Below are 112,464 nucleotides of genomic sequence, written 5' to 3' on the forward strand. Positions count from 1 at the left end.
ATTCCTCAGATTCAGGTCTTGTACGCGCCTTGCAGACGGTCTATTTTTCGCCGCGTTCCAATACCGACTTGGCGATGAGGTGTTCTACGGCTGTGGCGACGGCGGCCCGGTAACCTTCGGGTTCGCCGTGCACCTTTCCTACGTGGTCCATCACGTCGTCCAGCTCTACCGGCCCAGCACAGGCATCCCAGACCGCGGGTCCGATACCAGTCAGGCGCACTATCTCGTTGTCCAGCATGACCAGCAGCTCGGCGCCGATTTTCACAGCGTCTTTTGGGGCCCTCCGCCGGATACTGCCGGCCGGGATGTATGTTTGGTGGGCAACTTCTTCTGCGGCGGGTTCCCACTCCGTTGCCGACGTTGCCTGCAGCCGGAACAAGGGCTCCAGGACGGCCGGCAGGTCGGCTGCCTCCGCATAGGTCACCTGCCACACTCCCCCGACACTCTCGATGAGGCGGCACAACGACTGCAGCGGATCCACGAATTCTGCCTGCGAGGACGATTCAGGGATGAGCGCGAGCAGGGCCTCGGCCAGTGGCACCCGTTCCAGCGCTGGAGCCACCGGAATCGCCCCCTGGACGCGGTTCAAGAGCACGATGGACTGGATGAAGGGCATGGCCGGGGCTGGCTGCAAACCAAACTCGTCCGGCCCTATCTGGCGCTTGGGTGCAGAGGCTTCCTGCTTGACCGATAAAGGCTTGGGGTAGGGGACCACGGAGCCGTCCCAGGCGACGGCTACTGTCTCGTCCGTGACGTAGCCGTAGGTCCTGGCGAGCACGGAAGCTGCGGTGGTCTTCCCTGTCCCGGATTTGGCCACCAGCGCCACCACGGCCCCCGTGCCCGGATCGGCAACCCCGCAGGCGTGGAGCATGGTCAGTTCACCGGCATTGGCCAGAATCGCAGATACCGTGAGCCGTGACGTGAGGTTCTCAGCAAGCTCCTCAAAGGACGCGGTTCCAATATGGAAGGTGCCGTCCCCGTACTTCATCGAGGCGCAGGTGACTGAGGCCGTGAACTGACTACCTCCGGTGGGTTCCATTGGCTCCGGCGGCAGCAGGGGCTCAGGGCTGCTGCTGATGCACCGCGCCCAGGCCAAGCTCATTGTTGCCCGCTGCTGCCACGTGACCGCAGGGCCCCAGCGGACCACAAACCGCTGCCCCAAGACCTTCAGGCACAGCAGGTCCCCGCCCCTTGCCAACTCCTCGAACAGGCGCTGCTGCCACGCCGACTGTGCGCTCCCCGAGAGCCCCGCGGACGTCATGCCGTTAGTGGGAAACGCCGCGGGCAGCCTCGATCAGGCGCTGCGCTTCGAGGCTCGCCAGGAAGCCTTCCACCTGCGCCTGCATCTGTCCTGACTGGTCCTCAAAGGTGGCCTCCAGCTCAGCGAAGATGTCCTGCTCGCTGCGCTGGCCATCGATGAGGTCCCAGATGACCGCGGCCGGACCCTCCAACACCACCGGCTGGGTTGCGTCGAGATGCAGAAGGGCGACGCGGGCCCGGGGTTCTGTACAAACCTCTGCGACCAGGCCGCCGCGTTTCCAGACCATGATCAGTAGTTGACGGCCAAAGCGCCGGTCAGGATGCGGCTGGTGCCATCCGGAAGCCGGAGCGTGATGGTCAACGTGTAGTTGTAGGTTGTCTTGCTGGGCGATGAACCGGTGAGGCGCTCATATTGGAACGACATGGGGAAATTCACAGTTGAGCCGCCGCCGATACCGCCGCTGTACGTAAAGGTGGCGTTGTATTCGTGGGTGCTTGAGTAGGAGGGGCTTCCCAGCGTCAAGGTAGTTGAGCCGGCTTGGATGGACTGGACGCCAGCGCCCGCCGCAACTGTTCCCGTCGGCTTGATATTCACGGTACCGCTGACAGCGCCAGTAAAGGCGGCGCCGCTGTTGGTGATCTGGAAAGCGGTGGGCCCGGTGCCCGTGTGGTTGGTGCCCGAACCCGTACCTGTTGAGCTAACAAACGAAATGCTTGAAACAGGGTTGACCAGGTTGGCGGTAGCCGAAATGCCGGACGCCGCAGCAGCCGGAGCCGCGATGGCCGTGGCGATAACCGGCAGCGACCAGGCAACGCCGGCAACTACCCTCCGACGGCTGAAACCGTTCTCTTCCTTACCATCGACATCAGCGTTCAAAACCTCAGACAATTGTGCCCCCAGAATAAGTTTCCAGATGGGGCTGCCTACTTGAGACCGGCAGCGCGCATCAACCGGATTTTGTCCGGCTGCGCCTACTCTTGCGAACGCGAATTAATATTTCTGCAATTGCCTTGCAAGGTTCAATCAAGAATTCTGCAAGGGCTCTTGATCGTCCCCCACGGACTCCCCCGACGGCGGTGCACAGCAGCTGCTGGGCACCGCATCGATCCGGGTAGGACAGCAGCGGGGCGATCCGCTGCTGCCCGGGAGAGCACGTGGCGGGAAGGTGCCGGTTCCCTATCGCGTGACCTCTTCCAGCAGTTCCAGCACGTGCCGGTAGTCCTGGCCCGTGGCGCGGGTCATGCCCAGCTCGCAGGTGCGATTGCACGAGGCGTGCGCCGTCGCGTCCAGTTGCTCCACTTCCAAAGCCTGCTTCCGGGTGGCGGATGCCGTGAGCTCGGGGTGGAGCATTCCGCGGTCCCCCGCGAAGGCGCAGCAGCCCCAGTTCACAGGCACATCCACCTTCTCCGCCACGGCCTGGGCCACCGATTCCAAGGCACCGTTGATCCCCATCCGTGAGGAAGAGCAGGTAGGGTGCAAGGCCAGGGACTCGAGCTTTGCGTGCTCCGGCAGCCTGGGCAGGATGCGCTCGGCGACGAAGTCCACGGCATCCACGATCCGCAACGGCCGCTGACCTACCAGCGGGTCGTCGGCTTCCACCACCTGCCGGAGGCCCTCGGTGCAGGACGACGCATCACAAATGATGGCCAGCTCGCCGTCCCGGGTTGCCTCCCGCAGCGCTGCCAGGGTCTTCTCCTTCATGGTCGCCTGGCCGGCCCCCATTCCCTTCGAAGACCACGGCGTCCCGCAGCAGAGGGAATCGATGCCCTCCGGGACCAGCAGCGTGATCCCGGCCCGTTCACACAGCTGCTCCAGGCTGTACTGGACGCCCCGTCCGCCAGCGGGACCATCGGGTTGGGAACCCGCACCGGCCGGCCCGAACATCGTCCCCACGCAGGCGGGGAAGTAGACGGCGTCCGGTGCCCGGTCCGGCGTCGGGCGCTTGCGTGCGGAACCGCCGCCGGGCAGTTCGGGCGAGTACAGGGGCACCGTGTCCGTGCCCAGCACCGCACGCGCCGCCTTGTTGGGCGCCACGACGGCCGGGGCCGGCAGCCTGTCCACCACGGTCAGGGCCAGCGAAGCCCCGCGCGTGATCCCGCCCCAGTGCTTGGCCGCAGCGTTCCAGGCCGCGTTGGCCACCGGACCGGCGTCCTCGCGGCGCAACCGCTTGACCAGCAAGCCGGTGTTGATGTCCACGGGGCAGGCCGTCTGGCACATGCCGTCCACGGCGCAGGTCTGCACGGACTCGTAGTCGTAGTCCCGCTCCAGCTCTTTAACCAACGCCGTGTCGCCGGCGAGCCGTGCGGCCTCGATGGCGCGCAGGGTGACGATGCGCTGGCGGGGCGTCAGGGTCAGGTCCTTGCTGGGGCACACCGGCTCGCAGTACCCGCAGGAGACGCAGCGATCCACTTCCTCAGCCACCGGCGGCGCCGTCTTGATGTGCCGCAGATGCGCCTTGGGATCATCGTCCATGAGCACGCCGGGATTGAGCATGCCGGCGGGATCGAACAGCTCCTTGATCCGGCGCATTACGCCGTACAGCTCGTCCCCGTACTGCCGCCGCACATACGGTGCCATCACCCGGCCGGTGCCGTGCTCCGCCTTGAGCGAGCCGCCCTCCCCCAGGACCAGGTCCACCATGTCCTCGGTGAACGCGCTGTACCTGTCCAGCTCCTCCGCCGTGGCGAAGCCGTCCGTAAGCATGAAGTGGACGTTGCCGTCCTTCGCATGCCCAAAGATCACACTGTTTTCGTACCGGTACTTGTCGAACAGCCTTATCAATTCACGGCACGTGCGGCCCAGGACCGGGACCGGCACCACAATATCCTCCAGCAGTGCCGTGGTCCCCTGCGGCCGGGCACCCGCCACGGAGGCGTACAGGCCCTTGCGCAGGTGCCACAGCTGGGCGCGGGCGGACGCATCAGCAGTGAACTGCGCCGGGGCCGCCAGCTTGAGGCCGGCGAGGGCGCGTTCGCCCACCTCACGCAGGGCCGCAACCTGATCCGGCTGCCCGGCGGAGTATTCCACCAGCAGCGCCGCGTGTTCGCGCACCGCAAGGTCGCGTACGACGGCGGGAGTTCCCTTCAGCGCCTGGCCCACCTTGAGCGAGAGCGCGTCCAGGAGTTCCACCGTGGCGGCGCCGGTGTCCACCAGCGCCGGCAAAGCGGCGTTGGCGGCCTGCAGGTCCGGGAAGACAAGCAAGCCGGTTGCGGAGTGCGAAAGCCGCGGGATGGTCCGGAACACCGCCTCTGCCACGAAGCCCAGGGTGCCTTCGCTGCCGACGATCAGGTGCGCCAGCATGTCCACCGGGCGCGTGTAGTCCAGCAGGGAGTTCAGGCCGTAGCCCATGGTGTTCTTCATGCTGAACTGCTGCCTGATGCGGTTCACGGAATCGCTGTTCCCCCGCACCCTTGCCGCGAGCTGCACCAGGCCGTCATACAGTTCCGGTTCCAGCGTCCGCAGCCGGGTGTCCGCGTCCATTGCCCCGGTGTCAATTACCGTCCCGGACGGCAGCACCACGGTGAGCGACTCCAGCGTGCGGTACGCATTGTCCACCGTTCCGCAGTTCATGCCCGAGGAGTTGTTCGCCACCACGCCGCCGATCGTGCACGCGGCCTCGCTGGCCGGGTCCGGCCCGAACTTGCGCCCGTAGGGCGCCAGCCGCGCATTCAGGGCCCGCACCGTGACTCCCGGCTGCACGCGGACCCGCGCACCGCCGTCGAGCACTTCAACATCCCGGAAGTTGCGGCGCACGTCCACCAGCACGCCGTCCGTGACGGCCTGTCCGCTGAGGCTGGTGCCGCCGGAGCGAAGGGTGAGCGGAACGCCCTGCGCCGCGCTGGCCCGGAGCAGCGCGCCCACCTCCGCGGCGTCCTTGGCCACGGCCACCGCCTGGGGGATGAGCAGGAAGTGCGAGGCGTCATGGGCGTTGGCGTGCAGGTCGATGGCACGGGTCTTCACCTGTGCAGGATCGGCCACGGCCTGCCGGAAAAATTCGAGATTCTGCATCAGGGAACCATCCAGCCGAGTAGGGGGGTGGACTGCAGGAAGATCAGTACCGTGATGAGGGCCAGCAGGCCCAGGCTCCAGCCGATCAGCTTGCGGAACAGGGTTCCCTCTGCGCCTTCCAGCCCCACCGCGGCGGCGGCGACGGCCAGGTTCTGCAGGGAGAGCATCTTGCCCATGACGCCGGCCGAGGAGTTGGCGGCGGCCATCAGTACCGGGGAGAGTCCGGTCTGCCCGGCGGCGGTGGCCTGCATCTGGCCAAAGAGGGAGTTGGATGATGTGTCCGAGCCGGTGAGGGCCACGCCGATCCAGCCGATCAGCGGCGAAAGGAGGGCGAAGAAGCCGCCGGCCGAGGCAAGGGCGAATCCCAGCGTGGTGGTCTGTCCGGACAGGTTCATGACGAAAGACAGGGCCAGGACGGTGGTGACCGTGACGATGGTCCAGCGCAACTGCTTCAGGGTTTCCCAATAGACGCGCAGGCTTTTGCCAACCGGGATTTTGTACAGCGCCATGGTGAGCAGGCCGGAGAGCAACAACAGCGTCCCGGTGGATTTGAGGTGGTCCAGCTTGAACTTGGTGGCCGCTACCGCTTTGCCCTCCGAGTCCTCAATGTGCAGGCCGGGCCAGGCGAACGTCACGGTGCCCACCTGCCCCAGCCAGGTTTTGATGAACGGGATCTGGGCGATGGAAAACACGGCGATGATGATCAGGTAGGGCGCGACGGCGAGCCACACCTCACGGGGCGCCGGGCGGGAATTGTCCGTGGGGACTCCGGAACGGTCCGGAACGCTCCCCTGCCGGGCACCCGCCGTCGTGCTTACCTGCGTGCCGTTGCCGACCGCACTCTTTCGACCGGCCATGGCTGGAATTGACACATCCTGTACCGACCCTTCCACGCGCACCGACTCTTTCGGCTGCCAGGCCTTCAGCATCAGCAGGACCGCCGCCACCGTGACCACCGCGGCCACCACGTCGGTCAGTTCCACGGCGAGGAAGTTGGAAGTGATGAACTGCGCGGCGGCGAACGCGGCGCCGGCCACCAGTGCAACGGGCCAGGTCTGCTTGAGGCCGCGCCTGCCGTCCACGATGAAGACCAGGAGCAGCGGCACGATGAGGGCGATGAAGGGGGTTTGGCGGCCGGCCATCGAAGAGAGGTCGTGCAGCGACAGGCCGGTGACGCCGTTCAGGGCGATGATGGGCGCGGCCATGGCGCCAAAGGCTACCGGGGCGGTGTTGGCCAACAGCGAGACGACGGCGGACTTGAGCGGTTTCATGCCGGCGGCCATCAGCATGGCTGCGGAGATCGCGACGGGCGCGCCGAAGCCTGCGAGTGATTCGAGGAGCGCACCGAAGCAGAACGCAATCAGGATCGAGAGGATCCGCAGGTCGTTGGAGATGGAGCGGATAGTCCGGCCCAGGGCGTCGAACCAGTGCGTGGCCACGGTGAGCTTGTAGATCCAGAGCGCATTGACGAGGATCCACAGGATGGGAAACAGCCCGTAGAAGATGCCCGCGGCGGTGGCGCTGAGGGCCTGGTCCAGGGGCATCTGCCAGCCTGCGACGGCCAGGACGAAGGACAGGACCAGGCTGGCGATGGCAGCTTTGGCGGCCTTGACCCGGAAGACGCCCAGCAGGACGAACAGCAGGACCAGGGGAAGGGCCGCGCACAGGGCGGAAAGCAGGAGGGACCCGGCGATGGGGTCAAGGATCTGCTGAAACATTGGACTCCAGATGGTGAGCGGCGCCACATCGGCGTGACGACTCATCGATTGTCTAACAAGTACACATGTCCGTCAAGAGCGATGAATACTTGTCTGGCAAAATGGGATGGAGACGCCCCTTGTTTGCTCGAAACTTGTTTGTTGGAACGGAGATCTGTGGCCGGCCGTATTGCAGCTGTCTCGATTGTGGAAGCGGTGGCTTCGGACCTGCGGCTCCGCATTTTCTCCGGTGAGCTACCCTCCGCCCACGCGCTGACGGAGACGGACGTGGCTACGTCCTACGACGTCGCTCGCCCCACCGCGAAGGCAGCCATCGAGAAGCTGGTGGCCGAGGGCCTGCTGGTTCGCGGCACGCACAAGACCGCCCGGGTGGCGGACCTGGGACCGGAATCGGTGCGCGACATCTACCTGGCCCGGGCGTACCTGGAGAGCGAAGTGCTTCGCCGGCTCGCCGCCGCACGCACAGTGCCCGCCGGGGCGGTACAGGCCAACCGGGATATCGCTGCGCTGGCCACCGGAGCGCCGCTGGACGTGGTGGAACCGGACATGCGGTTCCACACCAGCCTGATCGACGCCGTGGGGAACGAGCGGATCAGCAGGATGTACTCGTCCCTCGTGGCCGAAGTACGCCTGTGCATGTCCCGGGTACAGTCGCTGCACCTCCTGGACACCACTTTGATCCAGGCTGAACACGAAAAGCTCCTGAAGCTGATCGAGGCCGGACAAGGCGAAGAGGCCGCCCAGCTCCTGGACCAGCACCTGGGACGCGCGCGCGAGCGCCTGGTGGCCGCGATGGGCGGCGAGGCGGGCCCGGAAGCGGACCTGCCGTCCATGCCGGTGCGGCAGTAACTCAGCGCAACCTGTCAGCTGTCTGTTCGTACAGCCATGCGATATGGCTCCGCAGCAGCTCCGCGGCGCGCTCGGCGTCCTTTGCCTCCACAGCATCGAAGATCCCGTGGTGGTGGGCCCTCAGCTGCTCCAGCACCGTGGGCCACTGCCCAAGGGCATCCAGGGCGTCCTTGAGGTAGCCCCGGATTGAGCCGCTGAGCGACTCCATGATCGTTTCGATAACCGTGTTACCGCCCATGGCACTGAGGGCCAGGTGGAACTCCGCGTCGAGGGCGTGGAATGTTTCCGGATCGATGTCCGGGGCATCCATGGCCTCGAGCAGTTCCCTGGCCCGCTGGATCCCGGCCGGGTCGTCGTGCAGGGCCGCCGTCCTGGCTGCCCAGGTTTCCAGAAGAATCCGGGCTTCGACGATCTCCGCAACCGGAAGACGGCTGCTGGCAATGTGCAGGCGTAGGGTGGCGGACAAGCCGGCTGACGGCTCGGAAACGATGACCGAGCCAGACTTGGGGCCGGACCTGTTGGAACTTCGAAGGACCCCCATGGCGTCCAGCAGGCGCATGGCTTCGCGCACTGAAGCGCGCGAAATGCCGTAGGTTTCCGCCAGTATCCGTTCACCTGGCAGCTGATCCCCGATTTTGAACCGGCCTGAGCGCAGCCCCGCCTCAATATCCTCTACCAGGACGTCGTACGTCCGCCTGGATCCCGGTGCCACCGAAGGTTTGGTCATGGATCCATCCTGCCCTAACAACCAGCACCTGCGTCCTGTCCTGCTGCGCCACGGAGAACCGGCGCAGCAGGACAGAAGCGGATCAAGGAACCATGGGACGGGTTGTCCGGCTCAGATTGCCTTGCCGGGATTGAGGATTCCCTGGGGGTCGAAGACATTGCGGATGGCGCGCTGGAGTTCCAGCGAGGTGCTGCCGAGCTCGTCCTCGAGCCAATCGCGCTTGAGCAGGCCGACGCCGTGTTCCCCGGTCAGCGTGCCGCCCAGGCGCTGTGCCAGGTAGAACATGTCGCCAAGGGCCTTTTTGGCCGGTCCTTCCGTGATGGATTGGTCGGGGTTGACGACGATCATCGGGTGCAGGTTGCCGTCCGCTGCGTGGGCCACATTGAAGATCCGGACCCCCGTCTTCCGGGAGATGTCCTCCAGCCCCGCAAAGACATCTGCCAGCCGGTTCCGCGGCACGCCGATGTCGCAAATGGACACGCGGCCCAACGTCTCAAGCGAGGGAATCGCTTCCCGCCGGGTGGCCACGAGCGCATCCGCTGCCGACGTGTCCACTGCCTTCTCGACGTGACTGGCGAAGGGTTCAATGGCTTTGAGGAGGACGTCCTGCTCTAGGAACGCGCCGTACCCGTCAGTCTGCGCCAGCAGGAAGGCGCCGCCCTTGGACCGGTGGTTGGTGCCATGCACGGTATCGACGGCTTCCAGCGTGGGGCCGTCCATGAGTTCCAGCACCGAGGGCTGCAGCCGGGCGGCGATGATGGCGGATGCTGCCAGCGCGGCGGCGTCCACGTCCGGGAAATAGGCGGCGACGGTGGCGGTCTGGATGGGTTTGGGCCGCAGACGGAGCGTAGCTTCGACCACCACGCCCAGCGTTCCCTCGGAGCCGATCATCAGCGCGTTCAGGTCGTATCCCGTGACGCCCTTGATGGTGTTCCGCCCGGTCCGCAGCACCCGGCCGTCGGGCAGGACCACGCGGAGGGCGAGCACGGATTCCCGTGTAACCCCATATTTTGCGCACCACATTCCGCCGGCATTGGTGGCAATGTTGCCGCCGATGGAGCAGATTGCCGTGCTGGCCGGGTCCGGCGCATAAAAGAGTCCATGCTCCCCCGCGGCCGCATTCACCTCCGCGTTGAGGACGCCGGGTTCAACCACGGCCAACTGCTCCACGGGATCGATGTGCAGGATCCGGTTCATCCGGGCCAGGTCAAGGACTACTTCCCCGGCCTGCGCGGAAGCTCCGGCGGCAAGGCCCGTTCCGGCTCCCCGGGGAACCACCGGGACATTGTGGGCCGCGGCAAGCTTCATGGTTGCCACAACTTCTTCGGCACTGGTGGCATAAACGACGCCGTCGGGCAGGCTCGGCGGAACGTAGCCGGAACGGTCCGTGCTTACCCTGACCCGCTCATCCAGGTCTGTGGAGGTGTGAGCGCTTGCAGCCAAAAGCGCTGCTGATGCTGTGACAGCTGTAGTTGTACTCATGGGAAGGAAACCTCTTTGTCTTCTAGGGTGGGTTCTTTGGGCACCCGGCCGGGCGGAACCGCTCCGCCCGGCCGTATTCCCGGTGTGCAAGGGTGGCGCCGGCTAGGGGATCATCCAGCCGAGCACCGGGGTGGACTGCAGGACGATCAGCACCGTGATCAGGGCCAGCAGACCCAGGCTCCAGCCGATCAGTTTGCGGAACAGCGTGCCCTCGGCGCCCTCCAGGCCCACCGCCGCTGAGGCGACGGCCAGGTTTTGCAGCGAAAGCATCTTGCCCATCACGCCGGCCGAGGAGTTGGAGGCAGCCATCAGCACCGGCGGGAGGCCGGTCTGCGCGGCGGCGGTGGCCTGCATCTGCCCGAAGAGTGAGTTGGACGAGGTATCCGATCCGGTAAGGGCAACACCGATCCAGCCAATCAGCGGCGAGAGGAAGGCGAAGAAGCCGCCGGCGGACGCAAGGGCGAGGCCCAGGGAGGTGGTCTGTCCGGACAGGTTCATGACGAAGGACAGGGCCAGGACGGTGGTGACCGTGAGGATGGTCCAGCGCAGCTGCTTCAAGGTTTCCCAGTAAATGCGCAGGCCCTGGGCTGCCGACAGGCGGTACAGGATCATGGTGATGAGGCCGGAGACCAGAAGCAGGGTTCCGGTGGCTTTGAGGTGGTCGAACTTGAACTTCTGCGCGGCAACATGCTTCCCGCCGGCATCCACGACGTCCAGGCCCGGCCAGGCGAAGCTGACGCTTCCGTTGGCGCTCAGCCAGTCCTTGACTGCGGGGATCTGGGCGATGGAGAAGACGGCCATGATGATCAGGTAGGGCGCCACAGCCATCCAGATTTCCCGGCGGACGGGCCGCTCCGTGGCGCTGGGCCGCGCCGCGACCCGGGTGGTCGCAGCCGCGGAGACAGCCTCCGTAACCGATGCGGATGCCGGTATCCTTGCCGAACCGCGGCTTGAGGATGACGGGCCGGACGGACGTCCTTCCTCAAGATCGCCTGACCCTCCGGACTGCCCGGACATATCAATGATTTCCCGCGGCTGCCAGACACGGAGCATCAGCAGCACGGCGGCCACGGTAGCCACAGCAGCCACGACGTCGGTCAGTTCCACAGCGATGAAGTTGGACGTGATGAACTGGAAGATGCCAAAGACTGCGCCGGCCACCAGTGCAACGGGCCAGGTCTGCTTGAGGCCGCGCCTGCCGTCCACGATGAAGACCAGGAGCAGCGGCACGATGAGGGCGATGAAGGGGGTCTGGCGGCCGGCCATCGAGGACAGGTCGTGCAGCGACAGGCCGGTCACGCCGTTCAGGGCGATGATGGGCGCGGCCATGGCACCGAAGGCCACCGGCGCGGTGTTGGCCAACAGCGAGACGATGGCGGATTTCAGCGGCTTCATGCCGGCGGCCATCAGCATCGCCGACGTGATGGCAACCGGGGCGCCGAAACCGGCGAGTGATTCGAGGAGCGCGCCGAAGCAGAACGCAATCAGGATCGACAGGATCCGCAGATCGTTGGAGATGGAGCGGATGGTCCGGCCCAGGGCATCAAACCAAGGCGTGGCCACCGTGAGTTTGTAGAGCCAGAGCGCGTTAATGAGGATCCACAGGATGGGGAACAGGCCGTAGAAGGCTCCTTCTGCCGTGGCGCTGAAGACCTGGTCCACAGGCATACGCCAGACCATCAGGGCCAGGAGGATGGACAGCGCCAGGCTGGCGATCGCGGCTATAGCCGCTTTCACCCGGAAGACGCCCAGCAGGACAAACAGGAGAATCAACGGCAACGCCGCGCAGAGCGCGGACAGGCCGAGTGAACCCCAGAGGGGGTCCACGACTTGCTGGTAAGTGCTCACAAAAAACTCCTTTGTATTTGGAGCGGGGAGGGTAGGGCGCGATGAATGGGATAAGAAACGCCGAGCGGTAATTCCACAATGTGAGATTGAGATATTGTCTCGTGGACAAACTGTATGTATTGGTCTGACCGCTAGTCAATGGTCTGACCGATTATTCTGAAGCTCTTGTTTTTTCATCTGGCAGAACATAATGTCCGTATCGTGAAACTCCTCGAAAGGACCAAGCAATGCCCCTGACCCGAACCGCTGCCCTGCCCTTTGACCGCGCCGCCGAAATCCTGACACCGGAAGCCCTGGACTTCCTCGCCGCACTCCATGGACGCTTCGCCGCCGAACGCGATGCCCGCCTTGCTGCACGGCAGGAGCGCCGTTCAGAAGCCGCAAAGACCGGAGCCCTGGACTTCCTGCCGGAGACAGCAGCCGTCCGCGAAGGCGACTGGACCGTTGCCTCGGCGCCCCCCGCCCTCCGGGACCGCCGGGTGGAAATCACCGGCCCATGCTCCCCCGCCAAGATGGCGATCAACGCCCTGAATTCGGGGGCAAAAGTATGGCTGGCAGACCTGGAGGATGCCAGCTGCCCCACCTGGTTCAACGTCATCGACGGCCAACTCTCGCTGTACGACGCCGCACGCGGAACCTTGGCCTACACATCCCCCGAGGGCAAGACGTACGCCCTTCGAACCGATGCGCCCACCGCCGTCGTCATCATGCGCCCCCGCGGCTGGCACATGGAGGAGCGGAACCTGGAATTCGACGGCAAGCCCGCCATCGGCGCCCTGGTGGATTTTGGACTGCACTTCTTCCACAACGCCAGGCAGCTCCTTGAGAACGGCCACGGCCCCTACTACTACCTTCCGAAGATGGAAAGCCACCTTGAAGCCCGGCTGTGGAACGACATCTTCGTTTTCGCACAGGACGCCATCGGCATCCCGCAAGGAACCATCCGGGCCACCGTCCTGGTGGAAACCATTCCCGCGGCCTTCGAGATGGACGAGATCCTGTATGAACTGCGGGACCACGCCTCCGGCCTCAACGCGGGGCGCTGGGACTACTTGTTCAGCATCATCAAGTATTTCCGCGATTCCGGTTCAAAATTCACCCTGCCTGACCGTGCAGCGGTATCGATGACCGTTCCCTTTATGCGCGCCTACACCGAACTCCTGGTCAAGACATGCCACCAGCGCGGCGCGTTTGCTATGGGTGGCATGGCAGCAGTCATTCCGAACCGCCGCGAGCCCGAAGTCACGGAAGAGGCGTTCGCAAAAGTACGGGCAGACAAGACCCGCGAGGCCAACGACGGATTCGACGGCTCCTGGGTTGCACACCCAGACCTCGTTCCCATCTGCATGGAGGTATTCGACCAGGTCCTGGGAGATGCCCCCAACCAGGTGCAGCGGACCCGCCCAGAGGTCCACGTCACCGCCGAACAACTGCTCGACATCGAGTCGGCACCCGGCGACGCCACCGAAGCCGGTCTTCGCGGGAACCTGTACGTTTCCATCGCCTACACCGCAGTGTGGCTGTCCGGGAACGGGGCAGTTGCCATCCACAACCTGATGGAGGATGCCGCGACGGCGGAAATCTCCCGGTCGCAGGTCTGGCAGCAAATCCGCAACGGGGTAGTCTTCGCCGACACGGGGAACACGGCAACCCGCGAACTGGTTGAGCGCCTGCTGGCCGAGGAAACGGAAAAGCTCCGGAACGAGGTGGGCGACGATCTGTTCAACCGGTACTACGGACCGGCATCCGGCATCATTTCCCGGATCTGCCTGTCCGAGGACTACACCGATTTCCTCACCACACCGGCCTACGAGCTACTGGAATCGGAGATGGCGGCCCGGTAGGGGTACCTGCCTGGGCGGTTTCAACCGATAGACGGCTGGAGGCCCGGCGCCAATGCGGCGGCGGACCTCCAGCCTCATCGATTGCTCCGTAACTGCCGTTTTCGGCCCCGGAAAGGACAGTTGCGGACCAATCGAGGAGGTGTAATCAGTGGCCGCCGGTGAATTTCGGTTCGCGCTTCTCCTGGAAGGCCCGGAAACCCTCCGCGTAGTCGTCGGTTTTGCAGAGGCGTGCCTGCTCCTCGTTTTCCTCCTGCATGGCCTGCCACAGGCCCAGCCGCTGGTCACGGATGTGCGCCACCAGCTCCTTCGAGGCAACGAATGCCTCGGTGGCACCTGCAGCAACGCGCGAAACGATCGCCCGCGTGGAGTCCAGCAGCTCGGCGGCCGGCATGGCACGGCTGAACATCCCCTGCGCCACCGCCTCCGCACCGGAGATCAGGTCCGCCGTGTAGATCAGGTCCAGCGTCCGGTGCATGCCCATCCGCTCCGTGAAGTACCAGTGCCCGCCCGAGTCCAGCGTGGCCCCCAGCTTGGCGAACGGCGAGCCGAACTTGGCGTTCTCCGCCACGTACACCACGTCCGTGGCCAGCAGCAGGCCCAGCCCCACGCCCAGGCACGCGCCCTGCGCCGCGGCAAAGGTGGGTGCGGGAAATGAAGCCATCTTCTTCAGCAGCGGCTCCACCAGCCCGCCCAGGTAGGCGGCGGCGTCGTCGCTCTCCGGGGTGACGCCCGCGATGTCCCGGCCCGCGCAGAAGGCGCGGCCCTCCCCCCTCAGCAGCAGCGCCCGCACCTCACCGCGTGAGGCGGCGGCAGCAGCGTCGTCGTACGCCTGTGCTAAATCCCGCAGCGCCTGCTCATCCAGCGAGTTCAGCTTGTGGGGTGCGTCCAGGACGACTTCTGCAACACCGTTGCTGATGGAAAGGGAAATCATGGGGCTCCTTTAGTGAGTAACAACTTAAACGTCGAAGTCGACCGTGACTTCCTTGCTGGTGGGGTGGCTCTGGCAGGTCAGCACGTAGCCCCTGTCCAGCTCATCCTGCTCCAGCGCGTAGTTCTCGTCCATGGTCACGCTGCCGGTGACCACCTTGGCCCGGCAGGTGCCGCACACTCCGCCGGCGCACGCGAACGGCACATCCGGGCGGACCCGCAGCGCCGCGTTGAGGATGGACTCGCGGGCGTGCGTGGGGCTGGCCACCTCGCCCTGCAGGCCGTCCAGCTTGAACGTGATCTTGTACGTCTCCTTGGACTCGTCCACCACCACGGGACGGCCGGCCTGCCCCTCCGGACGGTCCGGCTTGCCGGACGTGAACAGCTCGAACCGGATGTTCTCCGGCTTCACCCCGCGCTCGGCCAGGGTGTCCCGGCACAGCTGCACCAGCTCGAACGGCCCGCACAAGAACCACTCGTCCACATCGTCCGCGTGCAGGGCGGTGCCCAGCAGCTGCTGCAGCTTCTCCGCATCGATCCGGCCGGACAGCAGCGGCGCGATCCGCTGCTCTCGCGAGAGCACGTGGTGGATGGCCAGCCGCTGCGGGTACTTGTCCTTCAGGTCCGCCAGCTCCTCCAGGAACATCACGTCCATGGCGGCCTTGTTGGCGTAGATTAGATCGAACCGGGTGTCCGGGTTGGCGGCCAGCAGCGTCCGGGCGATGGCGATCACCGGGGTGATTCCGGAACCGGCGGCGATGGCCACGAAGTTCCCCGGCTCCCCCGCCAGGTCCTCCGGGTGGTTCATGGAGTTCATGACGTTCTGCTCCACGGCCACGCCGTCACGGCCGTGCTTGGACACGAACGCGCCCATGGGGCTCATCACGTCCAGGGTGTCCCCCGCCTTCAGCTCGGCGTTGGCCCACGTGGAGAACAGCCCGCCCAGGTCCTTCTTGATGGCCACGCGGATTTCGCTGGTGCCGTCCGCGAAGCTGCGCGGCTCGGCGCAGATGGAGTAGCTGCGGCGGATCTCCTTGGGCTCGCCGTTCTCATCCGGCAGCGTGGTGCGCAGGGCCACGTACTGGCCGGGCAGGTAGTCGAACTTGCCGGCGAGCTCCGCCGGCACATGGAAGCTGACCTCGATGGCATCGTCGGTGAGCCGGCGCACCTCCTTCACGGCCAGGGTGTGGAAGGACGGACGACGGCGGCCGGTCAGCTCAGCCTCTTCGGCGGCGGTCTGGCGGACAACAGGCATGGGGCTTCCTTACAGGACTTTGAAGTAGTCGAACGGTTCCTTGCAGTCCTGGCACACATACAGCGCCTTGCAGGACGTGGAACCGAAGCGGGTGAGTTCCTTGGTGTTGAGGCTGTTGCACTGCGGGCACTTCACGGCCAGGCTCAGCCGGACCGGGCCGGAGTGGCCCCCGGCGTTGCTGTGCCCGGTGGGCGGGGCGATGCCGTACTGCTGCAGCTTCTGCTTTCCGGCCTCTGTCATCCAGTCCGTGGTCCACGCCGGGGCCAGGACCAGGTCCACGTGCACGTCCTCGTAGCCCTCCTTCTTGAAGGCGGCGTAGACGTCGTCGCGGATGGCATCCATGGCCGGGCAGCCCGAGTACGTGGGCGTGATGGTCACGGTGACGCTTTTGCCCTGCACGTCCACGTTGCGGAGGATGCCCAGGTCCGCGATGGTGAGCACCGGGATCTCCGGGTCCACCACGGTGGCGGCGATGTCCCAGGCCCGCTGCTGCGGGGTCCGGGTGCGGGTTTCGAAGTCCGAGACGTACATGGCTGTCACCAGCTGGCCCCGGGATGCTCGCGGGCCAGCACCTGCATCTCCGCAAGGATGTAGCCCAGGTACTCCGAGTGCTTGCCGTACCGGCCGCCGCCCGGGGCTGCGGGCACGTCCGGGACCTCCAGTTCGGCCTCGGTGAGGATTTCCGCGGTGAGGCGGTCAAAGTCCTCCCTCAGCGAGGAAGGGGCGACGGCGGCACCCGCCTGGGCGAGGCGCTGCGTCAGGTCATCGTCCTGGAACAGTTCGTTGACGTACGGCCACATGAGGCGCAGGCCGTGGATCATCCGCTTGCGGGATTCCTCGGTGCCGCCGGCCAGGCGCAGGACCCACTGGGCGCTGTGGTCCCGGTGGTAGTCCACTTCCTTGACGGCCTTGGCGGCGATGGCGGCCAGGGTTGCGTCGGTGGATCCGGTGAGGCGGCGGTAGAGCTCGTACTGGTAGTAGCTCACCACGAACTGGCGGGCGATGGTGGCCGCGAAGTCGCCGTTGGGCTGCTCGAACAGCTGGACGCTGCGGAACTCATGCTCGCGGCGGAAGTACGCCAGGTCATCCTCGGACTTGGCCGAGCCGTCCTCGTTGGTGAACGCGGCGCCGGCGTAGGTGAGGAAGCTGCGGGCGTGGCCCAGCTGGTCCAGGGCGATGTTGCCCAGGGCGATGTCCTCCTCCAGCTCCGGGGCGCGGGAGATCCAGTGGCCCAGGCGCTGTGCCAGGATGAGGGCGTCGTCGCCCAGGCGGAGGGCGTACTCGGCGATGTCCTCCGAGGGCTTCACCAGGCCGGTGCGGACCTCGAGCGCGATGTCCTCCGGGCGCAGGGCGTTGCCGGGGGTGATGCGGGTGGCGGAGGCGTTGGAGTCGCCGCCGGCCACGCCGGTGGAGATGTCGCCGTGGCCTGTGGTTTCGGGGCTGGTGTGGGCGCTGCTCACAGGTGCTTCACCCCTTCGCTCTTGGTGTAGTACGTGGCGTGCCGGTAGTCCTTGCCCTGCGGGGACTCGAAGAACGAGCCCTTGGAGTCGGGATCGCTGGCGGCGATGGCCTCGGCCGGGACCACCCAGATGGACACGCCCTCGTTGCGGCGGGTGTAGAGGTCCCGTGCGTTCCGCAGGGCCATGGCGGCATCCGGGGCATGCAGGGATCCGGCGTGGACGTGGCTCAGGCCGCGGCTGGACCGGACAAAGACCTCCCAGAGGCCCCACGCGCTCTTGTCATGGTGTTCCTGCGGGGCTGGCGACGCCTTGGGGGCTTCGCGGTTGATCTCGGTGGCGGAGCTGGCCGGTGTTTCCGGGTTGCCGTGCGGGCTCATGCTGCGTATTCCTTCTGCTGCTTTGCTGACTGTTTTGCTGCGTAAGCCGCCGCTGCCTCGCGGACCCAGGCGCCGTCGTCGTGCGCTGCCCTCCGCCGCTCGAGGCGCTGGGCGTTGCAGGGACCGCGGCCGGCCAGGACTTCCTGGAACTCGTGCCAGTCCAGCGGGCCGTGCTCCCACTTCCTGGTGTCCTCGTTGAAGCGGACCTGGTCATCGGGGAGGGTGAGGCCCAGGACCCTGACCTGCTCCACCATCATGCCCACGAAGCGGCTGCGGAGCTCATCATTGCTGAACCGCTTGATGTTCCAGGCCATGGACTGCTTGGAGTTGGGGGAATCGTCGTCCGGCGGGCCGAACATCATCAGGGCCGGGGCGTACCAGCGGTTCACGGCGTCCTGGGCCATCTGCTTCTGCTCGGGGGTGCCGTTGGAGAGTTCGAGGAGGATCTCGAAGCCCTGGCGCTGGTGGAACGATTCTTCCTTGCAGATGCGCACCATGGCGCGGCCGTAGGGTCCGTAGGAGGCGCGGCACAGCGGGACCTGGTTGCAGATGGCTGCGCCGTCCACCAGCCAGCCGATGGCGCCCATGTCCGCCCAGGTCAGGGCCGGGTAGTTGAAGATGCTGGAGTAGCGGGCCTTGCCGGCGATGAGGTCGTCCATCATCTTGTCCCTTGTTTGTCCAAGGGTTTCGGCGGCGGAGTAGAGGTAGAGCCCGTGGCCGGCCTCGTCCTGGACCTTGGCCATGAGGATGGCCTTGCGCTTCAGGCTGGGGGCGCGGGAGATCCAGTTGGCTTCCGGCTGCATGCCGATGATCTCGGAGTGTGCGTGCTGGGACACCTGGCGCAGCAGGGTCTTGCGGTAGGCCGCGGGCATCCAGTCGCGGGGCTCGATGCGCGAGTCCTCGGCGATGATCCGGTCGAAGTGGGCCTGGCCTGCGGCTTCTTCTTCCGGGGTTAGCTCAGCGGGCACTGACTGCAGGTTCTGCGCTGCCATGGTTGCTCCTATGCAAAGACCGTCTGGGACGTGCCGAATTATTTACCGACCGTTCGTTCAGGATATGCGGCAGCGCCGGACCTCGTCAAGCGTCCCCCTCCCCCTCGCGACGCCCCATCACTTCCCGCCCCCTTTCCCGCGATCCCCCATCACTTCCTGCACCCTTTCCCCAGACGCCCCATCAGGTCCTGCAAAAGGTGCGTGCCGCCGTCGTTATGGCCTGTCAACTCTGGTTTTGGCGATGAGTCCGGTCATATACTTTCCACGCCCTACCGGGCCAAAATAACGAAACATCCCATGGTTCGGCGTTCCGATGCCGGCGACAGCAATGCGCGCAGTTTCTCCGTGAAGGATGGATGCTCTTGAGACGGTTCCTTGCCCTGGTATCTGCTGTTGCGCTGGCCTTCATTGCCATAACCGGGTTGAGTCCCGGTACCGCCAGGGCTGCGGCCGGGCTGTGCATGGGTGCGCCGCCTGCCGACGGCACCGTGTACGCGGAGACCCGGCAGTTCGTGGATACGCAGTCGTGGTGGATGCCGGACGCTGACCAGGCCAACAACGCCGTCACCAATACCGGCCACCTCCACCTGGGGGCCTGCGTCCCGGAACGGGAAACCATCAGCTCGGGCAACCTCACCGTGAACGTCCGGGTGATCCTTCACGACAACCCGGGCACCGCCGACTACGTGGCCATGGTGTTCAAAACCTCGGACCGGGAAACCACCGTCCAGAAATGCTACCTGCGGGCCGCGGCACCGGACTTCAGCTGCCCGGGGCCGGCCGGCGCCGGCGGGGGCGACTTCACGTGCACCGGCACCTGCGAGCGCTGGCTCACCTTCTCCGCACCCATCTCCGGCTTCAACCACTCAGGCACGCAGGAGGTCCGCTTCCGCGGGTTCGTTTCCGAGCCGGACGGCAACGAAATGAGGGCCAACTTCAACTGGCAGGTCAACATCCAGAACGGCAAGTCCGCCTCCGATGTGACCAGGGACCCCTTCCTGCGGGGCAAGGGCTGGTACACCCACGCCGGATACTGCGAGTCCTCGGTCCGCAGCCTGCCCCTTCCCGACGGACCGGTGTCGGGAGTCTGGGCTCCCCTCGTGGGCCTGACCAGCCACACGGACGGCTCGCGGCCGGCTACCCACTCCTTCATCTCGGTAGACCCGGACTTCCACGCGGTTCCGGCCAACCCGGGGCTGGTCCTCTGGGACTCGGCGGGCGCCTTCGGACCCGAGCCCTTCGGGGCCGCTCCCCTCGCGATCGACACCCGTGGCCTGGCCAACGGCGTGCACAAGCTGCACCTGCGGACGTCCTGCCGGGACGACAAGCTGGGCTCCACCAACTCCGGGGTGATGGTTGTGCCCTTTACGGTGGCGAACTGACCCCCCATCCTGGAGGCCGGGGGCAACGAATAGGGCGCACAGGGTAGTTTCCTGAAGGCCCGCCATCCGGCGGGCAACGGACGCATCCCTCCTGAAAGGGATTGCCATGAAAGCTTCTTCTTGGATCCGGGCCGTCACCGTGGCCATCGCCTTGGGCGGGATCACCGGGTGCGCTGCCGGGAGTGGGAATACTCCTGCCACGCCTTCAGCTGGTTCCCCCAGATCGTCGGCGGAGGGATCGGCGCAAGCCGCCACTTCGGTGATCACGATACGGAATTTCAAGTTCGAGGTCCCCACCACGGTCAGACCGGGATCGATGGTGACGGTGACGAACGCCGACAGCGCCCCGCACACGGTGACGGCAAAGGACCATGGCGGGTTCGACGTTGCGGTCGATCCCGGTGAAACCGCAATTTTCAAAGCGCCCGACTCACCCGGGGAGTACGGGTTCGTTTGCAGCTTCCATTCCCGAATGACGGGAACGCTGATGGTGAAGTGACCGCCACAGCCTCCATCAAAAGAGCAATGACCACACGGAAAAAGTGAATCAGGCCACGTCCACACCCATCCGCTGATGGTGCCGCCGCGAAGTACCGGTGTCTCCTGTCTGGGGACGCCACCATCACACGGACGTGAATGAGGAGATTTTCCGAATGAATAAGTCACTTCGCTTTATGGCAGTCCCCACCCTTGCCCTCGCCGCACTCGCCCTGTCCGGTTCACCTGCAATGGCCGCCGACGGCTCGTACCAGTCAACGCTGAAGCAGATCAACGGCAGCGCCGGATCAGGCACCGTAACAGTTGATGTCATGGGCAACCAGGCCCACGTCGTCCTCAAGGTGTCGGGCCTGCCCGCCACCTTCATGGATGCGCCGTACCCCCACGTCCAGCACATCCACGGCGGGGCCAAGGGCGTCTGCCCCGACCCTTCTGCGGACAAGGACGGCGACAAAGTCATCTCCACCACCGAGGGCGCACCCTCATACGGTGGCATCGTCACCACCCTTTCCACCAGCGGCGATACCAGTAAGGCAGCAGGCCTTGACCTGAAGGTCGCCGGACAGGGCGCTTCCTATACGGTGGACCGCACGTTCGAACTGAACGCCGAAACCAAGGCGGCCCTGGAATCGGGCACGGCAGTGGTTGTGGTCCACGGCCTTGACCCCGCCACCCTCAGCGCCGCAGGCCAGGCCGCCAAGAGTGACCTGGTTCCATCACTGCCGCTGGCGGCTACGTCCCCCGCCCTGTGCGGAACGCTTACGGCCGGCCAAATGAAGATGCCTGCAGGCGGCGCCAACACCGGCATCCCCTCTGAACCCGGCTCTGGCACCGACACCGGGGCCCTCGCCATCGGCGGCGGCCTGGCCCTGGTTGCCCTCGCAGGCGGAGCTTACGCCGTCCGCCGCCGCAACGCGGCAGCATAACCAAGGCTGAACGGATCAATTCTGTGACATCAAGGAATTTCGGCCGCCGTGGAGGTCCCGGGGCCTCTGCGGTGGCCGGGGTTCTGCTCGCGCTTTCCCTGGCGGGCTGTGCCGCCGGGAGCGCCACTACTTCAGACACCAGGCCTTCCCCTTCCGCCTCCGCCCCGCAAGTGGCTTCCCCCGCGGTTACATCAACGGCACCGGCGCCCCCTGTTCCACCAGAAGCCCCTGCTCCACCAGAGGCCCCGGCTGCGCCGCAGCCCCCGGCCGTTCTGAATGCGTCGCTTCCCGCTGTCCTGAGCATTCCCTCCATCGGGGTGCGAACGGACCTTCTCCACTTGGGACTGGAGGAGAACGGTTCGCTGAAAGTGCCGGATGATGTGGGCAACGGCGCACCGGCCAGCTGGTACAACGGTTCCCCCACGCCGGGAGAACGGGGCCCCTCGGTGATCCTGGGCCACGTCAACGCCCTCGGAGGGCACAAGGGCGTGTTCGCTGACCTCCGGAAGCTCAGGCCCGGTGCCGAGATCAACGTTTCGCGGGCCGATGGCAGTACTGCCGTCTTCACAGTCGACCACGGGACCCTTTACTCCAAAAACGAATTCCCCACCCTCGAGGTTTACGGCAACACTGCCGGTGCAGAGCTTCGGCTCATCACCTGCGACGGCTACGACCCCGCAACGGGGCTCTTCGATGACAACTACGTGATCTACGCCAAGCTCAAAGCCTGACAACAGCCGCGCACCCCACTCCCAGGGGCCGGCAGAATTGGATGCGCCATGAAACAGCACAAGTCCCTGCTGGCCTCCGTGGCCCTATGCACCCTGCTGCTTTCCGGCTGTGCAACAGCGGCGGGATCCGTCACCGCAGCTCCAGACAGTTCGACGGCGGCCCCGCCGGCAACGTCACCGGCGGTGGGCCACGACGGCGGCGGCCACCACGCCCAGGAATCGGCATCCCCTGGTCCGCCGGCGGGCGGGCCGAGCGCTGCTGCCCTGATGGTTTGCGGCGACCAGCCGAAGGAGAGGCTGCGGTCCATCCTGGACCTGGCTTCGAACCCGCACACCGTGGACAGCTGGGCGGACAGCACCTTCACCTGCACCTACCATCTGGCCGAGGGATCGCTGGTCATTTCTGTCCAGGAAACGGCGGACAAGGCGGCGGCACTCAAGTACTTCACCGCAATGCAGGCCCTCGCAAAAGGCGCAACACCAATCGACGGCCTGGCAAATCTTGGTTTTCCGGCATACGAAACGGCCGACGGATCCGCCGTCTTCCAGAAGGACAGCTTCGTGCTGCACGTAGACGCGTCAGGTCTTCCCCCCGCCTTGGGGCCGGACAGCATCACCCGCAACGCCCTGGCCTACCAGCTTTCGACGACGATCCTGGCCTGCTGGGTGGAACACCACTAACCGACGGCTTTACGGCACAAAAATCTTTCCTAATCCATTTGAGTTAGGTTAGGTTACCCTTCTATGGTTCTCCGGTGACTACAGAGACAAAGCTCGCCGGGGTTCCGTTCGCCGCGGACCTGGCCCGCTTCGGCGACCGCCCAGCCGTCAGCGCCCACGGCCGGTCGCTGAGCTACCGGGAACTGGCCCGGCAGGTGGAGGACATGGTCCGCGCGTTCGGGCCGGCCCGGCGCCTCATTGCGCTGGAAGCCGGGAACACCCTGCCGGCCCTGGTGTCCTACCTGGCGGCCCTGTCCTCCGGCACTCCGTTACTGATCCTGCCCGCGGGGGACTCTGCCGCGGCCGCACTGGTGGCGGCCTACGACCCCGACGTTGTTGTCAGCGCGTCGAACGGCGAAGCGGTCCTGGATGTCCGGCGGCAGCAGACCCGGCACGACCTGCACCCGGAACTCGCGCTGCTGCTGAGCACGTCCGGGTCCACCGGCTCCCCCAAACTCGTCCGGCTTTCCGCCGACGGCATCCAGGCCAACGCCGCCGCGATCGCGGAGTACCTGCAGCTGCGCCCCAGCGACACAGCGGCCACCACCCTGCCCCTCTCCTACTGCTACGGCATGAGCGTGGTGAACAGCCACCTCCTGGCGGGTGCATCCCTGGCGCTGACCGACCTCTCGGTGGTGGACCCCTGCTTCTGGGACCTGGTCCGCACGGAACAGGTGACATCCTTCGCGGCAGTGCCGTACACCTTCGACCTGCTGGACCGGGTGGGCTTCAAGGACATGGATGTGCCAAGCCTGCGGTACATCACCCAGGCCGGCGGACGGCTGGCCCCCGACCGCGTGCGCGCCTATGCCGAACAGGGCCGGCGGCAAGGATGGGACCTGTTCGTCATGTACGGGCAGACCGAGGCCACCGCCCGCATGGCCTACCTGCCGCCGGACCAGGCCATGGAGCAACCACAGGCCATCGGCGTCCCGATCCCGGGCGGGTCCTTCCGGCTTGAGCCCGTCCCCGGCCTGGGCGCGTCCGAGCTGGTGTACTCCGGCCCCAACGTGATGCTGGGGTACGCCGAACAGCCGGCGGACCTCAGCCTGGGCCGGGTGGTCACCGACCTCCGCACCGGCGACCTGGCCCGCCGCGGCCCGGACGGGCTCTACGAGATTGTGGGCCGGCGCAGCCGGTTCGTGAAGATCGTGGGGCTCCGCGTGGATCTGGGCCAGGTGGAGCGGATGCTGGCGGACCTCGGGGTGACGGCTGCGGCCGCAGGCTCCGACGACGCCGTGGTGGCCGCCATCGAAGGCGACCACGACGTGGCGCTGCTCGCCAAAACCCTGGCGCAGGACCTGGGCCTGCCGCGCGCCGCCGTCGACCTTTACCCGGTGGAAGCCATTCCGCGCCTGGGCAACGGAAAGCCGGACTATCCTGCCGTCGCCGCGCTCGCCCGTGGAGGAGAAGCGGACGACGGCGGCCCGGCCGGGGTTGTGGACGCGGGCTCGGATGACGTGCGGCGCATCTTCGCCGAGGTGCTGGAGGTGGAGGACGTCGCCGGGACCGATTCGTTCGTGTCCCTGGGCGGCGATTCACTGTCCTATGTGGTGGCGTCCGTCCGGCTGGAGCGGGCCCTGGGCTACCTTCCCGGGGGCTGGCACCTGATGCCGGTCTGCGAACTGTCGCCATCGCCGCACGTGGTGCCCGCCGCCGTCGCGCCTCCCGGCAGTGCCGGGCCTTCCGGCAGTGCTGGGCCTTCCGGCACTGCTTCCGGCACCTGGGTGCGCAGTGCCCGGCGGAGGCTGCTCGCGCCGATGGAGACCGGGATAGTGCTGCGCGCCGTCGCCATCATCGCGATCGTCTCCACGCATATTGGGTTCTTCCACTGGCAAGGCACGGCCCACGTGCTCATGGCGGTGGCCGGCTACAACTTCGCCCGCTTCCAGCTGTCGGGGGAGCGTACGGAACGGTTCCGGCGGCACCTGCGCAGCGTCGCGCGGATCGTGGTGCCGAGCGTTGCCGTGATCGCGCTGGCCTTCGCCGTGACGGACAAGTACGCCCTGCACAACGTTTTCCTGTTGAACTCACTGGTGGGGCCGGCGGGGTGGAGCGACTACTCGCGGTTCTGGTTCGTAGAGGTCCTGGTCCACATCCTGGTGGGCCTGGCCCTGTTGCTGGCGGTGCCGGCCGTTGACCGGGCGGCGCGCCGCTGGCCGTGGGCGTTTGGGGTGGCCCTGGTCCTGGTGGATCTGCCCCTGCTTTTTGGCCTGGTGGAGAGCCGGTACCCGGGGCAGGGGCCGGTCCTGTGGCTGTTCGGGCTGGGTTGGGCGGCCGCCGCGTCCCGCACCCTGTGGCAGCGTTCAGCCGTTACGGTTCTGGCCGTCCTGGCGGCTCCGGCCTCCTTCGACAACCCGTACCGCAGCGCCACCATCCTGGCCGGCTGCCTCATCCTGCTCTGGCTGCCCACGCTGCGGGTGCCCCGGGGACTCCACCGGATCATGGCGCTGCTGGCGAGCGCTTCGCTCTACATCTACGTCACCCACTGGCTGGTGTATCCCCTGTTTGATTCCGTTGACCTCTTCGAGCGCGCGGACAAGGGTTTGGCCGTGCTGGCGTCCCTGGCCTGCGGCGTCCTCTACTGGGCAGGGGCCACCCGGGCCATGGGTGCGGCGGAACGGTGGATCAAGCGGCGGCGGTCCCTCTCCCGCGCCTCGGTTGAGCCGGCCGCTATGTAGCGGGTTGGGCGCAGACCGGTTTTCGACGCGCAGATTCCCTTGCGCAGACCGTATGTTGGGTGCGCCGGGGAGCATGCGAGTCGAAAATGGGCGGCCGCGTCACCGGGGCTTTTCCACATAGCGGCGCTCTCCACTCCTGCAGCGAAGGTGTGCCGGGCAATGTGGTTGCATGACCGATCTTCCACCGTTGCTGTTGTCGCGCGACCGCAACCTGCACGGGTTGAGTGCCAACGATCTCGCCAAACGCGTGCGGTCCGGCGCTTTGGTCCGGGTGCGGCACGGCATCTACATCGACGGCCCAGCGTGGCGGGCCATGAAGCCGTGGGAACAGTACCGGGTCCGCATCCAGGCGGCCGCGGAAGCATTCGAGAAGCCCACAGTTTTCGCCCGCCATTCCGCGGCAAGCGTGTGGGAAATCCCCACCATCGGCTTTCATCACCCGGTCCAGGCACTCACATTGAAGAACGACGGCGGCCGGTCCCGTGCCGGAGTCAGCCGGCATTTTGCGGCGCGGGCGGATTTGAAGGTGGTCCGGTTGGAGGGCCTCCTGGTCACCGACCGCATCCGGACCGTCCTGGACCTGGCGGCCTTCAGCCCCTTCGCCGAGGCCGTTGCGCCTCTGGACCATGTGCTCCGGCCGGATCCGCGCCGGCAGCTGCCTGCCATCACCAAGGCTGAGCTGGAGAGCGGGATGGGATCGATTTACTCCGCCGCTGCCACGCGGAGAATCCGGGCGGCCATCGAGTTTGCCGATCCCGCTTCAGGCTCGGCCGGGGAGTCCTGGAGCCGGGCGCTGATCCATGTGGCCGGCTTCGAATCCGCAGTCCTCCAACAGCGGTTTTCCGACGCGGACGGGCTGGTTGGTTACTCGGATTTCTACTGGAAGGAGTCCAGGGTTGTTGGCGAATTCGACGGCGAGGAAAAGTACCTCAAGTCCGAGTTCCTCAAGGGCCTGACCGCATCCCAGGCTGTTGTGGCTGAAAAGCAGCGCGAAAACCGGATCCGCGCCCTGGGCTGCAACGTGGTGCGCTGGGACTGGGCCGACCTCACGGTGCCCGGGACGCTGGAACGGAAGCTGGCGGCGGCAGGTGTGGGCCGCCGTCGTACTCGCTCTGCCGTTGTCGACGCGCAAAACCGCCTCTGACGCGCATATCCCTTCCCGCGCCCCGTATACGAGCGTCGCAAGGGAGCATGCGTGGCGACGGCAAATATGCGCGTCGAAAACGGCGGCCGTGCACCGAAGCGGGGCCAGGAGCGGACGGTGCATCAGCGGGTGATTTTTCCTTGTTGACGGCCACGCGACGGGGCTATGTTGGAGCTACGCCCGGGCCCGGCTGGGACGGCCATCGCTGACAGGCCTCGCAGAGGTATGTCATGAGTTATGTCCCCGTCAGCAGACGCACCATCAGGCTGCACCGTGAATCTGAGCGGTCCACGCGGCGCCTTGTTGCTGCCCTGTCCGGTGTTGCCATCGCGGCGTGGCTATTGTCCGTGTTGCTGTCAGCCGCGGTCAGCGTTGACGGCTTCGTCCACGACGTCGATCTGGTGGTGCATGACCTTTTCCTCGTTGTGGCTTTCGGCGCCATCATCCTGGTCGACTGGCATGGATTCCTGTGGCTGATCGGCCGGCGGACACTCGGTGAAATCATTCGACTCGATGGGGCAGCAACACCGTTAATCTGGGGTGGTCTGGCGGGCATGCTTGCCACCGGGGTGTTCCTGAGTCCGCACCTGGACAGCCCGATGACAGAGGTCAAGCTCGCGGCGGTCCTGGTGCTCAGCCTGAACGGAATCATGCTGATCCCCCTGATGCGGCGGCTCGCGCGGCTCCCTGCCAGGACTGCGTTCAAGGATCTATCCACTGGCCAGCGCGTCCACCTGATGTCATGCCTGGTGGTCTCGCAGCTCTGCTGGTGGACGGCGATCATCATTGGGTTCATCAACGCGCAGTCCTGACGCGCAAAGCCGCTGACGACGCGCACATTCCCTGGCGCGGCCAAAATATGGGGTGCGCTTACGAATATGCGCGTCGAGGACGGATATGGGGTTCACAACCGAATATGCGCGTCCAGAACGAGTTTGCGCAGCGCAGGCTGGCTCAGGTGGCCTTCTCCTGGGCCGGAACCCCGGCCGCCGCCTGCGTAGCCGCCCAGCTGGCGAGGACCTTCAGCGCGTCCTCGGACGGGCTGCCTGGCTCGGCGGTGTAGATGTTGATCCGCAGCCCGGGATCCGCGGGGAGCTCCATCGCCTCGTAGGCCAGGTCCAGATCCCCCACGATCGAGTGGTGGAGTCGTTTGCGGCCGGTGCGGTGGTACTTCACGTCGTGCCGGGCCCAGCGGACGCGGAACTCCCCGCTGCGCGTTGAGAGCTCCCCGATCAGGTCGGACAGGTCCTTGTCGTACGGGTTCTTCCCGGCCGTGGACCGCAGCACGGCCACGATGTCGTCAGCGGCGCGCTCCCAGTCGGCGAAGAACTCCCGCGCTTTCGGGCTCAGGAAGGTGAACCGTGCGCTGTTGGGTGGGGTGCCGCCGTCGGTCATCATCTCCAGGTACAGGGCCCGGCCCAGCTCATTGGACGCCAGCACATCGCCGCGGTCGTTGCGGACCCAGGCCGGCGCCGCCGTAATCGCATCGATCACCCGCTGCACGCTGGGCCGCACCGTCTGCGGGCTCCGCTTGCGCCGTGCCCGCGGAGCAGCCGTGGACGCGCGGGCCAGGTCGAAAAGGTGGGCGGTCTCGGCGTCGTCCAACTGCAGGGCGCGGGCCAGGGACTCCAGGACACTGTCCGACGCTCCGGACAGATTTCCCCGCTCCAGCCGGATGTAGTAATCGATGCTCATCCCGGCGAGCATGGCCACCTCCTCCCGGCGCAGGCCCTTAACCCGCCGGTTGCCGCCGTACGCGGGCAGCCCGGCGTCGTCCGGTGTGATCCTGGCGCGGCGGGAGGTCAGGAACTTCCGCACGTCATCGCTGTTCGTCATGGCACCCACGCTACGCCGGGCAAATATCCCAAGGGAGGGACTGCCAGCCCCTCCCACAAACCCGTCCACCCCAATACCGTGAAAGGCATGGTTATGGAACTCACGCTCAACAACAAAATCACAATGCCGGCGCTCGGCCTGGGCGTCTTCCAGAGTCCCCCGGAAGAGACGACGTCGGCGGTCCAGACCGCGCTCGAGGTGGGCTACCGGCACATCGACACCGCCGCCGCCTACGGCAACGAGCGGGAGGTTGGCGAGGGCATCCGCCGTTCAGCCCTGGACCGGGCCGAGGTGTTCATCGAGACCAAGGTCTGGGTGAGCGACTACGGCTACGACCGGGCCCTGCACGCCTGGGACAAGGCCGCCGGCAAGCTGGGCGTGGAGCAGCTGGACCTGTTCATCCTGCACCAGCCCGCCCCGGACCGGTTCGAGAAGACCATCGCCGCGTACAAGGCGCTGGAGACCCTGCTCAAGGACGGGCGGGTGCGGGCCATCGGCGTCAGCAACTTCATGCCTCACCACCTGGCGCAGCTGCTCGAGGAAACCGACGTGGTCCCGGCCGTCAACCAGATCGAACTGCACCCCTACTTCGCCCAGCGGAACGTCCAGGCGGCGGACGCCGAGCACGGCATCCTCACCCAGGCGTGGTCGCCCATCGGCGGCATCACGTTCTACCCGGGCTGGGGCGAGAACCGGAAAAACGTCATGCGGGACCCGGCGATCGCCGCCGTCGCGCAGGCCCACGGCAAGACCCCCGCACAGGTGATGCTCCGCTGGCACCTGCAGCAGGGCCGCTCCGCCATCCCCAAGTCCACCAACCCGGCCCGCATCGCCGAGAACTTCGACGTGTTCGGCTTCGAGCTTTCCGCGGCCGAGCTCGCCGCCATCGACGCCCTGGACACCGGCGTCCGCAGCGGCCCCGACCCGGACGTGGCCCGCCCCGAGCGGTTCGCCATGGTCATCCCCGAAGCCTAGAAGCCCAAGAAGAGAAGGAACCAGCATGGAATACCGCCCGCTTGGCCGCACCGGTGTGCAGGCCAGCCCCCTCTGCCTCGGTGCCATGATGTTCGGCCCGTGGGGCAACAACGACCGCGCCGACGCCACCCGCATCATCCACCACGCCCTGGACGCGGGCATCAACTTCGTCGACACCGCGGACGTCTATTCCGCCGGGGCCTCCGAGGAGATTGTCGGGGAGGCGCTCGCGGGAAAGCGCGATGACGTCTTCCTGGCCACCAAGTTCTTTATGCCCATGGATGAGGACCGCCCCAACCGCCGGGGCGGCTCCCGCCGCTGGATCATGCGCGCGGTAGAGGACTCGCTGCGCCGGCTGAACACCGACTACATCGACCTGTACCAGGTGCACCGGCCCAGCCCGGACACCGATGTGGAGGAAACCCTGGGCGCCCTCACCGACCTGGTCCGCCAGGGCAAGGTGCGCTACATCGGCTCCTCGTCCTACTCCGGCTCCCAGATCGTGGAGGCGCAGTGGGCGTCCCGCGAACGGAACCTGGAGCGGTTCGTCACCGAGCAGCCGCCGTACTCCATCCTGACGCGCGGCATCGAGGAGGATGTGCTGCCCACCGTGCAGCGGCACGGGATGGGCACCCTCACCTACAGCCCGCTGGCCGGCGGCTGGCTTTCCGGCCGGTGGCGGAAGGACTCGGCATCCAGGCCCACTTCCAGTGCCCGCCCCAGCGCCCGGTTCGACATGACCCAGCTCGCCAACCAGCGCAAGCTGGACATCGTGGAGGAGCTCGCCCAGGTGGCCGAATGGGCCGGCGTCACCATGATCGAGCTGGCCATCGCGTTCGTGATCAACCACCCCGGCGTTACCTCCGCCATCGTGGGTCCGCGCACCATGGAGCAGCTGGAGTCCTACCTCCCCGCGGCGGACACCAAGCTGGCGCCCGAAGTGCTGGACCGCATCGACCAGCTGGTGGCGCCCGGCGTCACGGTCAACCCGGACGACAACAGCTACGGCGCCCATGAACTGACGGCACAGGCACGACGGCGGCACCGGGCTTAACTGCCGGCGCCCGCCTCACTCTCCAACCCCCTAAGAAAGGAAAAACCATGGCAACGTGGCTCATCACAGGCTGCTCCACCGGACTTGGCCGGGCACTGGCGGAAGCCGTGCTCGCGTCCGGGCACAACGCCGTCGTCACCGCCCGCAAGGTGGAAACGCTGCAGGAGGTCACCGCCGGCTTCCCCGACACCGCGCTGGCACTCCCGCTGGACGTCACGGACAAGGCGCAGATCAGCGCGGCGGTCAAGGCGGCGGAGGAAAAGTTCGGCAGCATCGACGTGCTGGTCAACAACGCCGGCTACGGCTACCGGGCCGCCGTGGAGGAAGCGGACGACGGCGACATCCGCCGCCTGTTCGACACCAACTTCTTCGGGGCCGTGGACATGATCAAGGCAGTCCTCCCGGGCATGCGTGCCAACAAGGCCGGGTCCATCCTGAACATCTCATCCATCGGCGCCCGGATCACCCCCGCCGGCTCCGGCTACTACGCGGCCACCAAGGCCGCGCTGGAGGCCATGTCCGGGTCGCTGCGCAACGAGCTGAAACCGCTGGGCATCAACGTCACCGCCATCGAACCCGGCGGCTTCCGGACGGACTTTGCGGGCCGCTCGCTGACCCAGTCCTCGACGGCGATCGACGACTACGCGGACACGGCCGGCAAGCGCCGCAAGGAACACGACACCGCCCACGGCAACCAGCCCGGCGACCCGGACAAGGCCGCCCGGGCCATCATCGCCGTCGTCGAATCCGCCAACCCGCCGGGCCTCCTGGTCCTGGGCACCGACGCCTTCGGCGCGTTCGGCAAGGTGGCGGAAGCCCAGCGCGCCGAGCTGGAGCAGTGGCAGGAGCTGAGCACGAGCACCGACATCACGGACTGAGCCGGTCAGCTACCGGCCGGGCTGGCTTCAGCGACGCGCAACTTCATCTTCGCGGCTCATATTCCCCCACGCAGACCAAATCAGGGCAGCGAATGGGAATTTGCGCGTCGGAAATGAAGAGGCGCGTCGCAGCAAAACGGCGCAGGCCCGGTGCGAGGGTGAGTTCGCGCTACCTACCTGGGGGCAGGGACGGCAGCGTGGTCAGGCTGAGCTGCGCGCGGTGGTGACGGTAGTGCTTGGGCGCCCACTCCAGGACGTCCCGGCGGCTCATCCACGGCATGAAATAGGGGTCCCACGCGGTGGGCATCGTCATGCCGCGACCCAGCGCATCCTGGTTGGCGTGGCCGTACCAGTTCACGATCACCGCCGTAGTCCGGTCCATCATCCGGAGCATGCCGGCTGGCTTCAGGACCCGGCCCCCGGCGGCGCTCCCGGCCCAGTTCACCCAGTTGTACGGGCGGGCGCACGAATCCAGGAGGCGGCTCCAGGTCCGGGAGGCCGGGGGCGGCAGGTGCGAGAACAGCCCCAGGAGCGGTATGCCCGCCAGCGTGATGTTCTGGCCGAGGACCATGTGGAAGAGCAGTTGCCGGTTGGTCCACCGCGTTCCGATGGACGGGAGGTCCAGCTCGTCATCGCTGGAGCCCAGGACGATGTTCCGGAAGTCGGCCGCGATCCACAGCAGGTCCGCTTTCACTGGATCACTGTCCCGTTCCGTCATCGGGGCCTCCCGTCCTTGGACATCAGCCGGTGTTCACATCATAGGCTGGCAGGTTCGGCGGTGCGTCCGTGCTGCAGGCCCGTGGCGAAGCCGATGGTCACGGGCACCGGCGCGGACGTTCCGCAGCAGGAGTCCCCGGCGGTGTCGGCGGCGTCACCGGCCTCGGTAGGGAGGCTGGTGGAGCACACCCCGGTCTCCGGCAGTTCGAGTTCCACGGTGTCCGCGGCTTCGGTATCGCCTGCCAGGGCTGCGGCGATGGAGCGGACCTGTTCGTAGCCCGTGGCCATGAGGAAGGTGGGCGCCCGGCCGTAGGACTTCATGCCGGCCAGGTAGAAGTCCTTTTCCGGCTGTTCCAGGATCCTGGCGCCATGGGCCGGAACCGTGCCGCAGCTGTGGAAGTCGGGATCGATCAGCGGGCCCAGGGCCTTGGGGGCATCGACGGCCGGATCCAGGTCCAGCCGCAGCTCGGACAGGATGGACAGGTCCGGCCGGAACCCTGTGGCCGGGATGACCCTGTCCACGGTGAGGCTGCGGCCATCCGTTGCGTGCACGGTGACCTTGCCGTCACGGGTTTTGAGGCGGCCGGTGTGGAAGTTTGTGAGGAGCTGGACGGCACCGGTGTCGACGGCGGTGTGCAGCCGGGCGCCCAGCTGGCCGCGGGCGGGCAGCTGGTCGGCGTCCCCGCCGCCGTAGGCACGGGCAGGCGTGGCGGCCCGGATGGCCCAGAGGACTTCCGTTCCCGGGTTGGCGCGGGCCACGCGGGCCAGGTCCAGGACCATGTTGGCGGCGGAGTGGCCGGAGCCGATGACAAGGGTGCGGCGGCCGGCGAATCCGCCGCCGGTCACGTCCGGCAGGGGCCCGGTGACCAGCCCGGCGGCCCGGGCTTCCGCCTCACCCGGGGCGGGCAGGCCGGAAGCTCCCAGGGGCGCCGGCGTGGTCCAGGTTCCGGAGGTGTCAATCACGGCGCGGGCCAGGAGCTCCGACGTTTCCCCGCTGCCGTCCTGGATGCGCAGGAGGAACGGGGCGGCGTCGCGGCCCTGGCTGCGGCCCTTGTCCATGCCCTGCCGGCTGACAGCAACTACCTTCGCCCCGGTCCGGATCCGGTCCTTGAGTTCCGGTGTGGCGGCCAGCGGTTCCAGGTAGTCGGAGACGATCTGGGAGCCGTACGGCAGCGCGGTGGGGCGGGGCGCTGCCCAGCCGGCCCGTTCCAGCAGGCGCACGGCGGCGGCATCCAGGTTGTACTTCCACGTGGAGAAGACGCGCACATGGCCCCACTCACGGATGGCGGCACCCACCGTGGGCCCGGCCTCGAGCACGATGGGTTCCAGTCCGCGTTCCAGCAGGTGCGCGGCCGCGGCCAGGCCGACGGGCCCGGCGCCGATGACGGCCAGGGGGAGGGATGGTGAGCTTGCCTTGTGGCTCATGAGAGCACCTTTCGGTCGGCCGCCGGGGCGGCGGAAACAGCAGCAAAGGAGGGGTAGAGGAAGCGGACCAGGAGGAACCCGGCGGCGCCGCCCAGCAGCTGCGCCAGGATGAAGGCAGGGGCCGACGGCGGCGCGATGCCGGCAAAGGTGTCCGTGACGGTGCGCGCCATGGTCACCGCAGGGTTGGCGAAGCTGGTGGAGCTGGTGAACCAATAGGCGGCCGTGATGTAGCCGCCGACGGCGAACGCCACGCGGTCAGCACGGCCCGACCGGACGGTGCCGAAGATGACCAGCAGCAGGCCCACCGTGGCAATGACTTCCCCAAGCCAGAGCGGGACGCCGGTGCGCTGGTGCGTGGACCAGCTGACGGCGTCCAGCCCGAACATCAGGTTGGCGGCCACCGTGCCGGCCAGGCCGCCCAGGATCTGCCCCGCAACCAGGCCGGCCGCCGTGGTGGTGTCGATCATCCCCAGCGCCCGCTCCACCAGGGTCACCACCGGATTGAACGACGCCGACACCGGCTGCAGTGCCATGATCAGCGCCACCAGCGCGGCACCCGTGGCGAGGCTGTTCTGCAAAAGCTGCAGGCCGACTTCGTCCGGTGACAGCCTGGATGCCATCACGCCCGAGCCGACCACGGCCATCACCAGGAACGCGGTGCCGAGAAACTCTGCCGTGGCACGCCGGGCCAGACCGGTCATGCGGCCTGCCCGCCGATCAGGGCGGCCAGGTTCTGCAGGGCCTCGGTGCGGGCCCGGTAGTAAACCCACACGCCGCGCTTTTCCCGCTCCAGCAGACCCACCTCATGCAGGATCTTCAGGTGGTGGCTGATGGTGGGCTGGGACAGCTCGAAGGCATCGTTGAGGTCGCAGACGCAGGCTTCGCCGCCCTCATGCGAGGCGACCATGGACATCAGCCGCAGCCGGACCGGATCCGCCAGGGCCTTCAGCAAGGGGGCGATCCCTTCAGCTTCCGGCAGGGACAAGGGCTCCCGGGCCAGCGGCGCGCAGCACGCCACCGCCTGGACCGGGGTCAACTCCAAAGACATAGACACACGTAAATATTTACACTCATCTATGTCTTTGGCAACCCCAACATTCCGCTGTACGAAAGAGCCCCTTGCACCCTTCTGCGCACGGGCAAATAGGATGGCACCTGGAGCTAACCGCCGCACACGAAGGGCGCACCATGATCGAGATCCTCACCCCGGCTGAGGTGGCCCGCGCCCGGGAGACCGGCGCCCTGGTGGCTGACATCCTGCAGGCGATGAAAAGCCGCGCAACCGTCGGCACCAACCTCCTGGACATCGACCAGTGGACCAAGGAGATGATCACCGACGCGGGGGCGGAATCCTGCTACGTGGACTACGCGCCGTCCTTCGGCCGGGGTCCCTTCGGCCACTACATCTGCACGGGCGTCAACGATGCCGTGCTGCACGGGCTGCCCCACAACTACGCACTGGCCGACGGCGATTTGCTGACCCTGGACCTCGCCGTCGTCAAGAACGGGATGGCCGCGGACGCCGCCATCAGCTTCATCGTGGGCGAATCACGGCCGGCGGAGAGCGTGGCGATGATCGAGGCGACGGAACGCGCCCTGGCAGCCGGGATCGCCGCCGCAGGGCCGGCAGCCAAGATCGGGGACATCTCGTACGCCATCGGCCGCGTCCTCATTGATGCGGGGTATCCGGTCAACACGCAGTTCGGCGGCCATGGCATCGGTTCCACCATGCACCAGGACCCGCACGTGCCCAACACCGGGCGGCCCGGCCGCGGCTTCAAGCTGCGGCCCGGGCTTCTGCTCGCGCTGGAGCCCTGGATCATGGCGGACACGGACCAGCTGGTGACGGACGACGACGGGTGGACGCTAAGGAGCGCCACCGGCTGCAGGACGGCCCACACCGAGCACACCATCGCCATCACGGAGGACGGCGCCGAGATCCTGACGCTGCCTTCGCGGTAGCGACTATTCGGTCCCGCGACGGTGTGCCCGCTCAGGGCATCCCTGCCCGCTGGTCGGTCAGCTCTTCACGAACTGAGCAGGTTTGATCGCGCTGACCATGGCGGGGTAGTAGCCCTGGTTGTATCCGTCGGCGGTGGGGTGGAAGTTGAATTGCGTATACGGGCCGAGGTTGAACCAGGAGTCGGAGGAACCGATTTCGTGGCCGTTGAATTTGGGGGCGACGTCCACGAATTGCGCGCCGGCGCTTCGTGCCTTACCTGCGAAAACTGCGTTGAGCTGGTCCGTGCCTTTGTCGAACACCGCTGCGGCCGCTGCTGACATGACACCGCCGCCGGCGATGACCGTGGTGGATTCCCCTGCCGTCGCAAACAGGCGGGGGTAGCCGAGCCAGGCGATCTTGGCATTTGGCGCGTACCCGCGGATTTTTACGAGCGTTCCGGCCACGTCGACGCTGTTTGCAAGCTGGAGTCCATAGGCTGTGGCCGCCTGGCACCCCGTAGCCTGCGGCGACGTGTCTGCAGCACACGCTCCGATGATCTGGCCGAAGTTGACGTCATTGCCGCCGGCGGTGAGGGTCACCAGTCCTGTGGTGCTGTTGAGCGCACCATCAAGGGACGCCTCAGCCGCCTGCTGGGCGATGGTGGGAATACCCCCGGTTGGAACTCCGGCCGTGGAGTTTGGATCTCCCACAAGTGCGCCCGCACACGCATAGTCGCCGGTGAGGACCACCGATTGCAGCTGGTCGAAGAGCGTCACGTCGTCAGGGCCGCCGTGCAGGCAGGTGGGGCCGCCGTACTCTGGGCTGAGGTACCCCGGATTGGGGGCCGCAGTTGGCGCCAACGACCCCCAGCCGCTTGAGTAGGAATCCCCGAGATTGACGTAATTGACGGGGACCTGTGCGGCGAAGGCCGGCGTGGATGCCCCTGAGAGGATAAGGGCAGTGGCGGCGACGGAAGCGGCCGCACTGCGGCGGCAGGCTGCGGGGAACTGCATGAGGGGCTCCAGACTGCTCTCGAGTAAACGTATCCCATGACGCTAGGGCCTGGGTCCGACGCCCAAACAGGGCCTTTGGACTCTGGCAAAGCAGGAGCTACTCCGTCCCGGCCACCGCGCTGCGGCGTTCCAGGAGCAGGGTGTCCTGCCAGTGCCCGGCCTTGGGGCCGTGGCTGATCCGCGCGATCCGTTCCCTGGTTCCCACCACCCGGAAGCCGAGCTTCCGGTGCAGCGCCAGGCTGGCCGTGTTCTCCGGGAAGATGCTGGACTGGATGGTCCAGATTCCTGCCGCCTCCGTGGAATCGATCAGTGCACCGAGGAGCAGCCTGCCCACGCCCCGGCCGTGCGTTTCCGGCGCCACGTAAATGGAGTGCTCCACGACCCCCCGGTAGACCTCCCGGGACGAAACGGACGTCACGGCGGCCCAGCCCAGAACCCGGCCCGCGTCCTCGGCGATCAGCCGGTGCCCGGGCAACCGGCCGCCGTCGAACGCCTCCCAGGTGGGCGGCTCGCTCTCGAACGTCGCCTCCCCCGTGGCGATGCCGGCGGCGTAGATCGCGTGGACGGCGTCCCAGTCCTCGGGGCACATGGGGCGGATGGTGACGGGGCTGTGCATGGGTTCCATTATGGCGGCCGACCACGGCGCTGGTGCCCCAGCCACCTCCCCGGCGGGACAGGCTGTAAATATTCCGTCAATAAAACGGCCCTGCCGCCCCGGCCGCGCGTGCACCGTCCTTTGATGGAGGCAGGTCAGCACATGCACGCGACGGCGAGGAGCGGAGATGCGGTGGGATGAGGCGCCCGATGACCGTGGCAGGGTCAGGTTTGCCGCGGCAGCCGAGGCCGTGGAGGGCTACGGCGGGCGCGCACTGAACGGACGCGCCCTCCACCCGGCCGGCGGCTACCTTTTCCCCGACCAGGACGGCGAGGGGTGGTGGGTCATTTTCCAGCCGTGGCCCTCGACGGGCGGGCAGGGGCACAGAGTGCCCGGCGACATCCTGGCCTGCAACGATTCCTACGGCGATATGGTGCATGTGATAGTGCTGGCGGCGGGCGTGCGGGAGGACGACGCCGAGGCCGCCTTCCGCGCGAACGTCCCGGTCAGCCTGGCGGACGCCGCGCGGGTGGCGGCAACAGTGCCGCACGTGGCCGCCCCTGCGCACAGGGACGGGACGACGACGTATCCCCCGGTCAGCCGACGTGGACCCACGGGCGCTGGGTGACGTCCGGGACGGCCTCGCGCAGCACCTCCCTGGTCACCGGCGCGATTTCGCCCTCGCCCAGGAACAGGAACCGCACCAGGTTGGTGATGGGATTTCCCTCAGTCCAGCGGAAGTAGATGTGCGGCATGAGCCCCGTGACGTCCCTGATATGCAGCAGTACCGAGGCGATGGTATTGGGAACAACCGGCCCGTGGACTTCCAGGATGTGGTACCCGTGGCGGTTCACGCCACGGACGTACAGTTCCGTTTCGAAGTCGGAGGAGTCATCCACGATCACTTCCAGGAACAGGGCATCGCCTGCCAGCGGGAGGTGGCTGACCTCGATGGCCGACTCAAGCTTGTCCCGGTATGCCTCCGCAGACATCCGCAGCGGCTCGTGCGCGATGATCGCGATGGGGCCGTCCAAGGTGCTGGACATGAACTCCAGGGCCTGCTGGTCCAGGTGCACCCGGGTTGCATGCAGCTCAAAGGACCGGCGGACCCTGGACAGCAGGGAGATGACGATGATGCCCAGGATGAAGATCGCCGCGATCCGGATGCCTTCGGGCCGCTCGAAGATGTTGGCCACCGTGGTGTACGCGAACACCACGGAGATGGCACCGAAGCCGAAGGTGAGGTTGCGTTGCCCGCGCCGGCGCGCCGACAACGTGACGGCCACCGCGGCGGAGGTCATCAGCACCAGGACGCCGGTGGCGTAGGCACCGCCCTGGGCGTCGACGTCGGCGTTGAAGATGAAGGTGATGAGGAACCCGACCAGGGTGAACACAAGCACCAGGGGCCTGACAGCCTTGGCCCACTCCGGGGCCATGCCGTAGCGGGGCAGGTAGCGGGGAACCAGGTTCAGCAGGCCGGCCATGGCCGAGGCACCGGCGAACCAGAGGATGCCGATGGTGCTGATGTCGTAGACGCTGCCGAAGCCCACGCCCAGGTATTCGTGCGCCAGGTAGGCCAGGGCGCGCCCGTTCGCCTGGCCGCCGGGCTGGAATTCCTGTTCCGGAATCAGGACAACGGTAATGAAGCTGGTGGTCAGCAGGAACACGCTCATGATCGCCGCAGCCGTGGTGAGCATGCGCCGGGCTCCGCGGATTCGGCCCGCCGGGTTCTCCTCCGTGTCATCCGCCGCTCCGCGGACCTGCGGCATCACGGCAACGCCGGTTTCGAAGCCGGACAGGCCCAGCGCCAGTTTGGGGAACACCAGCAGTGCGATGGCCACCGTCATCAGGGGGTTGCCGTGGGACACCCACAGATTCGTCCACCAGTCGCCCATCGCCACCGGGTGGGAGACCACCTGCATCAGGGTGGCAACCACCACCACCGCATTCAGGCCCAGGTACAGGACAACCAGGAAGACGGCGACGCCGATCGCTTCCTTGAACCCGCGCAGGAACACGGCAGCCAGCAGGGCCAGCAGGAAAAGAGTTACGGGGACGTTCTGGTTTTGGAGCCAACCGGGGGCAACAGGATTGCCGATCAGGTGTGCGGTGGCATCGGCGGCCGAGAGCGTCATGGTGATCATGAAGTCGGTGGCGGCGAACCCGAGCAGGACCAGCACCAGGAGCTTTCCTCCCCAGCGGGGCAGCAGCCGCTCCAGCATGGCAATGGAGCCCTCACCGCGGGGGCTTTCACCGGCAACCCGGCGGTAGACCGGCAGGGCGCCCAACAGTGTCACGGCCACAAGGACCAGGGTGGCCAGCGGGGAGATGACACCGGCTGCCAGCGCGGCGATGGCCGGCTGGTAGCCCAGGGTGGAGAAGTAGTCCACGCCGGTAAGGCACATGACCTGCCACCACGAGTGCTTTTTTTCGTGCTGGGTGGGAACACCGCCGGGGCCCTGGTGGGTGCCCTTGCTGTCCTGCAGCCCGAACAGCAGCCAGTCCTTCAGCGCCTCCCTTCCGTGCGGGTGGGTGGCGGAAGGATCCGCCGGGGGCCTGCTCAACGTGGTCATGTCTGCCTTTCCGCGCTGCCCGTTGCACCGCGATCATTGCGAAGCTAGCACCGGCGAAATTGGCGGAAGCGCCAGAAAGGGAATTCTTGATGTTTCCTTTACGCGTGATGTTCGACGGCGGCCGGAGCGGTCCGGCGGCAGGTCACGGCTCGAAGCGGTAGCCCATGCCGGCCTCGGTAAGCAGGTGGCGGGGGCGGGCGGGATCCGCCTCCAGTTTGCGCCGCAGTTGGCCCATGTAGACGCGCAGGTAGTGGGTCTCGTTGTCATAGCCGGGACCCCAGACCCTGGCGAGCATCTGCTGTTGCGTTATCAGCCGGCCGGGATTCCGCACCAGCATTTCCAGGATGGCCCACTCGCGGGGGGTGAGCCGGACCGGGTCCCCCGCCCGGGTCACCTTCCGGTTGGCCAGGTCCACCTGGAAATCACCCACATCGATGGCGGCCCCGCCGTCCGCCACGTCCAGCGTGCCGCTCCGGCGGCCGGCAACGCGCAGCCGGGCCAGGAGTTCGTCCAGGCCAAACGGCTTGGTGACGTAGTCGTCCGCCCCGGCGTCCAGGGCCCGGACCTTGTCCACGGACCCGTGCCGGGCGGAAAGCACGATGATGGGCATGCTGCTGGTGCGGCGGATCCTGGTGATCACGTCCACGCCGTTGATGTCCGGCAGTCCGAGGTCCAGCACCATGGCATCCGGATGGCCGCCTTCCGCGTGCTTCAGGGCGGCCACCCCGTCCAGGGCGGTCAGCACCCGGTAGCCCTCAGCCTCCAGGTTGACCTGGAGGGCACGCAGGAACTGCGGCTCGTCGTCAACGATCAATACTGTCCTCATGAGGTGCTGGTGCCTGCTTTCCGGCGAGGGGTGGAAACGTCCGGTGCGGCAACCTGGGGCAGGCGGATGACCATGGTCAGTCCCCCGCCCGGGGTCGGCTCGGCCAGCAGGTGACCGCCCATGGCCTCGGTGAAGCCTTTCGCGACGGCGAGGCCAAGCCCCATCCCGAGTCCCGCGGGGGCGTCGTCGAGGCGCTGGAAGGGCTGGAAGATCCCCTCGACGGCGGCAGCGGGCACTCCCTGCCCGTGATCGACGATGTGCAACTCGCCAAAGGGGGCGCCGCCGTCGACCACTCCCCTGGTTCCCGTCGAAACGCCGACGATGGCCACGTCGGACGCCGGCGCGTATTTAAGGGCGTTTTCCACGATGTTGGCGATGACCCGCTCCAACATCCCCAGGTCGGCATAGATCGCAGGGATGTCCGGGGGAAGCTCCACCCGGATCCGGTCCGCCGGGAGGCCGCGCAGCGCGTCCTCGATTGCATCACGCCACGTGACGGGCGCTGTCAGTGGCGCAGCCGAACCGCTGGAGATCCGGGACATGTCCAGGAGGTTGGCGATCAGGGCGTCCAGGCGCTCGGTGTAGGACTCGACGGTCTCGAGCATCTCGGCCTGCACCTCATCGGGAAGCCTGCGGCTCTGGCGCCGCAGGGCCGTTACGGCCAGTTTTATCCCCGCCAGCGGCGTGCGCAGGTCATGGCTGACCGCCCGCAGGATGGCCGTGCGGACGTTGTTGCCCTCGGCCATCTTCGCGGTGCTCTGCAGCGTCCGCTGAAGGGCATGGCGCTGGCGCAGCAACAGGAGGTGGGCGCCGTGGGCGGACAGGAGGAGCCGGTCCCCGGCGGTGAGGGTGCGTCCGGAGAGGACCAGGGCGGTCCGCTCGTCGGCGAGTTCCACGCTGTCCGTCAACCCTGCCGTGTCCGGGGAGGGAGGAGGCGCCTCCCCGGAGAACGCCTGGAGCTCCCATACTGCGTCCTTGTCCCCGGATGTGGTGAAGAGCCCGGCCGAACGGACCTGGAAGGTTTCCCGGACCTTGCCCATGAACGCTGCAACGGTGTCATCGGCCAGGAGGGCATCGTGGGCGAGGTCCGCGAGGGTGGCGGCTTCCGCGCGGGCCCGTGCGGCTTCCCGGGCGCGCCTTGCAGACAGTCCCACCACCAGTGACACGGCCACCGCGGCACTGAGGAAGACCAGCAGCGCGAAGACGTTTTGCGGGTCGCTGATATTGAGCGTTCCCACCGGGTCCGTCTGGAAGTAGTTCAGCAGCAGCGAGTCCAGGACGGCGGCGAGCACCGCAGGCCACAGGCCGCCGATGAACGCCACGGCCATCACCCCGGTCAGATGGACCAGTGCGTGGGTGGCGAGGTTGAGCTCCGGATTGCGGGACAGCGCCGCCGTTACCAGGACCGGGAGGACCACAGCCAGGACGAAGCCGATCAGCGTGCGCCTGCCGCTGAGCGCCGCGGGAGATGGCCCCGGCAGTCCAGGGCCGCCCTGGGGAAGTGAGACGATGTGCACGTCGATATCGCCCGAGCCCCGGACCACTTTGGCGCCTGCACCGATACCGAGGATCCTGCTCCGGAGCGTCCCCGGTGAGGCGCCGATGACGATCTGGGTGGCGTTGACGCTGCGGGCGAATTCCAGGAGGGACCCCGCTGCGTCCTCACCGGACACCGTATGGCAGGTGCCGCCGAGGTCGGCGACGAGGCGCCGCTGCGCGTCCAGCAGCTGCCCTCGCGTCGCGGCCGTGCTTTCGGCGCGCCGGACGTGAACCGCCAGCAGGTCCCCGCCGTTGACCCGGGACAGGATCCGGGCCGCCCTCCTGACGAGCAGCTCCCCTTCGGGGCCTCCACTGAGTCCGACGACAACCCGCTCGCGTGCCGGCCAGGTGGCGGTGATCCCCTGGCTTTTCCGGTAGCCCGCCAGCCCCTCGTCCACCCGGTCCGCCAGCCAGATCAAGGCGATTTCACGCAGGGCAATGAGATTGCCCAGCCGGAATTCGTTGGCCAGGGCAGCGTCGATCCTGTCCGTGGGCACAACCTTCCCGTCTGCAACCCTCTGGCGCAGGAGTTCGGGCGATATGTCCACCAGCTCGATGTGGTCTGCCCGCCGCACCACGGCGTCCGGGACCGGTTCCCCGTCTGGTTCGTCGGTGATTGCGGCGACGACGTCTTTCAGCGATGCCACATGCTGGACGGCAAGCGTGGTCAGCACGTCCGTCCCCGCCGCCAGAAGCTCCTCGATGTCCTGCCAGCGGCGGGTATTCCTGCTGCCCGGAGCATTGACGTGCGCATACTCGTCGACGACGGCCACCTTTGGTTTCCTTGCCAGCACAGCGTCCAGGTCAAGCTCGGGTACCTCCGCCCCGCTGCCGTCGGGCAGAAGGCGCGGCGCCACGACGTCGAGCCCTGCAAGGAGCTGCCCGGTGTCAGGCCTCCCGTGCGCGGCGGCGATGCCGACCACGACGTCCCTGCCGCCGGCCAGGATCTGTTGCGCCTCACGCAGCATGGAGTACGTGGTGCCGGCCCCCGCTGCCGCACCCAGGAAGATCCGAAGCGTTCCCCGTGCCATACCCACAGTCTTATCCCCTCCGGCCATACTGACCAACCCGCTGCCTCCGCGGGTCAGACGTGGGCGGGCGCTCGAGCAAAACCTGCCGGGTGTGAGCGGGCGTGGCAGGGGCAGCCGCGGTAGCTCAGTAAGCTGGCGGCATGCCCGCCCTTTCCGCCCTGCTGCCCACCCTGGTGGCCCTTGCCATCCTGGCGGCACTCACGGTGGGGATCCTCTGGGGCGCGCGGACGCCGTCGTACCTCTCCCCTGCCCTGGCCATCCTCCGCGGGGCAGCCCAGCTCGCTGCCATCAGCCTGGTGCTGGGCGGCGTCATCAGCAACCCGCTGTGGGTGGGGGTGGCCCTGCTGGTCATGTTCACCGTAGCGTCCGTGACGGCAACACGAAGGCTCACCTGGTCCTGGCGCCGCTTCGCCCTGGTGGCGGTGACCATGGCTGCCGGCATCCTGGTGACGGTGGCCGTCGTGTTTGGAACGGGCGCCATCGAATTCGCGCCGCGGTACCTGCTGGCCGTGGGCGGGATCGTGATCGGCAACTCGATGACCATCGCCACCCTGGCCGGACGCCGTTTCTTCGAGGCCGTCCTGGAGCAGTGGGACCAGGTGGAGGGCTGGCTGGCGCTGGGGGCGACGCCCCGGCAGGCCACCCTGCTCCAGGCGCGGCAGGCAGTGCACTCGGCCCTGATCCCGTCCACGGACCAAACCAAGACCACCGGGCTGGTCACCCTTCCCGGCGCGTTCGTGGGCGCGATCTTCGGCGGCGCCTCACCCCTGGAGGCCGGCCGGTTCCAGGTGGTGGTGCTGGCCTCGATCATGGCGGCCGGGTCCATCACCGCCGTCGCTCTGATCCGCTCGCTGGGCAACGTGAAGGTGCGGCCGGAACCGGTGTAGGCCGGGCGTCAACGGGCCGGTTGCTTCCGTCCGGGGGCACCTTACGGCCGGTTTTTCCAGGCGCGCACGAATGGTGCTTTCCCCAGGGCGGTCCGTTCAAGCCGCTCCACCAGCCGGATGTCCACGGGCATGTGCGCCGCGCCGGCAGCCATAAGGGCGGCGGTCACCGCAGCCCGGACGCCTTCCTCGGATTGCCCGGGTGCGAGTCCGGCCAGCAGCACCCGCAGCCCGGACGGTTCCTGGATGACCTGCCAGCCTGCGACGGCCGCCTGGTCCAGGACCTGGTGGAAGACATTCGGGTGCACGTTGACGGTGCCGGTCCTGCCCGGCAGTTGCAGGACGTCCTCGATGCGCCCCTCGATATCCTCCATGACGGTGAAACTGCGTCCGCAGGGGCAGCCCCTGCCGCCGAGCCTTACGGTGTCCGACATCTCGTACCTGATCAGCGGCACGGTCCGGGAGAACAGGACGGTGACCAGGAGCTTGGACCCGGTTGTCCTCGCCGGGACGGGGTTGCCGGCCTGGTCCACGGGTTCGATGATGAGGAGGTCCTCGTAAACGTGGCGGTTCCGGTAGGTGCAGGGGGATGCGATCCCCGCCGTTTCGGTGGCGGCGTAGACGTCGAAAGGGGCGCTGCCCCACGCGGATTCCAGTTCCGCTGCGGCCTGGGCGCTGAGCACCTCGGAGGCTGACATCACCCCCTGCGGCGCGATGTGCAGCCGCCCTGCCAGCTGTTCCGCGGCCAGGGGTTTGAGCGCTGAGGCGTAACCGACGAGGACCCGGGGCTGGAACCGGTTGAGGGCGGCGACGTTCTCCTCCATGGGTGCGGTGACGTCCAGGCGAAGGGTGGGGACCACTCCGGAGCGCACCGATGCGCCGACGACGGCTGACTGGTGGGTGGGGACCCGCGAGCTGACCAGGGCCACCTTCAGCGGCCGGGTCAGCCCCAGGGTAAACCCTGCCCAGTCGTTCGCGCGGGCGTACGAGGCCAGGACGGTAGCCCACTCCGCGCGGTTCCAGACGAACGTTCCGCGCCGGCCGGTGGTCCCGGCCGTGGCCGCCGCCCACCAGCGGCCCTTCCATGGCAGTCCGGGGTCTCCACCGCTCTCGACGAGCGACTGCAGATGGCCTTCCACTTCCGCCAGCGTCAGGTCCGGGGTGGTGATGGCCTCATCGAAGTGCTCCATCAGGTCTGCTTTGGTCACGGGCGGCAGCCGGTCCAGCGGAGCGTCGTGCAGGCCGGCATGGTGGCGGCGGTAGAACTCCGAGCCGGCGTAGGCCGCCCGGCGCAGTTCCGTCAGGGCATGGTCCTGGTGTGCGGCGATCCGGGCGGCGTCCCAGCGGTCCCGTTTCCGCCACGCAGCCCGGAGGAACAGCACACGGGGGACCAGGCGGAGGTCCACGGCGGTGCCTGACGTTGCCTTGCCGCGGTCCGGCCTGTCAGCCCTGCTTGACCAGCGCCGCCTCGAGGTTGATCTTGACCTTGTCGCTGACCAGCACGCCGCCGGCTTCCAGCGCGGCGTTCCAGGTGAGCCCGAACTCCTTGCGGCTGATTTCGGCTTCCGCGGAGAATCCTGCCCGCGTGGCGCCAAAGGGATCCACGGCGACGCCGGTGAACTCAACCTCAAGCTCCACCGGCCGGGTCACGCCCTTGATGGTCAGGTCCCCCGTCAGGGTGTATTCCTCCCCGTCCCCTTCGATGTGGGTGCCGCGGAACGTCATTTCGGGATACTTTTCGACGTCGAAGAAGTCCGCGCCCTTCACGTGCGCGTCACGGTTGGCGTCACCGGAGTCAAAACTTGCCGTGGACACCGTGGCATGCACCGAGGACTCCTCCAGGGACCGCCCCACCCTGGCTTCGGCGCTGGCCTGGGTAAAGCGGCCACGGACCTTGCTGATTCCGGCATGTCGGACGCTGAAGCCGATCTCGCTGTGGGACATGTCCAGGAGCCATGTTCCCGGCGTGAGTTCCTGGGGAAGGGTCATTGTCATTCTCCTTACTCGTAGGGCCGCAGGCTTCGCTGACCGCTACAGGGGCAAGACTGCGGATGCCCCTAAATATTCCCCATAAAACCCGCAGATATAAGGGTCCGGGGTGAACCGGGAGGGAACTTCGGGCGTATACATAGACGTGGCTCTACGTTTATTGACCGCCCTGGCGCTGTTCATCGATGCCGGCGTCCATCTCTTCCTGGCCCCGGGCTACCAGGCCGCGCAGCCGGGCACCATCAGCCAGGGCACCCTGTTCCTGCTCGAAGCCGCGGCGGCCCTGGTGGCCGGCCTCTATGTCCTGGTCCGCGGCAGCCGCGCCGCCTATGCACTCGCCCTGGCGGTGGCACTGAGCGCCTTCGCCGCCGTCATGCTCTACAGATACGTGGACATCCCGGCCATAGGTCCGATTCCGGCAATGTACGATCCCGTATGGTTCTTCTCGAAAACCCTCAGCGCCGTTGCCGAAGGGGCGGGATCGCTGCTGGCCCTTGCTGGCCTGGTCCGTAGCGGCCGCGGGAGAAGGGCCGACGACGGCACGGGGGTCCGTGCCGGGCGTCGCCGGCCGTGACGATCGCCGGGGCCGTTGCCAGCATGCGGGGGAGGTGGCAGATGGGCGCAGCCGGATGGGCGATGTCCGGGCACGCGATGCCTGACGCGGTGGCAACCCTGGCTGCCTACGCGCTCCCGGCCTTGTGGCTGTCATCCCTGTCCGCCTCCGGACCGGTCCTCCAAATGGCAGGCCTGTGTGCGGGCGCCCTGGTGACCGCGGCCGCCGTCGGCTCTGTCCTGCGGCGCATCCCCCGCTTTTCAACTCCGGCAGACCGCGTCACCCTGCTGCGTGCCGTCCTGGTGGCACTCTGCGCCGTGGTGGCCGTCCCGGAACTGTTCACCGGGCGCAGCAGTTTCCTGGTGCCGGTCCTGGGCGGCGTCGCCTTCCTGATGGACGGGCTGGACGGCGCCGTGGCGCGGCGGACCGGGACAGCGTCCCCGGCGGGAGCACGCTTCGATGCCGCCACCGACGCCGCGCTGGTGCTTGTGCTGTCCATCGCGGCCGCGGCGGTGGCGGGCCCGTGGACACTGGCGATTGGGGGCATGTACTACGTGTTCACGGCCGCCGCGTTCTTCAGGCCGCACCTGCGTGAGCCGCTGCCGCCCAGTGTTTCCCGCAAGGCCATCGGAGCCTTCCAACCGCTGGCGCTGCTGGTGGCGCTTCTCCCGGGTATCCCGTGGGCTGCCGCCTTCCCGGCGGTGGCGCTGGCGCTGCTTACGTATTCCTTCGCGCGCGATGTGGTCCAGCTGGAGACCCGCCACCGCTCCCGAGAGCTTCCCGCTGCCCACGCTCACTTTCGACACCCACATTCCCCGGCGCTGCCCGAATAGTCCGAGCGCTGGGGAATATGCGCGTCGCAGGTGTTCAAGCGCGTCGCCACAAGAAGTCTGGTGCGGACTTCCCCTGCCTCACCCCAGGCTGGCGAGGGCCTTCCGAAGGCGCGCGCCGGCGTCGTCCGCAACCTCTTTGACCGCGGCAGCGTCACTGAGCTGGACCATGGCCTGCGGGTCAATGGCCTCGACGGTGGTCTCGGTGGCATCGGCCTTACGCCGCACCACCACGTTGCAGGGCAGCAGCGCACCCATTTCCGGCTCGGCCGCGAGGGCACGGCTGGCAAGGGCCGGATTGCAGGCGCCCAGGATGACGTAATCCCCGACGGCGTCCGCGGCCTCGGTGCCCAGCTTGGCTTCGAAGGTGGACCGGACGTTGATTTCCGTCAGGATCCCGAAGCCCTGTGCCGCAAGGGCCTCGCGGGTGCGCTCCAGCGCTTCCGCCCAAGGCAGGGACACGGTGGTGGCCAGGGTGTACGTCATGGTGCTCCTCGGGATATTCGACGGTCCGCTGATATTGCAGGCTGATTAGGCCAGGGAGAGGAAGAGCTTCTCCAGGTCCTTCCGGTCCATGGTCTGGTCCTTCTGCGTGATGCACTGCTCCAGCCCGGTGGCAATGATGGCGAAGCCGGCGCGGTCGAGGGCTTTGGACACGGCGGCCAGCTGGGTGACCACGTCCTTGCAGTCCCGGCCTTCTTCAAGCATCCGGGTGACGGCGGCGAGCTGTCCCTGGGCGCGCTTGAGGCGGTTGATCACGGGCGTGAGTTCGGTTGGGTTCAGTTCCATAAGAAGGGTCTCCATTGATGGGGTGCTCCCGTCAACTGTATACCCCTCCGGGTGTTTTGACTACCCCCGGGGGTATCTGTGATACTCGGTGGGGTATCCAGCCCATCCCTTCCGAGAGGCATCAATGACTTCCCCTTCAAAAGCAACCGCCGTTAAAGCGCTTGCCCCCGAAACCCTCCGGTCCTGGTTCACGGAGCACCAGGACCTCGTGGTCATCGACGTGCGCTCCGCCGCCGAATTCGAGTCCATGCACATCCGCGGCTCCTACAACGTGCCGCTGCCGCTGCTCTCGGAGCACACCGATGAGCTCGCCGCCCGGCTGGGTTCACGCGTGGTCCTGGTCTGCCAGTCCGGCGTCCGCGCCGAGCAGGCCCGGCAGCGGATGGCCACCGTCGGCCTCGACACCGCCTACGTCCTCACCGGCGGCGTTCCGGGCTTCGCCGCCGCGGGCGGCGACGTGGTCAAGGGCAAGGACCGCTGGGACCTGGAGCGCCAGGTCCGCCTGGCCGCCGGCTCCCTGGTGATGCTGGGCCTGGTGGGCGGCAAGTTCGTCTCCCCCAAGGTCCGCATGCTTGCCGGCGCCATCGGAACCGGCCTGACGTTCTCGGCCGCAACCAACACCTGCGCCATGGGCAAGGCCCTTTCGGCCATGCCGTGGAACAAGGCCGCCAAGGAGCCCACCCGCGAAAGCGCCATCCTCCAGCTTCCCGTTCCGGCAGCAGAAGAGGACGCCGCGGCATGATTCCGGCCCTGGGCCTGGGGCTTGTCGTCGGCATCGTCCTGGGCGTCGTGGGCGGCGGCGGCTCCATCATCGCCGTTCCGGCCCTGGTGTACGGCGTGGGCATGAGCCCCGCCCAGGCGATTCCGACGTCGCTGCTGGTGGTGGGCGTATCCTCGCTCACGGCCCTGCTCCCCAGGATCCGGGAGGGCCTGAACTGGCCCGTGATCGCCCTGGTCGGCGGCGCCGGGATTCCGGCGGCCTGGGCCGGCGCGGCCGTGGGCAAGCTGCTGGACCCGAACCTCCTGATGCTGGCGTTCGCCGGAATCATGGTGGCCGCAGGCATCCGGATGCTGATGAAACCCCGTGAAACCGAAGGGTCCTGCAGCACGGGGCCGCACCGGGCGTTCCGCTCCTGCGCCCCGAAGGCCGTAGGCGTTGGCCTGCTCGTCGGGTTCCTCACCGGGCTGCTCGGCGTGGGCGGCGGCTTCCTCATCACCCCGGCGCTGACCATCTTCCTGGGCCTGCGCATGAAGCAGGCCGTCGGAACGTCACTGGCAATCATCGTGGTCAACTCCGCTGCCGGCTTCAGCGCCCACGCCGCCGGCTACACCGTCGACTGGGCCACCACCCTGGCGTTCGCGGTCCCGGCAATCCTGGGATCCGTCGTCGCCGCGCGGCTGGCCCGCCGCCTGCATGACAAGCACATCCGCATCTCATTCGCGGTACTCATCTTCGCCGTCGCGGCATGGGTCACCGCCGGCACGGTCACCGCCTGACCCACCAAGAGGAGAACACCATGGGACTCATCGATTCCCTCAAAAAAGCCTTCAGCAAGCCCTACAAGACGGTATCCGTGGCGCAGGCCAAGGAACTCCTGGGCTCGGGGGCCACCCTGATCGACGTCAGGTCAGCCCAGGAATGGCGGACCGGCCGGGCGCCGCAGGCCAAGCACGTCCCCCTGGACCGGCTGCAGGCCAGCACCGCCGGGATCCAGAAGACCCGCCCCGTGATCGCCGTCTGCGCCTCCGGAGTACGGTCCGCCTCAGCAGCACGCCTCCTGGCCGCCAAGGGGTACGACGCCTACTCGGTACGCGGCGGCATGGCCGCATGGCGCCACGCCGGCGAGCCCGTCCGCTAGGCAAGCAACACCACCCGGCAACCCAGCCGAAACCACTTCAAAGGAGAACCACCATGGCTGAAATCACCATCACCGAAACCGACCAGCGCCGCTCCACCGCCCGGATCCTTGACGTCCGCGAGGACTTCGAAGTCGCCGAAGGGATGATCCCCGGCGCATTGCACATCCCCATGGGCGAGCTGCAGGCCCGCTTGTCCGAACTGGACCCGGCCGTGCCCGTGATCGCCATTTGCCGCAGCGGCAACCGCAGTGCCGCCGTCGCTGAAGCCCTCAACGGCGTCGGCTACAAGGCGGACACCATGGCCGGCGGCATGACCGCGTGGACCCGCGCCGGACTCCCCACCACCTAGGCCCTGCCGCATGTTCGCCCCACCTACGGCGCCGCCGCCGAACGCCACCCGGACATCACCTTCGCCAAGGTGGACACCGAAGCCGAACAGGCCCTCGCCGCCGCAGCAAACATCACCTCCATCCCCACCCTGATGGCCTTCAAGGACAAGACCCTCGTCTTCTCCCAGCCTGGAGCACTCAACGCCACCGGCCTCGAGGAAGTCATCCAGGCCGTCAAGAACCTGGACATGGACAAACTACGCGCCGAAGCCGGCCACCAGCACGCCTGAGCCAACGGCGGCCACATCAGTTCCCCTCGTTGCGTTATACCCCGGGGGGTATCTATACTTGATTCAGAACCCCTCCATCCCCTTTCACCCGAAGGAGAGCACCAGATGCTTATCGAACGCATTTACGACGAAGACCTGGCCCAAGCCAGCTACCTGATCGGCTGCCAGGCCAAGGGTGAAGCCATCGTGGTAGACGGCCGCCGCGACATCGCCGTCTACCAGGAACTCGCCGCGAAAAACGGCATGAAGATCGTGGCCGTCACCGAGACCCACATCCACGCCGACTACCTCTCCGGCACCCGCGAACTTGCCGCTGCCACCGGCGCCAGGATCTACGTCTCCGGCGAGGGCGGCCCGGACTGGCAGTACGAATTCGACGGCGAGCGGCTGTACGACGGCGACACCATCACCCTGGGCAACATCACCATCAAGGCGGTCCACACCCCGGGCCACACCCCGGAGCACCTGTCCTTCCTGGTGACCGACGGCGCGTTCAGCAACCAGCCCGGCTACCTGCTCTCAGGCGACTTCGTGTTCTCCGGCGACCTGGGCCGGCCTGACCTGCTGGACGAAGCAGCCGGCGGCGTGGACACCCGCTTCGTGGGCGCCAGGCAGCTCTTCGCCAGCCTGCGCGACAAGTTCCTGACCCTGCCGGATTACGTCCAGGTCCACCCCGCGCACGGCGCGGGCAGCGCCTGCGGCAAGGCCCTCGGCGCCATCCCGTCCTCCACCGTGGGCTACGAACGCCTCTACGCCTGGTGGGGCCCGTACCTCGCCGCCAATGACGAGCAGGGCTTCATCGATGAACTCCTGGACGGCCAGCCCGACGCCCACGCCTACTTCGGCCGCATGAAGCGCGAAAACCGCGTGGGGCCGGCCGTCATGGGCGAACGCGCTCCGCTGAAGGAACTGGACGCCGCCGTCGTGGCCAATGGCCTGGCGGAGGACACGCTGACCTTCATCGACACCCGTTCCAATGACGAAGTCCACCGCGGCACGGTGGCCCGGTCCCTGAACGTCCCCGCCGGGAAGTCCGTGGCCAGCTACGGCGCCTGGGTGGTCAACCCGGAAACGGACAAGAACCCGCTGGTGCTCCTTGCCAAGGACCGGGACCAGGCCCAGGACATGTGGGACCATCTGGTCCGGGTGGGCATCGACAACGTGGCCGGCTACGTCACCGGCATGGACGGCCTGCCCACCTTCACTCCCAAGCTGATCCAGCCGGAGGAACTCGGGAAGTTCGACGCCGCGATGCTCCTGGACGTCCGCAACAAGACCGAGTACAAGGCCGGGCATGTCCCGGGCGCGTACCAGCTCAGCGGCGGCCGCCTCATGTGGCACCTGGATGAACTGCCGGCCGGCGTCACCATCGTGTCCTACTGCCAGTCGGGCGTCCGGAACTCCGTCGCCGCCAGCGCCCTGCGCCGGGCCGGGTACGACGTCGTCGAACTCGATGGCAGCTACGCCGCCTGGAACGCCTGGCAGAACAGCGTCCCCGCCGCCTAGCCACTCCACCCAAGACCACCCGGGCAGGACCCCCCTCCTGCCCGGGTTCAGGTCCGGGCGCGTCCCCCGCGCGTCCGGACCCGGCCCGGGCGTGCCCCCGCACGCCCGGGCCACCTTACGTCCCCACGAACGGAGCACCCCATGCCGGGCAGGACCCTCCCCCGCCATGCCACCGGAACAGCCGGTGCCGTGCTGGGCCTGCGGCAGAACCTGGCGCAGTTCATGCTGCTGGTGGCTGTCAACGCGCTGGTGGGCGGCACCCTGGGCCAGGAACGCACCGTCCTGCCCCTGCTCGCATCCCGGACGTTCCATCTGGACCTGTACACGGGCGCGCTGACCTACATCCTGGCCTTCGGCCTGTCCAAGGCCGCGACGAACTACTTCGCCGGCACGCTCTCGGACAGGTACGGCCGGAAACCCGTCCTCGTGGCGGGCTGGCTGGTGGCAGTGCCCGTACCGCTGATGCTCATCTTCGCCCAGTCCTGGGGCTGGATCGTGGCGGCCAACGTGCTGCTGGGCATCAGCCAGGGCCTCACCTGGTCCACGGCCGTGATCATGAAGATGGACCTCGTCGGCCCCAGGCAGCGTGGCCTGGCCATGGGATTCAACGAGGCGGCGGGCTACCTGGGCGTGGCCGCCACCGCGCTGGCCACCGGCTACCTGGCAACTGCCTACGGCCTCCGCCCGGCCCCGTTCCTGCTGGGTGCCGCGTTCATTGCCCTGGGACTGGGCCTGACTGTCGTGGCTGTCCGGGAGACCCAACACCATGCCATGGCTGAGGCCTCACAACACGTCGGCGTCCACAGCAACGCCCATGCCGGCCTCTCCACGGGCCAGGTGTTTACCCTCACCAGCTTCAGGGACCGATCCCTTTCGGCAGCCAGCCAGGCCGGCCTGGTCAACAACCTCAACGACGGCCTGGCCTGGGGCCTCTTCCCCGTCCTGTTCGCCGGCGCAGGCCTGGACCTCGGCCAGATCGGCATCCTGGCGGCCGCGTACCCCGCCGCCTGGGGTGCCGCCCAGCTGGCCACCGGCGCCGCGTCGGACCGGTGGGGACGGAAATGGTTCATCGCGGCCGGCATGCTGGTGCAGGCCGTGGCACTGGGAGTGGTCGCATCAGCGCACAGCTTCGGGCCGTGGCTCGCCGCCGCCGTCGTGCTGGGCCTCGGTACCGCCATGGTCTACCCCACCCTGCTGGCCGCCATCGGAGACGTGGCCCACCCGGCCTGGCGGGCCCGCTCCGTGGGGGTCTACCGGCTGTGGCGCGACGGCGGATTCGCCGTCGGTGCCCTCCTCTCGGGTGTCCTCGCCGACTTCTACGGCATCCCCGCCGCGATCGCCGCCGTCGCGATCCTTACCGCAGCCTCCGGCGCCGTGGTTGCCGTCCGGATGCGGGGCAGCGACCACGCCACGGGATAAAGCCGGCCGTTAGCCGCCGGGGGCAACGAACCGCCGGATCTCCGCCGCCATCCGCCCGGACTGCGTCCAGTGGAGGTAATGACCGCCCTCAAGGGGCAGCACCTGGTGCCGCGTGATGTTCCTCAGCAGGTCTTCAGCCGCGGCCGTTTTAGTGGCTGTCCTGTCATTCTGTTCATCAGCGATGAAGGCCAGGACCGGAAGGTCTGCGGGGTATGTGACGCCGCGGAGCGCCGCAGCGTTGTTTGCGATGCGGGCCGTTTCATCGGCCACCGCGGAGTTGCCGAAGTTCCAGATCATCATGGTTCGCATCCGCTTCAGCTCTTCGTCGGAATAGGCGTTGCTGTCCGGATCGAAGAGGCCCGGCGCCACGGCGGCAACGTCGCGGACCAGCCCCGTTGCGGCCACCAGCTTCGCCCAGTTGATGCCGGGCTGCGGCTCCTCCACCGGATGGTCCCCCGGTTTGGGAATTGTCGCGTCGATGCCCACCACCGCTGAGACTTCCGGGCGGTAACGGTTGGCATAGTCCAGCAGGTAGAACCCGGCGATAGAGTGGCCGGCCAGGACATAGGGCTGCCGGACCTGGAGCTTTGACAGGACCTCATGGAGCTCGTTGCTGATGTTCTCATTGGTCCGCGCGCTGGCCTCCATGTCGCTGTAGCCATAGCCGAACCCTTCCACCACGATCACATCGAAGTCGCCGAGTTCGCGGATCAACGGGGTGAAGTCCAGGCCGGGCGCGGCGGTTCCCAGGCCGCTGAGCAGGATGAGAGGCGGGCCCTGATGTGCTGCCGCGTTTCCATTGCGGACCACATTCAACGATCCCCCGGCCACCGCCACCCGCTCACCGTAGCCGGGCATGGTTGCCTTCTCCTGCGCCTCCAGGGCCGCGTTGGCCATCGCCGAGACCAGGACCAGCCCCAGGACAACCAGCGCCGCGATCCCCAGGCGGCGGCCCCAACGGCGGCGCTTCTTCCGGGTATTCACCCGTGCCCTGCCAGGTACGTGACCAGGCCGTCCACGGTGGCTACCGCAGGGTAGTCGGCCTCCGGGATGTCCACTCCCGTGCTCTCCGCGATGACCTCCACCAGGCGGAGGAAATCCAGCGAGTCCAGTTCCAGGTCCTGGCGCAGCCTGGCGCTGCCCTCCAGGTCCTCGGGCCCCACGTCGGGCGCCACTTTGCCGATGGCGGCCTCCACCGCCTGGCGCGCATCCTGTTCGTTCATGGCTCCTCCTCCGTCCGGCTCCCGCTGCTCACAACTTTTCCGGCGCCTGCAGCAGTTCGTCGATGCGGGCCAGGAAACGCCCGCCGCGCAGCCCGTCACTGACCCGGTGGTCCGCGGACAGGGTGGCGATGGCGGCGTGCCGGATGCCGAGCATCCCGTTGTGCGCCCACGGCTGCTCCAGCACCTTGCCGAAGCCCACCATGGCCACCTGCGGCGGGTAGATCACCCCGTACACGCTTTCCACGCCGAGGTCCCCGAGGTTGGTCACTGTGATGGTGGGATCGGCCATCTCCGCGCGCTGAAGCCGCCCCGCCCTGGCCCGGCCGACCAGGTCCCGCAGCTGGTCCATCAGCTGGTCCAGGCTAAGGGTGTCCGCGTGGTGCACCGCCGGGGCCACGATCCCGCCGTGCCGCAGGGCAACGGCGACGCCCAGGTGCACAGCACTGCTGGGATGGAACGCGCCCTTGGTGAAGAACCCGTTCATGTCCGGTTCTTCCTTCGCCGCCAGCGCGGTGGCCTTCAGCAGCAGGGCCGACGGCACCAGCCGCGATGACACGGGGCGCTGCTGGTTCGCCGCCTGCATCCACGCCATCGCCGCCGCCAGGTCCAGGGTGGTGGACAGGTAGTAGTGCGGAATTTCCTTCTTGGAGCGGGACATCAGCGCGCCGATGGCCTGCCGCAGGCTTTCCGCCTTGCCGCCGGCCGCCGTCGTCCGCTTCCGCCCGGGTTGCTCCTCCTCCGGGGTTCCGCGCGGCGCTTCGACGGTTGGGGCTTCCACCGGTTGGGCTTCCGACGGCGGTGCTGCCGCGGGCTTTTCCGCACCGGCTTCCTTAGCTGGCCGTCCCCGGGGCGGAACGGCGGCGAGCACGTCCTCCTCGGTGACCGCACCGCCCGGGCCCGTCCCCGTGACCGCGGACAGCTGGACGCCGAGTTCGGCGGCAAGCCGCCGTGCCAGCGGCGACGACCGGACCCGGTGCGTTTCGGGTGCTGTTGCCGGCTCCGGCGCCCGGGTGCTGGGCGCCGCAGCGGCGCGTTCGACGTCGGCCCTGGTCACCTCGCCGTCCGTGCCGCTGCCGCTGATGCGTCCGACGTCGACCCCCAGCGTGTGCGCAAGGTGCCGGACCGGGGGTGCTGCCTTTGCCTCGCGGTCCGCGGGCGGGGCTGGCGGGAGTTCGGCGGGCGTGGCGGTGATCCGGGCGATTGGGGTGCCCACGTCCACGGTGTCGCCGATGTCCACCAGGAACTCGGCCAGCACGCCTTCCTGGAACGACTCGATGTCCATCACGGTCTTGTCGGTGTCCACGGCCGCCACCAGGTCACCCTTGTGGATGTAGTCCCCGGGCTTGACCAGCCATTCCACCACCTTGCCGTGTTCCATGTCCGCGCCCAGGGACGGCATCCGGAACTCAGCCACCGGCGCCCACGGCCCTTCGCGCGGCGGCCATGACCCGCTCCACGGACGGCAGCGCGGCCTGCTCCAGGTGCTTGGCGTACGGGACAGGGACCTCCAGGCTGCACACCCGCTCCACCGGCGCGTCCAGGTCGAAGAAGGCCTGCTCGGCGATCCTGGCCGCGATCTCGGCCGAGATGCTGCCGCTGCGCCAGCCTTCGTCCACCACCACGGCGCGGTGCGTCTTTTCCACGCTGGCGAGGACGGTGTGCATGTCCAGCGGGCGGAGGGAGCGGAGGTCGATGACGTCGGCGTCGATCCCTTCCCCGGCCAGCTGACCGGCCGCGTCCAGCACCATGGGCAGGGTGCCGCCGTAGGTGATGAGCGTCAGGCCCTGCCCGCCGCCGTTCCCTTGCCGCAGGACTGCCGCCTTGTCGATGTCCACGGCGCCGGCATCGTCGTCGAGCTCGCCGGCCATGTTGTACAGGGAACCGTGCTCGAAGATCAGCACCGGGTCCGGGTCCTGCAGCGCGGTCCAGAGCATACCGCGGGCGTCGGCCAGGGTGGCCGGGGCAAGGATGCGCAGCCCCGGAATGTGGGCATACCAGCCCTCCAGGCTGTGCGAGTGCTGGGCCCCGAGCTGACGGCCGGCGCCGGTGGTCATCCGGATGACGATGGGCACGTTGAACTGGCCGCCGGACATGTGCAGCAGGGTGGCCGCGTTGTTGATGATCTGGTCCAGCGCCAGCAGGCTGAAGTTGACGGTCATGATCTCGACGACGGGCCTCATCCCGCCCAGCGCAGACCCGATCCCTGCCCCCACGAAGCCGGACTCGGACAGCGGGGTATCGCGGATCCGTTCCGGCCCGAATTCCTCCAGCAGCCCCAGGCTCACGGCGAAACTGCCGCCGTACCGGCCCACGTCCTCGCCCATCAGGAACACCCGTTCGTCCCGCTGCATGGCCTCGCGCAGCGCGGCACGCATGGCCTCCCGGTAGGTGGTTTTCATCCTTCCGCCCTGCCTTTCCCGGCCCCGTCGCCGGCACTGACATCGCCACTGTCACTCTCCGCCCGGTCGCTGTACACGAACCGCGCCAGTTCGGACACCGGTTCCGGCGTCCCGTTCTCGGCGAACCCGACGGCGGTGCTGATCTCCGCGTCCACGTCCGCCGTAAGTGCGGCCCAGTCCTTCTCCGGCAGCCGTCCCGCCGCCCGCATGGCACCCTGCAGCAGGCTGATGGGGTCCCGTTCCATCCACTGCGCCACCTCGGCTTTCTCCCGGTACAGCTCCGGATCGAACATGGAGTGGGCGCGGAAGCGGTACGTGCGCAGTTCCAGGAAGTGCGGGCCGCCGCCGGACCGGACGGCGTCCACGGCACGCCTGGCTGCTTCCTCGACCGCGAGCACGTCCATGCCGTCCACGGCCCAGGCGGGGATTTCATACCCGGCGGCCTTGAGCGCGATGTCCGTCTGGGACTCGGAACGGCCCAGCGCGGTTCCCATGGCGTAAAGGTTGTTTTCGCAGCAGAACAGCACCGGCAGCTGCCACAGCGCTGCCAGGTTCATGCTTTCGTGGAACTCGCCTTCGGCCACCGCGCCTTCGCCGAAGAAGCAGACGGTGACCCGCTGGCGCCCGGACATCCGGTCCGCGAGCGCCAGGCCGACGGCAAGCGGCAGACCCCCTGCCACGATCGCGTTTCCGCCGTAGAAGCGGGTGGCGGCGTCGAAGAGGTGCATGGATCCGCCGCGGCCGCGGCAGCATCCCTCCGCGTGGCCGTACATTTCGGCCAGAATGGCTCCGGCGGAGACGCCGCGAAGGAGGGCGTGCCCGTGTTCCCGGTAGGTGGCCACCACGGCATCCCCGGGTGCCAGGGTTTCCATTACCCCGGCCGCCACGGCTTCCTCGCCGATGTAGACGTGCAGGAAGCCGCGGATTTTGGCGGCGCTGTACAGCTCGATGCATTTTTCCTCGAGCCGGCGCACCCGCAGCATCTGCCGCAGCAGGTGGAGGGCATGCTCCGCGTCCGGGACGGCCTGGTTCTTGAGGGTACTCACGGCTGGTCCTTCAGTGTCATGGCCGGTCCTGCCGGTGATTCCAGTGTTGAGGTGTCGCCTTCGGGCAGCCCCAGCTCGCGGGATTTGAGGAGCCGCCGCAGGATCTTGCCGCTGCGGGTCTTGGGCAGGGTGGCGGTGAAGTCGAGCAGCCGGGGTGCCACGGCGGCGCCCAGGCGTTTCCGCGCGAACCCGATGATGTCAAGCTGCAGCTCCTCCGTGGGCTCGTTGCCAGGCTTGAGCTCCACGAAGGCCTTGACCACTTCGCCGGCCACGGGGTCCGGCACGCCGATCACGCCCGCTTCGGCGACGGCCGGGTGCTCCATCAGGCAGCTTTCCACTTCGAAGGGCCCGATCAGGTGGCCGGAGGACTTGATCACGTCGTCGCCGCGGCCCACGAACCAGAAGTAGCCGTCGCCGTCGCGCTTTGCCAGGTCCCCGGTGAGGTACCAGCCGCCGGCGAAGCACCGCCGGTACCGTTCCTCCTCGTTGAGGTAGCCGCGGAACATGGACGGCCAGCCGGGCCGCAGCGCCAGCTCCCCCATGGCGTCCGGCTCGGTGACCAGGACCGCCTGGCCGTCCCGGAGCACGGGCTTGCCGTCGGCGTCCCGGGCCACCAGGGCGGCCTCGATGCCGGGCAGTGGCCGGCCCATGGAGCCCGGACGGATGTCCATGGCGGGGTAGTTGGCGATCATGATCCCGCCCGTTTCGGTCTGCCACCAGTTGTCGTGCACCGGCAGGCCCAGCACGTCCTGGCCCCACACCACTGCCTCGGGGTTCAGCGGCTCCCCCACGCTGGCGATGAAGCGCAACGCGGAGAGGTCATGGCCGGCGGCTCGTTCCGCGCCTGCCTTCATGAGCATCCGCAGGGCCGTGGGGGCGGTGTACCAGACGGTGACGCGCTGCTCCGCGAGGATGCGGTACCAGCGGTCGGCGTCCAGCTCCTCCTCGTCCACGATGGCGGTGACCCCGTGCACCAGCGGCGCGATGATGCCGTAGGACGTGCCGGTCACCCAGCCGGGATCGGCGGTGCACCAGTAGATGTCATCGGGGTGCAGGTCCAGCGCGTAGAGGCCGGTGGCATAGTGGGCCGCGACGGCGCCATGGACATGGATGGCGCCCTTGGGCGTGCCCGTGGTGCCGCTGGTGAAGTGCAGCAGGGCCATGTCCTCCGGCTGGGTGTCCGCGACCGCGTCGATTGGGTCAGCCCCAGCCAGGAGCCGGGCCAGGTCCAGGGTTCCCGGTTCGGGGCTGCCGTCCGCGTCCACCAGCAGGACGTGGCGGAGTTCGGGAAGGGTGTCCCGGAGCGGCGCAACCTTTTTGCGGTAGAGCGTTTTGGTGGTCACCAGTACCCGGCCGGCCCCCAGGTGCAGCCGCTGCCGGACAGGCCCGGGGCCAAAGGCGGAAAAGAGCGGGCAGAAGACGCTGCCGTTCTTGAAGGTGCCCAGCACGGCCGCGTACAGCCCGGGGCTGCGGCCCAGGAGCGAGAAGACCCGCTCGCCCCGCCCCACCCCAAGGCTTCGAAGTACGGCGGCGAACCTGTTGGTCTGGTCCGCAAGGTCGCCGTAGCTCATGGACCGGGTGCCGCCGTCGGCCTGCACAAAGCGCAGGGCTTCCTTGCCGCCGCGGCCTTCCGCCACGTGGCGGTCAACGGCCTCGTAGGCAATGTTGAGGCCGCGGCCGCCGGGCAGCCCGGCCAGCGCCTGCCGTGCCTGGTCCCAGCTGAAGTCCCGCCGGGCGGCATCATAATCGGCCAAATTGGGCTGGACCGGGAAGGCTGCCACGTCCTTGGTGATGGCAGGCCAGCGCGTGGACCCCTCGATTCCGGTGGCCATGGTGCTCCTCTGGTCCATCATGTTCCTTTGTTATGGGTGGAACCGCTGTGGGCTAGAACCCCGAGGGCCCGGTTTCGAGCTCCGGTTCGCCGGGCTGGTACTCGTGGTGCAGCGGCCGCAGGGCCTCGGTCCGCGGATGCCAGAACAGCGCGTCGTAACGGTCGCCCATCCGGGTGGGCACATAGTTGCCCCTCTCCCGGCGTGGGTAGTACACCACGCCGATGGCCCGGTGCCCGCGCCAGGACGTCAGCCACCGCCCGGCCCGTTCCGGCCCGAACACCAGCACCGACGGTTCGCCCAGCGCCTCGTGGAGGAGGTCCTCGTGGCTCCCGTGCACTGCGGCCGGAACATCCATGGTCCACTCCGGCGAACCCCAGGATTCGGCGGCCGTAACGGACCCGGAGTAGGACGCGAACCCGGCCAGCACCACCTGTCCCGGGTGGCGCTGGCGGACCAGCTGGCCGACGTTGACCATGCCGTCAAGCGCCATGTCCGTGGCCCGCGCGTCGCCGACGTGCGTGTTGTGCGCCCACACCAGCCCCTTGGATGCCGGCCCGTGGTGGGCGGCGATGCGTTCGATGGTGTCGCTCATGTGGTGGTCGCGGATGTTCCAGGACTGCTGGTCGCCGCGCACCATGGTCCGGTAATAGCGCTCGGCGTTGGTGGCCACGATGGCGTTCTGGATGGCGTCGAAGGCCGCCGGATCGTCCTGCATCCGGCCCAGCGTCCGCCGCCGGACTTCCGCCAGCAATGCCACCACGTCCGCTTCACAGGACTGCGGCACCAGCCGGTTGCTCATGGCATACCGCTGCGGGTCCTCCCGGAACGGGATAAAGCAGTGCCAGGCCTGCAGGGCGGACGGGAGGGCGTCGGCGGCGTTGGCCTCCAGCCAGGCGAAGATTTCCCGCAGCGAGTCCCACAGCGAATAGACGTCCAGGCCATAGAAGCCCGTCCGCTGGTGTTCGGGCAGGCGGAGGTTCCATTCGCGCAGCGAGGTGAGGAATTCGGCCACCTCGTGGTTGGCCCACATCCACGTGGGCCACCGTTCGAATCCGGCCAGCAGCCGGCGCGCGTCCATCTCCTGTCCGGATTCCCCCCGGACCCAGCGGTTGATGCGCCAGCAGTCCGGCCAGTCGCCTTCCACACCGATCCAGGTGAAGCCGTACTCTTCGATCAGCCGGCGGCTCAGCAGCGCCCGCCAGTGGTAATACTCCTGGGTGCCGTGGGATGCCTCGCCCAGGCACACGAAACGGGCCGGGGCGGCGAGGCGGACCAGCGGTTCGAGGTCGTCGGCGGTGGCCAGCGGGTGGGCGAGGCTGCGGATTTGGCCGGCTTCCGCCGCCCGTTCCCCGCCGTGTTCATCCCGGTTGCCCTGGGCCGCCGTCATTCCCTGGCCTCCGGCCGGGCGCGCCCCACCGGGGACGGCAGGAGGTACTGCCGGAACCAGTCCGCGGCCAGGGTGGCCGCCATGGCCAGGGTGCCCGGTTCCTCGAACAGGTGGGTGGCCCCGGGAACGATCTCCAGCCGCGTGGGGGCATGCATCTGGGCCATGGCCTGGCGGTTGAGGGCCAGCACCTGGGTGTCCGCCCCGCCCACGATCAGCAGGGTGGGGGCCTTCACGGCGGGAAGCCGCGGCCCGGCAAGGTCCGGCCGGCCGCCCCTGGAGACGACGGCCTCAACCTGGGCGCCGGGCTCGGCTGCAGCCCACAGAGCGGCGCCGGCCCCGGTGCTTGCGCCGAAGTAGCCGATCCGGCCGGCGGATCCGTCGTGGCGCGCTTCCAGCCAATGGGTGGCGGAGGAGAGGCGCTGGGCCAGCAGGGCGATATCGAACACGTTGGCCCGGTTCACCTCCTCCTGGGGTGTGAGCAGGTCAAGGAGCAGGGTGCCAAGGCCGGCCCCATGCAGGACGGAGGCCACGAAGCGGTTGCGCGGGCTGTGCCGGCTGCTGCCGCTGCCGTGGGCAAAGAGGACCGTGCCGTCACACCTGGCGGGCAGGTAGAGGCTGCCCCGCAGTGTCACCGTTCCCGCCGGAATCTCAACATTCTCTTCCAGGCTCCCGTCTTCCCCTTCCTCGGCGCGGTGGCGGGGCGGGGACGCGGCGGCGTCGAGCAGCTGCACCACCTCGCCATCCTCCGTGGGCGAGAAGTCGTGGTAGTAGTAGCCCACGGCCTGGAAGTTTTGGGGTGAAAGCAGGCAGACGACGTCGTCCGGTTCCTTGAGCTCCACGACGGCGCGGGCGGGGGCAACAGGAACGGCAAGGATGACTCTTGCCGCACCGAGTTGCCGGGCCACCTGGCAGGCCGCCCTGGCGGTGGAGCCGGTGGCGATGCCGTCATCCACGATGATGGCCGTGCGGCCGGTGAGGTCGATGCGCCGGCGCCCCTGGCGGAACCGCGCCACCCTGCTTTCCAACAGGGCGCGTTCATGCCGTTCAACCTGCTGCAGGTCCTCCTGGGTCACCCGGGCCATGGAAATGGTGCGCGGATCCAGGACCCGGACATTTCCCTCCCCGATGGCTCCCATGGCCACCTCGGGCTGGAACGGAACCCCCAGTTTCCGCACCACGATCACATCCAGCGGCGCGTCCAGGGCCTTGGCTACCTCGAACGCCACCGGGACGCCGCCCCGGGGCAGTCCCAGCACCACAACGTCCTTTCCGCGCAGGGGGGCGAGCCGTTTACCCAGCCGCCGCCCGGCGTCGGACCTGTCATGAAACGCAACCATAGCCATCACCCGTTATGCGTGATTTCTTCCCCGGGCAGGGCTCCAGCCGCCGGGCTCCAGGACATTCGAAGGACAAAATGGGCGTCGGAACTGCTCTTTGCAATCACCGCCCCTGCGTCCCCCGCGAGCTTCACCCCGAACTCGATCTCTATTTGTTCGGGGGTGAGTTCCGCCATGGCCTCCAGTGCTGCGCGGGCAGCCGGGCGGACGCTGGCAAGAGCGTCTTCCAGCCGCCTGCCTGTGTCCAGGATCCCCTGTTCATTGCGGGCAGGATGGTCCACGCCGTAGCTGTCGTCCGCAGTCTCAACCAGCACTGTTCCGGAGCCCACTTCGTAACGCAGCACTTCAGTCATGGCGGATGCCTCCGCTAATGCGAGATGCGGAGATTGTGATGGGCTTCCGTGCTGGGCTTAATGGCCACCGCGGTGACCACCAGCGCTACTGCCCCGGCGATCCACGATGTCCATGCAGCGCCCGTCGCGCCCGTGTAGGACCCCACCCACGGCGAGAGGACCAGCGCAGCGGCCAGCACGGCCTGTGCCCATTCCATCGCCGGCATTCCCGGCATGGCCAGGTTGATGACGCCGCTGACCACCAGGAGCCCACCGAAGAGGAGCATGAGCGTGGTGGACATGTTCTGCTGCCGCGTCCACAGGACCGCAATAGCGGTGAAGAGACCGGCGGCGACTGCTACGTAGTCCTGCCACCGATACCACTTTTTCACTGAACTTTCCTTTCTGTTGCGGGCGGCACGCCCTGTGCGTGTCCGCCCCGCAGGCCCCAGCTTCCCGCGGTTTAAGTCAACGCCCGGCAACAGCGGGGTGCTAGGGCAGAAAGACCTACGAGGCCCTTGCGCTCCTGGTACTCAGTGATACTATCTACTGGTAGTCAGCACCACTAAGTAGTAATGAGGAGCCCCCAATGGGCAAGCAAATGACCGAGATGCTCAAGGGCACCCTGGAGGGCATCGTCCTTGCCATCCTCGCCGCGCAGCCCGCCTACGGGTACGAAATAACGGCCCGGCTGCGGGAGGAGGGCTTCGCCGACATTGTCGAGGGCACGGTGTACGCGCTGCTGGTCCGCTTAGAACAGCGCGGCCTCGTGGACGTCGCAAAGGTCCCATCCGAAAAGGGGCCACCCCGCAAGGTCTACACACTGAACACGGCAGGCAGCGCCTACCTGGACGAGTTCTGGAGCACCTGGAGCTTCATCGCCGAACGGATAGAGCACCTTCACCACAACAAGAAACAGCCTCAGGAAAAAGGAGAACAACCATGACGCAGGGATGGATCGAGAAAGTCACCGGCCCGTTCGACGACAAGAAGCGCTGGCGCCAGTACAAGGCGCGCAAAGAGCAGCTGCCCGGCAGCTACCGCACCACCATTGACGCCCTTGAGCGCTATTTCACCTATGCCGGGGCCATCGTCAAGGGCGACGTCCTCATGCAAATGCTCGAAGACCTGGCGGACCTGGTGGAAGGGGCCGCCGCTGACGGTACGGCCATTCGGGACATCGTGGGGGACGATCCGGTGGAGTTCGCCGAAACCTTCATCAGCAACTACTCCGACGGCCAGTGGATCAACAAGGAGCGGCAGCGCCTGACGGACTCCATCAACAGGGCCGCCGCCGACGGCGCCTGACCACCGCCACGGGAAAGGACCGGCCATGACCCATGACCAGGCCCCGGCACCCGCCATCCGGGTACAGGGCATCGAAAAGTCGTTCAAGGGCCTGCGCGTTCTGCGGGGCGTCCACTTCGACGTGCCGCCGGGAAGCATATTCGCGCTCCTGGGCTCCAACGGCGCCGGAAAGACCACGCTGGTGCGCATCCTGTCCACGCTGCTGCGGGCGGATGCGGGCACCGCCATGGTGAACGGGTACGACGCCGGCGCGGAGCCGGAGGGCGTGCGCGGCTCCATCAGCCTCACAGGCCAGTTCGCCGCGGTGGACGACGTGCTGACCGGGCGGGAAAACCTGGTGCTGATGGCCAGGCTGCGGCACCTGCGGAGCCCTGGGGAGATTGCCGGCCAGCTCCTTGCCAGGTTTTCCCTCACCGAGGCCGGGAACCGCAGGGTGTCCACCTACTCCGGCGGGATGCGCCGGAGACTGGACATCGCCATGAGCCTGGTTGGCAGCCCGCCGGTCATCATCCTGGACGAGCCCACCACCGGCCTGGACCCGCAGGCCCGCCTTGACGTCTGGCAGACCGTGCGCCAACTTGCTGCCCGCGGAACCACGGTGCTGCTCACCACGCAGTACCTCGAGGAGGCCGAACACCTGGCCGACCGGATAGCCATCCTGCACCAGGGCACCATCATCAGGAACGGAACCCTGGCCGAACTCAAGCGGCTGCTTCCGGCCGCCACGGTGGAATACGTCGAGAAGCAGCCCTCGCTGGAGGACGTCTTCCTCGCCCTCGTCGGGGACCCGGCCAAGGACGGCTCCGAAAGCACCACCGGCGCACGAAAGGAAATGCCATGACCACCCATATCCTCAGCGACACACGGGTCCTGGCCGGACGCTCGCTCCGCCATATCCTGCGCAGCCCGGACACCATCATCACCACCGCCGTCACACCGGTGGCCATGATGCTGTTGTTCGTCTACGTGTTCGGCGGCGCGATCAACACCGGCTCCGGCGGCCCGTACGTCAACTACCTGCTCCCCGGGATCATGCTCATCACCATCTCGTCCGGCGTCGCCTACACCGCCTACCGGTTGTTCCTGGACCTGCAGGGCGGCATATTCGAACGGTTCACCTCCATGCCGGTGGCCAGGGGCAGCGTCCTGTGGGCCCACGTGCTCACGTCACTGGCCGCCAACTTCGGGGCACTGGCCGCCGTGGTGGGCGTTGCGCTGCTGATGGGATTCCGCAGCGGAGCCTCCGTGGCCGCCTGGCTCGCCGTCGTCGGAATCCTCGCCCTCTTCACGCTGGCACTGACCTGGATCGCCGTGATCGCCGGGCTGCTGGCGAAAACCGTGGACGGGGCCAGCGGTTTCAGCTACCCGCTGATTTTCCTGCCGTTCATCAGCTCCGCTTTTGTTCCCACCGGTTCCATGCCCGGCCCGGTGGCCTGGTTCGCCGAGAACCAGCCGGTGACGTCCATCGTCGATGCCATCCGTGCCTTGCTGGCGCAGGAAGCCGTGGGCAGCGGCATTTGGACGGCCCTGGCCTGGCTGGCGGGACTTCTCGTGGCAGCCAGCGCAGTCGCCGCCGCCGTATACCGCCGAAAGTTCACCTGAACCCGGCACCGGCGGCAACCCGGAACCTGATTCACTGCCAACTCACAGCGATTGCCCCTGCACAACTCGGCATCTGTATGCAAGAGTGGCGTCAACGCTGGGGCGCTGTAGAGACCGACGACAGGGGCCGCGTGTGTACCGAATATCAGCCCGCTCAACCGCTGTTCGGCGGCGGCCCTCACCCGCGCTGCTGCCACTGCTGGCCCTGCTGCTGTTCGGGCTCGTGGCCTGCCAGGGTCCAGCACCGGCATCGCCTCCCGATTCCCAAAGCGCCACGCCATCCGAAAGCCCCGAGGCGGAACCAACACCCACAGAGACCCCAGGCACCGCCGTCGATCCACAGGGCACCCCCACGGCCGCCGGAGCCCCCGGGCACGTATTCGTGATCAACCTGGAGAACAAGAGCTACGACTCCGTGTGGGGTGGCAACTCCGCCGCGCCTTACCTGTCCGGAACCCTCCGGAAGAAGGGCGTGCTGCTGCAGAACTACTACGGCATCGCCCACAACTCGCTGCCCAACTACCTGGCCCAGATTTCCGGCCAGCGGCCCAACGACAATACGGAGCAGGACTGCCGCACCTACACGGAGTTCAACACCACGGGCAGCGACGGGGACGGCACCCTGCAGGGCAACGGCTGCCTCTACCCGGACCAGGCGCAGACCATCGCCGGGCAGCTGAGCGCGTCTGGCAAGACGTGGAAGGGGTACATGGAGGACATGCAGCAGCCCTGTGAGCACCCGGTCCCCGGCGAACCCGACAACCACATCCGGGCGACCGCCGATGAGATGTACTCCACGCACCACAACCCCTTCGTCTACTTCCACGCCATCACGTCGTCCCCGGACTGCGTGAAGAACGTGGTGAACTTTTCGGCGCTGGCAAAAGACCTGAAATCCGCAGCCACCACTCCAAACCTTGCCTACATCACGCCCAACCTCTGCCACGACGGGCATGACGAATCCTGCGCCGACGGCACCCGCGGCGGACTGAGGGCCGTGGACTCGTGGCTTAAGGCCCATGTGCCGGCCATCCTGTCCTCCCCCGCATACAAGCAGGACGGCGTGCTGGTCATCACGTTCGACGAGGCCGAGGGCGACACGGCCGGGCCGTCCGCCGGAGACGCCGGGAGCCCCGGAGGCGGTGCAGCCGGCGGCAAGGTGGGTGCCCTGGTGCTGTCCCCGTTCAGCCCGGCAGGGGCCACATCGGACCAGCCGTACAACCACTACAGCCTGCTGGCCACCATGGAGGACATCTTCCACCTGCCGCGGCTCGGGATGGCCGGCGACCCGGGCGTGCAGGCCTTTGGCGGCGATGTCTTCCGGCAGGCTTCCTAAGATGGGCTTCCCGGGGCAGGGACGACGGCCCGGTGTCCCGGCCGCCGCCTTGACCGTGGCGGCCCTGGTGCTGCTCGCCGTCGTGGTTCCCGTTGCCCTGCGCACCGGGACCTCGTCCGGGACCAACGGAGGGATCTCCAAGATCAAGCACGTGGTGATCATTACCCAGGAGAACAGGTCCTTCGACAGCTACTTCGGCACCTACCCGGGTGCCGACGGCATTCCCATGCAGGACGGCAAGCCTGCCGTTTGCCTGCCGGACCCGGCGCGCGGAGGTTGCGTTGCGCCGTTCTACGATTCATCAGACAGCAACGACGGCGGCCCGCACAGTCCGGCCGACGCGGCGGCAGACATCAACAACGGTGCCATGGACGGGTTCGTGGCCCAGGCGGAAAAGGGCATTGCCCATTGCGAGGCGACTGCCACCGACTGCACGTACAAGACCAGGCGCACCGACGTGATGGGCTACCACGACCGAAAACAGCTGCCGACCTACTGGACATACGCCGACAATTTCGTGCTTCAGGACCACATGTTCACCTCCGCCGCAGCCGGAAGCCTGCAGGCCCACCTCTACATGGTGTCCGAGTGGTCGGCCAAGTGCACAAAGCCCGGGGAGCCGTCGTCGTGCGTGGATGCACTGGATGGCCTGGACAATGAACCTGAAAAGGCGGAGTTCGATGACAGCCTGATCGGCGAATGCCAGGCAGACCAGGACCTGCAGACCTGCCGCGACGCCCTCGGGGAGGCAGGCAGTGGCCCCGACCTTGCCGTCCAAACCCAGCAGCTGGCAACGGCCAGCTGCAAACGCACCGATTCCTACGCCACCTGCAAGGCCGCCGTCGACGCAGCACCATTCCCGGCCGCGCTGAAGGAGAAGCTGGCAGCAGCAGCCAAGAACCTGAAACAGCCCAATTACGCCTGGACCGACCTGACCTACCTGCTCCACAAACACAATGTGCCGTGGGCCTACTACGTCTTCAGCGGCACCGAGCCGGACTGCCGCAACGATGCCGCCACGTGCGCCCCCGTTGAGCAGGATGCCGAAACGCCGGGGCGGTGGAATCCGCTGCCGTACTTCGACACGGTCAAGGAGGACGGCGAGCAAGGCAACATCAAACCGCTTGCCGGTTTCTACGACGACGCCAGGCAGGGCAGGCTGCCGGCCGTCAGTTGGGTGGCACCCAGCGACGAGGTCAGCGAACATCCTCCGGCCAAGGTCAGCACCGGCCAGCAGTATGTTGCCGGGCTGGTCAACGCGATCATGAGCGGCCCGGACTGGGACAGCACCGCCATCTTCCTGAACTGGGACGACTGGGGCGGGTTCTATGACCATGTCCAGCCACCTGCGGTGGACAACAGCGGCTACGGCCTGCGCGTCCCCGCCATGGTCATCAGCCCCTACGCGAAGAAGGGCTACATCGACCATCAGATCCTCAGCCAGGACGCCTACTTCAAATTCATCGAGGACGATTTCCTGGGCGGCGAAAGGATCGACCCCGCCACCGACGGCCGGCCCGACAACCGCCCCGGGGTCCGGGAGAACAACCCGCAACTGGGCGATCTGGCCAACGCCTTCGACTTCAACCAGACACCGCTGCCGCCATTGATCCTGCCCAACGCCACCACCTACTGACGCCTGCGTCCAGGACGCGGCTCCCAGGAGGAGCCGGCAGTGCAGTCAGCCGCATCCTGTACTACCTGCTCCAGGTCGCCGGTGCGGTGCAGCACCTCCATCTGCCGCACGGCGCCGGTGCCGGTGTTGAGTACCGCGTCCACCAGGGCCTCCACCCGGGGCAGGTCACCCATGTCTTCCAGCGCCCCACGGATGTGGTTCAGCAGGGAATTCACGACGGCGAGCGCGGACGCCGGGCGGTGCGTGTGCGGGTCCAGCAGTTCTCCCCGCAGCCCCCACCGGCTTGCTTTCCAGGCGGCCAGCCGAAGCAGCGCCGAGGGCGCCGACACCGGCTCGATGCCCTCGCGCCATTCCCGCGCGGACGTTTCCACCAGGCCCCTGGCAATTCCCGCCAGCATGACGGTGTTCTCCGGCCGCAGGCACACGTCGGCCACGCGGATCTCCACTGTGGGGTAGTGCCGCGAGAGGCGGGCATCGAAGTAGACCATGCCCTCGTCCAGGGCGACGCCGGTGCTCACCATGTCGTGCACCAGCTGGTGGTAGGCGTCCGGGGTCCCCAGGATGTCCAGCGGACCGGCCGAGGGCCAGCGGTTCCAGACCTGGGAGCGGTAGCTGGCGTAGCCGCTGTCCTGGCCGTGCCAGAACGGTGAGTTGGCGCTGAGCGCGATAAGCACCGGCAGCCAGATACGCATCCGGTCCAGCACGGCCACGGCTTCCTCCGGCGACTCCACCGAAACGTGGATGTGACACCCGCAGGTGAGCTGTTCCCTGGCGGTCAGCCCGTATTCCTCCGTCATTGCCCTGAATCTCCGGAGCTGTACGGGATGCGGGTCGGCCGGGAGCGGCGAGGTGCCCAACGCGGCCACCCTGACGCCGATGTCCCCTGCCGCCTGCCGGGCGATACCCCGCCCGGCAATGATGTCCTGTTCCAGCCGTGCCAGGGTGGCGTGGGGCGGGGTGACCACCTCGATCATTTCCTGCTGGAACTCAGCGGCCAGGACGGGCCCGGCTCCGGCCTGCAGGGGGCGGACGTACAGGTTCAGGAGTGCTCCGGCCATCGGCACGGCTTCCCCGTTTGCGGGGTCCACCAGGAGCAGCTCCTCCTCGACGCCGAACGTCCGCCTGCCTGCGCCCGCGCCTCCGTTGCCGTCATTGCCGTAGGTGTCCATCGCCGTCGTCCTTCTCCCGTTGCCTGCTCATGGAGCGCCCAGGCCTGGATCCTGCCTTTTCAGGACTAGTAAGTAAACTTATTTGTTTTAAGGTACGCCCAGGATTGCAGTTGGTACAGGGTCTGCACCAGGCATGCCCGTGTGGTTAGGGGATGCAAACCTTCGTGGCAGAGGGGTCCCTGCAGTGCTTTACTGCCAGCATGTCTGAAACTCTCAAGCTGAGCCGCAACGAACCGCACGACAGCAGCGTGGCATCCCGCCTGAACTGGCTGCGGGCCGGTGTCCTGGGCGCGAACGACGGCATCGTCTCCGTGGCGGCAACTGTGGTGGGCGTGGCCGGGGTGACCAACGACCTCGCGCCAATCCTGGTGGCAGGCACCGCGGCGGTGGTGGGCGGCGCCGTGTCCATGGCGTTGGGCGAATACGTTTCCGTGAGCAGCCAAAGCGACAGCCAGCGGGCACTGATCGAAAAGGAACGCCAGGAGCTCAGGGACGATCCCGACGGCGAACTGGCAGAGCTTGCGCTCATCTACCAGGCAAAGGGACTCAGCGAAGCCACGGCCCGGACAGTTGCCGAAGAATTGACGGCAAAGGACGCACTGAAGGCACACCTGTCTGCCGAACTGAACATCGACGAAGAGGAAGTGGTCAGCCCCTGGCACGCGGCCTTCGCCTCCGCCATCGCGTTCACCGTCGGCGCCGTGCTGCCTATGCTGGCCATCATCTTCCCGCCCGAAGGGGCGCGCATCCCGGTCACGTTCGTCGCCGTCATCCTGGCGCTCGCGCTGACCGGCACCGTCAGCGCCAAAATCGGCGGCAGCTCCAAGCGCAAGGCCACCATCCGGCTGGTGGTTGGCGGGGCGCTTGCCATGGCCTTCACGTTCGCAGTGGGAAGCCTCCTGGGCACCACCGGCATCGCCTAGCCCTTCTCGAACCCAGCCACTTCCCACATTCCGCTGCCCGCTACTGATCAGGAGTTTCCCGTGCTGGAGATCGCCGGCCTTCCGGCCCATATTCTGTTGATCCACGGCGTGGTGGTCCTGGCTCCGCTGGCCGGGGTCTCGGCAGTGGTTTTCGCCCTGCTCCGGCGCACCAGGCGTTACCTGGCCTGGCCCATGGGAGTCCTGGCACTGCTGCTGGTTCCGCTGTCCGTCCTTACCGCCGAAGCGGGGGAACAGCTGGAAAAGGCCAGGGGCGCGTCACAACTGGTTGAGGAGCACGCCCACCAGGGGAGTTTCCTCCGCTACGTCACAGTGTTGTTCCTGGTGGCCGTGGGTGCCCAGATCACCGCAGCCTTCCCCACGCTCCTGACACGCCGGCCCGCCTTCCACGGTCTCCGCGGGCTCCTGGAGTCCCGCTGGCTGCTCCCCGCCACCTCGGTGCTGGGCGTACTGGCGGGACTGTTCCTGGTGTACCAAAGCATCGTGACCGGCCATTCGGGAGCAGTGTCCGTTTGGGCCGGCAGCCGCTAGCGCAGCCCCCCCCGAAAACCTCTTCCCATCACCATCCGCCCCGGCGTAGGGTGGGGCACACAACTGCTGGTCCCGGGACCAGCAGTGGGCTCATGCAGTTGGGCTTCTGGAGCATGCCGGAGGGACCACAGGTGGGTAGGAAACCATTCAAAAACCAAAGCATGCGGCGCCTGGCAGGACTGGGCGCTGGCCTTGGTGTGTTGCCGCTGCTGGCCTCCTGCTCCGCCGAAGTGTCCCGCGGCTTCCTGCCCGGGAACCGTGACACCACCAACAACACCGCGCTGATCACGGACCTGTGGGTCAACTCCTGGATCGCTGCACTGGTGGTGGGCATCATCACCTGGGGACTGATGATCTGGGTCATCGTTGCCTACCGGCGCCGGAAGAACACCGTAGGGTTCCCCGCGCAATTGAGCTATAACCTTCCGCTGGAAGTGTTCTACCTGGCCATCCCGCTGATCGTCATCGGCGTCCTGTTCGTCTTCACGGACCGGGAACAGCGGGCCATCGATGCACGCTACCCCAACCCGGACGTGGTGATCGACGTCTTCGGCAAGCAGTGGTCCTGGGATTTCAACTACGTCAAGGAACAGGTCCACGAGGACGCCGGACAGCAGGCCCACCTGACCGGCGACTGGGGCACCCCGGACCGGCTGCCCACCCTCTACCTGCCGGTGGGCAAGAAAGTGGAACTGCACCTGCAGTCGCGCGACGTGCAGCATTCCTTCTGGGTGGTGGATTTCCTGCAGAAACGCGACCTGTATCCGGGCCACGAACAGTACAACCCCTACATCAACATCACCCCCAACCGCGTGGGCGAATACATGGGCAAGTGCGCCGAACTCTGCGGCGAGTACCACTCCGAGATGCTCTTCAAGGTCCGGGTGGTCAGCCAGCAGGAGTATGACAGCCACATCGCGGACCTGAAGGCCAAGGGCAACACGGGCAACCTGGGCGCCGACTACAACAGGGCACCGATGTCGGCCCCGTCACCGCAAGCCCCGGACGCAGCACAGTAAAGGAGGGCACCGAACATGACCACCACAGGCCAAAGAATGGGCGGAACCGCAGCCACGGCCGCACCGGCAGTGGTCCGGCGCTCCAAAGGCACCATCATCGTCAACTGGATCACCTCCACCGACCACAAGACCATCGGGTACATGTACCTGATCTCGTCCTTCGTGTTCTTCTGCGCCGGGGGCGTGATGGCCCTGCTGATCCGTGCCGAATTGTTCGAGCCCGGCATGCAGATCCTGCAAACCAAGGAACAGTACAACCAGCTGTTCACCATGCACGGCACCATCATGCTGCTGATGTTCGCCACCCCGCTGTTTGCCGGGTTCGCCAACGTGATCATGCCGCTGCAGATCGGCGCCCCTGACGTGGCCTTCCCGCGCCTGAACGCGCTGGCCTTCTGGTTCTTCCTGTTCGGCTCCACCATCGCGGTGTCCGGCTTCATCACCCCGCAGGGCGCAGCGTCCTTCGGCTGGTTCGCCTATGCGCCGCTGTCGAACACGACGTTCACCCCGGGCATCGGCGGGGACCTGTGGGTCTTCGGCCTGGCACTGTCCGGCTTCGGCACCATCCTGGGCTCCGTCAACTTCATCACCACCATCATCTGCATGCGCGCCCCGGGGCTCACCATGTGGCGGATGCCCATCTTCACCTGGAACACCCTCGTCACCGCCATCCTGGTGCTCATGGCGTTCCCGCCGCTGGCCGCCGCCCTGTTCGCGCTTGGCGCGGACCGCAAGTTCGGGGCCCACATCTTCGACCCGGCCAACGGCGGCGCCATCCTCTGGCAGCACCTGTTCTGGTTCTTCGGCCACCCGGAGGTGTACATCATTGCGCTGCCGTTCTTCGGCATCGTGTCGGAGATCTTCCCGGTCTTCAGCCGCAAACCCCTGTTTGGCTACAAGGGCATCGTGTACGCCACCATCGCCATCGCAGCCCTGTCCGTGACGGTGTGGGCCCACCACATGTACGTCACCGGCGCGATCTTCCTGCCGTTCTTCGCCTTCATGACCATGCTCATCGCGGTGCCCACCGGCGTGAAGTTCTTCAACTGGATCGGCACCATGTGGGGCGGGTCGCTGACCTTCGAAACGCCGATGCTCTGGAGCATGGGGTTCCTGGCCACGTTCCTGTTCGGCGGCCTCACCGGGATTATCCTGGCCTCGCCGCCCATGGACTTCCACGTCTCGGACACCTACTTCGTAGTGGCGCACTTCCACTACGTGGTGTTCGGCACGGTGGTGTTCGCCATGTTCGCCGGGTTCTACTTCTGGTGGCCCAAGTTCACCGGCACCATGCTCAACGAGCGCCTGGGCAAGATCCACTTCTGGATGCTGTTCCTGGGCTTCCACGCCACGTTCCTCATCCAGCACTGGCTGGGTGTCCTGGGCATGCCCCGCCGGTACGCGGACTACATGCCGGAGGACAACTTCACCGGAATGAACCAGTTCTCCACCATCGGGTCGTATCTCCTGGGCGCGTCCCTCATCCCGTTCTTCTGGAACGTCTACATCACCTGGCGCGCCGGCAAGAAGGTCACCGTGGACGATCCCTGGGGCTTCGGCGCTTCGCTGGAGTGGGCCACCTCCTGCCCGCCGCCGCGGCACAACTTCACCTCGCTGCCCCGGATCCGTTCGGAACGTCCCGCCCTGGACCTGCACCACCCGGAGCTGAGCGTCCGGCTCCACCCGTCCGAAAACGCCCCCGGGGAGAGCCTCCTGGGTGCCGCGGACATCGGGGAGCACGACGTCCACGACCCCAACCCGAACACCTAGCGGACCATCAGAATTACGTCACGCCTTGTTTGCGTAATTGATGTGAACCTCATCACTTAAAGCGCTTTCCGGCTTGGAGCTTAGGTTTGCCTACCCTACAGTTTCCTGACATAGGCACCGTTTACCGGCGCCCATCAGGACTTAGGTTCAAGCAGACTTTTTCCCCACCGAAAGCAGCCTCAATGAAGATCCGCAACAGCGCGCTGGCCGGCATCGCACTCGCCGCCACCGCCGCTCTTGGCCTGACCGCCTGCGGCGGCGCCACCCCCGCCGGCAACGGCTCGTCTTCCGCTTCCGGCGGCGCCGCCGCGGGCGGGATTACGGTATACAACGCACAGCACGAGAGCCTCACCAAGGAATGGGTGGATGCCTTCACGGCCGAAACCGGCATCAAGGTGACCCTCCGGCAGGGCGATGACACGGAGATGTCCAACCAGATCATCCAGGAAGGCCAGGCGTCCCCCGCGGACGTGTTCCTCACCGAAAACTCCCCCGCCATGACCCAGGTGGAGAACGCAGGCCTGTTCGCCGACGTCAACAAGGACACCCTGGCCCAGGTCCCCTCCGAATTCACCCCCTCCACCGGGAAGTGGACGGGCATCGCCGCACGCTCCACCGTCCTGGTCTACAACAAGACCAAGCTCACCGAGGACCAGCTGCCCAAGTCCATGCTTGACCTGGCCAAGCCCGAATGGAAGGGCCGCTGGGCTGCGTCGCCCACCGGCGCGGACTTCCAGGCCATTGTCTCCGCACTGCTGGAACTGAAGGGCGAGTCCGCCACCGAGGACTGGCTCAAGGCCATGAAGGACAACTCCAAGGCGTACAAAGGCAACAGCACGGCCATGAAGGCAGTCAACGCCGGTGAAGTGGATGCCGCGCTGATCTACCACTACTACTACTACGGCGACCAGGCCAAGACCGGCGAGAACTCCAACAACGTCACGCCTTACTACTTCAAGAATGAGGACCCGGGCGCGTTCCTGTCCGTCTCCGGCGGCGGCGTGCTCAAGTCGTCCAAGAACGCTGCAGCCGCGCAGGCCTTCCTGAAGTTCATCACCGGCAAGAAGGGGCAGGAAGTCCTGAAGAACGGCACGTCGTTCGAGTACGCCATCGGCTCTGATGTGCCTGCCAACGACAAGCTGGTTCCCATCAAGGACCTGCAGGCCCCCAAGGTGGACGCTGCGAAACTCAACTCCCAGAAGGTCAGCGATCTGATGACCCAGGCAGGACTACTGTAATTCCGTGACCTCCGATCTATCGGCTCCCCCACGGCGGAGCACGACGACGGCGGGCCGGGGCACACGCCCCCGCCCGCCTTTCGGCGTTTCCGCGGTGTCCGTCGTGGCGGTGCTGATCGCCCTCTTCTCCCTCATCCCGCTGGGGTACGTGGCCTACATGACGGTGGCAACCGGGTGGGACACCGCCGTCGGCCTCATCCTGCGCCCCCGGGTGGGCGAACTGCTGCTGAACACCCTGCTCCTGATGGCTGCCACCATCCCGCTGTGCCTGCTGCTTGGCGTCGCGGGGGCATGGCTGGTGGAACGGACCAAACTGCGCGGCCACCGAATCTGGGCAGTCCTGCTGGCCGCGCCGCTGGCCGTCCCGGCGTTCGTGAACAGCTACGCCTGGGTGTCGGCCATCCCGTCGCTGGGCGGCCTGGGCTCGGGGATCCTGATTTCCACCCTCTCCTACTTCCCGCTGGTCTACATTCCGGCGGCAGCCACCCTGAGCCGGCTGGACCCGGCCATAGAGCAGTCGGCCGCCGCGCTGGGACTGGGCGCCTGGCGGGCCTTCTTCCGGGTTGTGCTCCCCCAGCTGCGGATCGCACTGACGGGCGGCGCGCTGCTGGTGGGGCTGCACCTGCTGGCCGAATACGGCGCCTTCGCGATGATCCGCTTCGACACCTTCACCACCGCGATCATGACCCAGTACCGGTCCACGTTCAACGGCGCCGCCGGGAACATGCTGGCCAGCGTGCTGGTGTTCTTCTGCCTGCTGCTGCTGGTGGCCGAAGTCCGCAGCCGCGGCACGGCACGCTACGCGAGGATCGGTTCAGGCGTGCAGGCCAAGGCTCTGCGGCTCCCCCTGCATGCCTACCACGTCCCCGCCCAGCTCTTCCTGCTGGCGCTGACCGCCCTGGCGTTCGGCCTCCCGCTGTTCTACGTGCTGAAGTGGATCCTGGCCGGCGGGGCCGAGGCCTGGACCGCCTCCGAATTCCTCCCCGCACTACTTGCCACGTTCTGGTACGGGCTCCTCGGCGCCGCAGCCACCATCGTGGTCGCCTTCCCCATGGCCTACCTCGCGGTCCGGAGGCCCGGCTGGTTCAGCAAGTCCCTGGAACTGTCCAACTATGTCACCAGCTCCATGCCCGGCATCGTGGTGGCCCTGGCCTTCGTCACCGTCAGCATCCGCTTGGTACCGGGGATCTACCAGACGGCGGGAGTGCTGGTGGCCGCATATGTTCTCCTGTTCCTTCCGCGGGCCCTGGTGAACCTCCGGGCCGGCCTGGCACAGGCGCCCAAGGAACTCGACGAGGCGGCACAGGCGCTGGGCAAGCCGCCGCTGCTGGCCTTCATCCGTGTCACCCTGCGGCTCACGGCTCCGGCCGCCGCGGGCGGGGCTGCCCTGGTGTTCCTGGCCATCGCCAACGAACTTACCGCCACGCTGCTCCTGTCCCCCAACGGCACCCGGACCCTGGCCACCGAGTTCTGGAGCAAGAGCAGCGAAATCGACTACGCCGGCGCCGCACCCTATGCCCTGCTGATGATCCTGCTTTCCGCACCCATGACCTATCTCCTCTTCCAACAGTCCAAGAAAGTAGCCGGACAGTGACAGCACCATCGACCCGCAGGCTGCCCGAGCCGCGGGTGGCACCCTCAGTGGCCGCAACCACCAACAGCCACCTGCAGATCACGGACGTTACCAAGAACTTCGGATCGCAGGCGGTCCTGAGGGGCGTCAACCTGTCCGTGGCCAAGGGCGGAACCACCGCCATCGTGGGACCGTCAGGCTCCGGCAAGACCACGGTCCTGCGCCTGATCGCCGGGTTTGAGCATCCGGACACCGGCAGCATCTCGCTCAACGGGACCCTGGTGGCGGGTGAGGGCGCTTGGCTGCCGGCGCACAAGCGCCAGATCGGATACGTGGCCCAGGACGGTGCCCTGTTCCCGCACCTCACCGTGGGCCAGAACGTTGCCTTCGGCCTTGATGCGGCAAAGCTTGAAGGCGGCAGGCGGGCCGTGGCAGCACGCGTTGCCGAACTCCTGGAAATGGTGTCCCTGGATGCCGCCATGGCCAAGCGCCGGCCGCACCAGCTCTCCGGCGGCCAGCAGCAGCGGGTTGCCCTGGCCCGGGCGCTGGCCCGTGAACCGGAGCTGATGCTCCTGGACGAGCCCTTCTCCGCCCTGGATGCCGGGCTCCGCGTGGCCACCCGCCGCGCCGTGGCCAAGGTGCTGGCCGAGGCCGGCGTCACCACCATCCTGGTCACGCACGACCAGGCGGAGGCCCTCTCCTTCGCCGACCAGGTGGCCGTGATGCGCGGCGGCAAGCTGGCCCAGATCGGCAACCCCTTTGTGGTGTACACCCGCCCCGCGGACCGCGCCACCGCTGAATTCCTGGGCGACGCCGTCATCCTGGACGCCTGGCTGGAAGGGTCCCTGGCCACCTGCTCCCTGGGCGGCATCCCGGTGCGCAGGCCACCGGCGCAGGGACGGGTGCAGCTGATGCTGCGGCCGGAACAGATCCGCATCGCCGAAGACGGCCCCATCCGCGGCGTGGTGGTGGACACCGACTACTTCGGGCCCGAAACCACGGTGCGGCTGAAGCTGAACGTGCCCCAGGAAGTGGCAGAGCACGCCGACCACCGCTACCCCGGCGGCGGCGAAGTGATCACCATCCGGCACTGGAACGCGTCGATCGCGCGGCCCGGCATGGAGCTGTGCCTGCGGGTTGTGGGCGAAGCCGTCGCGTTCCCGATCGAGGACTGAGCTCCGGCCCGCCGCGCTCAGCTGCGTATCAGAAGCTAGTCCGCACATCCGAAGCTACAGGGCACAGATGGACGAACAAGCTTCTGATCGGTGCGCCCGCCCCTGCTGACACAGAAAAAACACCGGGCGGAAACACTCCGGCAACCTCGTCAGGGCAAGCTGTGCTTACGGGGATACAACAGCAGGAGGCAGCCCACATGGAGGCACAAGGAGTACGTACCGCCCAGCTCCGCATCGGGGACCAGATTGAGGCATGGCACCGCGGCAGGCTCTTCCACAAGGGACGGGTGACGGACGTCGTCCCGCACCTGGAACTCTTCTGGATCCTGGACGCCCGCACCGGCACCCGCAAGCTGCTGGACCCCGAGGCCCTGGAGATCCGCCACGTGGAAGCCCCTGCCGAAACGGGAACCCAGGTATCAGCCAAGACCCAGGCAAAACCACTCGCCCCCGCCTGATGCTCGGCGAAGGGTCAGGTGCGTTCCTGGTAGACGTCCGGGACGCCGTCGTGGTCCGAATCCACCCTCTCAAGCTCTTCGGCGACCCGGTACTGCCGGTTCCGGGTCCGCAGCACAGCCGTGGCCAGCAGCGCGGCGATCAGTGACGCAGCCAGGATGCCCACCTTGGCGTGGTCGTCATGGAGGCTGCCATGCCCGAAGCTGAGCTCCGCCACCAGCAGGGACACGGTGAACCCGATCCCTGCGAGCAGCGCCACGCCAAACACATCGATCCATTTGAAGGAGCTGTCCAGGCTGGCCCTGGTGGCCTTGGTCAGGATCCACGTGGTGCCCATGATGCCCACCGGCTTGCCCAGGACCAGGCCCAGGATGATACCCAGCGCCACCGGGTCCGTCAGGGCCGAGCCCAGGCCCTCCCACCCGCCAACGGCCACGCCGGCGGAGAAGAACGCGAAGATGGGAACGGCCACGCCGGCGGAAATCGGACGAAACCGGTGCTCGAAGATCTCGGCCAGTCCGGGCCCTGCCTCCGGGCCGCCGGAGGCCCGGGACCGGATCACGGGAATGGCGAAGCCCAGGAGTACCCCGGCCACGGTGGCGTGGATTCCGGAGGCGTGCACCAGCGCCCAGGTCGCGGCACCCAGCGGCAGCAGGATCAGCCAGGCTGCAACTGCGTGGCGGCCGAAGAACCGGCGGTACTTCTGGGCCAGGAAGGTGTAGACGGCCAGCGGGATGAGGGCCAGGAGCAGCGGCGCGGCCTGGATGTCGCTGGAGTAGAAGAACGCGATGATGGTGATGGCAATCAGGTCATCCACCACGGCCAGCGTCAGCAGGAAGATCCGCAGGGCGCTGGGGAGGTGGGATCCGATGATGGCCAGGACCGCCACGGCAAAGGCAATGTCCGTTGCGGTGGGGATGGCCCAGCCGCGCAGCGTTTCCGGGCTGGCGAGGTTGACGACGGCGTAAATCACCGCCGGGACAGCCACGCCGCCCACGGCGGCCGCCACGGGCACGACGGACTTGCTGACTTGCCTCAGGTCGCCGGCAACGAATTCGCGTTTGAGTTCCAGGCCCACGAGGAAGAAGAAGATGGCCAGCAGCCCGTCCGCTGCCCAGGCCCCCAGGCTCAGGTCCAGGAGCCACGGCCCATAGCCCACCCTGAGATCCCGGAGGGCAAAGTAGCTGTCCGACGCCGGGGAGTTGGCCCAGATGAGGGCAATCACGGCAGCCAGGACCAGGAGGGCTCCACCCACGGTTTCCTTGCGGAGGATCTCCCCGATGCGCAGGGCTTCGGCGTAGCTGCCGCGGGCGAAGACGGTGGAGCCGAAAAACTTGTTCCTGCTGGGCGTGGGCGGGGTGGAGGTCATGAAGGCGTCCTTAAATCCGGGTTCGGCAAATCCATGCCGACCAGACTTCCCGGCGCACCTCCCCATATCCTACCGGGTACCGGCTACCCGGCGCGGCGGCCCCCGGCGCGGTCTGCCCGGCCGTTCATGCGTTCTGCCCGGCCGTTCAACTGGATGGCCCGCACGGCCCGGTCGAGGTAAGTCCGCGCCTCCGGGGAGTTGGCCAGCTGCACCAACTCCGCTGCCACCACCACCAGCTTGACGTTGCGGTGGCTGCTGGTGCTGACCAGCATCTGGAAGGCGTCGTCGGAGCCGAGCTTCAGCTGCCCCATGAGGATGCCCCTGGCCTGGTCGATCAACGTGCGGGTTGCGGTGGCACCCACCACGGCCTCGCGCGCAGCCTCTTCAGTTTCGCGCTGCAGCGTCCGGCTGAGGTCCACCGTCACGCCTTCGAACGCCGCCAGCGTTCCATCAGCGGCCAGGATCGCCTCGCCGGAGGTGAGCACACGCCTGGTCCGGCCGCGGGCATCGACGATCCGGTGGTACATGCAGAAGAACCCGCCGGTGGTCGATACCTGCGCCAGGATCTCCTCGCACCGCTCCCGGTCATCCGGGTGCTTGTGGGACAAGATCAGTTCCATGCTGGGGACAACATCGCCGCGCTGGTAGCCGTGCAGCCGGAACATCCCGTCCGACCAGTGGAAGGTTGGGCCTGCAGGCCCCATCTCCACCCTGAAGATGCCCGCATCGCTTTCACTGTCTCTGAGCGCACTCGAATACGTGTATAGGTTGCTGAGCTCCATCACAGGTCCACCCTCCCGCACACCGGCCAGCCCCCCCCCCTATGGGAGCGGGCTCTCGTCACTACTCCCAGTATGGTCGCCCCGCGCGCCGGAAGGTAGGGCGGGATGCCCTATGGATGCAGCGGACACATAGAGTAGGGACCCTTGCCACTTATACCCCTAGGGGGTATATTGGTGGTGTTGTCAGTGAAGTGGTATGTCCCGGCTGGTGCCCACACCGGCCTTCACAGCCGTTCAACCCCAGCGCCCCTTGATTCCCTCAACGGATTGGAACTGACATGAACACCGGGAACCGCCCCGAGCTCCCCCTCGCCTCCTCCGGCTGCAGCTGCTGCGCCCCTGCCGGCGCCGCGGAACCGGCCACCACCCTGCCCGCGCCTGAGGCACAAAAGCGCCCTGCCGCCGTCGGAAATTCCGATCGCTTGGCAGCGGCTTCCTCGAAGGAGGAATGATGCAGGACCATCACGACATGCAGCACCAGGGCGGCCCGCACGACCATCACCAGCCACCCAGCGGAACCCTGACCCAGCCGCCGGCGCACGGCGCCGGGCATGGACAACACGGCGGCCACAGCGACGACGACCATACCGTCCACACGCACGGCCAGCACGCCGGGCACAGCACAGTCATGTTCAAGGACCGGTTCTGGCTGACGCTGGTCCTGGCCGTTCCGGTGGTCTATTTCAGCCCCATGATGGGCGACCTTTTGGGCTACATGCCGCCCGAGTTCCCCGGTTCCGCCTGGATCCCGCCGGTCCTGGGCACCGTCATCTTCCTGTACGGCGGCCAGCCGTTCCTCAAAGGCGGCCTGCAGGAGCTCAAGGACCGCGCTCCGGGAATGATGCTGCTGATCGGCATGGCCATCACGGTGGCCTTTGCCGCTTCCTGGGTCACCAGCCTGCGCATCGGCGGCTTCGACCTGGACTTCTGGTGGGAGCTGGCGCTGCTGGTGGCCATCATGCTGCTGGGCCACTGGATCGAGATGCGTGCCCTCGGGTCGGCGCAGGGCGCCCTGGATGCCCTCGCGGCTCTGCTGCCGGACGAGGCCGAACGCATTACGGACAGCGGCACGGAAACCGTCCCCGTTTCCCACCTCAAGACCGGCGACCTGGTCCTGGTCCGCCCCGGCGCCCGCATGCCCGCGGACGGAACCGTGATGGACGGGCAGGCTGAGTTCGACGAGTCCATGATCACGGGGGAATCCAAAACCGTGGCACGCGGCGCCGGCGACCCGGTGGTGGCCGGAACCGTGGCCACGGACAGCAGTGTCCGGGTGCGCGTCACCGCCGTGGGCGACCAGACCGCCCTGGCCGGGATCCAGCGGCTGGTGGAAGAGGCGCAGGCGTCGTCGTCGCGTGCCCAGGCACTGGCAGACCGCGCAGCGGCCTTCCTCTTCTACTTCGCCGCCGGCGCCGGTGTCCTGACCTTCATCGCCTGGACACTGCTGGGAAGCGTTCCAGACGCCGTCACCCGCACCGTCACCGTCCTGGTCATCGCCTGCCCGCACGCTCTGGGTCTGGCGATACCCCTGGTGATCGCCATTTCCACGGAGCAGGCGGCCCGGGCCGGGGTGCTGATCAAGAACCGGATGGCGCTTGAACGGATGCGCACCATCGACGTGGTCCTGTTCGACAAGACCGGCACGCTGACCACCGGTGAGCCGGAGCTGAAGGACGTTGCCGTGGCCGGCGGCGTCGAGGCGGACGCCGTGCTGGCCCTCGCCGCCGCCGTCGAGTCGGACAGCGAGCACCCCGTGGCGCGGGCCATCGTCCGCGCCGCCAGGGCCCGGAGCCTGCCACTGCCCCAAGCCACCGGTTTCACCTCGCTGCCGGGCCGGGGCGTCCGGGCCAGCGTGGACGGCCGCACCGTGCACGTGGGCGGGCCTGCGCTCCTGCGCGAGCTCGGCGTCGTCGAACCCGAGGCCCTGGCCTCAAGCACCCGGGCGTGGATGGACCGCGGAGCCGCCGTGCTCCACGTTGTCGACGGCGGCACAGTCCTGGGTGCCGTGAGCATGGAGGACGCAGTGCGGCCGGAGTCGCGGCAGGCTGTGTCCGCCCTGCAACGGAGGGGCGTCAAGGTGGCCATGGTCACCGGTGATGCGCACCAGGTGGCGCAGGCCGTGGCGGCGGACCTGGGCATTGACGAAGTGTTCGCCGAGGTCCTGCCCGCGGACAAGGACAAGAAGGTGGCCGAGCTGCAGGGCCGCGGGCTGAAGGTGGCCATGGTGGGCGACGGCGTCAACGACTCGCCGGCGCTGGCCCGCGCGGAGGTGGGCATCGCCATTGGCGCCGGAACCGACGTCGCCATGGAATCGGCGGGCGTGGTGCTGGCCGGGAACGACCCCCGGGCAGTGCTGTCCATGGTGGACCTGTCCCGCGCCAGCTACCGCAAGATGTGGCAGAACCTGGTGTGGGCCACCGGCTACAACATCCTGTCCGTGCCGCTGGCCGCGGGCGTCCTGGCTTTCGCCGGGGTGGTTCTGTCCCCGGCTGCCGGGGCTGTGATGATGTCCGCGTCCACCATCGTGGTGGCCCTGAACGCCCAGCTGCTCCGGCGCCTGAAACTGAACCCGTCTGAGGTACGTTGAACAGCATGGACAGATCGGAAGGAGGGACAGCCATGACCACCCGCGCCGTGGCGTCCTTCCTCCGCGCAGCCTGGCTGCTGGCCGCCACCCTGGCCGTCATCTCCGGGCTGCTGGGCATGCACGTGCTGACCGCCGGGCATGCTTCGCACGGGCCTGTTGCCCAGGGCATGGATACGCACGGCGCGGCCGCCCCCGCGGCACCGACTGGGGCCGCCGCCGTCGTGCATTCCGCGGTTGGGGACCATCCCGGCCACGCCGGCCACGCGGCCGGCCCGGCTTCCACCGACCCGCCGGCCCTGGCGCCGGGCACCTGCGGCAACTCCTGCCCGGGGGCGCAGGAGTCGGGGGCGCCCTGCGTGCCGTCGGTCCCCGGCGGCCCCGTGACGGTCCTCCCGCCGCAGGCAACCCTTGCCGTCCTTCCGTTGCTGCCGGCGGCCGGCAACCCAGGCTCTTCCTACGGGTACCTGCCGCCCAGCCCATCACCGTGCGACCTCTCCATCAGCCGGACGTAAACCGGACTGCGCCCTGTACCCCGGCCCAGTTCCACTACATCCCTGAAGGACCCATGAACACCACTATCAAAACCCTGTCCATTGCTGCTGCCCTGGCGGCTTCCCTCGGCCTGGCAGGATGCGCGGCCAATGCCGGCTCCGGCAACGGCATGCCCATGGACCACGGCAGCTCCAACCCCATGTCCAGCACGATGCCAAGCGCCGGCACCATGCCCAGCGCCAACGCCGACCATAACCAGGCGGACATCATGTTTGCCCAGATGATGATCCCGCACCACGCCCAGGCGGTGGAGATGAGCGGCATCATCCTGGCCAAGCCGGACATGCCCGCAGAGGTGACCGCGCTCGCCACCAAGATCAAGGCGGCGCAGGCACCGGAGATCGCGCAGATGACCGGCTGGCTCAGCGGGTGGAACGTGCCCACCATGATGAGCGACCACTCCGGACACGGCATGACCGGCATGGTGGACGACGACGGCATCGAGCAGCTGAAGTCTGCCACCGGTACCGAGGCCGCGCGGCTGTTCCTCGAGCAGATGATCGGCCACCATGAGGGCGCCATCGACATGGCCCAGCAGGAGATCAGCGCCGGCAAATTCCCGGACGCCGTGAAGCTGGGCCACGACATCGTGGACGCGCAGCAGGCGGAGATCACGCAGATGAAGCAGCTGCTGACCACCCTGTAACCGGCACTTCCGGCCGCCGGGCAGTCCTGCGGCGCGGCGGCGGCACCCGGCCCGGGAGCCCGCCGCCGCGCCGTTGCGTGTTAAGTTGAAAGGCACGGGTCCGGACCGGATCCGCCAGCAGCTGGGAAAAGAGACATCTCCTTGGACACTTCCGCACCAGTACGAATCCTGACCGTCTGCACCGGCAACATCTGCCGCTCGCCGGTGGCCGAACGGCTGCTGCAGGCAGGACTCGACCAGGTGGTGCCGGGCGGTTTCCAGGTGTCCAGCGCCGGCACCCGCGCCTTGGTGGGCGAACCCATGCAGCCCATTTCAGCGGACATCGTGCGGACCTTTGGCGGTGATCCCGAAGGGTTCGCGGCACGGCAGCTCACGCCCAGGATCCTGCGGGGTGTTGACCTGGTGCTCACCATGACGTCCGGGCACCGCGGCGAGGTCCTGCAGCTTGATGCCTCCCTTCTCAAGCGGACGTTCACCATCCGCGAGTTCGCCCGGATGCTTGATGTCCTGGCCCAGCGGGGCGCGGGGACAGACAGCCGGCCCGCCGCCGTCGAATCTTCCCCAGGTGCGCTGCCCGGCAGCAACGCGTCCGACGGCGACGCCCGGCTGGCTGCCAACGCCGCCTTGTGGCGCGGCTTGCCGGCACGGGCCGCCGGGGTGCGCCACCTTTCGCTCCCCGCCGACGCCGCAGACAACGACATCGTGGACCCGTACCGCCGCGCGCCGGAGGTGTACCGGGAGATGGAGGACCAGCTGGCCCCCGCCATTGTCTCCATCCTGCGCCATGCCCGCCTCAACGCCCCGGTCCCCGGGACCGCGCCCCAGTCGCCCTAGCGGAACAGCGTTACCGCAGCTCGACGCCGAACCGGATGGAACCTTCGCAGGTGACAGTTTGGATAACCTTGTAGCCAACCGGGGCCTGCCCGACGCACACTGAACCCACCAAACACAATGAGGTGGAGGCGTCATGAGCATCCCAGGCGGTTCTGATCCATCCGGGCCCGGTAACTCCGGGAACTCCGGTTCCCTGCCGCCGGGTTCCTCCGGTTCCCACCGGCCGGCCTGGCTGGCGGCTTTGGGCCGCCGCCGCTGGGTCGCCGCCCTGGTGGTGCTGGCACTTGTGGTGGCTGCCGGAGTCGCGGTCTTCAGCCTGAGCCGCTCCGGCCAGCAAGCGCAGCCTGCAGCCACCCAAACCGAGTCGCCCAGCCCGACGCCGACGCCCACACCCACCCCGACCCCCTCTGAAACTCCCCCGCCCGCTCCTGCTCCCCCACCGCCGCCTGCCCCGATCCCGGACCTGCCCGCCGCCCCGATGAACATCCTCGTCATCGGCAGCGACATCCGTGACACTCCCGCACGCGACGCCGCCGCCCACACTGCAGCCACCGGTGAACCCTCAGACCAGAGGGCGGACACCCTGATGGTGGTCCATGTCCCTGCCGACCGCCGGAACCTCTACCTCGTCTCCATCAACCGCGACAACTGGGTGGACATCCCCGGCTTCGGCAGCGCCAAGATCAATTCCGCGCTCCAGTATGGCGGGATCGACCTGCAAACCGCCACGGTGCAGCAGCTGCTGGGAATTACCATCGACCACACCCTGATGCTCGACTTTGGCGGGTTCAAGCTCCTGGTGGACGGCCTGGGCGGCATCGACGTCAATGTGCCGATGTCCTTCCAGTCCTCGATCGAAACCCAGCACGTCTTCACCCAGGGCATGAACCACCTGGACGGACAGGCCGCCCTGGAATTTTCCCGCGAGCGCTACGCGTTCTCCGACGGCGATTTCCAACGGGTCCGCGACCAGCAGATCATGCTCCGTGCCATCCTGGCCCGCCTCACCGGGGGCGGTGCCCTGAACGACGTCAACGCCGTGCGGTCGCTGGTCGACTTTGCCTCCTGCTGCCTCACGGTGGACAAGGGATTCGATCCCGTCCAGGCAGCCATCCTGGCCTACAGCCTGCGCAATCTGGATACTAACGCCATCGGCACCATGACGCTTCCGACGGCGGGCTCCGGATTCGTTGCCGGGCAGTCCGTACTGTTTCCGGACTACGGAGGCATCGCGGCCGTGGGGGCGGCACTTCGGGAGGGCCGGATCGGCGACTTCGCGAGGCCTTAGGGCACGCCAGCGACACGCTTAGTCACTGGCGACGCGCATATTCCCTGGCGCGGCGATATTTGGGGTGCGCAGGTGACTTTGGGCGTCGCAGCGGAATTTGCGCGTCGCCACTGCGGCAATACGCTCCGGACGCGGCCGCCACGCCTTGTTCAGCAGCGGCTTACCCGGGGTTCACCAGCGGGACAGAGTCTGTGCGCCCGCCGGAGCGAACCTGAGGGCATGACTGAGAACTCCCGCGCCACCGTTTCACGCCGCACCGTCGTCAAGGGGTCGGTCCTGGCCGCCGCGCTCGCATCCGTCCCCGCCGCTGCCCAGGCAGGCACCACACCGTCAGGCGTCGCGTTGGTCCGCAACCGCCTGACCCTGCCCAGCGGCATCGCCACCGGCGACGTCACCTCCGATTCAGCCGTTCTGTGGTCCCGCGCGTCCGGCGCAGGCCGGATGACGGCAGTCCTGCGGGCCGTGGACGACGGCGGCCAGGTCCTGCGCGGGCGCGGCGCCTTTGAGCGGGTGCTCCGCGGGCCCCGGGCCACCCAGGCGTCCGATTTCACCGCCAAGATCCATGCGGGAAACCTGCCGTCCAACACCCGCTTCGCACTGGACATCAGCTTCGAGGACGACGGCGGGGCGGCCGGCGAGACGGTCCGCGGCAGCTTCCGCACGGCGCCGGACGCCGGAACGATCAACGGCACGGGCCGCACCGGTGGCACCAGCAGCGGCGGCGACGTCCCGGCGTCGTCTGCGCAAAGCTTTGTGTGGACCGGCGACACCGCTGGCCAGGGATGGGGCATCAACGAGGAGATCGGCGGGATGCGCGGCTACCGGGCCATGCACCTGACCCGCCCGGACTTCTTCATCCACTCCGGCGACACCATCTACGCCGACGGGCCCATCGCCGAAAGCGTGGTGGAAAAGGACGGCCAGGTGTGGCGGAACCTGGTGACAGAGGAGGTCTCCAAGGTGGCCGAAACGCTCACCGAGTTCCGCGGCCGGCACCGGTACAACTCCATGGACGCCAACATGCGGGCCATGTTCGCTGACGTCCCCGTGATCGCCCAGTGGGACGACCACGAGACCCACAACAACTGGTACCCCGGCCAGATCATCGATGACTCCCGCTACACGGTGCGGGACGTCAACACCCTGGCTGCCCGCGGCCGGCAGGCATGGCAGGAAAACATGCCCATCGCGGACAGCTCGGCCGTCTGGCGCCCGGGAACGTTCGACGACGCCGGCCAGTACCAGCCCGCCCGGATCTACCGGAAGATCAGCCGCGGACCGCAGCTGGACGTCTTCTGCCTGGACATGCGCACCTTCAAATCGCCCAACACGGACGGCAAGGAGCCTTACGCCACCTCCATCCTGGGCCAGGAGCAGGTGGACTGGCTGATCGGCGAAGTTTCGAAGTCAAAGGCGACCTGGAAGGTGATCGCCGCGGACCTGCCGCTGGGCATCGTGGTGCCGGACGGCCCGGTCAACCAGGAGAGCCTGTCCAACCGCGACGCCGGCGCCCCGTTGGGCCGTGAGCTGGAAATTGCCGCGGTGGTGAGCGCCTTCAAGCGCAACGGCGTGAAGAACACGGTGTGGCTCACCGCCGATGTGCACTACTGCGCCGCCCACCACTACTCCCCCGAACGGGCAGCCTTCACCGGCTTCGATCCGTTCTGGGAGTTCGTGGCCGGGCCCATCGCCGCGGGATCATTCGGCCCCAACACGATGGACGGCACGTTCGGGCCCGAGGTGGTGTTCTCGAAGGCAGGGCGCTTTGCCGGGGAGTCCCCGCGCGACGGCGAAAACCAGTTCTTCGGGCACGTCCAGTTGGATGCGGACAACAGCTTCACCGTGAGCCTTCGCAACGCCAACGGAGCCACGGTGTTCTCCAAGGTCCTGACGCCGGAGCCGTAGCTTCGGGTCCCCCGCGGCACTGTTGCTGCGCCGACGGCGGCCGTTATTTTCCGCCGCCCCCTGGGTACGCCGTTGGTAGTGTTCCTGCAAATCGGCACGGCATTTCGGGCACGGCGAGGACGGGGTGGTTTCTTGAAGGGTGAATCAGCAAAAGACGACGGCCTGACGGAGGCCGTCCAGCAGGCCGGGGCCGTGGAGCTGCTCCTGATCCGGCACGGCGAGAGCGAAGGCAACGTGGCGGCCACCGAGGCCCGTGCGGCCGGAGTGGAGGTCATCGAGGTTCCGGCCCGTGATGCAGACGTGGACCTGTCGGCAACCGGGAGGGAACAGGCCAAGGCGCTGGGTATCGCCCTGGGCCGGACCGCCGGGGAGTTCCGCCCTGACGCCGTGGTGTCCTCCCCCTATGCCCGTGCCCGCCAGACCGCTGAGATTGCGGTGGAAACAGCCGGCTGGCCGCTGCAGGTGCGCACGGACGAGCGGCTCCGCGACCGCGAACTCGGCATCCTGGACCGGCTCACGCGGCTGGGCGTGGAGAGCCGCTACCCCGAGGAATCCGAACGCAGGGACTGGCTGGGAAAACTGTATTACCGGCCGCCGGGAGGGGAATCCTGGGCGGACGTGGCGCTGCGGCTGCGGTCCGTCCTGGCAGAGCTGAACGGCCTGGGCACCGGCCAGCGGGTGATGCTGGTGTGCCACGACGCCGTGATCATGCTGTTCCGGTACGTGCTGGAGGGGCTGAGCGAGAAGGAACTGCTGGACCTGGCAGCCACGGAGGCCATCCTCAACGCCTCGGTGACCCGGTTCGTCCGCCCCTCCGGCGTTGGGCCGTGGACGCTGGAGAGCTTCAACGTGGCCGACCACCTGGCCGAGCAGGGCGTCACCGTCACCGAGCATGCCGGAGACACCAGTGTCCGGCCGCGGTGAATCCTCCGGCGCCACCCTGGTGACGCCGTCGCTCCTGCGGGACTGGCCGCTGCCGGCACCGGGCGCGGACAAGTATTCCCGTGGCTCAGTGCTGGTGGTGGGCGGTGCCCGGGCCACCCCCGGCGCCGCAATGCTGGCCGGCACCGCAGCGCTGCGTGCGGGCGCCGGAAAGCTGACCCTGGCCGTTGCCGGGTCGGTGGCCGTCCAGCTGGGGGTGGCGCTGCCCGAGTGCGGTTCCATCGGCCTGCCGGAGACTGCCGGCGGCTCAGTCAAACCGGAACTGGACAGCATCCACTCCTACGTGGACCAGGCGGATGCCCTCCTGGTGGGGCCCGGCCTGGACGACCCCGACCTTGCCGGTGAACTGCTGGAGGCGTTGCTTAAGCGCGAGGCCGGCGGCGACCACGGCGGCGGCGGCAACCCCGGTGGTGGCGCCGGCAGCAGGCAAGGCGCCGCCGTCGTCCTCGATGCCTACGCGCTGGCCGCGCTGGTACACCTGGAGGACCAGCTGGACCCGTGGCGCGGCCGCCTCATCCTCACACCGAATCCCACGGAGGCCGGCATCCTGCTGGGGCGGGACACGGATGACCTCGAGAAGGACCTGGCCGAAATCTCCGAACGGTTCGACGCCGTAGTCAGCTGCCAGGGGCTGATCACCCAGCCGCCAGGGCTGAACCCCGACGAGCCGGACCTGTGGAAGATCACCACGGGGTACGGCGGACTGGGCACCTCCGGCAGCGGGGACGTGCTGGCCGGGGCCATTTCCGGGGTCCGTGCCCGGGGAACCAGCAGCGCACAGGCAGCCTGTTGGGGTACCCACCTGCACGCAGCCGCGGCAGACAGGCTGGCCAGCAGGCTGGGCCCGTTGGGGTTCCTGGCCCGTGAACTTGCCGACGAACTGCCGGCGCTGATGCTGGAACTGGGCACCTGACCCTTGACGTGGACCGCCCGGACATACGGACGGCCCCCGGCCAAAGCCGGGGGCCGCCGTGTCGGGAGGTCAGGGCCTACGCTGCCGTTGCGCTGTTTGGCGCTGTGGCATGCACAGAATGGCGATTCGCCCCAAAAAGGCAGTCAACAGATATGGCCGCCTCCCGGTCCTTCAGGTCTAGGCAGCGATTTCCTGCTTTTCCCCCTTCGTTTCGATTTCGATCTTGCGCGGCTTGGCCTTTTCGGCGACCGGGATCCGCAGCGTCAGGACACCGGCGTCATAGCTGGCCTTCACCTTCTCTGTGTCCAAGGTGTCGCCAAGAATCAGCTGGCGGCTGAAGACGCCGCGCGGCCGCTCAGCGGCAATCAGCTCGGTATCCTTGCCAGCGGGATCGGGACGCTCCGCCCGCACCGTCAGGACGTTCCGTTCGACATCCAGGTCCACCGAGTCCGCCGTGACACCCGGCAAATCAAAGGCCACGACGAATTCCTGGTCCTCGCGCCATGCATCCATCGGCATCGCCGCCGGACGTGCAGTGGTTCCGAGGACTTGCTGGGTTAGCCTGTCCAGCTCGCGGAACGGATCGGTTCGCATCAACATGGCTTCCCTCCTCGTGAGAGTTGATCCAACATCCACGTCAGTCGATCTATATTCGCTGACATAGATTTTTTAGCACCGTGGAAGCAGGTCCGCAAGGGGTTTGGGTGCCGATTCCTGAAGAATTTTTGGGTCCTGCAGGCTTCGGATTTCCGCCTTTACCCGGGCACACGGAAGGGGCCTCTTGCACAGCTCCTGCTGTGCAAGAGGCCCCTTCCGGACTAGGTTCTGTCTTCTCCAGTCAGTCCCTGGTGGGGTCCGGACGCAGCGGTGCGGGCCCTGGATCCGGGACGGGCAGCGGGCCTGGGGGCGCCGGCGCGGGGAACGGATTGGGAGACGGCGGGCCGGGCGGGCGCGGCTGGGTGGGATCCGGCGATGTGGGCTCCGGACCGGGTTCGGGCGGAAACGGCTCGGGTTCGTGCACTGGCGGGATGGTCATGGAACTTCCCCTCTCACGCTGGGCGGATGTGCCTTGAACTGAACAGAATACGCCTGCGGCCCGCCGGCAACTACCCTCCAGTCCGGCGCCGTTTAGTACAGCGCTGATTGGTCCGGGACGGCGCCGACCAGCCGCAGCCAGCCGCGCAGCTGGGCGGAGCCTGCCTCCCCGCAGCGGAAACCGATGTACCCGTCCGGGCGGACCGCCACAACGCCCCGGCCCGGGTGGCTGTCGAGGCGGTGGACATGGAGCAGGGAACCGGGTCCCGCCCCTGCCCGCAAGGTGGGGCTCCCGCCAAAGGCACCAGGGCCGGCGTCGCGTTCCAGCAAAAGGTGGACGCCGGGCACGGCGGTCAGTTCGTGAAGGCGGGCCGCCCGCCCGCCGACCGTCACGGGCGCATCCGGCAGCCGCTCACCGGGCCTCGGCCACCCGGCGGCGCGCGGCGTGCCGTCCCGGGAAATAGCACTGTTCCGGTAGCGAACGAATGGCTGGGACAACAGCCTGATGCCCTGGGAGGTGAGCCACTGCCGGCGGAGCAGCACCGGCAGGACCGGAGCGAACGCGGGCAGGAGGCTCCGGGCCAGGCGGGCCACCGGGTGCGGCGAGGCTTCGCCGAAGAAGATGACGTGCGTCAGCGCCAGCACGCGCCGGGCCGCGAGCCGCCGCTCGTGCCCATAGGTTGCCAGCAGTTCCGGGAGCGGCCTGCCTGCCGTCGAGGCGAAACCGAGCTTCCACCCGAGGTTGAGGGCGTCCAGGATGCCGTTGTTCATGCCCTGCCCGCCCGCAGGCGAGTGGGCGTGCGCGGCGTCGCCGGCGAGGAAGAGCGGAGTGTTTCCGAACGTGCTGGCCAGGCGGTGTTGAAGCGGGACCTGGGCCGACCAGCGCACGTCCCGGACGGCAGCACCCAGTCCCGACTCCCGGAGCAGGCGGGCCACTTCATCCGGCGGAACGGGCGGACCCAGCTGTCCGAAGCCGGCGGTGGATTGCCGCAGCGCCGGCCGGGTGGCCAGCATCCGCCAGGTGGCGCCCTCGCCCAGCGCGAAGAGGAAGGCCAGTCCCCAGGTCCCGACGGCCACGTGCAGCAGGCCAGGGTCCAGGGCGCCATCAAGCTCCAGGTCTGCCAGGACCGCCTCCACCCGGTACGGGGCACCCCGCCACTGCGCGCCGGTGAAGCCGCGGACCGTGCTGGACTGCCCGTCGCATCCGGCCAGGAACCGGGAAGTGTGGCCGCCGGCTCCGCCCCCGGCGTCGCGAAGCTCCGCATGCACCAGGCCAGGCCCCGGGCCACCGCCGATATCCAGGGTGCCCTCCGGTCCCAGTCCGCAGAACTCCACGCCCCAGTCCACCGGCACGCCCCTGGCCTGCAGTGCCTGCCAGAGCACGTCCTCGACGTCGGCCTGCCGGACCAGGGTCAGGTGCGGAAAGGCGGTATCCGGGAGGTCCGCGTGGCCCAACCGGGCTTCGACCACGCGCCGGCCGAAGTGTATGCGTGCCAGGGGCGTGGTGTCGGCCCGGTCCAGCAACGCGTCGGTCACGCCCAGCGGGCGAAGGCCCTCCAGTGCCCGTGCATGCAGCATCATCGCCCGGGACGGCCTGACACGGTGTTCGCGCCGGTCCACCACCCGGACCGTGGCTCCGTGGGCGTGCGCCTGGAGGGCCGTGGTGAGCCCGGCGGGACCGGCGCCTACCACCAGAAGGTCGGTGTCCGCCGTCGTGCGTTGCCTGCCTGCCATACCCGCCCGGCCGTCATGCCTGGCCGAGAAGCCGCCACCAGGCGTGGTCCTGGGTGGCTGCTGCTTCCTGCATCCGGGCGGGGTTTGCGAGCACCTCGTCGCGGCGCAGCCCGGGAATCACTTTGTAGCTGATGGACCCGGGGACGCTGACCAGTTCCAGGACCCGCCAGAGGGCCGCAGCGTAGCTTCGCGCCCGCTCGGCACCGTCCCATTCGTACAGGCCGCGGTAGGCACCGAAGGTGTCGTGGGCGCACCACAGCTTGGAAACAAAGCCCGGGAACCCGACGAAGAGCGGGGTGTTCAGCAGGCTTTCCGCCTCGAATAGCCGGTGCGCCCGGCCCCGGACCAGGCGCAGCGTGAAGGCCACCACCAGGATGCAGGGCTCGCCGGGCTGCCGGTCGACGGCGGTCTCCCGGTAGACCCGCGAGGTGCTGCCGTCAGCGAAGCGCAGCACCCGGCCCACGTTTTCCTTGGGAAGATGCACCTGCCTGCGGACCAGCATCACGCACGACGTTCCCATGCAGCGGGTCACCGCCAGCCATGCTTTGGCGCGGGGAGCCGGTCCGGATTCGGGGGTCATGGTTTCTCCTTTTCCCTGCGGGACCCTTTCAGGGTGCCGGGAACCGCGGGTAGGATCCCAGAGTCTTTCGCCCCATTCGGGGCGTCCCTTCTCCCCCGGTAGCGAACGGCCTGCCGACTTGTCCGGGCTGGTCTATATATTGAATCCATGACCTCCACCTCCCTGCAGGATTCCACCGGCACTGCCACCCCGGCGCCCCCGGTTGCCAAGAAGATCCCCACCGAACGCACCCACCACGGGGAGACGTTCGTGGACAACTACGAGTGGCTGCGGGACAAGGAATCGCCGGAGGTCGTGGAGCACCTGCGGGCCGAAAACGCGTACCAGGAAGCCGTCACCGCGCACCAGGAGCCGCTCCGCGAGGCCATCTTCCAGGAGATCAAGGGCCGCACCCAGGAAACAGACCTCTCCGTTCCACACCGCAAGGACGGCTGGTGGTACTTCAGCCGCTCCGCGGAGGGCAAGGAATACGGCATCCACTGCCGGGTCAAGGCGCAGGACACCGGAGACAAGGTGGCGGACTGGACTCCGCCCGCCGTGGAACCCGGCCTGCAGATCCCCGGCGAGGAAATCCTGCTGGACGGCAACGTGGAAGCCGAAGGCAAGCCGTTCTTCTCCATAGGCGGCACCGCCGTCACGGTTGACGGAACCCTCTATGCCTACGCAGTGGACAACTCCGGAGACGAACGCTTCACCCTCCGGATCAAGGACCTCCGCACCGGTGAACTGCTGCCGGATGCCATCGAAAACATCTTCTACGGCGTGGCGTTCTCCCCGGACGGCACCCGTATCTTCTACACAGTGGTGGACGAGTCCTGGCGCCCGTACCAGGTGAAGGCGCACGTCCTGGGCACACCCGTGGCCGACGACGTTGTGGTGTACCAGGAGGACGACCCCGCCATGTGGCTGGGCTTCGAGCTCTCCGCGGACCGGCGCTACCTGGTGCTGGGCATTGGATGCTCGGAGTACAGCGAAACCCGGCTGCTCCGTTTCGACGACCCCACCGGAACCGTCAGCACGGTGATCTCGCGGGATGAACGCATCCTGTATGAGGCCGAGCCCTTCCTGCTCGACGGCCCCGACGGGAAAACCGAGAAAATCCTGCTCACGCACAACCACGGCGCCATCAACTCCATGGTCTCCCTGGCTGACGCGGAAGAACTCCACAAGCCGCTGGCAGAACAGACCTGGCAGACCGTCGTGGAACATTCCGGCGACGTCCGCGTCAACGGCGCCGGTGTCACCGCCACGCACCTGGTCGTGTCCATCCGCAAGGACACCATCGAGCGCGTCCAGGTGATGGGGCTGGCCGGCCTGGGCACGCCTGCGCAGCAGGCGCCGGTGGAGCCGGCGTTCGACGAGGAGCTGTACACGGCGGGGGTGGGCGGTTCGGACTACGAGGCACCCGTGATCCGGCTGGGCTACACGTCCTACTTCACGCCGTCCCGCATTTACGACTTCGTCCTGCCCACCCCGGAGCAGCCCACCGGCGAACTGCTGCTCCGCAAGGAGAGCCCCGTGCTGGGTGGCTATGACGGAAGCGATTACGTGGCCACCCGGGAATGGGCCACCGCAGGTGACGGCACGCGCATCCCGCTGTCGGTCCTGCGGCACAAGGCCGTCAAACAGGATTCGACGGCGGCCGGCCTGGTGTACGGGTACGGCTCCTACGAGATGAGCATGGACCCCGGCTTCGGAGTAGCACGGCTGTCCCTGCTGGACCGCGGTGTGGTGTTCGTGATCGCCCACATCCGCGGCGGCGGCGAGCTGGGCCGGCACTGGTACGAGGACGGCAAGAAGCTCACCAAGAAGAACACCTTCACCGACTTCGTGGACGCCACCGACTGGCTGGCGGACTCGGGCTGGGTGGATCCCTCCCGCATCGCCGCCCTGGGCGGTTCGGCCGGTGGACTCCTGATGGGTGCCGTGGCCAACATGGCACCGGAGAAGTACGCGGCCATCGTGGCGCAGGTGCCGTTCGTGGACCCGCTCACCAGCATCCTGGATCCGGACCTGCCGTTGTCCGCGCTGGAGTGGGAGGAGTGGGGCAATCCCATCACGGACCCGCTGGCCTACGCCTACATGAAGTCCTACTCCCCCTACGAAAACGTGCGGGCGGTGGCCTACCCCAAGATCGCCGCGGTGACGTCCTTCAACGACACCCGGGTCCTGTACGTGGAGCCGGCCAAGTGGGTGCAGGAACTGCGGAACAAGACCACGGGGTCCGAACCTATCGTGATGAAGATCGAGATGGACGGTGGCCACGGCGGCGCGTCCGGACGGTACGTGCAGTGGCGCGAGAGGGCCTGGGACTACGCCTTCATCGCCGATTCCCTGGGCGCAACAGAACTGCTGCCCGGAGCCGGCCTGAAGCAGGACTGAAACGTACGACGGCGGGCGCGTCCCGCCGTCGTACGCTTTCCTTCGCCAGCCCTGCGGCAGGCACTGCTTCAGGGCTGGTTCCCTTCGTGACGGGACCGCCGCCCACCTGCTCAGAGGCGGTGACAGAGGAATTCCCTGTCAATGCGCCCATAAGCTAACCATGCTTACTATTGGGGGGCACTTGTTTTCCGCAGGGATCCCAGAGGAGCAGGCATGTCATTGAGCAAGGGAACGCATGTGGAGTGGAACACTTCGCAGGGCAAGACGCACGGCAAAATCGTCGAAAAAAAGACCAGCGACTTTGAACTCGACGGCAACACGCACCGCGCCACTGAGGACGAACCTCAGTATGTGGTGGAGTCGGACAAGACGGGTGCCCGCGCGGCGCACAAGGCATCCGCGCTGACCGAGAAGAAGTAGCGCCGTGGCTGCCCAGTACGAGGTAGTCATCATCGGCGGCGGAAACGCCGGCATCTCCCTGGCAGCCCGGCTGCAGCGGTACGGGGTCAAGGACGTGGCTGTCATCGAGCCCAAGGACCATCACCTCTACCAGCCGCTGTTTTCGCATATCGCAGGAGGCCGCGCCCAGGCACAGGAAGCCATCCGCTCGCAGGAATCCGTGACGCCCCAGGGCGTGACGTGGATCCATGACGCCGCCGCGGGCATTGATGCCGCCGCCAACACGGTCACCCTGGCGTCCGGTTCCACCGTGGCCTACGGGCAGCTGGTGGTGTGCCCCGGGCTGCAATACGACTGGGACGCGGTACCGGGCCTGGCCGAGGCCGTGCACTCGCCCTCCGGCGCCTCCCACTACGAGTTCGAACTGGCGTCCAAGGCCTGGACGCTGCTCCGCAGCATGACGTCCGGCACCGCCGTTTTCACCATGCCGGCGGGCCCCATCAAGTGCGGCGGCGCTGCCCAGAAACCCATGTACCTGGCCTGCGACTACTGGCGGGAACAGGGCCTCCTGGACCGGATCCGCGTGGTGATGGTCCAGCCTTACCCCACCGTTTTCGGGGTCCCGGAGGTGGACCGCGAACTGGACCGCAAGATTGCGGAGTACGGCATCGAACTGCGGACCAACAGCGAATTGGTTGGCGTGGATGCTGCAGGCCAAACAGCCACCATCCGGGATCTTGCCGCCGATACCGTGGAGAACCTGCACTACGACGTCCTCAACGCCGTCCCGCCGCAGTCGGCCCCGGACTGGCTCAAGGCCACGGACCTGCCGGCCGCCGGTGACACGGGCGGCTTCGTGGAGGTGGACCGGCAGACCCTTCGGCACCTCCGCTACCCCAACGTGTGGTCCCTGGGCGATGCCGCAGGCACCACCAACTCCAAATCCGGCGGGGCGCTGCGCAAGCAGACCAAAGTGGTGGCCAAGAACCTGGTGGCAGCCCGGAAAGGCAAGCGGCTGCCGGCGAAGTACAACGGCTACTCGGTGTGCCCGTTCACGGTGTCACGGGACACGGTGGTGTTCGCCGAGTTCGATGACCGTTACCGCCCCATGCCCACCATTCCGCGGGTGCCCACCTGGAACGAAAGCAAGTTGTCATGGGTTGTGGACCGGGACCTGTTCCCGAAGATCTACTGGAACCTGATCCTCAAGGGCAGGGCCTAAAGCTCACCGCCGGAACCGATGCGCCATTCATCGGCCAGGATGGCATAGATGAGCTCGGTGGCCCACTGGCCCTTGTAATGCCACTTGTCGATGTGCCGCGCCTCCAGCCGCATGCCCAGCCGGCCGCACACTGACGCCGACGCCACATTGAGTTCATCCAGCCGGGCTTCAATCCGGTGCATGCCCAGTTCCCCGAAGCCCAGATGGAGCATGGCCCGGGCGGCCTCCGTGCCGTAACCCTTGCCGCGTGCTCCGGGCGCCAGTGTCCACCCGACTTCGCCCTGGCCGAGTCCCGGCAGCCATTTGAGCACCACCTCCCCCTGCAGCCCGGGCTCATTCGCTGCCTCGATGGCGAGGGCCACCCAGTCGCCCTCCTTCTCGAAGGCAAAGTTGGCGTACCGGCCCACCCGCTCCATCGACTGGGTGTAGCTCTTGGCCGGGCCGGGCAGGAACCGGGCGGTCTCCGGCAACGAGTGGTAGGCGTGGAAGGCCTCAAGGTCACCGCCGTCAAAACGGCGGAGTACCAGCCGTTCGGTGCGGATCGGCAGGGAAATGTCAGGCATGGATCGAGGCTACGCCAAAGGTCCGGTGAAGAACGACGGCGGCCGGCACCTTCGCGGGGCGGGTCTGCTCTTGCTCCGGCGAACCTCCGGGGAGTACGGTTCGCCTACGGCCTGCTGGCGCCCGTGTTGTGGATGTCCCATCCCTTGGAAAGTAGTTTCGATGGAGAAGCCGGCGAAGCTTTGGGCAGCCGCTCTGGCGGTCGGCATGCTGCTGGCCACCGTGTCGTGCACCTATAACGACTCCACTGAGGATCCCACCCAGCCGGCGACCACGGCAGCCCGCACTGCCAAAGTGCTCCGCATCGCGACGCAGGACGATGCGAACGTACCCACCCGCGGCCAGATCGAAGAATTTGTCCGGCAGGTTGAGGACCGTTCCCACGGGAGCCTGGTCATTGAACCGGTCCTCAAGGCCGCAGGTGATGGGGCCGGAGCCTGGGACCAGGCCGTGGCCCACCGGGTGATGAGCGGGGACCTGGAGATGGCTGTGGTGCCGGCCCGGGCCTGGGACACCGAGGGGATACTGTCTTTCCGTGCCCTCTCCGCTCCCTTCCTGGTGACATCCAGCGCCATGACCAGGGAAGTGGTGAAACCGGAGTATGGGCAAGGGATGCTGGCCGGCCTCAAGGATGCGGGCGTCACAGGGCTGGCGCTGCTTCCCGAGGGCCCGCGGATGCTGTTCTCCTTCGCCTCGCCCATCCTCAGGTTGGCGGACATCCAGGGGATGGTGATCAGGGCACCCCTATCCGGAACGAACTACGCAGTCCTTGAGGCGCTTGGCGCGTTGCCTCGGGACCTGGGTGACCGGGAATTCGGTGACGGAGTTGAGGCCGGAACGGTAGGCGGCGCGGAATCATCAATGGCCTACGCCTCCAATTTGCCGGGCGCGAAGACCAGGACAGGGCGCGCCATCGCCACCGGAAACCTTGTAGTGCACTCAAAGATCAGCACCCTGGTGATAAACGACAAAGCCAGGACCGCCCTCAGTGCGGAGGAACAGCGAATTCTCCAGGAGGCGGCGGACTCCACCAGGGATTGGGCCTCCTCACTCCTCTCACCGCTCGCGGACGAGGCGCGTCGGTACTGCGAGGGCGGCGGCAAAGTGGTTATGGCAACAGACCAGGACCTCACCGCCTTCCGGGATGCGGCGGCCCCGGTTTACGCCGTCCTCGAACAGGACGCGGAAACCAGGAGACTCATTGCGCGGCTCCGTGACCTGGCTGCAAGAACCCCGGCCGAGCCCGCGGTGGAACCCTGCGACTTCGACACTTACTGAGGCCTGCTGCTCCCCGGTCGTACCCTGCCGTCAGGGGAAATCAGGGAGCAGCTGAACCGACGACGGCGGCTGTTGCCTCTGCGATGGCGCGTTCCTCATCCGTGGGGACCACCAGGACGGGAATCGCGGACGAGGGCGTGGAAATGACGCGCGGTTCCTTGGACCGCTGGGAGTTCAGGCTGCCGTCGAGCTCGATGCCCAGGGCGCCCAGCCGGTCCGCCACCTGCGCCCGGAACTGGGAGGAGTTCTCGCCGATCCCCGCGGTGAACACCAGAGCCTCGGCCCCACCGACTGCCACATGGTAGCCGCCGATGTATTTGGCCAGCCGGTAGGATGCCACCGCGAGCGCCATCGTGGCTTTTTCGTTCCCGGACTCGGAGGCTTCCACCACCGAGCGCATGTCGTTGTTGCCGGCCAGGCCCTTCAGCCCCGATTCCCGGTTGAGCATGGTGTCGATGTCCTCGGGCGTCCAGCCGGCGCGGCCAAGGAACACCAGGATGGAAGGGTCAAGGTCGCCGGAGCGGGTGCCCATGACCAGGCCCTCCAGCGGGGTGAAGCCCATGGAGGTGTCCACCGACTTCCCGCCGCGGATGGCGGTCACGGAGGCACCGTTGCCCAGGTGCGCGATGACGCCGTCGAACTCCTCAGCGGGAAGGTCCAGCAGGGCGGCCGACCGGCGCGCCACGTACTCATGGGAGGTCCCGTGGAAACCGTAGCGGCGGATGCCGTGGTTGGTGTACAGCTCGTCCGGGACGGCGTAGCGCCACGCGTGCTCGGGCAGGGTGCGGTGGAAGGCGGTGTCGAACACGGCCACCTGCGGCATTTTGGGCCACTTTTTGGTGATGGCCCGGATGCCCAGCACGTTGGCGGGGTTGTGCAGCGGCGCCAGCGGGTTGAGGCGTTCGATGGCGCGGGTGATCTCGTTGTCCACCAGGACGGGTTCGGCGAACCGCTCGCCGCCGTGGACCACCCGGTGCCCCACCGCACCGAGCTCAAGGCCGCCCAGTTCCCGGTGGATGGCCGCGTCCACCTGCTCCAGCGCCTCCGCGTGGTCCCGCGGGCCCTCGATCTCGCCGTCCCCGCCGCCGCCGTTGCCCATGCCGATCTTCTCGATCAGCCCCTCGGTGAGGACCGTTCCGGCTGCCACGTCACGGACCTGGTACTTCAGGGAGGACGAACCGGAGTTGATGACGAGCACGAGCATGCGGGGCCTCCTCAGCCTGGCGTCTGCAGTTCAACCCCCACTATAGGTTGAGCCGCTATCGGTCGGTGAGCAGCAGCGTGTTGCCGTCCGGGTCCTGCGCCGTGAAGAAGAGGCATACCTCCGGAGACCCCTCGATGGCACCGACCGGAACACCGCTTTCCGCCAGCACGGCATGCGTTCCAGTCAGGTCGTCCACCATGAAATTGCAGGTTGCCCACGCCAGCCCGGGGGCGGCCTTGATGCCGCTGTCCGGGCCCATCAGCGTGACGGACGCGGTTCCCGCAGCGGTGAGGACTGCTGAGAAGGTGTTCGCCTCCGCGACGCTGAGTCCAAGAAATCGGCGGTACCAGACGGCCGCGGCATGTGGGTTGCGGACAGGGATGAAGGCAGTGGTGATGGCTGTACCGGGCATGCCAGCGATGTTAGCCGAGGGGAACATCGGGTCGGGCCCTTCCTTGCGGATCAGGCCCCGCTGTGCCTATGGTCGGCGGACAAGGCTGGACCACGCCGAGAGGACAATTCCATGACGAACGAGCCCAATTCGATCGACGAGAACGACCCCACCAACACGGGATCCAGCAGCACCGCCCCGCTTAACGCCGGAACGGGATCCGGCGGCAAGGGTGATCCCACGGGAGTGGAGGGCGCCAATCCGGCCCTGGACGACACCGGCAACCTCAAGGCCGCAGAAACCGGGGAAGCGCCGGAGGCGCCCGAGAACCGGGAGGACCTGGACCTCACCCCGCAGGGCCTCTCCGACGAGCCTGCCAAGGAAGAGGATCAGGAGAGCCTGGCCAAGCCGGACAACAGCTAAGCACCGCAGGCACCAAAGCACCCCATGAACAACGTACGACGTCGGCACTCACCAAAGTGCCGGCGTCGTACGTTGTTGCACCACAGCTAGGCCCGCGCCTCCTGCTGCTGCGCGGCCAGGTATGCGAACAGCCGGCGCAGGCCGAATGACCACTCCGGCAGTTCCTCACAGGGCCCCACCCGGTTGATCAGGGCACCCAGGTGCCGGCTGCGGATGGTCACCCGGTCACCGTGTTTGTGGGTGAAGCCCTGTCCGGGCACGTCGCGGTCCTGTGTGGGCGCAAACAGGGTCCCCGTGAACAGTGCGAATCCGTCCGGGTACTGATGGTGCTTCCCGTGCGTCGCCGCCACGAGCTCCTCGAAGGGCCGGCTGATCCGGGACACGCTGTTCCGGCCCTCCAGCAGGTAGCCGTCCGGGCCTTCGACGCCCAGCAGGATCTCCTCGCCGCGCAGCGTATCCAGGGTGAATTGGCCGTCGAACAGCCGGATCAGCGGTCCCAGCGCGCTGGAGGCGTTGTTGTCCTTGGCCTTGCCCAGCAGCAGCGCGCTCCTGCCCTCAACATCACGCAGGTTCACGTCGTTGCCGAGCGTCGCACCCACCACTGTGCCGCCGGAGGTGGCGATCAGGACCAGCTCCGGCTCCGGGTTGTTCCAGGACGAGAAGGCCGGGATGCCGATGCCCGCGCCCAGGCCTACCGAGGAGAGGACCGGGGCCTTGGTGAAGACTTCCGGGTCCGGACCGATCCCCACTTCCAGGTACTGCGACCACAGGCCTTCGGAGATCAGGACGCGTTTGGCTTCGGCGGCTTCCGGCGATCCCGGCCGCAGGGCGGAAATGCTTCCACCCAGGGCGCGGCCCACCAGTTCCCGGACCCCGGCCGCGCGTCCGGCGTCGCCGGCGCAGCGCTCCTCGATGACGCGCTCGATCATGCTGTCCACGAACGTGACGCCGCAGGCCTTGATGACCTGGAGGTCCACGGGGGCCAGCAACCGGGTCCGGGTGCTGTCACCCTCCAGGGACGCCTTGACGACGCCGGCCGTGTCCCAACGCGGTTCCGCCAGGCCGGGATCTGCCAGGGCTGAGCGGACGGCGGCAGCGGGATCGGGCAGCTCCAGGAGATCCGCGACCGTTCCGGCCAGGCGGTGCAGGTCAAAGACGCTGCCCCCGCTGACGGCCACAACGCGTGGTCCCCCGCTCTCCACATCCCAGACCCGCCCGATCAGCAGGGCCTGGTCCGCGTCCTCGGGGAGTATGGCGTGGACGTCTTCCGGGCCTGTGGCGTTCATTGCTTGTCCTCCTGGGTGGCCACAACCCCGGCTGCGGCGCCGGATGGGCGCTGCCAGACGCCATCCACCCTTTGCGGAACCTGCCAGGGATTGCTGTCCTGCAGGGGTTCGGGCAGCCGGTCCGCGGGAAAGTCCTGGTATGCCACCGGCCGCAGGAACCGGCGGACCGCCGCCGTGCCCACCGACGTGGTGGCCGAGGTGGTGGCGGGGTATGGCCCTCCGTGGTGCTGGGCGTAGCTGACGGTAACTCCCGTGGGCCAGCCATTCCACAGGACCCGGCCGCTGGTGTCCGCCAGCCGGGCAGCGAGCGCGGCGACGTCGTCGTCCGCTTCCGCCTGGAGCGTGGTGGTCAGCTGCCCTTCCAGCAGCCCGGCCAGGGCCGGCAACCCGGATTCGTCGTCGTACGCGACCACCAGGCTGGCCGGCCCGAACATCTCCTGGCGGAGCAGTTCCGGATTCTTCCGGACCTCGTCGGCAGTGGTGAGCAGGACGGTGGGGGCCGGCTCCTCGGCAAAGTCGCCTTCCACCAGGATGTCCACGCCGTCGGTGTCCCGGAGCCGGCTGACGGCATCGCTGTACCCGTCGTGCAGGCGGGGGCTGAGCAGCCGGGCGGGCGTGAAACCTGCCAGGGCCTGCGCCAGTTCGCGGCGAACGTCATCGGCCTGCCCCGCGGGGACGAACAGCAGCCCGGGCTTGGTGCAGAACTGGCCCATGCCCAGGGTGAACGAGGCAGCATAGCCGGCGAGGATGTCCGCCCGCCGCGCGGCCCAGGCCCTGCCCGTGACGAAGACGGCGTTGATGCCGCCCAGTTCACCGAAGAACGGAATGGGCTCCGGGCGGGCAGCGATGCGGTCGAGCAGGGCGCGGCCGCCCGCGGTGGAGCCGGTGAAACCGATGGCTTTCACCTGGGGGTGGTCCACCAGCGCCTCGCCTGCCTGCCGCCCGGTCACCATGGAGAACAGGCCCGACGGCGCACCTGCACCTTCCAGCGCATCGATCACGGTCCGCGCGGTCCGGGCCGCAAGCCCGGCGTGGGCGTCGTGGGCTTTGTGGACGACGGCGCAGCCGGCCGCCAGGGCCGACGCGCTGTCCCCGCCCATCACGCTGAACGCAAAGGGGAAGTTGGAGGCGCCGAAGACGCCCACGACGCCGAGCGGGACGTTGTAGCGCCGAAGGTCCGGGCGCGGGCCCATGGACCAGTTGGGGTCGGCGTGGTCGATGGTGGCGTCGAAGTGCTCCCCGAGGCGGATTTCCGCCGCGAAGAGCCGCAGCTGGAACACGGTGCGCTTCAGTTCCCCTTCCAGCCTGGCCGTCCCGAGGTGTGTTTCGGCCACGGCGGTCTGCACAAGTCCCGCAGCGTCCTGCTCCAGGCCGGCGGCAATGGCTTCAAGCCAGCCGGCGCGCCGGTGCGGGTCCGCCAAACGGGCCTGTTCGAAGGCACGGTGGGCGGCGCCGACGGCGGCGTCGAGCTCCCCTGCGGTGGTGGGTCCGGCGAGGACGGCCGTTGCGTGGGGGGCCGCGGTCATCGGCCGGCTCCTGCCGCCGCGGCCAGGGATCCGCCGGTGACGGCGGCCCGGTTGCCCACTTCCTGCCAGCCTGCGCCGTTGGGGAATTCCCAGCGGGCGCGGGAGGCGGTGAGCATCTCGGCGCCCGTGCCGGGCAGTGCCGGGGCGGCATAGCGGCCGTCGATGATCCGGACGGGTTCGGCAAAGTGCTCGTGCAGGTGGTCCACGAATTCGATCATGCGGTTTTCCTGGCTGCGGCCCACCACGGCGTAGTCGAAGAAGGAGAAGTGCTGGACCAGTTCGCACAGGCCCACTCCCCCGGCGTGCGGGCAGACGGGGACCCCGAACTTGGCTGCCAGCAGCAGGATGGCGATGTTCTCGTTGACACCGGCCACACGGGTGGAGTCCAGCTGCAGGACGTCGATGGCGCCGGCCTGGAGGAGCTGCTTGAAGACGATCCGGCTCGCCACGGCCTCTCCGGTGGCCACCCGTACGGGGGTGACACCCTTGCGGATGTCGGCGTGGCCCAGGATGTCATCCGTGCTGGTGGGCTCTTCGATCCAGTAGGGGTTGAATTCGGCCAGCTGGTTGACCCACTCGATGGCCTCGGAGACTTCCCAGCGCTGGTTGGCGTCAATGGCGATGGGCAGGGCGCCCACCGCCTCACGGGCCAGGGCCATGCGCCTGCGGTCGTCGTTGATGTCGCCGCCCACCTTGAGCTTGATCATGGAGAAGCCTTCCGCGGCCGCCTCCTTGCTCAGCCGGACCAATTTCTCGTCGCTGTAGCCCAGCCAGCCCGGGGAGGTGGTGTAGGCGGGGAACCCGTTGTTCCGGAGCGACTCGATGCGCTGGGCTTTGCCTTCCTGGCCGGCGCGGAGGATCTCCAGGGCTTCCTCGGGGCTGAGGGCGTCGCGGATGTGGGTGAAGTCCACCACGCTGACCAGTTCCTCCGGTGTCATTTCGGCAAGGAGGAGCCACAACGGCTTGTTTTCGCGGCGGGCACGGATGTCCCACAAAGCGCTGACCAGGGCGCCGCAGGCCATCTGGGTCACGCCCTTCTCGGGTCCCAGCCAGCGGAGCTGGGAGTCGTGGACCAGGAGCCTGGACGCGCCGCCCAGGTCATAAATCAGCTCGTCGATGTCGCGGCCCACCAGCAGGCGTGCGTAGGCGTCAATCGCGGACGTGAGGATTTCATTGCCGCGGCCGCAACTGAAGATGAAGCCGTGGCCCTCATCGCCCGCGTCGGTGCGGATGACAACGTAGGCGGCGGAGTAGTCAGGGTCGACGTTGACCGCATCGGAACCGTCAAGTTCGAGGGATGTGGGGAAACGAACGTCCTGGGTCTTGATGGACGTGATGGAAGGCATGGAACTCAACTTTCGGTTTACGACTGCTGGGAGGGGAAAGATTCGATTCCTATACGAATTTCTAAAATCATATAGGACATGTGATCCAGGTCAAGACCTGCCCGGCAGGCATTCGCTTGCCCGGGCACACAAAAGCCCCGGCCTGCGGGGCCGGGGCTGCGCCGCACTGGGCTAGCCGGTGATGATCCGCCTGCGCGGCGGGCCGCTGTCCTCCAGGGGGGCAAGTTCACCTTCGAAGGCCTGGGCAAACCTGTCGAAGGAGTTGCGGATATGGGTGGTCATGGCCGCCTCGGCCCGCTCCGGATCGCAGGCTTCGATCGCCTCACGCACGGCCGTATGCTCAGCCACCGTGATGGCGCCGTCCACATCTGCCGGGTAGAGCCGGAAGGTGTGCAGGTGGCAGTGCGTCTGGGCAAAGGCGTGCCGGACCACCGGATTTCCGGAGGCGGCCAGGATGGTGTCATGAAAGCGGGTGTCGTGCGCCACCAGATCCTGCCTCAGGTCCTTGCTGCGCTTCATGGTGCCCCGGAAGCCCGCCAGCTCCTTTTCCAGCGCGGCGGCCGGATTGGCAAGGCGGTCCACCGCCGCCGCACGCGCCGCCCAGGGCTCCACCAGGAGCCTGAACTCGAACAGCGAGCGCAGTTCCGGCAGGTCCAGGAGCGGGGTGGTGCTGTAGCCGCGGCCGGGGTTGTACACCACCAGGTTGTCGCCCTCGAGCCGCTGGAGCACCTCACGGACCGGGGTCTGCGAGACGCCAAGGCTGCGGGCCACGGCATCAATGTTGATGCGGGTGCCCGGAGCAATCCCGCCGTCCAGGATGGAGGCGCGCATGGCCGTGTAGACGTCGGGAACGGCTGCTTTGCCGCGCGGAACTTCGGATGGTTGACGTGGGGGCACGCAATTACCTCTTGAACTGGAGTGGACCGGGTTGAACCGGGGCACCCGGTTGCACGGGCGCCGGTTGGAGTGAAGCTGCTGGGGGAATCATAAGCCACCCGCCGCCGGCAGCTTCTCCGCAGGCTTTCCAAAAGCAACACTTGATCTGGATCACAAAATCTATATGATTAACCCGATTCCTATATGATTTTGGCGCAGATATCTTCCGCGTCTCCCCCTCCCGCACGTGCGCACCGCACCCGAAGCCATGTATATGTCGAAGGAGACCGCATGACTACGCTCGGAAGTAAAACAACCCTTGGCACTCCAGCCCGGCAGCCCCGCCTGATGACCCGCAAACGCTGGGTGATCATCTGGCTTGCCTTCATAGGCCTCAGCATCAACTACCTGGACCGTTCCAGCCTCAGCGTCGCACTGCCCTTCATGGGCAAGGACTTTGAACTCAGCGCCACCCAACAGGGCCTGATCTTTGCCGCCTTCTTTTGGGCCTACGACTTCTTCCAGCTCGCAGCGGGCTGGTACGTGGACAAGGTAGGCCCGCGCCGCTCGTTCTCACTGGCCGCCGTGTGGTGGTCCGTCTTCACCATGGTCACCGCCGCCGCATCCAGTTTCTGGTCCCTCTTCGCGGCGCGCTTCCTCCTCGGCGTGGGTGAAAGCCCGGCGCCCAGCACAGCCGCCAAGGTGGTGGCCACCTGGTTCCCGGTCCGCGAACGCGCCTTCGCCACCAGCATCTGGGACTCCGGCTCGCGCGTCGGGGCCGTCATCGCCCTGCCGATCGTCACCCTGATCGTCGCCTTCACCTCCTGGCACGCGGTGTTCATCATCATCGGTGTCCTTGGAATCATCTGGGCCGCCGTGTGGTGGAAGTACTACCGCGGCCCGGAGGAGCACGCCGGCGCCAACGCCGCCGAAGTCAGCTACATCCAGGACGGCGGCGCCCGCGGCGCGGCAAGCGACGACGAAAGCGCGGCCAAACTCCCCTGGCGTTCGCTCTTCAAGTACCGCACCATCCTGAGCATGATGTTCGGCTTCTTCTGCCTGAACAGCGCCATCTATTTCTTCATCACGTTCTTCCCCAGCTACCTGGTCAAGGAACGCGGCTTCGACCTCCTCAAGCTCGGCTTCTTCGGCGCCATCCCCGGCATCTGCGCCGTCCTGTTCGGCTGGCTGGGTGGCTACCTGGCCGACCGTGCCGTGCGCGCCGGGTCCCCGGTCAGCAAGGTCCGCAAAACGGCCATCGCCGGCGGCCTGGCAGGCGGCTCCGTCATCATGTTTGCCGCACTGGTCCCGGAAGCCTGGATGGCCCTTGCCCTCCTGTCCGTCGCCTACTCCAGCCTCACCGTGGCGGCAACCGGAATCTGGTCCCTGCCGGCGGACGTTGCCCCAAGTTCACGGCACGTCGGCTCCATCGGCGGCCTGCAGAACTTCGCCTCCAACCTGGCCGGCATCTTCACGCCGATCCTGATCGGCGTGCTGGTGGACCAGACCGGATCCTTCGTGGCGCCGCTGGCCGTCATCGGCGCGATCTCCCTCATTGGCGCAGCCAATTACCTGTTCGTCATTGGCAAGATCGAGCCGCTGAAGGTCAAGGCAGCCGCCTAGGCCTTCCCAGCCGCCAGGCAAAAGTACGACGCCGGCACTTACCAAAGTGCCGGCGTCGTACGTTTTCTGCGTGGTGCCCTAGGAGGCCGGTGCCTCTGCAGAGACCTGCGCCTGTTCCTGCACCTGGGCTTTCGCAGCACTTTGCGCCTGGATGGCGGTGATGGCCACGGTGTTCACGATGTCCTCCACCGTGCAGCCGCGGGACAGGTCGTTGACCGGCTTCCGCAGCCCCTGCAGGACGGGGCCCACGGCAACGGCACCCGAGCTCTGCTGCACCGCCTTGTACGTGTTGTTGCCGGTGTTCAGGTCCGGGAAGATGAACACCGTGGCCTGCCCCGCCACCGAGGAGCCGGGCATCTTGGACGCGGCAATGGAGGCATCCACGGCGGCGTCGTACTGGATGGGGCCCTCCACGGCGAGGTCCGGGCGGCGCCGGCGGACCAGCTCGGTGGCCTGCCGCACCTCGTCCACCGCCTCACCCGATCCTGAGCCTCCGGTGGAGTAGGAGAGCATGGCAACCCGCGGCTCCACGCCGAACTGGGCGGCGGTCTCGGCCGAGGCCAGGGCAATGTCCGCCAGCTGCTCCACGTTGGGGTCCGGGTTCACCGCGCAGTCGCCGTAGACCAGCACGCGGTCCGGCATGAGCATCAGGAACACCGAGGACACGATCTTCACGCCCGGCCGGGTCTTCACGAACTCCAGGGCCGGCCGGATGGTGTGCGCCGTGGTGTGCGCCGCGCCGGAGACCATCCCGTCCACCACGCCCAGCTGGACCATCATGGTGCCGAAGTAGCTCACGTCCTGCATGATCTCCAGCGCCTTGGGCAGGTCCACGCCCTTGTGCGCCCGCAGTTCGGCGTACTTCTCTGCGAACCTGACCCGAAGTTCGGAGGTGGCAGGGTCAATGACGTTGATCCCGGTGAGGTCGATGCCGTTCGCGGCGGCCAGTTCCCGGACGGCGGATTCGGGGCCCAGCAGCGTCAGGTCGCAGACATCGCGGCGGTGCAGGATTTCGGCTGCGCGCAGGATCCTGACATCGGTTCCCTCCGGCAGGACAACGTGGCGGCGCTGCGACCGGGCCCGCTCGATGAGGTCGTGCAGGAACCGCAGCGGGGTCATCCGCTCGGGCCTGGGCAGGTGCAGGCGCTCCACCAGCTCGGCTTCATCCACCCGCCGGGACCAGAGCCCCAGGGCGGAGGCCACCTTGCGCCGGTGCCCGGACCAGATCTCGCTGCGGACCTCGGAGACCCGGCGGGCGGTCTGGTAGGTGTCATCTCCGGTGGCGAACACCGGGAACGGTGCCTGCGCCAGGAGCGGGTAGATGTTGGCATCCGGGGCCAGGCCGCCGGTGAGGATGAGCGCCGACGCCACCGGGAACTCGGGTGAGAAGGAGGATGCCAGGCAGGCCACCATCACGTCCGCCCGGTCCCCCGGCACGATCACCAGGGCGCCTTCATCCAGCACGTTCAGGAAGTTGCCCACATTCATGGCGGCCACCTTGATGTCCCTGACGTCGCGTTCCATGTCCGGCGTGCCGGCGATCTGCCGCACGCCCAGCGCCATGGCCACCTCCCCGGTAGTGGGCCGGGCGATCTCCTCCAGTTCCGGCAGGATGTACACGGGCCGGCCGGAGGCACCGGGCTTCAGGGCCGCCGCAATGGCATCCAGGTCATCGGCGTTTGCCCGGTTGACCATGATGGCCAGGAGCGAGCACTTTTCCGCGGCAAGTTCCTTGCGCGCCACTTCGACGGCGGCAGCGGTCTCCGGAACGGTCCGCCCCTTGGCGCCCACAACAGCCACCACGGGCGTGGCCAGGTTGTTGGCAAGCCGGGCATTGAGGTCGAATTCGACGGCGGAGTCCTGGCCCACCAGGTCTGTGCCTTCGACGATCACCACGTCGCAGAGGCGGGCGATGTCGGCGAAGATCTCCACGCACCTGGCATCGATCTCGGCTCGGTTTCCCTCCGCGAGCAGCGTGCGGACCTCCCCGTAGGTCAGGCCGCCGCGGCACCGGTCCTCGTCCAGGGCGAACCGGGACTTCATCAGCGCCACCATGGGGTCCTCGGCTGCCGAGGGGCCGTGAACCACGGGCTTGAAGAAGCCGATCCGGTCCGCGTGCCGGTGCAGGGTGTCCGCCAGCCCCAGGGCTACCAGGGACTTGCCCGAGCCGGGGGTGGTTGCGCTGACGTAGATGCCTTTGGCCATGGTCCGCCCTTTGCTGTTCTTGCTGGTGCAGGTCCTCCCATCCTTGCACTTCAGGCCCCGTGGCGCGCGCCGCCGTCGGGCATTCCACCCCGGATGCCCTCCCGGCCAACGCACGCTGCCCTTGACACCGGACCCCCTCATGGGATTACCTAATGAACATTCGGTAAATAAAGCTGGAGGCAATGACGCATGGCTGAAGCAACACTTTCCGGGGCCACCCACCCCATCCTGGAAAACGACTACGCCTCCGAATGGATGGGAATCCAGGTCCTCGCCCTCAGCGACGGCCATGCGACCATCCGGATGACCCTCCGGCAGGAAATGCTCAACGGTTTCGGGATGGCCCACGGCGGAATGATCTTCGCGTTCGGGGACACCGCCTTCGCCCTCGCGTGCAACCCCATCCACCCTGCACCCGGCGAGGAAGGCACCATCACCGTGGCCTCCGGCGTCGACATCAACTTCCTCAAGCCCGCCTTCCGCGGCCAGGTGTTGACCGCCGTCGCAGACCGCCGCTCCAGTGCCGGGCGAAGCGGACTGTACGACATCCAGATCTTCGCGGCCGACGCCGCCGCGCCGGCTTCCGAAACCCAACCCAGTTCCCCGGGCGAGCTCATCGCCGAGTTCCGCGGACGCAGCCGCACCATTCCCAAGAAGTAGGAAACCATGACCCTGCATGCCCCCGAAACCCCCGCCGCTGCCGGCATCGACCCCGGCCTGGACCGCGAGGAAACCATCTCCCGCGATGAGCTCGAGGCCCTCCAGCTCAGCCGCCTGCAGCACACGGTGGCCTACGCCTACGAGCGCGTGCCGCTGTACAAGCGCAAGTTCGACGACGCCGGCATCCACCCCAACGACCTGCGTGAACTGAGCGACCTGGGCAACTTCCCGTTCACCACCAAGGACGACCTGCGCGAGGAATACCCGTTCGGCATGTTCGCGGTACCGCAGCACGAAGTGGCCCGCGTCCACGCGAGCTCGGGCACCACGGGCCGCCCCACCGTGGTGGGCTACACCAAGCAGGACCTGGCAGACTGGGCGAAGCTCGTGGCCCGCAGCTTCCGCGCCTCCGGCATCCGCCCGGGCATGAAGGTCCACAACGCCTACGGCTACGGCCTGTTCACCGGCGGCCTGGGCGCCCACGCCGGGGCCGAAGCCCTGGGCTGCACCGTCATCCCCATCTCCGGCGGCCAGACCGAACGCCAGATCCAGCTGATCCAGGACTTCAAGCCGGACGCCATCCTGGCCACGCCCACGTACCTGCTCACCATCGCCGACGCCATGGCCCACATGGGCATCGATCCCGCCTCCACATCGCTGAAGTATGCGGTGCTGGGCGCCGAGCCGTGGACCGAGGAGATGCGGCATGAACTTGAGGTCACCATGAACCTCAAGGCATGCGACATCTACGGGCTGTCCGAGGTCATGGGCCCGGGCGTGGCCGGCGAGGCGGTGGAGACCCAGGACGGCAGCCACATCTGGGAGGACCACTTCCGCCCCGAAATCATCGACGCCTTCAACCCGGTGGCGGGCAAGGAGAACGTCCTGCGCGACGGCGAACACGGGGAGCTGGTGTTCACGT

106 protein-coding genes and 1 pseudogene (1 of these 107 only partly in view) are annotated in these 112,464 nt (G+C 67.5%); 55 read left to right on the forward strand and 52 right to left on the reverse strand.

The genetic code is table 11. The features are described 5' to 3' along the window. Nucleotides 1-40: 40 nt before the first annotated feature. The 5 genes from LDO86_RS15565 to LDO86_RS15585 form a co-directional block, all read right to left on the reverse strand. Nucleotides 41-1,261: a hypothetical protein gene (locus LDO86_RS15565; protein ID WP_224084096.1), complete on the reverse strand. Its 1,221-nt coding sequence runs from the start codon at nt 1,259-1,261 to the stop codon at nt 41-43. Between the two features lie 4 nt (nt 1,262-1,265). Continuing rightward, entirely contained in the window at nt 1,266-1,547 is a 282-nt protein-coding gene (locus LDO86_RS15570) for a PqqD family protein (RefSeq protein ID WP_043424819.1), read from the reverse strand. A gap of 2 nt (nt 1,548-1,549) precedes the next feature. Beyond that, on the reverse strand, nt 1,550-2,137 hold the full coding sequence (locus LDO86_RS15575; protein WP_224084097.1) for a hypothetical protein: 588 nt from the start codon (nt 2,135-2,137) through the stop codon (nt 1,550-1,552). 300 nt (nt 2,138-2,437) lie between these two features. Continuing rightward, nucleotides 2,438-5,269: an FAD-binding and (Fe-S)-binding domain-containing protein gene (locus LDO86_RS15580; RefSeq protein ID WP_224084098.1), complete on the reverse strand. Its 2,832-nt coding sequence runs from the start codon at nt 5,267-5,269 to the stop codon at nt 2,438-2,440. After that, the gene (locus LDO86_RS15585) at nt 5,269-6,987 is read right to left on the reverse strand and encodes an L-lactate permease (protein WP_224084099.1); all 1,719 of its coding nucleotides are present in this window, start codon (nt 6,985-6,987) and stop codon (nt 5,269-5,271) included. The genes LDO86_RS15580 and LDO86_RS15585 overlap by 1 nt, the downstream gene beginning before the upstream one ends. A gap of 156 nt (nt 6,988-7,143) precedes the next feature. Here LDO86_RS15585 and LDO86_RS15590 point away from each other — a divergent pair, with 156 nt between their 5' ends. Next, on the forward strand, nt 7,144-7,836 hold the full coding sequence (locus LDO86_RS15590) for a GntR family transcriptional regulator (RefSeq protein WP_018768753.1): 693 nt from the start codon (nt 7,144-7,146) through the stop codon (nt 7,834-7,836). A 1-nt stretch (nt 7,837) separates the two neighbouring features. On the opposite strand, the gene LDO86_RS15595 is transcribed toward LDO86_RS15590, so the two are convergent. The 3 genes from LDO86_RS15595 to LDO86_RS15605 form a co-directional block, all read right to left on the reverse strand. Continuing rightward, on the reverse strand, nt 7,838-8,563 hold the full coding sequence (locus LDO86_RS15595; protein ID WP_224084100.1) for a FadR/GntR family transcriptional regulator: 726 nt from the start codon (nt 8,561-8,563) through the stop codon (nt 7,838-7,840). A gap of 111 nt (nt 8,564-8,674) precedes the next feature. Further along, nucleotides 8,675-10,045 carry an FAD-linked oxidase C-terminal domain-containing protein gene (locus LDO86_RS15600; RefSeq protein ID WP_026265688.1) on the reverse strand — a complete coding sequence of 457 codons (1,371 nt, stop codon included), beginning with the start codon at nt 10,043-10,045 and terminating at the stop codon, nt 8,675-8,677. A 102-nt stretch (nt 10,046-10,147) separates the two neighbouring features. Then, a complete protein-coding gene (locus tag LDO86_RS15605; protein WP_224084101.1) occupies nt 10,148-11,893 on the reverse strand; it encodes an L-lactate permease in 1,746 nt (581 codons plus the stop codon). A 227-nt stretch (nt 11,894-12,120) separates the two neighbouring features. On the opposite strand from LDO86_RS15605, the gene aceB reads away from it, so the two are divergent. Beyond that, nucleotides 12,121-13,737 (forward strand): malate synthase A, encoded by a 1,617-nt coding sequence (gene aceB, locus LDO86_RS15610; RefSeq protein WP_224084102.1) that lies wholly within the window; start codon nt 12,121-12,123, stop codon nt 13,735-13,737. A 145-nt stretch (nt 13,738-13,882) separates the two neighbouring features. Here aceB and LDO86_RS15615 read toward each other — a convergent pair whose 3' ends face one another. The 6 genes from LDO86_RS15615 to paaA are packed head-to-tail and all read right to left on the reverse strand — an operon-like array spanning nt 13,883 to nt 18,748. Then, on the reverse strand, nt 13,883-14,668 hold the full coding sequence (locus LDO86_RS15615) for an enoyl-CoA hydratase-related protein (RefSeq protein WP_224084103.1): 786 nt from the start codon (nt 14,666-14,668) through the stop codon (nt 13,883-13,885). A 24-nt stretch (nt 14,669-14,692) separates the two neighbouring features. Further along, on the reverse strand, nt 14,693-15,919 hold the full coding sequence (gene paaE / locus LDO86_RS15620; RefSeq protein ID WP_224084104.1) for a 1,2-phenylacetyl-CoA epoxidase subunit PaaE: 1,227 nt from the start codon (nt 15,917-15,919) through the stop codon (nt 14,693-14,695). Between the two features lie 9 nt (nt 15,920-15,928). Further along, nucleotides 15,929-16,450: a 1,2-phenylacetyl-CoA epoxidase subunit PaaD gene (gene paaD, locus LDO86_RS15625; protein WP_156400238.1), complete on the reverse strand. Its 522-nt coding sequence runs from the start codon at nt 16,448-16,450 to the stop codon at nt 15,929-15,931. Between the two features lie 5 nt (nt 16,451-16,455). Beyond that, complete coding sequence (paaC, locus tag LDO86_RS15630; RefSeq protein WP_056392826.1) at nt 16,456-17,379, reverse strand: 1,2-phenylacetyl-CoA epoxidase subunit PaaC; 924 nt, start codon at nt 17,377-17,379, stop codon at nt 16,456-16,458. Continuing rightward, nucleotides 17,376-17,756, reverse strand: a complete 381-nt coding sequence (gene paaB / locus LDO86_RS15635) for a 1,2-phenylacetyl-CoA epoxidase subunit PaaB (protein WP_056392823.1) — start codon at nt 17,754-17,756, stop codon at nt 17,376-17,378. Before paaB ends, paaC begins: the two co-directional genes overlap by 4 nt. Then, complete coding sequence (gene paaA / locus LDO86_RS15640; protein ID WP_018768763.1) at nt 17,753-18,748, reverse strand: 1,2-phenylacetyl-CoA epoxidase subunit PaaA; 996 nt, start codon at nt 18,746-18,748, stop codon at nt 17,753-17,755. Before paaA ends, paaB begins: the two co-directional genes overlap by 4 nt. A gap of 356 nt (nt 18,749-19,104) precedes the next feature. Here paaA and LDO86_RS15645 point away from each other — a divergent pair, with 356 nt between their 5' ends. The 8 genes from LDO86_RS15645 (at nt 19,105) to LDO86_RS15680 (ending at nt 27,642) form a co-directional block, all read left to right on the forward strand. Beyond that, entirely contained in the window at nt 19,105-20,130 is a 1,026-nt protein-coding gene (locus LDO86_RS15645) for a hypothetical protein (RefSeq protein ID WP_224084105.1), read from the forward strand. 106 nt (nt 20,131-20,236) lie between these two features. Beyond that, nucleotides 20,237-20,629: a cupredoxin domain-containing protein gene (locus LDO86_RS15650; RefSeq protein ID WP_018768765.1), complete on the forward strand. Its 393-nt coding sequence runs from the start codon at nt 20,237-20,239 to the stop codon at nt 20,627-20,629. A 154-nt stretch (nt 20,630-20,783) separates the two neighbouring features. Further along, nucleotides 20,784-21,554 carry a CHRD domain-containing protein gene (locus tag LDO86_RS15655; RefSeq protein ID WP_026265692.1) on the forward strand — a complete coding sequence of 257 codons (771 nt, stop codon included), beginning with the start codon at nt 20,784-20,786 and terminating at the stop codon, nt 21,552-21,554. 338 nt (nt 21,555-21,892) lie between these two features. After that, nucleotides 21,893-22,285 carry a sortase gene (locus tag LDO86_RS15660; protein ID WP_231377417.1) on the forward strand — a complete coding sequence of 131 codons (393 nt, stop codon included), beginning with the start codon at nt 21,893-21,895 and terminating at the stop codon, nt 22,283-22,285. A gap of 48 nt (nt 22,286-22,333) precedes the next feature. Next, nucleotides 22,334-22,966 (forward strand): hypothetical protein, encoded by a 633-nt coding sequence (locus LDO86_RS15665; protein ID WP_018768768.1) that lies wholly within the window; start codon nt 22,334-22,336, stop codon nt 22,964-22,966. Nucleotides 22,967-23,040: 74 nt separating this feature from the next. Then, nucleotides 23,041-25,686, forward strand: coding sequence for an AMP-binding protein (locus LDO86_RS15670; RefSeq protein WP_018768769.1), 2,646 nt, complete (start codon nt 23,041-23,043; stop codon nt 25,684-25,686). Nucleotides 25,687-25,855: 169 nt separating this feature from the next. Further along, nucleotides 25,856-26,830, forward strand: coding sequence for a type IV toxin-antitoxin system AbiEi family antitoxin domain-containing protein (locus LDO86_RS15675; RefSeq protein WP_018768770.1), 975 nt, complete (start codon nt 25,856-25,858; stop codon nt 26,828-26,830). A gap of 230 nt (nt 26,831-27,060) precedes the next feature. After that, nucleotides 27,061-27,642 carry a hypothetical protein gene (locus LDO86_RS15680; protein WP_018768771.1) on the forward strand — a complete coding sequence of 194 codons (582 nt, stop codon included), beginning with the start codon at nt 27,061-27,063 and terminating at the stop codon, nt 27,640-27,642. Between the two features lie 142 nt (nt 27,643-27,784). Here LDO86_RS15680 and LDO86_RS15685 read toward each other — a convergent pair whose 3' ends face one another. Continuing rightward, a complete protein-coding gene (locus LDO86_RS15685; RefSeq protein WP_043424856.1) occupies nt 27,785-28,666 on the reverse strand; it encodes a helix-turn-helix transcriptional regulator in 882 nt (293 codons plus the stop codon). Between the two features lie 93 nt (nt 28,667-28,759). On the opposite strand from LDO86_RS15685, the gene LDO86_RS15690 reads away from it, so the two are divergent. From LDO86_RS15690 to LDO86_RS15700, 3 genes are read left to right on the forward strand one after another with little or no spacing between them, the layout of a single operon-like run. Further along, nucleotides 28,760-29,641 carry an aldo/keto reductase gene (locus tag LDO86_RS15690; RefSeq protein WP_018768773.1) on the forward strand — a complete coding sequence of 294 codons (882 nt, stop codon included), beginning with the start codon at nt 28,760-28,762 and terminating at the stop codon, nt 29,639-29,641. Between the two features lie 25 nt (nt 29,642-29,666). Beyond that, nucleotides 29,667-30,695, forward strand: coding sequence for an aldo/keto reductase (locus tag LDO86_RS15695; RefSeq protein WP_018768774.1), 1,029 nt, complete (start codon nt 29,667-29,669; stop codon nt 30,693-30,695). 47 nt (nt 30,696-30,742) lie between these two features. After that, a complete protein-coding gene (locus LDO86_RS15700; RefSeq protein ID WP_018768775.1) occupies nt 30,743-31,573 on the forward strand; it encodes an oxidoreductase in 831 nt (276 codons plus the stop codon). Nucleotides 31,574-31,742: 169 nt separating this feature from the next. Here the strand turns inward: LDO86_RS15700 and LDO86_RS15705 are convergent, their stop codons facing one another. From LDO86_RS15705 to LDO86_RS15720, 4 genes are read right to left on the reverse strand one after another with little or no spacing between them, the layout of a single operon-like run. Beyond that, on the reverse strand, nt 31,743-32,291 hold the full coding sequence (locus tag LDO86_RS15705; protein WP_018768776.1) for a DinB family protein: 549 nt from the start codon (nt 32,289-32,291) through the stop codon (nt 31,743-31,745). Between the two features lie 38 nt (nt 32,292-32,329). Next, on the reverse strand, nt 32,330-33,715 hold the full coding sequence (locus tag LDO86_RS15710; protein WP_018768777.1) for an FAD-dependent oxidoreductase: 1,386 nt from the start codon (nt 33,713-33,715) through the stop codon (nt 32,330-32,332). Next, on the reverse strand, nt 33,712-34,416 hold the full coding sequence (locus LDO86_RS15715) for an aquaporin (protein WP_018768778.1): 705 nt from the start codon (nt 34,414-34,416) through the stop codon (nt 33,712-33,714). Before LDO86_RS15715 ends, LDO86_RS15710 begins: the two co-directional genes overlap by 4 nt. Continuing rightward, nucleotides 34,413-34,763 (reverse strand): metalloregulator ArsR/SmtB family transcription factor, encoded by a 351-nt coding sequence (locus LDO86_RS15720; RefSeq protein WP_018768779.1) that lies wholly within the window; start codon nt 34,761-34,763, stop codon nt 34,413-34,415. The genes LDO86_RS15715 and LDO86_RS15720 overlap by 4 nt, the downstream gene beginning before the upstream one ends. 140 nt (nt 34,764-34,903) lie before the next feature. Between LDO86_RS15720 and map the strand changes: the two genes are divergently transcribed. Further along, nucleotides 34,904-35,677: a type I methionyl aminopeptidase gene (gene map, locus LDO86_RS15725; RefSeq protein WP_018768780.1), complete on the forward strand. Its 774-nt coding sequence runs from the start codon at nt 34,904-34,906 to the stop codon at nt 35,675-35,677. A 57-nt stretch (nt 35,678-35,734) separates the two neighbouring features. Here the strand turns inward: map and LDO86_RS15730 are convergent, their stop codons facing one another. Next, nucleotides 35,735-36,670, reverse strand: a complete 936-nt coding sequence (locus tag LDO86_RS15730; RefSeq protein WP_018768781.1) for an SGNH/GDSL hydrolase family protein — start codon at nt 36,668-36,670, stop codon at nt 35,735-35,737. 97 nt (nt 36,671-36,767) lie between these two features. Further along, entirely contained in the window at nt 36,768-37,286 is a 519-nt protein-coding gene (locus tag LDO86_RS15735; protein ID WP_018768782.1) for a GNAT family N-acetyltransferase, read from the reverse strand. A gap of 166 nt (nt 37,287-37,452) precedes the next feature. On the opposite strand from LDO86_RS15735, the gene LDO86_RS15740 reads away from it, so the two are divergent. Continuing rightward, nucleotides 37,453-37,893 carry a hypothetical protein gene (locus tag LDO86_RS15740; protein ID WP_018768783.1) on the forward strand — a complete coding sequence of 147 codons (441 nt, stop codon included), beginning with the start codon at nt 37,453-37,455 and terminating at the stop codon, nt 37,891-37,893. On the opposite strand, the gene LDO86_RS15745 is transcribed toward LDO86_RS15740, so the two are convergent. The 3 genes from LDO86_RS15745 to LDO86_RS15755 form a co-directional block, all read right to left on the reverse strand. Beyond that, nucleotides 37,862-39,838, reverse strand: coding sequence for an amino acid transporter (locus LDO86_RS15745; RefSeq protein ID WP_018768784.1), 1,977 nt, complete (start codon nt 39,836-39,838; stop codon nt 37,862-37,864). The genes LDO86_RS15740 and LDO86_RS15745 overlap by 32 nt on opposite strands. Before the next feature lie 142 nt (nt 39,839-39,980). Beyond that, a complete protein-coding gene (locus LDO86_RS15750; protein ID WP_144601359.1) occupies nt 39,981-40,664 on the reverse strand; it encodes a response regulator in 684 nt (227 codons plus the stop codon). After that, the gene (locus LDO86_RS15755; RefSeq protein WP_018768786.1) at nt 40,661-43,234 is read right to left on the reverse strand and encodes a DUF4118 domain-containing protein; all 2,574 of its coding nucleotides are present in this window, start codon (nt 43,232-43,234) and stop codon (nt 40,661-40,663) included. Before LDO86_RS15755 ends, LDO86_RS15750 begins: the two co-directional genes overlap by 4 nt. A gap of 140 nt (nt 43,235-43,374) precedes the next feature. On the opposite strand from LDO86_RS15755, the gene LDO86_RS15760 reads away from it, so the two are divergent. Then, nucleotides 43,375-44,121, forward strand: a complete 747-nt coding sequence (locus LDO86_RS15760; RefSeq protein WP_018768787.1) for an ABC transporter permease — start codon at nt 43,375-43,377, stop codon at nt 44,119-44,121. Nucleotides 44,122-44,162: 41 nt separating this feature from the next. On the opposite strand, the gene LDO86_RS15765 is transcribed toward LDO86_RS15760, so the two are convergent. Then, nucleotides 44,163-45,524: a phenylacetate--CoA ligase family protein gene (locus LDO86_RS15765; protein ID WP_018768788.1), complete on the reverse strand. Its 1,362-nt coding sequence runs from the start codon at nt 45,522-45,524 to the stop codon at nt 44,163-44,165. A 37-nt stretch (nt 45,525-45,561) separates the two neighbouring features. Next, nucleotides 45,562-46,107 carry a YceI family protein gene (locus LDO86_RS15770; RefSeq protein ID WP_018768789.1) on the reverse strand — a complete coding sequence of 182 codons (546 nt, stop codon included), beginning with the start codon at nt 46,105-46,107 and terminating at the stop codon, nt 45,562-45,564. A gap of 145 nt (nt 46,108-46,252) precedes the next feature. Here LDO86_RS15770 and LDO86_RS15775 point away from each other — a divergent pair, with 145 nt between their 5' ends. Further along, on the forward strand, nt 46,253-46,681 hold the full coding sequence (locus LDO86_RS15775) for a hypothetical protein (RefSeq protein ID WP_134164181.1): 429 nt from the start codon (nt 46,253-46,255) through the stop codon (nt 46,679-46,681). Between the two features lie 41 nt (nt 46,682-46,722). Then, on the forward strand, nt 46,723-47,493 hold the full coding sequence (locus LDO86_RS15780) for a CDP-alcohol phosphatidyltransferase family protein (RefSeq protein WP_196804750.1): 771 nt from the start codon (nt 46,723-46,725) through the stop codon (nt 47,491-47,493). A 78-nt stretch (nt 47,494-47,571) separates the two neighbouring features. Here the strand turns inward: LDO86_RS15780 and LDO86_RS15785 are convergent, their stop codons facing one another. Further along, nucleotides 47,572-47,976, reverse strand: coding sequence for a DUF302 domain-containing protein (locus tag LDO86_RS15785; protein WP_018768792.1), 405 nt, complete (start codon nt 47,974-47,976; stop codon nt 47,572-47,574). Between the two features lie 45 nt (nt 47,977-48,021). Then, nucleotides 48,022-48,279, reverse strand: a complete 258-nt coding sequence (locus LDO86_RS15790) for a metal-sensitive transcriptional regulator (protein WP_018768793.1) — start codon at nt 48,277-48,279, stop codon at nt 48,022-48,024. 124 nt (nt 48,280-48,403) lie between these two features. On the opposite strand from LDO86_RS15790, the gene LDO86_RS15795 reads away from it, so the two are divergent. The 7 genes and pseudogenes from LDO86_RS15795 (at nt 48,404) to LDO86_RS15825 (ending at nt 53,683) form a co-directional block, all read left to right on the forward strand. Beyond that, a complete protein-coding gene (locus tag LDO86_RS15795) occupies nt 48,404-49,021 on the forward strand; it encodes a rhodanese-like domain-containing protein (RefSeq protein WP_018768794.1) in 618 nt (205 codons plus the stop codon). Continuing rightward, a complete protein-coding gene (locus LDO86_RS15800) occupies nt 49,018-49,776 on the forward strand; it encodes a sulfite exporter TauE/SafE family protein (protein WP_018768795.1) in 759 nt (252 codons plus the stop codon). The genes LDO86_RS15795 and LDO86_RS15800 overlap by 4 nt, the downstream gene beginning before the upstream one ends. A 20-nt stretch (nt 49,777-49,796) precedes the next feature. Continuing rightward, nucleotides 49,797-50,138 (forward strand): rhodanese-like domain-containing protein, encoded by a 342-nt coding sequence (locus LDO86_RS15805; protein ID WP_018768796.1) that lies wholly within the window; start codon nt 49,797-49,799, stop codon nt 50,136-50,138. Between the two features lie 53 nt (nt 50,139-50,191). Then, nucleotides 50,192-50,488, forward strand: a complete 297-nt coding sequence (locus LDO86_RS15810; protein WP_018768797.1) for a rhodanese-like domain-containing protein — start codon at nt 50,192-50,194, stop codon at nt 50,486-50,488. 18 nt (nt 50,489-50,506) lie between these two features. Continuing rightward, nucleotides 50,507-50,758: pseudogene (locus tag LDO86_RS15815) on the forward strand (thioredoxin family protein); the annotation flags it as partial. Nucleotides 50,759-50,863: 105 nt separating this feature from the next. Further along, nucleotides 50,864-52,264 (forward strand): MBL fold metallo-hydrolase, encoded by a 1,401-nt coding sequence (locus LDO86_RS15820; RefSeq protein ID WP_018768799.1) that lies wholly within the window; start codon nt 50,864-50,866, stop codon nt 52,262-52,264. A 141-nt stretch (nt 52,265-52,405) separates the two neighbouring features. Beyond that, complete coding sequence (locus tag LDO86_RS15825) at nt 52,406-53,683, forward strand: MFS transporter (protein WP_018768800.1); 1,278 nt, start codon at nt 52,406-52,408, stop codon at nt 53,681-53,683. Between the two features lie 9 nt (nt 53,684-53,692). Here LDO86_RS15825 and LDO86_RS15830 read toward each other — a convergent pair whose 3' ends face one another. Genes LDO86_RS15830 through LDO86_RS15875 form a run of 10 tightly spaced genes read right to left on the reverse strand, consistent with a single transcriptional unit; the run spans nt 53,693 to nt 63,631 of the window. Next, a complete protein-coding gene (locus LDO86_RS15830) occupies nt 53,693-54,667 on the reverse strand; it encodes an alpha/beta fold hydrolase (RefSeq protein WP_018768801.1) in 975 nt (324 codons plus the stop codon). After that, nucleotides 54,664-54,906, reverse strand: coding sequence for a phosphopantetheine-binding protein (locus tag LDO86_RS15835; protein WP_018768802.1), 243 nt, complete (start codon nt 54,904-54,906; stop codon nt 54,664-54,666). Before LDO86_RS15835 ends, LDO86_RS15830 begins: the two co-directional genes overlap by 4 nt. A gap of 28 nt (nt 54,907-54,934) precedes the next feature. Next, nucleotides 54,935-56,320 carry a dihydrolipoamide acetyltransferase family protein gene (locus tag LDO86_RS15840; RefSeq protein ID WP_018768803.1) on the reverse strand — a complete coding sequence of 462 codons (1,386 nt, stop codon included), beginning with the start codon at nt 56,318-56,320 and terminating at the stop codon, nt 54,935-54,937. Continuing rightward, entirely contained in the window at nt 56,313-57,305 is a 993-nt protein-coding gene (locus LDO86_RS15845; RefSeq protein ID WP_018768804.1) for an alpha-ketoacid dehydrogenase subunit beta, read from the reverse strand. Before LDO86_RS15845 ends, LDO86_RS15840 begins: the two co-directional genes overlap by 8 nt. Next, on the reverse strand, nt 57,302-58,351 hold the full coding sequence (pdhA, locus tag LDO86_RS15850; RefSeq protein WP_018768805.1) for a pyruvate dehydrogenase (acetyl-transferring) E1 component subunit alpha: 1,050 nt from the start codon (nt 58,349-58,351) through the stop codon (nt 57,302-57,304). Before pdhA ends, LDO86_RS15845 begins: the two co-directional genes overlap by 4 nt. Beyond that, the gene (gene acsA, locus LDO86_RS15855) at nt 58,348-60,183 is read right to left on the reverse strand and encodes an acetate--CoA ligase (protein ID WP_043424860.1); all 1,836 of its coding nucleotides are present in this window, start codon (nt 60,181-60,183) and stop codon (nt 58,348-58,350) included. Before acsA ends, pdhA begins: the two co-directional genes overlap by 4 nt. 52 nt (nt 60,184-60,235) lie before the next feature. Continuing rightward, nucleotides 60,236-61,570 (reverse strand): erythromycin esterase family protein, encoded by a 1,335-nt coding sequence (locus tag LDO86_RS15860; protein WP_018768807.1) that lies wholly within the window; start codon nt 61,568-61,570, stop codon nt 60,236-60,238. Then, entirely contained in the window at nt 61,567-62,907 is a 1,341-nt protein-coding gene (locus LDO86_RS15865) for a phosphoribosyltransferase (RefSeq protein WP_018768808.1), read from the reverse strand. Before LDO86_RS15865 ends, LDO86_RS15860 begins: the two co-directional genes overlap by 4 nt. A 5-nt stretch (nt 62,908-62,912) precedes the next feature. Beyond that, a complete protein-coding gene (locus tag LDO86_RS15870; protein ID WP_018768809.1) occupies nt 62,913-63,260 on the reverse strand; it encodes a CU044_2847 family protein in 348 nt (115 codons plus the stop codon). Nucleotides 63,261-63,274: 14 nt separating this feature from the next. Further along, nucleotides 63,275-63,631, reverse strand: coding sequence for an SPW repeat protein (locus LDO86_RS15875; RefSeq protein ID WP_018768810.1), 357 nt, complete (start codon nt 63,629-63,631; stop codon nt 63,275-63,277). A 197-nt stretch (nt 63,632-63,828) separates the two neighbouring features. On the opposite strand from LDO86_RS15875, the gene LDO86_RS15880 reads away from it, so the two are divergent. The 6 genes from LDO86_RS15880 to LDO86_RS15905 all read left to right on the forward strand — a co-directional run bounded on the left by LDO86_RS15880 (nt 63,829) and on the right by LDO86_RS15905 (nt 69,121). Beyond that, on the forward strand, nt 63,829-64,185 hold the full coding sequence (locus LDO86_RS15880; RefSeq protein ID WP_018768811.1) for a PadR family transcriptional regulator: 357 nt from the start codon (nt 63,829-63,831) through the stop codon (nt 64,183-64,185). Next, complete coding sequence (locus LDO86_RS15885) at nt 64,182-64,547, forward strand: DUF1048 domain-containing protein (protein WP_018768812.1); 366 nt, start codon at nt 64,182-64,184, stop codon at nt 64,545-64,547. The genes LDO86_RS15880 and LDO86_RS15885 overlap by 4 nt, the downstream gene beginning before the upstream one ends. A 25-nt stretch (nt 64,548-64,572) precedes the next feature. After that, nucleotides 64,573-65,388 (forward strand): ATP-binding cassette domain-containing protein, encoded by an 816-nt coding sequence (locus LDO86_RS15890; RefSeq protein ID WP_018768813.1) that lies wholly within the window; start codon nt 64,573-64,575, stop codon nt 65,386-65,388. Continuing rightward, nucleotides 65,385-66,149 carry an ABC transporter permease gene (locus tag LDO86_RS15895; RefSeq protein WP_018768814.1) on the forward strand — a complete coding sequence of 255 codons (765 nt, stop codon included), beginning with the start codon at nt 65,385-65,387 and terminating at the stop codon, nt 66,147-66,149. Before LDO86_RS15890 ends, LDO86_RS15895 begins: the two co-directional genes overlap by 4 nt. Before the next feature lie 133 nt (nt 66,150-66,282). Beyond that, entirely contained in the window at nt 66,283-67,485 is a 1,203-nt protein-coding gene (locus LDO86_RS15900; RefSeq protein WP_224084106.1) for an alkaline phosphatase family protein, read from the forward strand. A gap of 1 nt (nt 67,486) precedes the next feature. After that, nucleotides 67,487-69,121, forward strand: a complete 1,635-nt coding sequence (locus LDO86_RS15905) for an alkaline phosphatase family protein (RefSeq protein WP_018768816.1) — start codon at nt 67,487-67,489, stop codon at nt 69,119-69,121. Here LDO86_RS15905 and LDO86_RS15910 read toward each other — a convergent pair. Further along, nucleotides 69,115-70,290, reverse strand: a complete 1,176-nt coding sequence (locus LDO86_RS15910) for a glutamate--cysteine ligase (RefSeq protein ID WP_018768817.1) — start codon at nt 70,288-70,290, stop codon at nt 69,115-69,117. The two genes, LDO86_RS15905 and LDO86_RS15910, sit on opposite strands and share 7 nt — an antisense overlap. A gap of 200 nt (nt 70,291-70,490) precedes the next feature. On the opposite strand from LDO86_RS15910, the gene LDO86_RS15915 reads away from it, so the two are divergent. The 8 genes from LDO86_RS15915 to LDO86_RS15950 all read left to right on the forward strand — a co-directional run bounded on the left by LDO86_RS15915 (nt 70,491) and on the right by LDO86_RS15950 (nt 78,995). After that, nucleotides 70,491-71,213 carry a VIT family protein gene (locus LDO86_RS15915; protein WP_026265695.1) on the forward strand — a complete coding sequence of 241 codons (723 nt, stop codon included), beginning with the start codon at nt 70,491-70,493 and terminating at the stop codon, nt 71,211-71,213. A gap of 60 nt (nt 71,214-71,273) precedes the next feature. Further along, nucleotides 71,274-71,762 (forward strand): hypothetical protein, encoded by a 489-nt coding sequence (locus tag LDO86_RS15920; protein ID WP_018768819.1) that lies wholly within the window; start codon nt 71,274-71,276, stop codon nt 71,760-71,762. A gap of 161 nt (nt 71,763-71,923) precedes the next feature. Further along, nucleotides 71,924-72,781 (forward strand): cytochrome c oxidase subunit II, encoded by an 858-nt coding sequence (locus LDO86_RS15925; protein ID WP_018768820.1) that lies wholly within the window; start codon nt 71,924-71,926, stop codon nt 72,779-72,781. Between the two features lie 15 nt (nt 72,782-72,796). Further along, nucleotides 72,797-74,551 (forward strand): cytochrome c oxidase subunit I, encoded by a 1,755-nt coding sequence (gene ctaD, locus LDO86_RS15930; protein ID WP_186447817.1) that lies wholly within the window; start codon nt 72,797-72,799, stop codon nt 74,549-74,551. 182 nt (nt 74,552-74,733) lie between these two features. After that, on the forward strand, nt 74,734-75,789 hold the full coding sequence (locus LDO86_RS15935) for an iron ABC transporter substrate-binding protein (RefSeq protein ID WP_018768822.1): 1,056 nt from the start codon (nt 74,734-74,736) through the stop codon (nt 75,787-75,789). A 4-nt stretch (nt 75,790-75,793) separates the two neighbouring features. After that, the gene (locus LDO86_RS15940) at nt 75,794-77,383 is read left to right on the forward strand and encodes an iron ABC transporter permease (protein ID WP_026265696.1); all 1,590 of its coding nucleotides are present in this window, start codon (nt 75,794-75,796) and stop codon (nt 77,381-77,383) included. Continuing rightward, nucleotides 77,380-78,537, forward strand: a complete 1,158-nt coding sequence (locus LDO86_RS15945; RefSeq protein WP_026265697.1) for an ABC transporter ATP-binding protein — start codon at nt 77,380-77,382, stop codon at nt 78,535-78,537. The genes LDO86_RS15940 and LDO86_RS15945 overlap by 4 nt, the downstream gene beginning before the upstream one ends. 197 nt (nt 78,538-78,734) lie before the next feature. Continuing rightward, nucleotides 78,735-78,995: a hypothetical protein gene (locus LDO86_RS15950; RefSeq protein ID WP_018768825.1), complete on the forward strand. Its 261-nt coding sequence runs from the start codon at nt 78,735-78,737 to the stop codon at nt 78,993-78,995. Between the two features lie 14 nt (nt 78,996-79,009). Here LDO86_RS15950 and nhaA read toward each other — a convergent pair whose 3' ends face one another. Together nhaA and LDO86_RS15960 are read right to left on the reverse strand one after the other, a co-directional pair. Then, complete coding sequence (nhaA, locus tag LDO86_RS15955) at nt 79,010-80,362, reverse strand: Na+/H+ antiporter NhaA (RefSeq protein WP_224084107.1); 1,353 nt, start codon at nt 80,360-80,362, stop codon at nt 79,010-79,012. A gap of 83 nt (nt 80,363-80,445) precedes the next feature. Beyond that, nucleotides 80,446-81,144, reverse strand: coding sequence for a PAS and ANTAR domain-containing protein (locus tag LDO86_RS15960; protein WP_018768827.1), 699 nt, complete (start codon nt 81,142-81,144; stop codon nt 80,446-80,448). A 448-nt stretch (nt 81,145-81,592) separates the two neighbouring features. Between LDO86_RS15960 and LDO86_RS15965 the strand changes: the two genes are divergently transcribed. The 8 genes from LDO86_RS15965 (at nt 81,593) to LDO86_RS16000 (ending at nt 90,811) form a co-directional block, all read left to right on the forward strand. Beyond that, entirely contained in the window at nt 81,593-83,731 is a 2,139-nt protein-coding gene (locus tag LDO86_RS15965; protein WP_224084108.1) for a heavy metal translocating P-type ATPase, read from the forward strand. Nucleotides 83,732-83,763: 32 nt separating this feature from the next. Next, nucleotides 83,764-84,243: a hypothetical protein gene (locus LDO86_RS15970; RefSeq protein WP_018768830.1), complete on the forward strand. Its 480-nt coding sequence runs from the start codon at nt 83,764-83,766 to the stop codon at nt 84,241-84,243. Nucleotides 84,244-84,296: 53 nt separating this feature from the next. Further along, nucleotides 84,297-84,929: a DUF305 domain-containing protein gene (locus LDO86_RS15975; protein WP_018768831.1), complete on the forward strand. Its 633-nt coding sequence runs from the start codon at nt 84,297-84,299 to the stop codon at nt 84,927-84,929. 141 nt (nt 84,930-85,070) lie between these two features. Continuing rightward, a complete protein-coding gene (locus LDO86_RS15980) occupies nt 85,071-85,763 on the forward strand; it encodes a low molecular weight phosphatase family protein (RefSeq protein WP_018768832.1) in 693 nt (230 codons plus the stop codon). 133 nt (nt 85,764-85,896) lie between these two features. Continuing rightward, nucleotides 85,897-87,051, forward strand: coding sequence for an LCP family protein (locus LDO86_RS15985; protein ID WP_018768833.1), 1,155 nt, complete (start codon nt 85,897-85,899; stop codon nt 87,049-87,051). A gap of 219 nt (nt 87,052-87,270) precedes the next feature. Beyond that, nucleotides 87,271-88,956, forward strand: a complete 1,686-nt coding sequence (locus LDO86_RS15990) for an alkaline phosphatase D family protein (protein ID WP_018768834.1) — start codon at nt 87,271-87,273, stop codon at nt 88,954-88,956. 132 nt (nt 88,957-89,088) lie between these two features. Continuing rightward, entirely contained in the window at nt 89,089-89,880 is a 792-nt protein-coding gene (locus LDO86_RS15995) for a histidine phosphatase family protein (RefSeq protein ID WP_018768835.1), read from the forward strand. Continuing rightward, nucleotides 89,849-90,811, forward strand: a complete 963-nt coding sequence (locus LDO86_RS16000) for an NAD(P)H-hydrate dehydratase (RefSeq protein WP_224084109.1) — start codon at nt 89,849-89,851, stop codon at nt 90,809-90,811. The genes LDO86_RS15995 and LDO86_RS16000 overlap by 32 nt, the downstream gene beginning before the upstream one ends. A 177-nt stretch (nt 90,812-90,988) precedes the next feature. On the opposite strand, the gene LDO86_RS16005 is transcribed toward LDO86_RS16000, so the two are convergent. The 3 genes from LDO86_RS16005 to LDO86_RS16015 form a co-directional block, all read right to left on the reverse strand. Beyond that, the gene (locus tag LDO86_RS16005) at nt 90,989-91,411 is read right to left on the reverse strand and encodes an Hsp20 family protein (RefSeq protein ID WP_018768837.1); all 423 of its coding nucleotides are present in this window, start codon (nt 91,409-91,411) and stop codon (nt 90,989-90,991) included. Between the two features lie 528 nt (nt 91,412-91,939). Beyond that, on the reverse strand, nt 91,940-93,580 hold the full coding sequence (locus tag LDO86_RS16010; RefSeq protein WP_224084110.1) for an FAD-dependent monooxygenase: 1,641 nt from the start codon (nt 93,578-93,580) through the stop codon (nt 91,940-91,942). A 13-nt stretch (nt 93,581-93,593) separates the two neighbouring features. Beyond that, nucleotides 93,594-94,160 carry a hypothetical protein gene (locus tag LDO86_RS16015; protein ID WP_018768839.1) on the reverse strand — a complete coding sequence of 189 codons (567 nt, stop codon included), beginning with the start codon at nt 94,158-94,160 and terminating at the stop codon, nt 93,594-93,596. 147 nt (nt 94,161-94,307) lie between these two features. Here LDO86_RS16015 and LDO86_RS16020 point away from each other — a divergent pair, with 147 nt between their 5' ends. The 3 genes from LDO86_RS16020 to LDO86_RS16030 all read left to right on the forward strand — a co-directional run bounded on the left by LDO86_RS16020 (nt 94,308) and on the right by LDO86_RS16030 (nt 98,163). Continuing rightward, nucleotides 94,308-96,542, forward strand: a complete 2,235-nt coding sequence (locus tag LDO86_RS16020; RefSeq protein ID WP_018768840.1) for a S9 family peptidase — start codon at nt 94,308-94,310, stop codon at nt 96,540-96,542. A gap of 213 nt (nt 96,543-96,755) precedes the next feature. Further along, a complete protein-coding gene (locus LDO86_RS16025) occupies nt 96,756-96,962 on the forward strand; it encodes a DUF2945 domain-containing protein (protein ID WP_018768841.1) in 207 nt (68 codons plus the stop codon). A 4-nt stretch (nt 96,963-96,966) separates the two neighbouring features. Next, on the forward strand, nt 96,967-98,163 hold the full coding sequence (locus tag LDO86_RS16030; RefSeq protein ID WP_018768842.1) for an FAD/NAD(P)-binding oxidoreductase: 1,197 nt from the start codon (nt 96,967-96,969) through the stop codon (nt 98,161-98,163). On the opposite strand, the gene LDO86_RS16035 is transcribed toward LDO86_RS16030, so the two are convergent. Continuing rightward, a complete protein-coding gene (locus LDO86_RS16035) occupies nt 98,160-98,726 on the reverse strand; it encodes a GNAT family protein (RefSeq protein WP_018768843.1) in 567 nt (188 codons plus the stop codon). The two genes, LDO86_RS16030 and LDO86_RS16035, sit on opposite strands and share 4 nt — an antisense overlap. Nucleotides 98,727-98,886: 160 nt before the next feature. On the opposite strand from LDO86_RS16035, the gene dctP reads away from it, so the two are divergent. Next, entirely contained in the window at nt 98,887-100,002 is a 1,116-nt protein-coding gene (dctP, locus tag LDO86_RS16040) for a TRAP transporter substrate-binding protein DctP (protein ID WP_018768844.1), read from the forward strand. 40 nt (nt 100,003-100,042) lie between these two features. Here dctP and LDO86_RS16045 read toward each other — a convergent pair whose 3' ends face one another. Next, a complete protein-coding gene (locus LDO86_RS16045; protein ID WP_018768845.1) occupies nt 100,043-101,206 on the reverse strand; it encodes an acetate kinase in 1,164 nt (387 codons plus the stop codon). Nucleotides 101,207-101,261: 55 nt separating this feature from the next. After that, nucleotides 101,262-101,618 carry a VOC family protein gene (locus tag LDO86_RS16050; protein ID WP_155845538.1) on the reverse strand — a complete coding sequence of 119 codons (357 nt, stop codon included), beginning with the start codon at nt 101,616-101,618 and terminating at the stop codon, nt 101,262-101,264. Between the two features lie 111 nt (nt 101,619-101,729). Here LDO86_RS16050 and LDO86_RS16055 point away from each other — a divergent pair, with 111 nt between their 5' ends. Continuing rightward, a complete protein-coding gene (locus tag LDO86_RS16055; protein ID WP_018768847.1) occupies nt 101,730-102,020 on the forward strand; it encodes a hypothetical protein in 291 nt (96 codons plus the stop codon). 86 nt (nt 102,021-102,106) lie between these two features. Here the strand turns inward: LDO86_RS16055 and LDO86_RS16060 are convergent, their stop codons facing one another. The 4 genes from LDO86_RS16060 to LDO86_RS16075 form a co-directional block, all read right to left on the reverse strand. Then, nucleotides 102,107-103,306: a fumarylacetoacetate hydrolase gene (locus tag LDO86_RS16060; RefSeq protein ID WP_018768848.1), complete on the reverse strand. Its 1,200-nt coding sequence runs from the start codon at nt 103,304-103,306 to the stop codon at nt 102,107-102,109. Further along, nucleotides 103,303-104,832, reverse strand: a complete 1,530-nt coding sequence (locus tag LDO86_RS16065) for an aldehyde dehydrogenase (NADP(+)) (protein WP_018768849.1) — start codon at nt 104,830-104,832, stop codon at nt 103,303-103,305. Before LDO86_RS16065 ends, LDO86_RS16060 begins: the two co-directional genes overlap by 4 nt. After that, nucleotides 104,829-106,178 carry an L-fuconate dehydratase gene (locus LDO86_RS16070; protein WP_018768850.1) on the reverse strand — a complete coding sequence of 450 codons (1,350 nt, stop codon included), beginning with the start codon at nt 106,176-106,178 and terminating at the stop codon, nt 104,829-104,831. The genes LDO86_RS16065 and LDO86_RS16070 overlap by 4 nt, the downstream gene beginning before the upstream one ends. A gap of 171 nt (nt 106,179-106,349) precedes the next feature. After that, a complete protein-coding gene (locus tag LDO86_RS16075) occupies nt 106,350-107,075 on the reverse strand; it encodes a GntR family transcriptional regulator (protein ID WP_043424825.1) in 726 nt (241 codons plus the stop codon). Nucleotides 107,076-107,345: 270 nt separating this feature from the next. On the opposite strand from LDO86_RS16075, the gene LDO86_RS16080 reads away from it, so the two are divergent. Next, nucleotides 107,346-108,677 (forward strand): MFS transporter, encoded by a 1,332-nt coding sequence (locus LDO86_RS16080; protein ID WP_018768852.1) that lies wholly within the window; start codon nt 107,346-107,348, stop codon nt 108,675-108,677. A gap of 78 nt (nt 108,678-108,755) precedes the next feature. Here the strand turns inward: LDO86_RS16080 and pta are convergent, their stop codons facing one another. Further along, complete coding sequence (gene pta / locus LDO86_RS16085) at nt 108,756-110,882, reverse strand: phosphate acetyltransferase (RefSeq protein WP_018768853.1); 2,127 nt, start codon at nt 110,880-110,882, stop codon at nt 108,756-108,758. A 189-nt stretch (nt 110,883-111,071) separates the two neighbouring features. Here pta and LDO86_RS16090 point away from each other — a divergent pair, with 189 nt between their 5' ends. Together LDO86_RS16090 and paaK are read left to right on the forward strand one after the other, a co-directional pair. Next, the gene (locus LDO86_RS16090; RefSeq protein ID WP_018768854.1) at nt 111,072-111,542 is read left to right on the forward strand and encodes a hotdog fold thioesterase; all 471 of its coding nucleotides are present in this window, start codon (nt 111,072-111,074) and stop codon (nt 111,540-111,542) included. A 6-nt stretch (nt 111,543-111,548) separates the two neighbouring features. Beyond that, nucleotides 111,549-112,464, forward strand: the 5' portion of a protein-coding gene (gene paaK, locus LDO86_RS16095) for a phenylacetate--CoA ligase PaaK (protein ID WP_018768855.1). 437 nt of this gene lie beyond the right edge of the window; 916 of the gene's 1,353 nt are visible here — the first part of the coding sequence; its start codon is at nt 111,549-111,551; its stop codon lies beyond the right edge, outside the window.

The organism is Arthrobacter sp. StoSoilB19, from assembly GCF_019977275.1.
In the GTDB taxonomy this organism is placed as follows: domain Bacteria; phylum Actinomycetota; class Actinomycetes; order Actinomycetales; family Micrococcaceae; genus Arthrobacter.

Excerpts from the sequence above, each read along its gene's own strand:
- LDO86_RS15585 (WP_224084099.1), bottom strand. The coding sequence starts at position 6,987 with ATGTTTCAGCAGATCCTTGACCCCATCGCCGGGTCCCTCCTGCTTTCC.
- LDO86_RS15705 (WP_018768776.1), bottom strand. The coding sequence starts at position 32,291 with ATGACGGAACGGGACAGTGATCCAGTGAAAGCGGACCTGCTGTGGATC.
- LDO86_RS16055 (WP_018768847.1), top strand. The coding sequence starts at position 101,730 with ATGACGAACGAGCCCAATTCGATCGACGAGAACGACCCCACCAACACG.
- aceB (WP_224084102.1), top strand. The coding sequence starts at position 12,121 with ATGCCCCTGACCCGAACCGCTGCCCTGCCCTTTGACCGCGCCGCCGAA.
- LDO86_RS15715 (WP_018768778.1), bottom strand. The coding sequence starts at position 34,416 with ATGACCGGTCTGGCCCGGCGTGCCACGGCAGAGTTTCTCGGCACCGCG.
- LDO86_RS15810 (WP_018768797.1), top strand. The coding sequence starts at position 50,192 with ATGGCTGAAATCACCATCACCGAAACCGACCAGCGCCGCTCCACCGCC.
- LDO86_RS15645 (WP_224084105.1), top strand. The coding sequence starts at position 19,105 with ATGCTCTTGAGACGGTTCCTTGCCCTGGTATCTGCTGTTGCGCTGGCC.
- map (WP_018768780.1), top strand. The coding sequence starts at position 34,904 with ATGATCGAGATCCTCACCCCGGCTGAGGTGGCCCGCGCCCGGGAGACC.
- LDO86_RS16010 (WP_224084110.1), bottom strand. The coding sequence starts at position 93,580 with ATGGCAGGCAGGCAACGCACGACGGCGGACACCGACCTTCTGGTGGTA.
- LDO86_RS15615 (WP_224084103.1), bottom strand. The coding sequence starts at position 14,668 with ATGATTTCCCTTTCCATCAGCAACGGTGTTGCAGAAGTCGTCCTGGAC.
- LDO86_RS16065 (WP_018768849.1), bottom strand. The coding sequence starts at position 104,832 with ATGACCGCGGCCCCCCACGCAACGGCCGTCCTCGCCGGACCCACCACC.
- LDO86_RS15890 (WP_018768813.1), top strand. The coding sequence starts at position 64,573 with ATGACCCATGACCAGGCCCCGGCACCCGCCATCCGGGTACAGGGCATC.
- LDO86_RS15760 (WP_018768787.1), top strand. The coding sequence starts at position 43,375 with ATGCCCGCCCTTTCCGCCCTGCTGCCCACCCTGGTGGCCCTTGCCATC.
- LDO86_RS15580 (WP_224084098.1), bottom strand. The coding sequence starts at position 5,269 with ATGCAGAATCTCGAATTTTTCCGGCAGGCCGTGGCCGATCCTGCACAG.
- LDO86_RS15835 (WP_018768802.1), bottom strand. The coding sequence starts at position 54,906 with ATGAACGAACAGGATGCGCGCCAGGCGGTGGAGGCCGCCATCGGCAAA.
- LDO86_RS16015 (WP_018768839.1), bottom strand. The coding sequence starts at position 94,160 with ATGACCCCCGAATCCGGACCGGCTCCCCGCGCCAAAGCATGGCTGGCG.
- LDO86_RS16070 (WP_018768850.1), bottom strand. The coding sequence starts at position 106,178 with ATGCCTTCCATCACGTCCATCAAGACCCAGGACGTTCGTTTCCCCACA.
- LDO86_RS15740 (WP_018768783.1), top strand. The coding sequence starts at position 37,453 with ATGCGGTGGGATGAGGCGCCCGATGACCGTGGCAGGGTCAGGTTTGCC.
- LDO86_RS15950 (WP_018768825.1), top strand. The coding sequence starts at position 78,735 with ATGGAGGCACAAGGAGTACGTACCGCCCAGCTCCGCATCGGGGACCAG.
- LDO86_RS15750 (WP_144601359.1), bottom strand. The coding sequence starts at position 40,664 with ATGAGGACAGTATTGATCGTTGACGACGAGCCGCAGTTCCTGCGTGCC.
- LDO86_RS15720 (WP_018768779.1), bottom strand. The coding sequence starts at position 34,763 with ATGTCTTTGGAGTTGACCCCGGTCCAGGCGGTGGCGTGCTGCGCGCCG.
- paaB (WP_056392823.1), bottom strand. The coding sequence starts at position 17,756 with ATGAGCCCGCACGGCAACCCGGAAACACCGGCCAGCTCCGCCACCGAG.
- LDO86_RS15710 (WP_018768777.1), bottom strand. The coding sequence starts at position 33,715 with ATGAGCCACAAGGCAAGCTCACCATCCCTCCCCCTGGCCGTCATCGGC.
- LDO86_RS15880 (WP_018768811.1), top strand. The coding sequence starts at position 63,829 with ATGGGCAAGCAAATGACCGAGATGCTCAAGGGCACCCTGGAGGGCATC.
- LDO86_RS15745 (WP_018768784.1), bottom strand. The coding sequence starts at position 39,838 with ATGACCACGTTGAGCAGGCCCCCGGCGGATCCTTCCGCCACCCACCCG.
- LDO86_RS15795 (WP_018768794.1), top strand. The coding sequence starts at position 48,404 with ATGACTTCCCCTTCAAAAGCAACCGCCGTTAAAGCGCTTGCCCCCGAA.
- pta (WP_018768853.1), bottom strand. The coding sequence starts at position 110,882 with ATGGCCAAAGGCATCTACGTCAGCGCAACCACCCCCGGCTCGGGCAAG.
- LDO86_RS15870 (WP_018768809.1), bottom strand. The coding sequence starts at position 63,260 with ATGACTGAAGTGCTGCGTTACGAAGTGGGCTCCGGAACAGTGCTGGTT.
- LDO86_RS15925 (WP_018768820.1), top strand. The coding sequence starts at position 71,924 with ATGCGGCGCCTGGCAGGACTGGGCGCTGGCCTTGGTGTGTTGCCGCTG.
- LDO86_RS15895 (WP_018768814.1), top strand. The coding sequence starts at position 65,385 with ATGACCACCCATATCCTCAGCGACACACGGGTCCTGGCCGGACGCTCG.
- LDO86_RS16020 (WP_018768840.1), top strand. The coding sequence starts at position 94,308 with ATGACCTCCACCTCCCTGCAGGATTCCACCGGCACTGCCACCCCGGCG.
- dctP (WP_018768844.1), top strand. The coding sequence starts at position 98,887 with ATGGAGAAGCCGGCGAAGCTTTGGGCAGCCGCTCTGGCGGTCGGCATG.
- LDO86_RS15965 (WP_224084108.1), top strand. The coding sequence starts at position 81,593 with ATGATGCAGGACCATCACGACATGCAGCACCAGGGCGGCCCGCACGAC.
- LDO86_RS16025 (WP_018768841.1), top strand. The coding sequence starts at position 96,756 with ATGTCATTGAGCAAGGGAACGCATGTGGAGTGGAACACTTCGCAGGGC.
- LDO86_RS15800 (WP_018768795.1), top strand. The coding sequence starts at position 49,018 with ATGATTCCGGCCCTGGGCCTGGGGCTTGTCGTCGGCATCGTCCTGGGC.
- nhaA (WP_224084107.1), bottom strand. The coding sequence starts at position 80,362 with ATGACCTCCACCCCGCCCACGCCCAGCAGGAACAAGTTTTTCGGCTCC.
- LDO86_RS15755 (WP_018768786.1), bottom strand. The coding sequence starts at position 43,234 with ATGGCACGGGGAACGCTTCGGATCTTCCTGGGTGCGGCAGCGGGGGCC.
- LDO86_RS15570 (WP_043424819.1), bottom strand. The coding sequence starts at position 1,547 with ATGGTCTGGAAACGCGGCGGCCTGGTCGCAGAGGTTTGTACAGAACCC.
- LDO86_RS15970 (WP_018768830.1), top strand. The coding sequence starts at position 83,764 with ATGACCACCCGCGCCGTGGCGTCCTTCCTCCGCGCAGCCTGGCTGCTG.
- LDO86_RS15695 (WP_018768774.1), top strand. The coding sequence starts at position 29,667 with ATGGAATACCGCCCGCTTGGCCGCACCGGTGTGCAGGCCAGCCCCCTC.
- LDO86_RS15685 (WP_043424856.1), bottom strand. The coding sequence starts at position 28,666 with ATGACGAACAGCGATGACGTGCGGAAGTTCCTGACCTCCCGCCGCGCC.
- ctaD (WP_186447817.1), top strand. The coding sequence starts at position 72,797 with ATGACCACCACAGGCCAAAGAATGGGCGGAACCGCAGCCACGGCCGCA.
- LDO86_RS16000 (WP_224084109.1), top strand. The coding sequence starts at position 89,849 with ATGCCGGAGACACCAGTGTCCGGCCGCGGTGAATCCTCCGGCGCCACC.
- LDO86_RS16090 (WP_018768854.1), top strand. The coding sequence starts at position 111,072 with ATGGCTGAAGCAACACTTTCCGGGGCCACCCACCCCATCCTGGAAAAC.
- LDO86_RS15935 (WP_018768822.1), top strand. The coding sequence starts at position 74,734 with ATGAAGATCCGCAACAGCGCGCTGGCCGGCATCGCACTCGCCGCCACC.
- paaE (WP_224084104.1), bottom strand. The coding sequence starts at position 15,919 with ATGCCTGTTGTCCGCCAGACCGCCGCCGAAGAGGCTGAGCTGACCGGC.
- LDO86_RS15690 (WP_018768773.1), top strand. The coding sequence starts at position 28,760 with ATGGAACTCACGCTCAACAACAAAATCACAATGCCGGCGCTCGGCCTG.
- LDO86_RS16060 (WP_018768848.1), bottom strand. The coding sequence starts at position 103,306 with ATGAACGCCACAGGCCCGGAAGACGTCCACGCCATACTCCCCGAGGAC.
- LDO86_RS15915 (WP_026265695.1), top strand. The coding sequence starts at position 70,491 with ATGTCTGAAACTCTCAAGCTGAGCCGCAACGAACCGCACGACAGCAGC.
- paaD (WP_156400238.1), bottom strand. The coding sequence starts at position 16,450 with ATGTACGTCTCGGACTTCGAAACCCGCACCCGGACCCCGCAGCAGCGG.
- LDO86_RS15885 (WP_018768812.1), top strand. The coding sequence starts at position 64,182 with ATGACGCAGGGATGGATCGAGAAAGTCACCGGCCCGTTCGACGACAAG.
- acsA (WP_043424860.1), bottom strand. The coding sequence starts at position 60,183 with ATGGCCACCGGAATCGAGGGGTCCACGCGCTGGCCTGCCATCACCAAG.
- LDO86_RS15730 (WP_018768781.1), bottom strand. The coding sequence starts at position 36,670 with ATGCAGTTCCCCGCAGCCTGCCGCCGCAGTGCGGCCGCTTCCGTCGCC.
- LDO86_RS15805 (WP_018768796.1), top strand. The coding sequence starts at position 49,797 with ATGGGACTCATCGATTCCCTCAAAAAAGCCTTCAGCAAGCCCTACAAG.
- LDO86_RS15655 (WP_026265692.1), top strand. The coding sequence starts at position 20,784 with ATGAATAAGTCACTTCGCTTTATGGCAGTCCCCACCCTTGCCCTCGCC.
- LDO86_RS15975 (WP_018768831.1), top strand. The coding sequence starts at position 84,297 with ATGAACACCACTATCAAAACCCTGTCCATTGCTGCTGCCCTGGCGGCT.
- LDO86_RS15785 (WP_018768792.1), bottom strand. The coding sequence starts at position 47,976 with ATGACGTACACCCTGGCCACCACCGTGTCCCTGCCTTGGGCGGAAGCG.
- LDO86_RS15865 (WP_018768808.1), bottom strand. The coding sequence starts at position 62,907 with ATGGTTGCGTTTCATGACAGGTCCGACGCCGGGCGGCGGCTGGGTAAA.
- LDO86_RS15845 (WP_018768804.1), bottom strand. The coding sequence starts at position 57,305 with ATGAAAACCACCTACCGGGAGGCCATGCGTGCCGCGCTGCGCGAGGCC.
- LDO86_RS15600 (WP_026265688.1), bottom strand. The coding sequence starts at position 10,045 with ATGAGTACAACTACAGCTGTCACAGCATCAGCAGCGCTTTTGGCTGCA.
- LDO86_RS16045 (WP_018768845.1), bottom strand. The coding sequence starts at position 101,206 with ATGCTCGTGCTCGTCATCAACTCCGGTTCGTCCTCCCTGAAGTACCAG.
- LDO86_RS16035 (WP_018768843.1), bottom strand. The coding sequence starts at position 98,726 with ATGCCTGACATTTCCCTGCCGATCCGCACCGAACGGCTGGTACTCCGC.
- LDO86_RS15780 (WP_196804750.1), top strand. The coding sequence starts at position 46,723 with ATGGGCGCAGCCGGATGGGCGATGTCCGGGCACGCGATGCCTGACGCG.
- LDO86_RS15985 (WP_018768833.1), top strand. The coding sequence starts at position 85,897 with ATGAGCATCCCAGGCGGTTCTGATCCATCCGGGCCCGGTAACTCCGGG.
- LDO86_RS16080 (WP_018768852.1), top strand. The coding sequence starts at position 107,346 with ATGACTACGCTCGGAAGTAAAACAACCCTTGGCACTCCAGCCCGGCAG.
- LDO86_RS15860 (WP_018768807.1), bottom strand. The coding sequence starts at position 61,570 with ATGACGGCGGCCCAGGGCAACCGGGATGAACACGGCGGGGAACGGGCG.
- LDO86_RS15960 (WP_018768827.1), bottom strand. The coding sequence starts at position 81,144 with ATGGAGCTCAGCAACCTATACACGTATTCGAGTGCGCTCAGAGACAGT.
- LDO86_RS15825 (WP_018768800.1), top strand. The coding sequence starts at position 52,406 with ATGCCGGGCAGGACCCTCCCCCGCCATGCCACCGGAACAGCCGGTGCC.
- LDO86_RS15675 (WP_018768770.1), top strand. The coding sequence starts at position 25,856 with ATGACCGATCTTCCACCGTTGCTGTTGTCGCGCGACCGCAACCTGCAC.
- LDO86_RS15650 (WP_018768765.1), top strand. The coding sequence starts at position 20,237 with ATGAAAGCTTCTTCTTGGATCCGGGCCGTCACCGTGGCCATCGCCTTG.
- LDO86_RS15700 (WP_018768775.1), top strand. The coding sequence starts at position 30,743 with ATGGCAACGTGGCTCATCACAGGCTGCTCCACCGGACTTGGCCGGGCA.
- LDO86_RS15790 (WP_018768793.1), bottom strand. The coding sequence starts at position 48,279 with ATGGAACTGAACCCAACCGAACTCACGCCCGTGATCAACCGCCTCAAG.
- LDO86_RS15770 (WP_018768789.1), bottom strand. The coding sequence starts at position 46,107 with ATGACCCTTCCCCAGGAACTCACGCCGGGAACATGGCTCCTGGACATG.
- LDO86_RS15565 (WP_224084096.1), bottom strand. The coding sequence starts at position 1,261 with ATGACGTCCGCGGGGCTCTCGGGGAGCGCACAGTCGGCGTGGCAGCAG.
- LDO86_RS15665 (WP_018768768.1), top strand. The coding sequence starts at position 22,334 with ATGAAACAGCACAAGTCCCTGCTGGCCTCCGTGGCCCTATGCACCCTG.
- LDO86_RS15990 (WP_018768834.1), top strand. The coding sequence starts at position 87,271 with ATGACTGAGAACTCCCGCGCCACCGTTTCACGCCGCACCGTCGTCAAG.
- LDO86_RS16050 (WP_155845538.1), bottom strand. The coding sequence starts at position 101,618 with ATGCCCGGTACAGCCATCACCACTGCCTTCATCCCTGTCCGCAACCCA.
- LDO86_RS15595 (WP_224084100.1), bottom strand. The coding sequence starts at position 8,563 with ATGACCAAACCTTCGGTGGCACCGGGATCCAGGCGGACGTACGACGTC.
- paaA (WP_018768763.1), bottom strand. The coding sequence starts at position 18,748 with ATGGCAGCGCAGAACCTGCAGTCAGTGCCCGCTGAGCTAACCCCGGAA.
- LDO86_RS16005 (WP_018768837.1), bottom strand. The coding sequence starts at position 91,411 with ATGTTGATGCGAACCGATCCGTTCCGCGAGCTGGACAGGCTAACCCAG.
- LDO86_RS15680 (WP_018768771.1), top strand. The coding sequence starts at position 27,061 with ATGAGTTATGTCCCCGTCAGCAGACGCACCATCAGGCTGCACCGTGAA.
- LDO86_RS15735 (WP_018768782.1), bottom strand. The coding sequence starts at position 37,286 with ATGCACAGCCCCGTCACCATCCGCCCCATGTGCCCCGAGGACTGGGAC.
- LDO86_RS15820 (WP_018768799.1), top strand. The coding sequence starts at position 50,864 with ATGCTTATCGAACGCATTTACGACGAAGACCTGGCCCAAGCCAGCTAC.
- LDO86_RS15910 (WP_018768817.1), bottom strand. The coding sequence starts at position 70,290 with ATGGACACCTACGGCAATGACGGCAACGGAGGCGCGGGCGCAGGCAGG.
- LDO86_RS15905 (WP_018768816.1), top strand. The coding sequence starts at position 67,487 with ATGGGCTTCCCGGGGCAGGGACGACGGCCCGGTGTCCCGGCCGCCGCC.